We start from the raw sequence: 114,569 nt of genomic DNA on the forward strand, positions 1-114,569 counted from the left end.
GAATGTTCTGGTGCCAGCGCCCGGATGACAGCGGACACCAGCCCTGATGCTGTTGGCTCCTCTGCGACGGCGGCCACCGGCAGCCCGAGCGATTCAGCCTCTGCGGCCGTGGAGCGGCCGATCGCCACGAAGCGGCAGTCCCCCAGCGGCGAAAGGCCGGCATGGATCCGGCGGGCGGCGCTGGGGGAAGCGGCCACGACGGCGTGCAGCCGCCCCGCGGCAAGCTCGGCTTTCGCTTCGACAGGGTTGAGTACGTCCGTTCCCGGCTGCGCAGCGGCCGACGGCGGGCCCGCCGGCAGGTCCGACGCATCGTTCGGTGCGACGTTACGTGCCAGTGCGAAGCTGCGGGACGGATCCGCCGGATAGTCCACTGTGTGGTAGGCGGTGACCGCCTGGACACTGGCACCGAGTGCTTCCAGCCCGGCGGCCAGCCTGCTGTCCGCGATGTCGGCCTGCGGAAGGAAAACGCTGCCCTGGCCCCGCGGCCAGATGTCGAGGAGGCCGACGCCGGACTGGAGCCGGGACGGAGCCAGGTCAACGGCGATTCCCCGGGATTCCAGTTCAAGCCGGGTGGCGGGCCCGATGGTGGCAACCTGGAGGGAGCCTGGCAGCCATTGTCCCAGCGTCGTGCCCCGTTCCCGGGCCAGTTCCTCGAGGGCCTGGACGGTGGTGGTGCTGCTGATCACCAGCCAGTTGTAGGCGCCCGCGCCCAGTGCGTCGAAGGCGACCTCCAGCGAATGAAGGTCACGGGCGCGCTCGAAATCGATCAGGGGAAGCAGCAGCGGTTCGGCACCGGTTTCCCGCAGGGCTGCGAGGAGCGGCGCGGCCCGGTCGGGGCTGCGCGTGACCAGGACGCGGGCACCCTCGAGCACCCGCAGCCCGGGTTGGTCGTCACCCCGGCGGACACTGCGCCGTCCCATCATCTGCCCGGCCCTGCCGGTTCAGGAAGCGGCAAGGTCCGCGATGTCCGCTGCGCCGGCCGCCAGCAGCACCTCTGCCAGTTCGATGCCAAGGAGCGTGGCGCCCACCTCGTTGAGTCCGTCCGTGGCGCGCTTGTCACGGACCGAGGCTTTGCCATCGACGGCGCAGACCACGGCTTCCAGGTACAGCATGCTGCCCTTGCGGAACGCATAGGCGCCGACCGGGGCTGCGCATCCGGCCTCCAGCCGGGCCAGGAGTGCCCGCTCGGCCGTGACGGCCAACCTGGTGTCCTTGTCGTCCAGTGCTGCCAGCGCCTGCGCGAGCGGAGCCTGTGACCCTTCGGTGGATCCGGGTTTCCGCGGTGCATCGGCAGTGCGGCATTCGATGGCGAGCGATCCCTGGCCGGCGGCGGGAAGCATCACGTCGGTTTCGAGGTATTCGCTGACGGTGTCCAGTCGGCCGATGCGTTCCAGGCCCGCGGCGGCGAGGACGACGGCGTCGAGGTCGCAGGATTTGCCGGCCACTACGGCGTCCGTGGCGTTGCCCGGCAGACCGGGGACGCGGCCGAGCCGGGTGTCCACGTTGCCGCGGATGTCAACGACGTCCAGGTCCGGGCGGGCGGCCCGGAGCTGCGCCGCACGGCGCGGCGAGCCGGTGCCCACCCTGGCGCCCTGCGGGAGGTCGGCCAGCTTGAAACCGTCGCGGGCGCAGAGCACGTCACGCACGTCGACGCGCTTTGGCGTCGCGGCCAGGGCCAGGCCGGGCGCTGCGCCGGTGGGCAGGTCCTTGAGTGAGTGAACTGCAACGTCGCACTTGTCCTGCAGGAGGGCATCCCGCAGGGCCGCCACGAACACTCCCGTGCCGCCCATCTGCGAAAGGGACCCGGTGAGGACGTCGCCCTCGGTCCGGATGTGGACCAGTTCCACGGGGAATCCGCCAACTGCCGCCAACTGGTCAGCCGTCTGCTGGGTCTGGGTGAGCGCGAGCTTGCTGGCACGCGTCCCGATGCGGACTGTCACCGTGTTTCCTGTCCCGCCGCCGGAGCGGCCTGGTTCGCGGCCGGTTCGGAGGGGTAGGCGTCGTGGCCGGCGCCCACGGTGGTGTCCGCCCCTGCAATGGTGGGCTTCTCGCCCCGGAAGTTGGCGCAGCAGCCCGGGCGGCAGACGTCGTACCAGGGGCCAAGGTCTGTCAGGTGCGGGCGGTCGGCGATGTTGTTTGCAGCAGTGCGCTCACAGATCAGGTCCACAATGCCGCCCACGAATTTGCGGTGGGTTCCCGGGGTGGGAACACGCGTTGCGGCAAGCCCAAGGTTCCGGCAGGTTTCGAGGGCCTCGGTGTCCAGGTCCCAGACAACCTCCATGTGGTCGCTGACGAAGCCCAGGGGGACGATCACGATTCCCTTGACGCCCTGGCCGGCGAGTTCCTCGATAGCATCGTTGATGTCCGGTTCGAGCCACGGAACATGCGGAGCACCTGAACGGGACTGGTACACGAGCGACCACGGCGCGGTGTCGCCCGATTCGGCCTCGACCCGGCGGATGACCTCCGCACCGGAAGCCAGGTGCTGGGCCACGTACGCCGAGTCTTCGGCGAACGTGCGCGGCTCACCCTCCGAGCGCCCGGCGGCTTCGGCGTCCCGCGTGGGGATGGAGTGCGTGGCGAACAGGATGTGCACCGGGGCTTCCGGGGTGCCCGCGGCAGCCAGCTGGGCGCGGACATCGGCAAGGCCTGCGGCGGTGCCCTCGACAAACGGCTCCACGAAGCCCGGGTGGTCGAAGTACTGGCGAACCTTGTCCACTTCGAGCTTGCCGTCCAGGCCGGTCTCCGTCAGGGCCATGCCGATGTCTTCGCGGTACTGGCGGCAGCTGGAATAGCAGGAGTACGCACTCGTGGTGACCATGAGCACCTTGCGGTGGCCGGCGTCGTACACGTCCTGCAGGGTCTGCGGGATGTACGGATCCCAGTTGCGGTTGCCCCAGAACACGGGGAGGTCGATGCCGCGGGCGGAGAGCTCGGACTCGATTCCGGCCTTGAGGTCGCGGTTCTGCTGGTTGATCGGGCTGATGCCGCCGTTGGCGCGGTAGTGGTGCGAAACCTCTTCAAGCCGCTCATCCGGGATGCCGCGTCCGCGGGTGACATTGCGGAGGAACGGGATGACGTCGTCCTGTCCTTCCGGGCCACCGAACGAGGCGAGGAGGACGGCGTCGTACTCCTTCGGCGCCATCCGGCCGGCTTCGGTGACCGGGTTGACGGCGGTCACTGAAGCGGAGGCTTCCTGCGACTCAAGCGGGCTCATGCGAGGACCTCGGCGATCTCGCCGGCCGTAACGCGGCGGCCGGTGTAGAAGGGTATTTCTTCACGGACGTGGTGCCGGGCCTCGGTGGCGCGCAGGTGGCGCATCAGGTCCACGAGGTCCACGAGATCCGGTGCCTCCAGGCCGAGGATCCATTCCCAGTCGCCCAACGCGAACGAGGATACGGTGTTGGAGATGACCTGCGGGAAGTCGCGGCCCAGCAGGCCGTGGTCGCGCAGCATGGCGCCGCGTTCCGCATCGGGAAGCAGGTACCACTCGTAGGAGCGGACAAACGGGTATACGCAGAGCCATTCGGCCGGCTCCACGCCGCGGGAGAATGCAGGAGTGTGGTTCTTGGCAAATTCCGCCTCGCGGTGCACGCCCATGGCGGACCAGGCAATCTCCGTGCCGGCGAAGAGCTTGCTGCGGCGGATGTCGCGGACTGCCTGCTGCAGGGCCTCGGGCTTGGGGCCGTGGAGCCACACCATGATGTCCGCGTCTGCACGCATTCCCGAGACGTCGTAGCTTCCCCGGTGGACCACGCCGGCATCAGCCAGGCGGGCCAGCAGCGCTTCGAAGTCCGCAGCAGCATCGGCGCTGCGCAGGACGTCGGCGGAGCGCTTGAACACCGTCCAGAGAGTGAAGAACTGCTCTGTTTCCTCGGCTGCCGGATTTCCGGCGACTGATTCGGTTTTAGTGACAGATTCGGCAGAAGTGTGGCTCATAGCTACCAGTCTGCCCCTTCCATGCCGCCTAAGTCGAAACACAGCACTTCTACAACGCGTAGAAGTGGCTAATTTCACAACCCGGCCTGGTCTCCGCAGAAGCTGACCGGCCCGTCCGCGGAACGCAGCAGACGGGGGCCTGCCCGAAAACGTCCCTAGACCCGGCGCATTCGGACATAGGCAACCCCTGCGGCACAGGCCAGTGCAACGAGCCCGGCACCCCACCAGACCTGCGGCGACACGTCGCCCATGGGCAAGACGCTCACGGCGGACCTCATGACCGGCGCTCCCGCGACGCCATAGCCGGAGCCGGACAGCGGTTCGACGCCCGTTGACGTCAGGATGGCCATGTTGGCGGGACCGAACCTGTTCGTCGTGGTCCATGCTGACGCCGGGGCAGCCGTGGCCGGCCCCGTCGCCTTGCTGCCGGACGCCCGCGAGGCTCCGCCCGACTCAGGCGCTTCCGCGGACGTGCCGGGGAGGATCACTCCGTTTCGGGGCGCGGCCGGAGCGGCAGTTCCAGGGAGGACTGCTGGCGGCGCCGCGGGAGTACCAGCCGAAGCCCCTCCCGTGGCGGGTGCAGGAGCCCCGGGCGCCTGCGCGGCGCCGGTGGAGGGAGCTGCAGCTCCGCCGGCGGGCGACGGTGCCGGGGTGCCCGACGGCGGCACACTACCTCCGGAAGGGGAAGGGGAAGGGGAAGGGGAAGGTGCAGGCGACGACGGCGAAGGTGAAGGTGACGACGGTACGGGCGACGGCGAAGACCACACCGGGTCGGTCGTCGGAGACGGTGACGGCGTGGGCTGGCTCCGTTGGCCGGGCGGTGCCTGCTTGCCGGTGCCCGGTGCGGGCGGACCGGAGGGATGCGGCTTGGGTCCCAGCACCACGGAGGCCCAGACCTCCAGCGACCCAATTCCCGCTTCTACGGACGTTGTCGTGTCGGCGTCAGCGCCGTCGGTGGTGTCCGGAGCCGGAACGAGGGACACAGCGTTGGATGCAGGAACACCTGCGGAAAGGACTAGTACCGCTCCGAGCGCCGCTGCTGCCGTGCCGCGCCGAAGACCCCCATGGAAACCAGCCAGCGTTCGAGTTTCTTCGGACTTCTGAATGACCATGGTCATCGACCCTAGCCAGAAATACGTGCCATTAGAAACTTGCAAAGGCGCCCTGAACGCGATACTCGAAGGCTAGTGGAGCACCTCTGCGAGTTGCCTTCGGGTGTCGGCCACGACGGCGGCGAGGCCGTTTCCCGCCAGCCACCCTCCCACCATCACCAGGCTGCCTTCGGCGGCGCAGACGCGTCGTACCTCCGCCACGCGCTGGCGGTGGCCCACGGCGGCGAACGGCAGCACGCCGCCCCAGCTGACGACGTCCCAGTCGATGACGTCATCGGCTGTGACAGGCACTGTCAGGAGGGTCGACGCATCCCGTAAGGCCGATTCAAAGAGCACGTTGTCTTCCGCCCCGGAACCGTCTCCCCCGGGCAGGCCTGCGCCGGACCAGCGCGCGTCCTGTCCCGTGCCTTCTCCCCTGCCGTATGAGAGCCGGACAACATGGGTGCCGGGGCCCGCCGCAGCGGCGATCCAGTCCCATTTGGCGGTGGCATGGGTCAACGCCTTTGCCTGGATGCCGGGCGTCTGCGGGGCCACCAGAATGCCCGTTCCGCGCGGCCGGCGGTCCAGTTCGGGCAGGTCAACAACCAGTGTCACTAGCTTTACATCGGGACCGGCGCCGGGCCGGTGGCGGGCCAGATCCGGCACCGCGTCCTGCAGCAGCCCGACGGCGGAAGGGCCGTCAAGGGCCACCACCAGCAGGCCGGCGTCGTACGTCTGTTCGCCGGCCGAAACCCGCCAGCCGTCCGCTGTCCTGGCCACGGCCGCCGCCGGCGTGCCGGCCAGGAGGGTTACTCCTCGCTGCCGCAGTTCTGCCACGAGGGCAGTGATCAGCTTGTGCAGGCCGCCTTCGAAGCCCGCGACGGCGGAGCCCGCTTTGGCGCCCTCCGCGCCTGTCCCCCGGCGCTGGGCGGCGACGGCGGCGGCCAGGGAGCCGTGGGCTTGGATTCCGGCGCGGAGCCCGGGGGCCACCATATCGACGTCGAGTAGTGCGGGATCGGCGGAATGCACGCCGCCCACCACGGGCTCAACCAGGCGTTCCAGTACACGCCGGCCCATCCGCTGCCGGACGAGGGCCGAGACGCTGGTGATGGCAGCGCGGGTCCCGGCGGAAGCAGGCAGAACCTTGTCCAGGGATGCGCGGAGCGAGCCGGCGAACCCGAGGGTCCGTCGCACTTCGGGATCCCAGGGGTTGGCCGGAATGCCCAGGACACCGGTCTTGGGGAGTTCCCGGGCGCCGTCCGGGAGCTGGACCCAGGCGCCGCCCGGGTGGGGCGCAACGATGCTGCCTGCGATGCCAAGCTCTGCCGCGAGGTCCGCAACGGCACTTGAACGCGTGGCGAATGACTCCGCCCCGCTGTCCAGTGTCAGGCCGGCTACTACATGGCTGCCCACACAGCCGCCCCAGCCCTGGCTCGCTTCCAGAACTGTGACCTGCCGGCCGGCTTTCGCAAGCTCCAGTGCTGCGAGCAGGCCGGAGATGCCGCCGCCCACCACCACCGCCGAAGTAGCGGATGCTTCCGGCGTGGCTGCGCTCACCGTATTACTCCGGGGAAATCGAGTGGATGAGTTCGACGACGCGCGTCAGTACGTCGGGGTCGGTCTCCGGCGGCACGCCGTGGCCCAGGTTCAGGACGTGCCCGGGCGCGGCGGAACCCGCCCTGATGACCTCCCGGACGTGCGCTTCCAGCACGTTCCACGGGGCGGAGAGCAGCGCGGGGTCGATGTTGCCCTGCAGCGGCACGGTGCCGCCCAGCCGGCGGTTGGCTTCGTCCAGGGGAAGCCGGTAGTCCACGCCCACCACGTCCACTCCGACGTCGCGCATTGCCACCAGCAGCTCCGAAGTTCCGGTGCCAAAGTGGATCAGCGGGGCGCCCAGGTGCCGGACGTGGTCCAGTGCGCGGGCTGACGCCGGCGCCACGAAGCGTTCGTAGTCGGCCAGCCCCAGCGAGCCCGCCCAGGAATCGAACAGCTGGCCCGCGGAAGCGCCGGCTTCCAGCTGGGCGCGCAGGAACATGCCCGAGGCGTCCGCCGCCCAGTTGGCCAGCGCATTCCAAGTCTCGGGATCGGCATGCATCATGGTGCGCGGGCCGAGGTGGTCGCGGGAGGGCTTGCCTTCGACCATGTACGCGGCCAGGGTGAACGGCGCGCCGGCGAACCCGATCAACGGCGTCTTGCCAAGCTCGGCGACAGTCAGGCGGACAGCCTCGCGGATGGGCTCCAGCGCTTCCCAGGTCAGCTGCGGGAGAGCCGCGACGTCCTCGGCGGTGCGTACCGGCTTGTCCAGGACCGGGCCGACGCCGGGAACGATATCAACGCCCACGCCCGCGAGCTTCAACGGGATCACGATGTCCGAGAAGAAGATGGCGGCGTCGACGTCATGGCGGCGCACCGGCTGCAGCGTGATCTCGGAGGCCAGCTCGGGACGCAGGCAGGAATCCAGCATGGCCACGCCTTCGCGCACCTTCAGGTACTCAGGCAGGGAGCGGCCGGCCTGGCGCATGAACCAGACGGGCCTGCGGGACGGCTTGCCGCCGCGGTAGGCCGTGATGAGCGGCGAATCGGCTGTGCGGCCGTCCATCAGCGGGTGTCCTGCATCCAGGGTGGCCTCGGAGTACGGGACGTTGGATACCGTGCCGTTGGACGTTGCAGCGCTTGAAGTCATGACTCCGATTCTCCCTAAATTCGCCGCCAAAAGATAACGACAGGCTGTCATCCACGGCCTGCGGCGGCCGTCCGTGGCGGGAATCACAGGGCACCGTGCGCTTTGCCACTGGGCATTGTTGTTCTACGCCGCGACGTAAAAGCTATGATTGTCATGCTGTGGTTCTTTTTTCATTGGTGGCTACACACGCCGACATCGACCTCGAAACCGTTGCTCAACTGAGCACCGGCGCTTCCGAGTTAGCTACATCCGCACTCTCCGGGTCGCCGGCAGTGACGGGTGCGGTGGTGCTTGCCACCTGCAACCGCTTCGAAATCTACGGTGAAGCGCCGCATCCGGATGACGTCGAAGCGGCACGGGCCGCCCTCGTTGCCCAGATCAGTGAACGCACCGGGCTCAACGAGCAGCTAGTCTCCCGGTCCTTCAATACCCGCACAGGCGGTGAAGTCAGCCAGCACCTTTTTGCCGTGAGCTCCGGCCTTGATTCGGCCGTGGTGGGCGAACGCGAAATAGCCGGCCAGGTGCGACGCGCCCTCATCAACGCCCAGCACGAAGGCACCGCAAGCTCAGGCCTCGTCCGGCTCTTCCAGGCGGCGTCCAAGACCGCCAAGGATGTGGGCGCCCAGACGGCCCTCGGATCACGCGGGCTGTCCATCGTCTCGGTTGCCCTGGATCTCGCCACCGACCTTTCCGAAAATGCCGACTGGTCCACCAAGAAGGCCGTGGTTTTCGGCACCGGCGCGTACGCCGGCGCCACCATGTCCTTGCTCCGCGAACGCGGGTGCACAGACATTTCCGTTTTCTCCTCCTCCGGACGCGCCGAAGGCTTCGTGGCGACACGCGGCGGCACGGCCCTCGACGCTGACTCACTCCCCGCAGCTGTGGCCGCAGCGGATGTCATGATCGGGTGCAGCGGCTCCGATGCCCGGGTGGAAGCGGAGGAACTCGCCCGGGTACGTGCAGGATCACCCCAAGCGCTGATCGCCATCGACCTGGCGCTCACCCATGATTTCGATCCCGCCGTCGGCGAGCTCGACGGCGTGGAGCTGCTGACGCTTGAGTCCGTGCGGCTCGCTGCTCCCCAGGAGCAGGCCGAATCCCTGGCCCAGGCCAGCGGCATCGTCACGGGCGCGGCCGCAGCTTTTGAGCAGGAGCGCGAGGCCAGGTCCATGGACACGGCAATCGTCGCGCTGCGCCGCCACACCATGAACGTCCTCGACGCTGAAATGGAGAAGGTCCGGGCACGCCACGGCTGCACGGCCGCCGCCGAGGAAGTGGAGTTCGCCCTGCGCCGTATGGTCAAGCAGCTGCTGCATGTCCCCACGGTCCGGGCACGTGAGCTTGCCTCCAACGGCCAGCAGGAGCAGTACATTGCAGCCCTCGATGCGCTGTACGGCATCACTGTTGAGCAGCCCGCCGCCGCCCCGGCCGCCGAATGCCCCGTGGACCACGGCCAGGCCGGCCCGGCGTCCGCCGACGGCCGGCGCGAAACAGCCTGACCTCAGTACACCGGCTTGGCCGGTTCCACTTCCCGCACCCAGGCGAGGATGCCGCCGTCGAGGTGGCTGACCCGCTGGTAGCCTGCCTTGCGCGCCGCGGCCAGGACGGCTGCCGAGCGGGTGCCCGCCTTGCAGTGGAACACGATGTCCTTGTCCTGGGGCAGCTCGGCCCACGCCTCCCCCGCCAGGATCCTGCCCTGCGGGATGAGGACGGACCCGTCAATGCTGACGATGTCGTGCTCGCCCGGTTCGCGGACGTCCACAAGGTCGAAGTCCTTCAGCCCGGCTTTGCGTGAAGCCAGCATGGTGGCCAGCTGCGTGGCCGTCACGGTGTTCTCCTTGGCGGCGGCAGCCTCCGGAACTATGCCGCAGAACGCCTGGTAGTCGGTGAGTTCCGTGATGCGCTCGGCCTCCGGATCGCGTGCCACCTTGATCTCGCGCCAGCTTCCGCCGAGGGCGTCGAACAGCGCCACGCGCCCCAGCAGGGAACGCCCGACGCCGGTGATCAGCTTGACTGCCTCAGTCACCATGAGCGAGCCCACTGCGGCGCACAGCATGCCGAACACGCCGCCTTCGCCGCAGGAAGGCACCGAACCGGCCGGCGGCGCCTCCGGGTAGAGGTCGCGGTAGGTCGGGCCGTGCTTTTCCCAGAACACGCTGACCTGGCCGTCGAAGCGGAAGATGGAGCCCCAGACGTAGGGCTTACCGAGGATGGCTGCGGCGTCGTTGACCAGGTAGCGCGTGGCGAAATTGTCCGCCCCGTCCAGGATGAGGTCGTAACCGGCGAACAGTTCCAGTGCGTTCGAGGCGTCCAGCCTGACGTTGTGGAGCCGGACGTCCACCAGGGGGTTCAGCGCGGCAATGGAGTCGCGGGCTGACTCGATCTTGGACCGCCCCACGTCCGCCACCCCGTGGATCACCTGGCGCTGCAGGTTGCTCAGGTCAACGGCGTCGTCGTCAATGATTCCCAAGGTTCCCACCCCTGCGGCGGCAAGGTAGAGGAGCGCCGGCGAGCCCAGTCCACCGGCTCCGATCACAAGCACCTTGGCGTTCTTGAGCCGGCGTTGGCCCAGCGTGCCGATTTCGGGAATGATGAGGTGGCGGGAGTACCGCTCCACCTCTTCGGCGGTCAGAGCATCCGCCGGTTCCACGAGCGGATCCAGGGTTGCAGGGACAGCAGTTGCGGTGAACGTGGAAGCCATACTTCAATGTATGCCCGAAGATGCCGCCAGGTCATATTACCCGCGCGTAAAGTGTAGGTAACTGCAATGGAAAGAAGGCCAACAGTGGTTCATCATGCACCGGTTGATCGGACACCGGCCGGGAAGGCAGCTGCCGGACAGGCGCGGGCCGGCGGTGCGCGTTCGGCGCGGCTCCCGCGTGACGAACGACGCGCCCAGCTGCTGGCCGCCGCCCAGGAGGTCTTTGTGGCCAACGGCTACCACGGCGCCGCCATGGACGAAATCGCAGAAACTGCGCACGTCAGCAAACCGGTGCTTTACCAGCACTTCCCGTCCAAGCGCGAGCTCTACCTCGCCCTGCTGGACAGCCATCTCAGCACGCTGACCGAGCTCATGATGGGGGCGCTGAACTCCACCGACGACAACGACGAGCGCGTCCAGGCCGTCATGCGTGCCTACTACCGCTTCATCGCCAGCGACGACCAGGCCCACCGCCTGGTGTTTGAATCGGACCTGATCAACGACAGTGACGTCAGTTCCAGGCTCGAAACCTTCAACAAGGCTTTTGCCGATGCCATAGCGCGGGTCATCGCCGAGGACACCAAGCTTCCCATGATTGAGGCCCAGCTGCTGGGGCGCGGACTTGCCGGCATGGCGCAGGTCAGCGCACGGTACTGGCTCGAAACGGACGGAAACCTGGACCTCGATGTGGCCAGTGACCTGATCTATCGTTTAGCTTGGCGCGGAATCTCACGCTTCCCCAAGGAAACCTAGACTACAAATAGAGAACACCTTTAGAACTTTGATTGGCTGGGAGGCCTCGCTGTGGAAGTAAAGATCGGCATTCAGAACATCGGCCGCGAAATTGTGCTGGAATCGGCTCAGGATGCTGACGCTGTGGCAAAGCTCGTCGAGGAAGCCATCGCCAAGGGCGCTGAGCTTCGCCTGGCTGACGATAAGGGCCGCGTGGTCATCGTTCCCGCAAATGTCCTGGGCTACGTTGAAATCGGGGCCGAGGAAGCCCGCCGCGTCGGTTTCGGCCAGCTTTAGGCACCGGCTTCATCCAGGTTCAACCGCCCCGGCCCATCCCGCCCTGCAGCAAGGAGTTCGCTGAATGCTTTCCCTGGTAATCGTGGCCCTGGTCACTGTGGCTGCAGGCTTTGTTGTCTGGGCCAACGACCGGCGGCACGCGAAGTACGGTATCGCCATGCCGGCCGGCGTTTCCCTTACTGTGGGGATGCTGAGCTGGATCATCTTCATTGCCGCAGGGCTTGGCTACCAGCCCGGCCTGACGTGGATTCCGTGGGTGCTTCCCATGGTCCTGGGCACCGGGGCGGCACTCGCCGCCGCGGTGTACCTGGGCCGAAAGCGCGCCCTGCACGACACGAAGCAGCTGACGGCCGCGCTGCGGCTCTGACGTAGAGGCTCTGACGCACCGGTTCCGGACCGCTTCGGCAGCTAGTCCGGGTTGGCGGGTTCGCTTGCGATCTCCGCTGACCGGTAGCGGCCAGGTTCCGCAGTCGCCGACACAGCAGCGGCCGCCCGGCTGGCAGCCGCTGCTGCGGCGACGTCACGCTGGGTCACCTCGGTGCCGGCGTCGTGCGATGTGTAGCGGATGAAGACCCGGTTGTAGCGCCAGTCCAGGTCCGGGTGGTGGTGCTGTTCCTCAGCCAGCTGCCCGACGGCGGCGATCAGCTTGAGCGCTGCGGCCGCCGTCGGCGTCTTGAATACGGTGACCAGGCTGCCCTGCCGGTATCTCCAGTCGGGAAGGTCCGCCAGTGCGGCGTCAATTCCGGATCGGTTGAGAATGTCTTCCTTGCCGCTCACAGCTGGCTCCTTGGCTGGTTGTTGCAGGAACTCCTTGTTATAAGAACTCCGCCCGGCCTTCCATGGCCGACGACGCAAGGGCGTGCTCGCGGCGTGGAATCCGGCCGGCCGATTTCGCCAGCCTACCGGCGATGACGGCGTGTTTGAAGGCCTCGCCCATCATCGCAGGGTTCTGCGCCCTGGTCACTGCCGTCGCCAGCAACACCGCATCGCACCCCAGTTCCATCGCCAGGGCGGCGTCCGACGCCGTGCCGATGCCTGCATCCAGCACCACGGGAACGGAGGCCCGGGAAACGATGAGTTCGATGTTGTGCGGGTTCAGGATGCCCAGTCCCGTGCCGATGGGTGATCCGAGCGGCATCACAGCGGTGGCTCCGAGGTTCTCCAGCCGCAGCGCCAGCACGGGGTCGTCATTCGTGTAGGCAAACACTTTGAATCCGCGGTTCACCAGCTGCTCGGTGGCGTCCACCAGCTCCACGGCATCCGGGAGGAGCGTGTGTTCATCGGCAATCACTTCAAGCTTCACCCAGTCCGTTTCCAGCGCCTCACGGGCCAGTTCCGCCGTCATGACGGCGTCCCTCGCCGTAAAGCAGCCGGCGGTGTTGGGCAGGACGCGGATGTTGTGGTCCACCAGGAGCTGGAACAGCGAGCCGGTTTCTGCCGGCGAATAGCGGCGCATGGCCACGGTGGTCAGCTCCGTGCCCGAGGCGAGCAGCGCCGCGCCCAGCCCGTCCAGGCTGGGCGCGCCGCCGGTGCCCATGATCAGCCGCGACCCCAGAGGGACACCGTCCACGATGAACGGGTCCGTCGCCGCCTGCTGCGCGGTTCCTGCCACGCCGGCCTCCGTAGTTCCTGCCATGATGCTCAACCTCCCTGAACCGCGGTAACAAGTTCGACGTCGTCGCCCTCGGCGAGCGCCGTAACGAACCACTGGCTGCGCGGTACCACCTCGGAATTCCGTGCCACCGCCACGCCCAGTTTCCGGCCGTCGGCGGCCTGTCCGTTCGGGGCGAGGTTCCTGCCGGTGACCTGGCTGATGAGGGTGGTGACGGACGCGCCGTCGTCCACGGCGTGGACCGTGCCGTTCAGTGTGATGTTCATGCTGTTTCCTTGATCGGGTCAATGGTGACAAGTTTCGCCGGCGTTGCGGGCGCTGCGGGGCGGCCGGAAAACCGGTCGGGCCGGAACGGCGCCCACCGCGGATCGGCGGCACCGTCCAGCAGCTGCCGGCAGATGGACGCTGCCGCAGGAGTGAGCAGGACGCCATGCCGGAAGAATCCCGTGGCGATGATCAGCCCGGGTATGTCCCTGCCGGTTCCGACGTCCTCGACGCGCCCCAGGAGCGGCGCGTTGTCCGGCGTTCCCGGACGGGCCCTCGCTGTTGCTTCCAGGAGTTCCAGTTCGGCGACGGCGGGAACCAGCACCTGCGCGTCACGGAGCAGCTGGTAGACGCCGCCGGCTGAAACGGCTGAGCCGGGCAGCCCTTCCTGAGCGGCGGGCCCGGCAGTGTCCTTGCCGGCTCCCGAGAGTGCGTCTTCACGCTGGGTGGCCCCGATCACCACGGTGCCGTCCTGCCGGGGCACGATGTAGACGGGAACTCCGCGGACCAGGCCGCGGACGGTGGATGTCAGCAGGGGCTGCAGGTGGGCGGGGACACGCAGGCGCAGGATGTCGCCGTACACCGGTCGGAGCGGCAGCTGGAGGCCTGTCGGCAATCCGCCGAGGGTCGCTGCTCCCAGCCCGTTGGCAATGATGGTCTCCCCGGCGTGCACGGCGCCTCCCCCGGCCAGCCTGACACCGCTGAGCCGACCCTCGTCCCAGAGCAGACCGGCGGCCCGCTCACGCACGGCGCACCCCGGCAGGGACTCCGCGATCAGGGCCAGGAGCCTCCGGGGATCCACCTGGTGGTCAGCCGGGATGTCGAAGGCGCAGGAGATGCCGGGGCTCAACAACGGCTCGCGGGCGCGGGCTTCCCTGACAGTCAGTGGTTCCACTGTGAGGCCGCTGGACCGCTGGACGCCGCGCAGGTCGGCGAGCGCCCGCCGGTCGGCGGCATCTGCACCCACGGCGAGGGTCGACGTCGTGAGGTATCCGGTGTCCGGGCCGCCGGCTATCGCGTCACCGCCCTGCAGTCCGGCGGCGAAAGCGGGCCAGAGTCCTGAGGAGTGGAGCATGAGCTCAAGGAGGTCTTCCTCCTGGTAGTGGAGTTCGCTGACCGGGGCCAGCATGCCGGCGGCGGCCCAGCTCGCGCCCGTTCCGGGGGCGTCGTCGATGATCACCACGGACCTGCCCGACTGCCGGGCTTCCCAGGCGATGCCGTGGCCGACGATTCCGCCGCCGATCACGGCGACGTCGGCGCTGATGTCCCGGGGCGCGGCGTGGCGGCCTGCTGGAGTTTGCGGGATCATTGTCATCCTTCCCTACGCCGGTACTAACCGGATCAGGTCAAGCGGTCGGCTCTGACGCCCTCTCAGCCCTGCAGCTTTGTGACAGCTGCCCCGGGCTCCCGCGGTACTCCACCAGTTTAGGGGAACTAGGCTGGTGGCATGACCGAGCAAGCTCTCCTCACCGATGCCCGCCTGTACCTCTGCACCGACGCCCGCACCGACCGCGGCGATTTCGGAGACTTCGTTGACGCCGCCTATGCCGGAGGGGTTGACATCATCCAGCTCCGGGACAAGAACCTTGAAGCGGCCGAAGAGCTCGAGCTGCTCGAAGTGCTGGAAGCCGCGGCCCGCCGCCACGGCCGCCTCTGGTCGGTCAACGACCGCGCGGACATTGCCTCGCTCTCCGGGGCACCGGTGCTTCATGTCGGCCAGAAAGACCTCCCCCTGGCCTCGGCCCGGAAGTTCCTCGGCAATGAAGCCGTGATCGGTCTCTCGACGCACAGCCCGGAACAAATCGATGCCGCCATCGCCGCATCACGCGGCCCGGGAGGCCTGGACTACTTCTGTGTAGGGCCTGTGTGGGCCACTCCCACCAAGCCGGGCAGGGCCGCCGTCGGCCTCGACCTGGTCCGGTATGCGGCGACGGCTGCAGCCGCAGCAGTGGACGCGCCGCAGCTGCCGTGGTTCGCCATCGGCGGCATTGACCTCGGCAATGTTGAGCAGGTGGTGGCTGCGGGCGCGCAGCGGATTGTGGTGGTCCGCGCGATCACAGAGGCCGATGATCCTGCTGCTGCGGCACGGTCGCTTCTCGAGGCGCTGGACGCCGGCGCCTCCTGACTATCCGGTCAGGCCGAGCTGCGTCATCCGTCGGGGTTCTCTGCCATCCCGGTGATCACTCTGCAACGAAGTGGTTGCAGCGAGCGGTGTCCGCCGGGGATGAGCTCATCGTCCAAGACTAATGGCGTAAACCGAGCTAATCTGACTTTCGTGTCACATCATCGCCTGACTCCCAGTGTCCACGAACAGACCAACCGGCTGGCGGACGCGCTGAACGCGCTCCGCACTGAGCTGGAGCTGCCCGGGCCGTTTCCTGACGACGCCATCCAGGATGCCCTGGCGGCCATTGCGGAGCACAAGATGCCGGACCTGGATCTCACGGATGTGGAGTTCGTGACCATAGATCCCGTGTCCTCCACGGATCTGGACCAGGCCCTGTTCATCGAGCGGTCAGGGGACGGGTACAAGGTTTTCTACGCCATCGCCGATGTTCCGTCCTTCGTTGCACCGGGAGGGGCGCTCGACGCCGAGACCCGCCGTCGGGGACAGACGATCTACGCCCCGGACGGGCGGATTCCGCTCCACCCGGAGGTTATTAGCGAACAGGCCGGCAGCCTGCTGGCCGGCCAATTGTGCTCCGCGTTCGTGTGGGAGTTCGACCTGGACACGGCAGCCCGGGTGGATTCAGTGCTGGTGCGCCGGGCCAAAATCAGGAGCCGGGCAAAGCTCAGCTACAAGGGCGTCCAGGCCGAGCTCGATTCCGGAAGTGCCGGCCCTGTCCTGCAGCTCCTCAAGGAGGTGGGGCTCAAGCGCGTGGAGCTGGAGAGGCTGCGCGGCGGCGCAAGCCTGAACATGCCGGAACAGGAAATCGAACAGTTGCCCGACGGCGGTTACCGCATCGTGGCGGCCCCCTCCCTCCCGGTGGAGGACTGGAACGCCCAGATCTCCTTGATGACCGGCATGGCTGCGGCGGACCTGATGCTCGACGGCAAAGTGGGCATCCTGCGTACCATGCCCGCCCCCGACGAACGGTCCCTCCTGCACTTCAGGCGGCAGACCAACGCGCTCGGCAAGCCGTGGGACGGCGAGGCGAGCTACGGAGAGTACCTGCGTTCCCTTGATCCCACCGATCCCCGGCAACTGGCCATCCTGCACTCCGCCGGCATGCTGTTCCGCGGCGCCGGTTACACCCCCTTTGACGGCACAGTGCCGGATGACGCCATCCAGTCGGCCATCGGGGCTGCCTACGCGCACACCACGGCCCCGCTGCGGCGGCTGATTGACCGATTTGTCCTGGTAATTTGCGAGGCCCTGAGCAACCGCACCGCTGTCCCCGACTGGGCCCGCGAAGCACTCCCTTCCCTGCCGGAAATCATGGCGGCCTCGGACCAGCTGGCAGCTCGGATGGAGCGGCTGGCCCTGGACACGGTGGAGGCTGCCCTCCTCGTCAACCACATCGGGCAGGAGTTCGACGCCGTCGTCATCTCCGGGTCCAAACCGGGCAAGTCGAACGGGAACGGCGGCAACGGAAACGGCAACGGACCGTCCGGCATCATCCAGATCGCGGACCCGGCGGTGACGGCCAGATGCCCCGGCGAACTCGAATCCGGCACGACGGTCCGGGTCAGGCTGGTCTCTTCGGACATCGACACGCGCGTGATCCGGCTGGCGCTGGTGGAGTGATTGCCGGGTGACTGCGGGCTGCGTCCGGGGCGCCAGTCGGCGGTTGTTGCGGTCAACAGCTAGACTGAGGGGGTAGTAATGGATGCCCGGTCGTTGATTTCCATGATTTTTGAATTCAACAAGCCCGCCCCTACGCGATCTTGAGATACACCCGCTGGTCCCCAGTGCCAGCATTTAGATAGCCCGCGATCGGCTTCCACTGGATTTGCTTGTGCGCCCGAGCGTGCTCCGGAACGGCCTTGCGGCCGGCCCCGTTGAGCAAGCAGCGCCAATGCCCAAATGAATAAGGAAACTCCCCTGTGAGTGAATTGCATACGCACCAACTTCTGACCGACGACACCGGCACCGAATCGATCGAGCCGGAAGAGACCATCATCTCGGACGAAAAACCGCACGAGATCGAGGAGAAATCCTTCGCCGACTACAACGTCCGCGCCGACATCGTCGAGTCCCTGGCCGACGCCGGAATCACCCACCCCTTCCCCATCCAGGCGATGACGCTGCCAGTGGCCCTCGCCGGCCACGACATCATCGGCCAGGCAAAGACGGGCACCGGCAAGACCCTGGGCTTCGGCATCCCGGCGCTTCAGCGCGTGGTGGGCCGGGACGACCCCGGTTTCGACAAGCTGGCCGTCCCCGGTGCACCGCAGGCCCTGGTGATCGTACCCACCCGCGAACTGGCCGTCCAGGTGGCCAAGGACCTGGAAAACGCCGCCAAGAAGCGCAACGCCCGTATTGCCACCATTTACGGCGGCCGCGCCTATGAGCCCCAGGTGGATGCCCTGCAGAAGGGCGTCGAGGTTGTTGTCGGTACGCCCGGCCGCCTGATCGACCTGTACAAGCAGAAGCACCTGAGCCTGAAGAACGTCAAGATCGTGATCCTCGACGAAGCCGACGAGATGCTGGATCTGGGCTTCCTGCCGGACGTGGAGACGCTCATTGCCGGCACCCCGGCGGTCCGCCAGACCCTGCTGTTCTCGGCAACCATGCCCGGCCCGGTCATTGCGATGGCCCGCCGCTACATGACCCAGCCCACCCACATCCGTGCTGCTGATCCGGATGACGAGGGCCTCACCAAACGGGACATCCGCCAGCTGATCTACCGCGCCCACAGCATGGACAAAGTCGAGGTTGTGGCCCGCATCCTGCAGGCCCGCGGCCGGGGACGCACCATCATCTTCACCAAGACCAAGCGCACGGCCGCCAAGGTGGCCGAAGAACTCGTGGACCGCGGGTTCGCCGCTGCCGCCATCCACGGGGACCTCGGCCAGGGCGCCCGCGAGCAGGCTCTCCGGGCCTTCCGCAACAACAAGGTTGATGTGCTCGTGGCAACCGACGTCGCCGCCCGCGGCATCGACGTGGACGACGTCACTCACGTCATCAACTACCAGTGCGTCGAGGACGAAAAGATCTACCTGCACCGCGTGGGCCGCACCGGCCGCGCCGGTAACAAGGGCACCGCAGTGACGTTCGTCGACTGGGACGACATGCCGCGCTGGGGCCTCATCAACAAGGCGCTGGGGCTGAGCTACCCGGAGCCCGTGGAAACCTACTCCTCCTCGCCGCACCTTTTCGAAGAGTTGGACATCCCCGAAGGCACCAAGGGCCGTCTGCCCCGCGACAAGCGCGTGCTGGCCGGCGTCGACGCCGAGGTCCTCGAGGATCTGGGCGAGACCGGCAAGAAGACCACCCGTTCGGGCGGCCGGGACGGCGGCCGGGACAACGCAAAGGACAGTGTCCGCGGAACCGGACGGGACAGCGCCCGCGGCAACGCCAGGGACGGCGGACGCGACACCCGCCGCAGCGGCAGCGATGCCGGCGGACGTTCAGGTGACCGCCGCCGTCGTACATCCGACAGCGCAGCCGCGGCTGCTCCGGCAGCAGAGGCCCCTGTGGCGGCTCCGGCTGCTTCGGCACCGGCCGAGGTGGACCGCGCCACGCGCGCACGACGCCGCACGCGCACCCGCCGCCGCAACGGCGAAGTAGTGGGCGGCGGAAACGCAGCGCAGGACGGCGCACAACGCGGCAACGCTGAGGCCTAAAACCCTCGATGACTGACACCGTCTGGGCGCCGGACGGCAGCAACCTGGTGGTACACGCGGATAACGCCGAGTACCTCCCCACGCTGCCGGACGGCGCCTTCACACTCATCTACGTCGACCCGCCGTTCAACACGGGCCGCGCCCAGAGCCGCCAGCAGACCACCATGGTCCGCAACGCGGAAGGCGGCGGCGACCGCGTGGGCTTCAAGGGCCGCTCCTACGACACGATCAAAGGCGCCCTGCACAAATACGACGACGCCTTCAGCGACTACTGGTCGTTCCTGGAACCCAGGCTCGTGGAGGCGTGGCGGCTGCTTGCCGATGACGGCACCCTGTACCTTCATCTGGACTACCGGGAGGTCCACTACGCCAAGGTGATGCTGGACGCCATCTTCGGCCGCGAGTGCTTCCTGAACGAAATCATCTGGGCGTACGACTACGGTGCCCGGGCAAAATTCCGCTGGCCCACCAAGCACGACAACATCCTAGTGTACGTCAAGAACCCGGCCAAGTATCACTTCGACAGCGCTGAAGTGGACCGCGAACCCTATATGGCGCCCGGACTGGTGACACCCGAGAAGAGGGAGCTCGGCAAGCTGCCCACCGACGTCTGGTGGCACACCATCGTCTCCCCCACCGGCAAGGAGAAAACCGGCTACCCGACGCAGAAGCCGGAAGGCCTGATCCGCCGGGTTGTGGCCGCCTCAAGCCGCCCGGGCGACTGGTGCCTGGACTTCTTCGCCGGCTCCGGCACCCTGGGGGCCGTGGCCTCCAAGCTTGGCCGGAAATTCGTCTGCGTGGACCAGAACCAGCCGGCCATCGACGTCATGGCCACGAGGCTGGGTGCCCACGCGACGTTGACCTCGTTCCCGCCCAACTGACTCGCATTTAACGTCGTCATTCTGGGTTTTGGGAGCGTTAATTGCCAGTTAGTTGGGCCTGCACCTCAGGGACGCACGACGGCGGTGCCCGTCGCCTGCTCTTCAATCGCGGCCAGGACTTCCGGTGCGGTGAGGTTCTCGCCCAGCAGGTTCGGCTTGCCCGTGCCGTGGTAATCGGAGGAACCGGTGACCAGCAGGCCGTGCTCTTCGGCGAGGCCCCGGAGGAATTCCCGGCCGTCCTCCGGATTGTCCCGGTGATTGATCTCCAGCCCGGCCAGGCCGGCGTCGATCATCTCCAAGTAGGTGCGCCGGCCCACCACGCGGCCGCGGGCGGACGCCACTGGGTGGGCGAACACCGGGACGCCTCCCGCCGCACGGACCAGGGCCACGGCAACGGCCGGATCCGGGGCGTAGTGCTGCACGTAGTACCGGGAATGTGACGTCAGGATCGACGCAAACGCCTCCGTCCGGTCCGCGACCACCCCTGCCGCCACCAGGGCGTCTGCGATGTGCGGCCGGCCGAGCGTTGCGCCCGGCGCCACATGGTGGATGACGTCGTCCCAGCTCAGCGGATAGTCCTCGGCCAGGAGGGTGACCATGCGTTCGGCCCGGGTGAGGCGGGCATCCTTGGACCTGGTGATTTCCTCCAGCAGGCCGGGATGCGACGGATCATGGAGATAACTGAGCAGGTGGACGCTGATGCCTTCCTCCGTCCGGCATGAAATTTCCATGCCGGGCACGAGGGCGATCCCTTCGCGTAGGGCGGCCCGGGAGGCGTCGGCCCAGCCGTCAGTGGAATCGTGGTCGGTCAGGGCCACCACGTCCAGGCCGGCGGCTGCAGCGGACGCCATCACCGCGGCAGGCGCCTCCGTGCCGTCGGAAACATTCGAGTGGGCATGCAGATCAATCCTCACCTGCCCAGCCTAGTAGATGGCCGGTGCAGGAGACCGGTGCGGCGGGACGGTGCAGTGTTCGGTGGCCGCGGCCACGCCGCTGGTGAGACTATGGGACGGTGAACGATGCAGACAACACCTACAACGGTGAAACTACAGCAACCCAGCCCCTCGAAGAGCGCGTCAACAACCGCTCGCAGCGGCCCAGTTCCGACGCCTTCAAGGCCTTTATGGCCAGCAACTGGGCGCCCTCGGCACAAGAACTCCCCGATCGGGACGCCGTGGCCGACCACGCCGCCGCCCGGCGTCGCGCGATTTCCGGCCTGTTCAAGGGTGAACGGCTGGTTGTCCCCGCCGGGCCGCTGAAGGTCCGTTCCAATGACTGCGACTACCGCTTCCGCCCGCACTCCGGCTTTGCGCACCTGACCGGCCTGGGCCTGGACCACGAGCCGGACGCCGTGCTCATCCTGGAACCCGTTGAAGAAGGAACAGGCGACGACGGCGGGAACCACCGCGCCACGCTGTACTTCCGGCCCCTGGCGGGCCGGGACACCGAACAGTTCTACGCCGACTCCCGCTCCGGCGAATTCTGGATCGGCGCCCGCCCCACGCTCGCCGAATTCGAGCGGAGGCTGGGCCTGGCCACCGCACACATCGACCAGCTGGAACTCGCCATCACGAAGAACGTGGGCGCCCCGGAAATCGGCGGCATCTCCATCCGGCTGGTCCGCAAGGTGGATGACAACATCGATGCCCTGGTGGACACGGCCCGCTACAACACGGCCAAGGACCCCGACAACCTGGACCTGGGCGTGCTGGATGCCCTCGATGAGAAGCTCACGGAAGCCCTCTCCGAGCTCCGCCTGCTGAAGGACCCGTGGGAAGTCGAGCAGATGAAAATCGCGGTGGCTGCCACGGTGGAAGGGTTCACCGAGGTCGTCAAGGCGCTCCCCCGCGCCCTGACTCACCAGCGCGGAGAACGCGTGGTGGAAGGCGCCTTCTTCGCCCGTGCCCGGGAAGAAGGCAACGAACTGGGCTATGACACCATCGCGGCCTCGGGCAACAACGCCACCGTGCTGCACTGGACCCGGAACACAGGAAAGGTCAACGCCGGCGAACTGCTGCTGCTGGACGCAGGCGTGGAGGCTGATTCCCTGTACACCGCGGACGTCACCCGCACGCTTCCCGCCAACGGCACGTTCACCGAAGTCCAGCGGAAGGTCTACGAAGCCGTCCTGGACGCCGCGGACGCCGGCTTCGCCGCGGCGCAGCCCGGCACCAAGTTCCGCGATATCCACACGGCCGCTACCACAGTCCTGGCCGAGAGGCTGGCCGAATGGGGTTTGCTGCCCGTCTCCGTTGAGGAAGCCATCAGCCCCGAGGGCCAGCAGCACCGCCGCTGGATGCCGCACGGCACCAGCCACCACCTGGGCCTCGACGTGCACGACTGCGCCCAGGCCAAGCGCGAGCTGTACCTGGACGGCATCCTTACCCCGGGCATGGTGTTCACGATCGAGCCCGGCCTGTATTTCAAGAACGAGGACCTCGCGATTCCGGCAGAGTACCGCGGCATCGGCGTCCGGATCGAGGACGACATCCTCATGACTGCCGACGGCCCGGTCAACCTCAGTGCCGCCCTCCCCCGGAAGGCCGACGACGTCGAGTCCTGGATGGCGGGCATCTACCAGGAAATCGATACCACGCACCCCTAAGTCGAATACAGGGGATGCACAAAAGGCCTCTGTCCGGTTCGTCCGGACGGAGGCCTTTTGGTGCTAGCGGGCTACCGCTGGGTGTCGCCCTCGGCGGGCTCGTGCTTCGGACCGTCTTCCTGTTTGGGCTGGTCGGTCACGCGGACACCATACTGCGGCCTGCCATCGGGGAGGTCCGGGTAGCGCACGGCGGGCGTCGGTGCGGCCCGGTGCTGGGGGTGCTCCTCGGAAGGCGCCTGCTGTCCGGCAGCGTCCGGGCCGGCGGCTGCATGCGCGCCGGTGGCCGGCTGGGTCCCTGCTTCAGGCGTCCGTTGGCCGTAGGGGTCGTTCCAGCCGGCGGGCCGCTGGGGTCCGGTTCCCTGCTGGTGCCCGGGCTGCTGGTAGGGCTGGTTTTGATAGCCGCCCTGGCCGTACGTTGGGGTTCCGGCTGTCGCGTCAGAGGTGGTCATCGGCAGCTGCTGGAGCATGCGCCGTGCCTCATGCGATGCCTCGAAGGCCACCACGACGTCGTAGTTTGTGGCCACCACCTGGCTTGTTGACGTGAAGTCACGCTTCCCGCGCTGCATCGCATAGGTGACGATGCCGAAGAGCATGAAGAATGCCGCACCCATGAGCACCGAGGTCACAATCGAGAAGTAGCCGCCGGTGGGCGAGAAGAAGGACAGCATGACGCCGACAAACAGGCCAAACCACATTCCGCTCAGTGCGCCGGACAAGGCGACACGGGGGTAGCTCAGCCGGCCGGTGACCCGTTCCACCATCTTCAGGTCGTTGCCCACGATCGACACCAGCTGGACCGGGAACTGCTGGTCGGCCAGGTAGTCCACCGCTTTCTGGGCGTCCAGGTAGGAGCTGTAGGAACCGACGGTGTCCCCGGCCGGAACCGTGCGGAATTCATCCGGCCCGTTCGGGACACCGGCCTTGGGAGCACCAAAAATGTTTGACATACATCCATTCTTGCCCATCCGGCTGGGTGCACGCTGAAATTCAGCTAAAAGAGAGCAGACTCGGTAGCCTGTACAGGTGAGCACAAATCTTTCGCGGGTGTTTGTTGCGCGCCTTCTCGGACTGGATGTCTTCGACCCCCTGGGTGACCGGCTCGGCAGGCTGCGCGATGTTGTCGTGCTCTCCCGCGGCACCAGGGGCGCGCCCCACGTGGTGGGCATCGTGGTGGAAGTCCCCGGCAAGAAGCGGGTCTTTGTCCCGATGACGCGGATCACCTCGATCGACCAGACCCAGGTCATCTGCACCGGCCTGGTGAACCTGCGCCGCTTCGAACAGCGCGGCGCCGAAACCCTGGTGGTGGCCGAAATGTTCGACCGCCGGGTGACCCTGGCGGACGGCAGCGGCGACGCCACCATCGAGGACATCGCCATGGACCGGCACCGTTCCGGCGACTGGTTCGTCAGCAAGCTGTTCGTGCGCCGCGGCCACTCGCTCTCGCCGCTGAGCCGGCTGCGCCGCAACGAGACCATGATCATCGACTGGGCCGACGCCCAGCAGGGCGCCCGTACGGAGCCCCAGGCCGCCACCCAGTTCGTGGCAACGCACGAGGACCTGAAGCCGGCCGACTTCGCCGAAGCCCTCCAGGAAATGAGCGACAAACGCCGCTTCGAGGTGGCCAGCGAGCTGCAGGATGAGCGGCTCGCCGACGTCCTGCAGGAGATGCCGGAGGGCGACCAGGTGGAAATCCTCTCCGCCCTTGACGTCAACCGCGCCGCCGACGTCCTTGAGGAGATGGATCCGGACGACGCCGCCGACCTCCTCGCCGAACTCCCCTCGGCACAGGCCGAGGAACTCCTCCAGCTGATGGAACCTGAAGGCGCCGAGGACGTCCGCCGCCTCCTGGAATATGACGAAGACACTGCCGGCGGCCTGATGACCCCTGTTCCGGTCATCCTCCCGCCCGAGGCCACGGTGGCTGAGGCCCTGGCCCACGTCCGGCGCGAAGAGCTCTCACCCGCGCTGGCGTCGTCGATCTTCATCGCCCGGCCGCCGCTGGAAACACCCACGGGACGGTTCCTTGGCGTGGTCCACATCCAGCAGCTCCTTCGCTACCCACCGCCGGAGCCGCTCGGAAACCTTGTGGACAAGAACCTCGAACCCGTGTCTGACCAGGCGCACATCAGCGAGGTGGCCCGCACCCTGGCCACCTACAACCTGAACTCGCTCCCCGTCGTCAACAGCGACGGTCGGCTTGTGGGGGCGGTGACTGTTGACGATGTGCTGGACCATCTGCTGCCGGATGACTGGCGCGCCCACGATGATGACGCCCCGATAAGGAAACTTGGAGGCCGCATTGGCTGATCTCAGCTCACCGAGGAACTCCGGCAACCGTCCGGGAGCCAAGATCACGGCCGGCCTGGACACGCCACTGAGCGGCCGCCAGCGGATCCTGCCTAAGTTCTCCCCCAACCCGGACGCCTTCGGCCACGCCACGGAAGGCTTCGCCCGCTTCATGGGCACGCCGCAGTTCCTGGTCTACATGACGGTGTTCGTTGTGGTCTGGCTGGCCTGGAACACCTGGGCGCCGCTGGACTGGCAGTTCGATTCACGGGCGCTTGGATTCACCCTGCTCACGCTGATGCTGTCCCTGCAGGCCTCCTACGCTGCGCCGCTGCTGCTGCTCGCCCAGAACCGTCAGGACGACCGCGACCGTGTGTCGCTGCAGCAGGACCGCCAGCGCGCGGAACGCAATCTCTCCGACACCGAATACCTCACCCGGGAACTGGCGTCGCTGCGCATCGCACTGCGCGAAGTGGCCACCCGTGACTACGTCCGCGCCGAACTTCGGAGCCTCCTGGAGGACATGCTGGAGGCGCAGGAGGAACTCCGCACGCATGATCCGTCCGGCGAGGGCACCCACGAGTCCCCCAAGGACAAGGTCAAAGAGCGGCTGAAGGAACGGCGCGACAAGCAGCGCAACCCCCGGACCCAGCAGATCCCCAAGGTCAAGCCCGAACACCGCGGCTACCCCGCGCACCTCAACACCCCCGAAAGCTGAGCACCGACCGCATGAGCACCCCCCTGGCCCAGGCAGTGGACGCTGCGCTGGCCACTGTCATTGACCCCGAACTGCGCCGGCCCATCACCGACCTCGGCATGGTGGAATCCGTGGACATCGCCGACGACGGCCGGGTCCGGCTCGTGGTGCTTCTGACCATCGCAGGGTGCCCGCTGCGCGGCACCATCACCGCTGACTCCGAGGCCGCGCTGTCCGCGGTCCCCGGCGTGACCGCCGTCGACGTCGAACTCAAGGTCATGACCCAGGAGCAGCGGGACGCCCTCAAGGAGAAGCTCCGCGGACCCGGCGGCCAGCGCGGCATCCCGTTCAACCAGCCCGGTTCGCTCACGAAGGTTTTTGCCGTGGCCAGCGGCAAGGGCGGAGTGGGCAAGTCCTCCGTGACCGTCAACCTCGCCTGCGCCATGGCTGCCCAGGGCTTGCGCGTCGGCATCATCGACGCCGACGTGTACGGGTTCTCCGTCCCGGCCCTCATGGGCATCGGCCAGGCCCCCACGCGCGTGGACGACATGATCCTGCCGCCGGTCGCGTACGGCGTGAAGGTCATTTCCATCGGCATGTTCGTCAAGGGCAACCAGCCGGTGGCATGGCGCGGACCCATGCTCCACCGGGCCCTTGAACAGTTCCTCACCGACGTCTATTTCGGCGACCTGGACGCCCTGTTCCTTGACCTGCCTCCGGGCACCGGGGACATCGCCATCTCCGTGGCGCAACTGCTTCCCAAGGCCGAGATCCTGGTGGTGACCACCCCGCAGGCAGCTGCCGCCGACGTCGCGGAACGGGCCGGCGCCATTGCCACGCAGACGGGGCAGTCGGTGGCCGGGGTTGTGGAGAACATGTCGTTCCTTGAAATGCCCGACGGCGGCAGGATGGAACTGTTCGGCAGCGGCGGCGGCGCTGTGCTCGCCGAACGGCTGACCGCTACAGTGGGGACGGACGTGCCGCTTCTGGGCCAGATACCCCTGGACATCCTGCTTCGCGAGGGCGGCGATGCCGGCGAACCGATCGTGCTCGGCCGCCCCGATACTCCGGCCGCCAGGGCGCTCACGGGGATTGCGGGCAAGCTCGCCGCCAGGCCGCGGGGCCTGACGGGCTTGAAGCTGGGCCTCCAGCCCCGGTGATTTGAGCCGGTGTTTCGGCTCGCCGACTGAGCCGGTCGAAAGCCCGGCTTAGGTGGCCTCGGAGTCGAAGGGGGCCCGCTCGCCCTCGGCCAGCCGTTCGATGACGCGTGCCGGACGTTCCTCCGCGTAGGATGCGGCCGAGGCGGACGCAACCGCCGCGACCGCAGCAGGGGCCCCGGCGCTCACGGGCTTGATGTCGTCGTCGAGCAGGGCTTCCTTGATGATCCGGCGCGGATCGTACTGGCGCGGATCGTATTTCTTCCAGTCGACCTCGTCGATGTCGATGCCGACTTCGTCCTTGATCTGCTCCCGGGCGCCGGAGGCCATCCGGCGGACTTCCTTGACCAGGTTCGCCAGTTTCTGGGTGTATTCGGGCAACCGGCTGGGGCCGATCACCAGGACGCCGATGATCAGCAGAAGAAGAAACTCCGGGCCGTTGATTCCAAACACCCTAGGAAGATTACCCTCTCCGGCGCACTGGTGACGATTCCGCCATCGTGCGCCACGAACCGGCCGTGCCGGACAGATGGGTCATGGCTTAAAAAGCTCCACGATGCGCCCCAGACCGCGCTCCAGCCTCGTCGGCAGGTCTTCCGGCCCGGCTCCCGGACTGCCACCCGCTCCGGGCGCTCCGGGCACCGCGACGCCGGACAGGGAAGTGCCGGTACCCGCGCGAACCAGCGCTGCCACGCCGTCGTCCGCAGAATCCGCGGGAAGGTCCGATACATACGTGAACGTCACGCCGGGGGCCGTGTAGATGGCCCGCCACGGCGCGGACGCGTTGATCCACAGCTCCCCGGACCCTCCTGCTGCGGAGGTGCCGGTACCGTCGGGCGCACGCAGGAAGCCGTCGTCCGCGGCGGGGCGACCCGTCAGGATATTCGTGGGCGATGACAGCGGCGCGCCCAGTGGCGCAGCGCCTGCAGCAACTGGCTGCGAATGCTGTTCCAGGACAGTGGCAAAGTGTTTCCCGTCCGTGAGCCGCAGTTCCAGGACCGGCTGGCCCGCAACGGCTTCACGCCGCGCCCAGAGGAGGTGGAACCCCATGTCACGAAGCTCCGGGCATGACCACCCCCGTTCGCGGAGGCCCTCCAGATCAGCCGCCGTCAGCATGGCACCAGTTCCCAGGGACGCGTCGCCGGCCGAGGCCTGCAGTCCGAAAGCGGATTCCTGCCGCAACGACAGCGTCGAGGCAGCATCTGCCATAGGCCTGGAATCACCGGCCACGAAGTAGGCGGCGGCGGAGACCATTCCGGCCGCTGCCACGGCTCCGCCTGCGGCGAGGCCCAGCGCCTTCAGTGCAGGGGACCCGGCGAAGGTGTTCCGGTGCGCGGTGTTCCCGGCCGGCGCCCCGCCGGCCTCCATGGCAAGCTGCTGTGTCCGGGCCAGCAACCGGGCCGTGAAGTCGTCACTCGCGGCAGGAATCGACGCACTGCGCATTCGCTCAAGGTACTGGCGCTCACGCCACTGGCGCGACGTGCACTCGGGGCAGGATTCGGTGTGCTTGGTGCTGCGGCCGCGCGTGCTGCGCGGCAGGAGCCCGCGCGTACAGTTGCCTCCCAGGCCACGCAGCAGGTTTCTCAGTCGACCCATGGAGCCGATCAGAGGATGCCGGCGATGCGCGGCAGCTTAAGCCGCGGCTTGAGGGACTGCCTGGTGCGGGGGTCGCGGTGCGCCAGCTTTTCCCGGAGCATGGTGCGTCCGCGGTGGATGCGGGATCGTACGGTTCCGAGCTTGACGCCGAGTGCCTCGGCCACTTCATCGTAGGACAGGCCTTCGAGGTCACAAAGGACGACGGCGGCCCGGAAGTCCGGCGGCAGTTCCTCCAGGGCGGCCTGCACGTCGAGGTCCAGGTTGTTGAATTCGAAGCTCTGTTCCGGGCCGGGTTCGCGGCCGGGCAGCCGTGATTCGGCGTCTTCGGCGAGGGCATCGAAGCGGATGCGGCTCTTGCGCCGCGCCTGGTCCAGGAAGAGGTTGGTGGTGATCCGGTGCAGCCAGCCATCGAGGGTGCCCGGCTTGAAGTTCTCCAGCGATCGGAAGACGCGGACGAATACCTCCTGGGTGAGGTCCTCGGCGTCGTACTTGTTACCGGTCAGACGATAGGCAAGGCGGTATACCTTGGCGGAGTGGTTCGTGACCACTTCCTCCCAGGTCGGCCGAACCCACTCGGCGTCCGGCTGGGCTACTGAATCTTCAATTGCCGGGACAGGTGCCACAACTGATGCTGACATCGTCCACTCCCCTCGTGGATGGTACTAACGCCTGGATGGTGCTGACACCAGTACTTCGGCGCCGATCACCTCGTGGATGAGCGGATAACCATCATTTCAAAGTTGGCTGGGAATTTCCTGACTATCCCGGCGCTTCAGCCTTGGGCGGAAAGCAGCGTCGCCCCGCGCGGTAGAGCCGTGGTTCGCGTCACATCCCCACGGCAGCCACAGCCTGCCGCGCCGTCACCTCCGGGCCGGGCCCCGCCGGACACAGTACGCTGTTAGGAACACTCCCCTGCCGCCCAGAAAGCGAACCCTCATGAGCGCCGATAAGTCCACGAGCTGGTCCTATGCAGAAGATCTGCCTGCCGAGGACGAAGTACTTCTGCATGCTCGGGAGCGTTCCTTTGAGCTGGGCGTGACTCCCGTGGGACCTGGTGTGGGAGCGGTGCTGACGGTACTGGCGGCGGCATCGAAAGCGCAGACAGCAGTGGAAATCGGAACCGGGGCGGGCGTGTCCGGCGTCTGCCTGCTGCGAGGGCTCGGTCCCCAGGCGGTGCTGACCACCATCGACGTGGACGTGGAACACCTCAGGGCTGCACGGGAAGCTTTCCAGGAAGCCGGAAGCCCTGCCAACCGCACCCGCACCATTTCCGGCCGCGCCGGCGACGTCCTGCCGCGACTGACCGACAGCGCCTACGACCTGGTGTTCGTTGACGCGGACAAGCCGGGCATCCCGGGGTATGTGGAGCAGGCCATCCGGCTGTTGAAGCGCGGCGGACTGCTGATCATCAACGACGCCCTGGACAAGGACCGGGTAGCCAACCCGGCGGCCCGGGATTCCACCACAGTGGTTCTTCGGCAGGTGGGCAAGGCAATCCGCGACGACGAACGCCTGGCCTCGGCCATGCTGCCTACGGGTGACGGGCTGTTGGTGGCGGTCAAGAAATAAGGAAGGGCCCGCAGCCATACGGCCGCGGACCCTGCCCGAGCAAATCTATTCGGTCACGCCGACGAGGCATTCCTTGAGGTTTGCCGCCTCTGCCGCGTTAAGTTCGACCACAAGCCGCCCCCCGCCTTCGAGCGGCACACGCATAATCAGGCTGCGGCCCTCTTTGGTTACTTCCATAGGGCCGTCGCCGGTGCGTGGTTTCATAGCCGCCATGAGGAAAATCCCCTCCAATAGTCCCAGGACCTACCAGCCCGGGCGGGCTGTGGCCGCGTCGTCAATCAAGCCGCTATGACGGCCTAGCAGCGACCGCCATGGCTGAACAGTGTGAAACGCAATGTGAGTGCGATTTGTTCATGCTTAACACCTATTATCCTGTAATTACCCGGCTGTAGCTAATTGATGGATTTTCTTCATTGCTTGGAAAATTGCGGCCCGCCCGTGTCCTGCGTCATACTTCCGCCGACCGCTTACGGCGGATAGTCTCCCCCGCCAGGCAGCTGGGCCCAGGCCCACAACCACACGATCCAGACAATCTGGAGCAGCAGGAACATCACGACGACGGTGCCGCGGTAGGCCTTCGATCGCGACACCAGCGCTGCGCCCAGGGCAAGTGGGAAGAGCGGCAACAGCATCCGGAAGGTGCTCGTCTGGGGGTGCAGGAAAACGAGCAGATACCCCATATAGCAGACGCACCAGAGCCGGAGCTCGGCCCCCAGCGCCACCACTGGAGTAGACGTCATCACCAGCCCGAAGACGGCAACGAACACAAAGGGAGCCAACACTCCCAGCACGGGTCCAAATAGCTGGATCCCGGTGTCGAACCATGGCTTGAAGGGCACCAGGTCATGGCCGCGCCAGACGGTTTCCGTCTTGGTGTAGGCCGCGGCATCCCCGGTCACTGCCCATGCAATGGCCGGCCACATCAGGGCACCCAGCCCGCTGACTCCGGCAAGGGCCGCCAAGGCCAGCAGTTCCCTTCCGCTGTGCGGCACGCCGGCCCGGCTGCCCCGGGCGGCGGGACGTGGCGCATCGGGACGGCCGTAGTCGGGACGGCTGCGCTGCCACAGCCGGTAGGCGAGCAGCCCCCCGGCCATGGCGGCGAACGGAACCCCCGTTGGCCTGGAAAGGCACATCATGACAACAACCGGCATCGCCCACAAATATCGCCGTTGCACCACCAACAGCAGTGCCGAAGCCAGCAGCAGGAGGTTCAGGGATTCGGCATAGGGAACCTGGAGCACGGCGGCCACGGGGAAGGTGGAAAAGAAGGCCACTGCCCACATCGCCGTGCGGTGCGTGGCTTTTTCCCGGAAAAGACGGTAGGCCACCAGGGCCGCCCCCAGCCCGGATGCCATGGCAATGAACGTGAGCGCCAGCGCCGGGTTCAGGCCCGTCATGGCCGATACTGCCCGCCCCAGCAGCGGAAAGAGCGCATAAAATGCCCAGGCGTTCTCCTGGACGTTCCCGCTTTCGTCCATGGGAAGCTGGCTCGGGTAGCCGTTCAGGAGCACTTCGCCGTACCAGCGGGCATCCCAGATGTTGATGAAGTTCCAGTAGTCAGGTTTGGCGGGAAACCACGGGTTGACTCCCTGGTGCAGGGCGGCGGCCATGAAGATGCAGGCGCTGGCAATCCGGGCTGCGGCGTAGACGGATGCCACCTGCGCCCACCAAGGCCATCTGCGGACACGGGCGGCGGCGGACGCCATTGCTTTCCGTACCCGGCCGTCCAGGCCCTGGGTTCCCTCCGGCACCACGTGGCCGGCGGAAGTGCCCGGCCGGCTCAAGGCACGGTCTCCCCCGGCTGCGCCGGAGCATTCAGTTCCGCCCGCAGCCGTTCGATTTCGCGGTCCTTGGCGGCAAGCTGGTCGCGGAGTTCGTCCAGTACCTGATCGACCTGGTCCATGCGGTAACCCCGCAGGCCCAGGGCGAACCGGATCCGGTCGACGTCGGCAGGCGAAGCTTCGGCCGGAAGGAGCACCGGGGGAAGCGACGCCACAGGCTCGTCGAAGCCGTCCAGCAGAACCGATTCCCCGGACCGCCGGCGCCGGAAAATGCCGGACGCGAAATCAGCTCCGAAGAAGAGCGCGGTGCCGATCAGGGCGATGGCGAGGAATATCAGGAAGAAACTCACAGGATCCATCGTGCCAGACGCCGAGGGGGCCGCTATTCCGGCCGCTGGTTACCGTTCGGTCCGCTGGCGCCATTGCCCGTGGCGCCGCCCTCCGGCGGCCGGATAGCACCGTGGATGACGAGGTCCACCGCATGCGCAGGTTCATCGACAACCTGGATAAGGCCAAGGTCCTTCTCGGAGATCATGCCGTCTTCCACCAGCGTGCCCCTGATCCAGTCGATCATGGGTCCCCAGAACGCGGTGCCAAGGAGAACGATGGGGAACGAGGTGACCTTCCGGGTCTGCACCAGGACCATCGCCTCGAAGAGTTCGTCCAGGGTGCCCAGTCCGCCGGGAAGCACGATGAAGCCCTGGGCGTACTTCACGAACATGGTTTTCCGTGCGAAGAAATAGCGGAAGTTGATCCCGAGGTCCACCCACTGGTTGAGGCCCTGCTCAAACGGAAGCTCAATGCCGAGCCCCACGGAGACACCGTTACCCTGGACTGCGCCTTTGTTGGCCGCCTCCATGGAGCCCGGACCGCCGCCGGTGATGACAGCCACCCCGGCCTCGGCCAGCTTGCGGCCCACCTCAACGCCCAGCTCGTAGTAGACCGAGCCGGGCTTGGTGCGGGCGGACCCGAACACGCTGACAGCCGGCCCGAGGTCCGCGAGTGCGCCGAAGCCTTCCACGAACTCACTTTGGATTCTGAGCACCCGCCAGGGATCCGTGTGGACGAACTGGCCGGGGCCCTTCGTGTCCAGCAGGTGCTGGTCCGACATCTCCACCGCTGCCTGTTTGCGCCGCAGCTCCAGCGGACCCTTGTGACGGGTGGCAATGGGAGGTACTGGAGTTGGAGAAGGCTGCGGATCGGTACTCATCCACCAAGGCTAGCGCGCTTCGACCAGCACCACCGCCCGGCGCGTCCCCTCCAGTTGCAGCGGACAGCCGGGGCCCTGACCTGCAGGTATCTCTTGAATCACGATCTGCAGGAAGTTGGAGTGATTGGCGTCATATCCCGCTAATGTTCGCTAGATTCTCTCTTATGACTACTCAAGTGCCCGGCGAAGCTCTCGTCTCCCTGAAAGCCGTGAATAAGCACTACGGCCAGTTGCACGTACTCAAGGACATCAACCTGAACGTCCGTAAGGGCGAAGTTGTTGTGGTCATCGGGCCGTCCGGTTCCGGTAAGTCCACACTCTGCCGGGCCATTAACCGCCTGGAGACCATCGACGACGGCAAGATCGCCATCGACGGCAAGGAACTGCCTGAGGAAGGCAAGGAACTCGCCAAGTTGCGCGCCGACGTCGGAATGGTCTTCCAGTCGTTCAATCTCTTTGCGCACAAGACGATCTTGGAAAACGTCACCCTGGGACCGATCAAGGTCAAGGGCGTTGCCAAGGCGCAAGCCGACAAGGACGCCATGGCGCTTTTGGAGCGCGTGGGCGTCGGCCACCAGGCACCCAAGCTCCCGGCACAGCTCTCCGGCGGCCAGCAACAGCGCGTGGCGATTGCCCGTGCCCTGGCGATGAAGCCGAAGGTCATGCTGTTTGACGAGCCCACGTCGGCCCTGGACCCGGAAATGATCAATGAGGTCCTTGACGTCATGATCCAGCTGGCCAAGGAAGGGATGACCATGATTGTGGTCACCCACGAGATGGGCTTCGCCCGCAAGGCCGCCGACCGCGTGGTATTTATGGCCGACGGCCAGATCGTCGAAGACGCGACACCGGAAGAGTTCTTCACGAACCCGAAGAGCAGCCGGGCCAAGGACTTCCTCTCCAAGCTCCTCACCCACTGATTCCACGAGACCGCACCTACTCAGTTCGCACCCAGGCCACCACAGTGGCCGCCAATGAAAGGTAATGTCATGAAGGCATTTTTGACCCGACGGAAGTCCTTTGTGGTTGCAGCATCAGCAGCCCTCGCCCTGACACTGAGCGCCTGCGGCGGCGGCGGCACCACTACCAGCGACCCCACCGTGGCCGAGAAGCCCACCTTCGCGGCCGGCAGCACCATGGAGAAGCTCTCCTCGGCCGGATCCATCAAGATCGGCACAAAGTTCGACCAGCCCCTGTTCGGCCAGGTGGGCCTGGACGGCAAGCCCATCGGCTTTGACGTCGAGATGGGCAAGCTGATCGCCGCCAAGCTGGGCATCGCGGCGGACAAGATCGAATGGTCGGAGACTGTCTCCGCGAACCGCGAACCGTTTATCGAACAGGGCAAGGTGGACCTGGTGATCGCCACGTACACCATCAACGACAAGCGCAAGCAGGTCGTTAGCTTCGCCGGGCCCTACTATGAGGCCGGCCAGGCGCTTATGGTCAATAAGGACAACGACACCATCAAGAAGCCCGAGGACGTCAAGGGCAAGAAGGTGTGCTCCGTGACCGGTTCCACCCCTGCCGGCACCATCGTGGAGAAGTACGGAGCGGAACTCGTTCCCGCGGCCACCTACTCGGCCTGCCTCGAACCGCTGCGCAACAAGCAGGTGGAAGCCATCACCACCGACAACGTGATCCTGGCCGGCTTCGTGGACAAGGAACCTGACGCCTTCAAGCTGGCCTCGGACGAGACCTTCACCAAGGAGCCCTACGGTATCGGCCTGAAGAAGGATGACACCGTCTTCCGCAACTGGATCAACGACCAGCTGGAAGAGTTCAGCAAGGACGGGTCTTACAAGAAGGCCTGGGAAGCAACCGCAGGCTCCGTCATCAAGACGGCTCCGGAACTCCCGGCCATCAACCGTTACTAAGTAACGCCGGGCGGTTGCCGGAGTCCGTTTGCCACGGCTCCGGCAACTGCCGCTCCCATCTTCGCCCCCGTCCGCGACACACAGCCAAAGGATGTTATGGACGTCATCATCGATAACCTGCCACTTTACTGGGAGGGCTTTCTCCGAACCCTGTTCCTGTCAGCCGTATCCGGAGTCATCGCCCTCCTGCTGGGAACAGTGCTGGCCGCCGCCCGGGTTTCCCCCGTTGCTGCCCTCCGCGGCTTCAGCATGACCTATGTGGAGATCCTGCGGAACACCCCCCTGACCATTGCCTTCTTCTTTGCCGCGATCGTCCTGCCCAGGCTCGGGGTGAAGTTTGAGCAGTTCGAAGTGGCGGCCATCATCGCCCTGAGTGCCTACACAGCAGCCTTCATCGCTGAAGCTGTGCGCTCCGGTGTCAACAGCGTTCCCGTCGGCCAGGCCGAGGCAGCGCGCAGCATCGGCATGAAATTCAGCCAGGTGCTGAACCTCATCATCCTCCCGCAGGCGTTGCGGACGGTGATCCCGCCGTTGATCAACATCCTGATCGCACTGGTCAAGAACTCCTCCGTTGCCGGCGCCTTCTTCGTTCTGGAGCTGTTCGGTTACGGCCGCCAGCTCGCCAACTCCAATGGCGACCAGGTATTGGCCGTTCTCCTCGGAGTGGCCTTCTTCTACCTGCTGATCACTGTTCCGCTGGGCATCCTGGCGAGCACCGTCGAACGAAAGGTGGCGATCGTCCGATGAGCTCAGTTCTGTATGACGTCCCGGGGCCGAAAGCCCGCAGGGTTTCACTGATCGGCTCCGTAGTCGGATCCCTGCTGATCCTTGGCTTGCTGGCCTGGATCATCAGCACCCTGGCCCAGCAAGGCATCTTCGAAGGCCGGCGCTGGGCGATCTTCACGCGGGCGGACGTCTGGTCCCTGCTGGGCAACGGCATCGGCGCAACCTTGAGCGCCGCCGCCGTGGCCGCCGTCATCGCGTTCCCCCTGGGGCTGCTGCTGTGCCTGCTGCGGATATCGGACCTCCCCGCCATCCGGATTCCCACCCGGATCGTGCTGGAATTCCTTCGCGGCATGCCCGTGGTCCTGATGATGTTCTTCGTATTGCTGGTTTTCGGCACCAACCAGTTCATCGCAGTGGTCGCCGGCCTTGTCCTGTACAACGCGGCCGTCTTCGCGGAGATCATCCGCGCCGGCATCCAGTCCCTTCCCAAGGGTCAGCGTGAAGCCGGCCTGACCATCGGCCTGACAAGTTTCCAGTCCCGCATGATGATTGAACTGCCGCAGGCCGTCCGCCGCATGATGCCCTCGCTCGTGGCCCAGCTCGTGGTGCTGCTAAAGGATACGTCCCTGGGCTACATCGTGGCCTACGGTGAACTGCTCCGCGCCGTGCAGGTCATGGCTGACTTCCTGGGTACGCAGTTCCTGTTCCCGATCTTCTTTGTGGCCGCTGCGATCTACATTGCGATCAACATCTGCGTTTCGCGCATCGCAGTCTGGATCGAACGCCGCGGTTCCAAGAAGGCCGCCGGCGGCGTGGCCAAGGCCGAGCCTGCTGCCGTCGAGACCGCAGCAAAGTAATTCCCGGCAAAGTCAGGAAGGGCCCGGATCCGCGAGGATCCGGGCCCTTCCTTGCACTGCCCCTGTGCTGCCGGATACCGGCCGGTCTCAGCCCAGCCACGTCCGCAGCGCCCGGAGGCACTCACGGATGGCGTCGGCGTCGACGTGTTCGTTATCTTTATGCGCCAGCAGCGGGTCACCGGGCCCGAAATTCACCGCCGGAATTCCCAGTTCGCTGAAACGCGCGACGTCGGTCCAGCCGTACTTGGGTTTCGGTTCCGCGCCGACTGCTGCCACGAAGGACGCGGCGGCAGGATGATGCAGTCCCGGCCGCGCGCCGGCGGCGCTGTCCGTTTTGACAACCTCGAAGCCGTCAAGAAGTTTCCGTACGTGGGCCTCCGCTTGTGCCGGCGTCTTGTCCGGAGCGAAGCGGTAGTTGATTTCCACTACGCAGCGGTCAGGAATGACGTTTCCGGCCGTGCCTCCCTTGATCTTCACCGCATTGAGGCTCTCCCGGTAGTCCAGGCCGTCCACGTTGATGGTGGCCGGTTCATAGGCTGCCAGCCTGGCGAGGACGCGAGCCGCGGCATGGATGGCGTTGCTTCCCATCCATGCCCGGGCAGAATGTGCGGCTTCGCCGACTGTGGTTGCTTCAAAGCGCATGGTGCCGTTGCACCCGCCTTCCACCGTGCCGTGTGTCGGCTCCAGCAGGATGGCAAAGTCACCCTCGAGCAGCCCGCCGTGGTTCCTGACCAGCCGGCCGAGGCCGCTCTTCACCGCTTCCACTTCCTCATGGTCATAGAACACGAAGGTGACGTCCTTGCTCGGTTCCGTCCCGCCGTCGAACATGGTGGCCGCCAGTGCGAGCTGCACCGCGACGCCGCCTTTCATGTCCGTCGCGCCTCGGCCGTACAGGAGCCCTTCCCCCGGCGCGCCCGAGGGCCAGAACGAGGGGACGGTGCCAAGGGCGCCGTCGGTGGTCGGGAGCGGCACCGTATCCAGGTGCCCGGCCAGGATGACCCGCTCGGCGCGGCCCAGGGCAGTGCGGGCAATGATCGAATCGCCGTCCCGGACGACGTCAAGCTGCGGAATCTTCCGCAGGGAATGTTCGACGGCGTCGGCCAGCTCCTTCTCATTGGCCGAGACACTGTTGATGTCGATGATCGCCGCGGTGAGGAGGGCGACGTCCTGGCGGAGGTCCAGGCGGGCAGAGGCGGTTTGAGCAGTCACACGGACAGTCTAGTTCGAGACCTGCTCCCGCCTCTCGATAGACTGGGACCATGACTGAAACCGCTGCTGCTTCCGCCGTGCCCGCCGACCATTCCGCATCCGCCGAGGCCCGCTCCGCCCATGGCTACGGCGTGGCCACGATTTCCACCCGCAACGGCGAGGCGACGGTGCTGGACGTCTGGTTCCCCGCACCGTCGCTGGGAACCGTAGCGGACAGCCTCCGGAACGTGGAGAGCGCGGATCCCGTGCTGGCCGAGATCGCCGCAGCCGGCAGCGACGCTGACCGCGGAACCGAGCAGAGGGTGGTGTTCGTCCAGGTGCACCTTGACGAAGCTCCCGCCGACACCGCGGACGCCTACCTCCGCCTGCACCTGCTCTCCCACCGGCTGGTGCAGCCCAACACCATCAACCTGGATGGCATCTTCGGCAAGCTCCCCAATGTCGTGTGGACGAACTTCGGCCCGGCTGCCGTTGAAGGCTTCGAACTGACCCGGGCCAAGCTGCGCAAGCGCGGCGCCGTAACCGTCTACGGCGTGGACAAGTTCCCGCGCATGGTGGACTACGTGGTGCCTGCGGGCGTCCGGATCGCCGACGCCGGCCGCGTCCGGCTTGGCGCGCACCTTGCCGAGGGAACCACGGTGATGCACGAGGGGTTCGTGAACTTCAACGCGGGCACCCTGGGCACCTCCATGGTGGAAGGCCGCATCTCGGCCGGCGTTGTCACCGGCGACGGTACCGACGTCGGCGGCGGCGCCTCAATCATGGGTACCCTTTCGGGCGGCGGCAAGGAAAAGATCTCCCTCGGCGAGCGTGTGCTGCTGGGCGCCAACTCCGGCGTCGGGATCAGCATCGGCGACGACTCCGTGGTGGAGGCCGGACTGTACGTCACGGCCGGCACCCGAGTCCGCGTGGTCGGACCGAAGGATGCCGACGGTGAGGACACCACCCAGGTGGTCAAGGCCGTTGAACTCTCAGGCGTGCCCAACCTGCTGTTCCGCCGCAATTCCACGAACGGCGCCGTGGAGGTACTCCCCCGCAAGGGCCAGACCGTGGAACTCAATGAGGCCCTCCACGCCAACTGATTCCGCCCGCCCGCAGACGTCAACCGGCCCGATCAGGGCCTCAGGGAGCAACCTCGTGTCACGGAGACGTGGCCTGCGCCGCCTGCTAGTGCTGGGGCTGGTCCTGGCCCTGCTTGCCGGCGGTGTCTACACGGCCGTGGCCTTCATCCAGCGTTCGGAAACGCTCATTGCCGAAAAGTGCACTGCCGCCGTCGGGGCCCGGGGATCCGATCTGGCCACCGACCAGGCGGCAAATGCGGCGCTCATTACCGCCGTTGCGGTGCGCCGCGGGTTGCCCCCGCGGGCCGCAAGCATCGCACTGGCCACTGCCATGCAGGAATCCAAGCTGCGCAACATCGAGCACGGCGACCAGGCCGGGCCGGATTCCCGCGGCCTGTTCCAGCAGCGTCCCTCACAGGGCTGGGGCTCTGAAGTACAGGTGATGGACCCCTATTATGCAACCGGGGCGTTCTACGATGCCCTGGTGAAAATTCCGGAATACGAGTCACTGGAAATCACTACCGCGGCGCAGCGGGTCCAGCGGTCTGCCTACCCGCAGGCCTATGCGCAGCATGAGGACATGGGCAGGGCATTTGCCTCCGCCCTGACCGGGCAATCGTCCGGAGCCCTGGACTGCACCCTCAAGTCACCGGAAGGCCCTGGCGATGTCCAGGCTGTCCTTGGCGAACTGACCGCAGCCTTCGGGAACATCCCGGCGAGCACAGACGGCACTACCATCGTGCTGGAGGCGAGCGGGACCCAGGCCTGGGCCGTGGCTCAATGGGCAGTGGCGAACGCAAAATCCCTGTCCGTGACAGAGGTCGGTGTGGAAGGACGCAGCTGGGACCGGGCGGCCAGGAACGGCTGGCAGCCCTCGGAGAGTCAGTCCGGCCTGGTCACGATCACGGTTGCTGCCGGAACTTCCTGACAGCGAAGGCTCAGACGAGCAGTTCCACGACCGGCTGGACGTAGCTTCGGAACACCTCGGGCTGGGACAACAGTTCCTTGCTCATAATGATCTTGTCCGGCTCGAGGTACCATGCCCGCGGTTCCGTCAGCGGAAGTTCGATGATGGTCAAGGTGAAGTCCCGCGAACCGCGGCCCACTTCCAGCAGCCGGTCTTCCACCAGGTCGCCCAGGAGTTGCGGGGCGCCGCTCGCCTCCCGTTCAGCCTCCAGCGCGGCGTATTCGGAGCGGCGCTCCCGCGCCCAGGTCAGGGCCGACCCGAAATGCGCCTGCAGCACGCGCTGAAGGGCTGGAGAGTTCCCGAAAGCTTCAAAATCGGGAGGCTTCACGTCCGGCGCCATCTGGGGATGCGACTTGAGCAGCTGCTCCCACCAGGCCTCCCATTCGGTCTTAAGGGCACTGATCCCGCCTACTTCGGACGTGAGGTTGGCGTGGTCCACCGGACGGATCTTGGGAGCCATGTGGCACAGTGCCGGACGCCCGGCGCTGTTAAGGCCCGCAGCGTCCCGGACGTAGAGTGCAATGAGCATGGGACCCGAGGTGTCCATGGTGATTCGCCAGCCAGGACCGCCTGTTTGGTGCATCCGAATGGCCTCCCTTGGCTTGTTTACTGTCCCAGTGTATTCCTGTTGACTACTGACGTTAATGGCTTGCCTTAATGGCCCAGTGCTGCCTGGCCCAGGCTCTGCAGGTGCGACGACAGGACGTCCCGGCACATGTCAGCGGTCATCCATTCCGGCTGAAGCAGGGCATGCATGGTCAGGCCGTCCAACGTGGCGAGCAGCCGCTCCGCTTCGGTGACCAGGCCCTGATGGCCGTCGTCGGCCCCTGTCTCCCCGGAGGGCCTGAGTTCCATCATCAGCCAGCCCACGACGGCGGCCACGGAACGGTGGCTGCGGTCAGCCTCGGCGGCCAGGAACGGCCTGATCCGGGCCGCGTTCTTGAACGCCATCCAGACGCACGCGTCCACGGCCCGCTCCTCGTCCAGCGGAAGGAACTGGCCCAACAGGGTTAACACGCCGTCCCTGTGCTCAGCTGTCCCTGGGGTCAGTTGCGTGAGGAGGTCCCGCGCCGTGTCCAGCCTGCCGGTGATCCTGTCCACCACCACGCCGAAGGAATGGGCCAGAAGCTCGTCGCTGCTGGAGAAATAGTGGCGGACTGACCCCACGGCAAGTCCGGCCTCGTCAGCCACTTCACGCAGGGAGGCCCGTTCCAGGCCGTCCGCCGCAATGATCCTGAAAACAGCTTCGACAACTTCCTGGCGCCGGACTGCGGCATCAACGATTTTGGGCACTCCTATTATTTAGCACGGATGTGCCGCCAAGGTGTGGGCAACACGGGTGGAAGCGAGGCCAACTGGGATAGCGTTGAAACCATGAGAATTCTGGTTACGGGCGGCACCGGCTACATCGGGTCCCACACTGTTCTGTCCCTGCAGGAAGCCGGCCATGAGGTGGTGGTCATAGACAACCTGGTCAATTCCAGTGAAGAGTCGCTGCGGCGCGTCGCCGAACTCAGCGGCCACGAAGCGGCGTTCCACCACGTTGACCTCGTGGACGAACAAGCTGTCGAGGCCGTCTTTGCGCAGGACCGGATCGACGCCGTGATCCACTTCGCCGGCCTCAAGGCCGTGGGCGAATCCGTCCGTGAGCCGCTGATGTACTACTACAACAACCTCGTAGGAACGCTGAACCTGATCCGCGTGATGGACCGGCATGACGTCCGCTCGCTGGTCTTCAGCTCGTCCGCAACCGTGTACGGGGAGCACAACCCCGTCCCCTACGTGGAGAAGATGGAGATCGGCGCAAACAATCCCTACGGCCGGACCAAGGAACAGATCGAGGACATCCTGTCGGACCTCGGCGCCGCGGACCACCGCTGGCATATCGCGCTCCTGCGCTACTTCAACCCGGTGGGAGCACACCCGTCCGGCCGGATCGGCGAGGACCCCCAGGGCATCCCCAACAACCTGGTGCCTTTCATCGCCCAGGTCGCTGTGGGGCGCCGGGACAAGCTGATGGTCTTCGGCGGCGACTACGACACTCCGGACGGCACGTGCCTGCGTGACTACATCCACGTGGTGGACCTGGCCGAAGGCCACGTGGCTGCCCTGAACCACGTGGCCGGCCGGGCGGGCGTGTTCCGGTGGAACCTCGGTTCCGGCAAGGGATCGTCGGTGCTGGAGGTGCTGCGCTCCTTCGAAAAGGCCGTGGGCCATGAGCTCCCCTACGAGATCACGGGCCGCCGCGCCGGCGATCTCCCCGCATTCTGGGCCGATGCCACGTCCGCACTGGCTGACCTCGGCTGGTCCACTACCAAAACCGTGGACCAGATGTGCGAGGACCACTGGCGCTGGCAGAAGAACAACCCGCTGGGCTACAACGCCTGAGCGTTCCGCCGGCCGGCCGTCACCGGCAGCCGAACTTAAACCACGACGCCGGCTGCGCACCTTGCGGTACGCAGCCGGCGTGGCTGTTTTGTTCGTGGGCCTTAGCTGGCCGGGTAGTTGCGCTCCGGCTCTCCTGTGTAGAGCTGGCGCGGACGGCCGATCTTGGTGCTGGGATCGTTGATCATTTCGCGCCACTGGGCAATCCAGCCCGGCAGGCGGCCGATCGCAAACAGCACAGTGAACATCTTCTCCGGGAAGCCCATGGCCTTGTAGATCAGGCCGGTGTAGAAGTCCACGTTCGGGTAGAGCTTGCGCTGGATGAAGTAGTCGTCACCCAGGGCCTTCTCTTCGAGGCGCATGGCGATGTCCAGCAGTTCGTCGTTGCCGCCGAGTTTGCCGAGCACTTCGTGTGCCGTGTCCTTGACGATCCTGGCCCGCGGATCGTAGTTCTTGTACACGCGGTGCCCGAAGCCCATGAGGCGGACGCCGTCTTCCTTGTTCTTGACCTTCTCCATGTAGTCCTCGGGCTTGATGCCCTCGGTCTGGATCTGGCGCAGCATCTTGAGCACCGCTTCGTTGGCGCCGCCGTGGGCCGGGCCGAAGAGCGCGTTGATACCTGCGGATACCGAGGCGAAGAGGTTGGCGTTGGACGAGCCGACCAGCCGCACGGTGGACGTGGAACAGTTCTGCTCGTGGTCCGCGTGCAGGATCAGGAGCAGGTCCAGGGCCTTGACCATGACCGGGTCCAGCTCATACTGCTCGGCCGGGAGGCCGAAGCTCAGGCGGAGGAAGTTCTCCACCAGGTTCATGGAGTTGTCCGGGTAGAGCATAGGCTGGCCGATGCTCTTCTTCAGGGCGTAGGCCGCGATGACGGGCATCTTGGCCAGGAGCCGGTACGTGGAAACTTCCACGTGCTCGGCGTTGAAGGGGTCCAGGGAGTCCTGGTAGAAGGTGGAGAGGGCGGAAACGGCCGAGGACAGCACGGGCATCGGGTGCGCGTCGCGCGGGAAGCCGCCGAAGAAGCCCTTGAGCTCTTCGTGCAGCAGGGTGTGGCGGCGGATCCGCTGGTCGAAGGCATCCAGCTCGGTGGGTGTCGGCAGGTTGCCGTAGATCAGCAGGTAGGAAACTTCCAGGAAGCTGGAGTGCTGTGCCAGCTGCTCGATCGGGTACCCGCGGTACCGCAGGATTCCGGCATCGCCGTCGATGTAGGTGATGGCCGAAGTGGTGGCCGCGGTGTTCATGAAACCGGGGTCAAAGGCGACGGCGCCTGTCTGCTTCAGCAGTTTGGAAACGTCATAGCCTTCGTTTCCTTCTACAACCTTGATGCGGGGGAGTTCGAGTTCGCCGCCCGCGTGGCGCAGGGTTGCGCTGGTGGTCTCAGTCATGGAGTCTCCTCATGAGGCGTCAGGGCCTCTCTGTAGAAAGCTTGATCCAACCTCCGGTGAAGCCGGCCGAGGAGCCTGCAGGGCAGGGATTCCAACCGCCGGGCTGCCTTCTTGTAGAAAGCCACCATTGATAGTCAGTTAAAAAGTACCGCTCCAAGGCAAGGTGACACTAATCCGGTAGTGCCCAAATGCCCCGAAAACCCCCCGGTTGTGTTGCGTGTCACACCATTGTTACGGGCCTGTTGCCGTCCCTTACCGGCTACGGGGCAGCGGTCAGCCGCTCCACTCCCGCGTCGATCCGCTCATCCGCGGCGGTCAGTGCCACCCGGACGAATCCGTTTCCGGCATCGCCGTAGAACACGCCTGGTCCCACCACGATGCCGAGCCCGGCCAGCCTGCCCACGGTGTCCCACGTGGCCTCACCGGCAGTGCACCACAGGTAGAGCCCGGCCTGGGACTCGTGGATTGTCAGCCCGAACGACTCGAGCGCCGGCACTATCCGTTCCCGCCGTCCGCGGTACAGGTCCTTCTGCGCCTGCACGTGCGCGTCGTCGCCGAGTGCGACGCGCATGGCTTCCTGGACCGGGTAGGGAACAATCATGCCGGCATGCTTGCGGCTGTTGACCAGGTTGGCCATGATGACCGGATCGCCGGCCACAAACGCCGCACGGTACCCCGCAAGGTTCGATTGCTTACTGAGGGAATACACCGCGAGCAGGCCCTCGTGGGATCCGCCGGCGACCCGCGGGTCCAGGATGCTGGGCACCGGACGGCCGCCGCGCTGGACGTCCCACTCCCCCCATCCGAGCTCCGCGTAGCATTCGTCGGAAGCCACGACGGCGCCAAGCCCGCGGGCCTGGTCCACAATCCGCTTCAGCGATTCGGCGTCACGGACGCTTCCGGTGGGGTTGGCCGGCGAATTGACCCAGACGAGCCGGACACGTTGCCGCGTCTCGACATCCAGTTCGTCAAGATCGTCGGCGGCGACGTGTTCCGCTCCCGCGAAAGTCGCCCCGATGTCGTAGGTCGGGTAGGCGACGGTAGGACGGACGACGACGTCGCCGGGCCTCAGGCCCAGGAGGAACGGCAGCCACGCCACCAGTTCCTTGGACCCGACCGTGGGCATCACGTCCCTGGGATCCAGTCCGGGGACACCGCGGCGGCGGGCGAACCAGTCGGCGATGGCTGCACGGAGGGCCGGCGTACCGTGCACCGTGGGGTACCCGGGCGCGTCAGCGGCCCGCTGGAGCGCCTCCTGGACCAAGACGGGCGTGTGGTCAACCGGCGTGCCGATGGAAAGGTTGACCGGCCCGCCAGAGTGCTTGGCGGCCGTGGCAAGGTACGGCGCCATCGCCTCCCACGGGTAATCGGGCAGGCTGAGGCCGAAGCTGCGTACCGCGGATGTCACGCCTGGAGCCTCAGTGATCCTGGTTCTGCGGCGGCAGGGCAGCAATCATCGGGTGGTCGGTATGGGTATTGCCCACCTTGGCGGCACCGCCTGGCGACCCCAGTTCGTCGAAGAATTCGACATTGGCCTTGTAGTAGTCGGCCCACTCGTCAGGGGTGTCATCCTCGTAGTAAATGGCCTCGACGGGGCAGACAGGTTCGCAGGCACCGCAGTCGACGCATTCATCGGGGTGGATGTAGAGGGACCGCTCGCCCTCGTAGATGCAATCGACGGGGCATTCCTCAATACATGCCTTGTCCTTGACATCTACACACGGCTGCGCGATTACGTACGTCACGTCCCTTGCCTCTCCACGTTGGTTCCGGCATTCGGCCGGTGATCTTCCCGGCCTGAGCGCCGGACTGCTGACTTCTGAGCCTATTATCTATCAGCCTGTTCCCGCGAACCTAGCGGCGCGTCATACAAGCCCGGCGTCATACAAGCCCGGCGACCCGGGACTTACGACGCCAACCGCTCACGTACGCTGCGACCGGTGGGGGCCGGCTCCATCCCACGTTCGGGGGGCTTGATCTCGGCCCAGACCGTATCGAGGGAGAGCCCGAGGACTTCGGCGATCGCGGCGATGGTAGGGAAGGCAGGGGTCGCTACGCGGCCCGTCTCGATCTTGCGGAGGGTTTCCGGCGAGACACGTGCATCGAGTGCAATGTCGAGCATCGAGCGCTCTCCCCTGGCGCGACGCAACAAGGCGCCGAGGCGCTGTCCGCGCTCGACCTCTGCGGGTGTGAGTGGCAACCTGACCATGGCTCCGATTATAGTACCGGGATAATATGGACGGGATAGTTATTGGATGCAAGGAAAGGTGCCGCATGATCGAGATCCTGAACGCCACCGAACTGACCCGGGCAAAAAAGACGGGCGCCCTGGTCGCTGACATCCTGCAGACCCTGAAGAATCGCAGCACGGTCGGCACGAGCCTCCTGGACGTCGACCGCTGGGCCAGGGCACTGATCGTCGAGGCTGGAGCGCTGTCCTGTTACGTCGACTACGAGCCTTCCTTCGGACGCGGACCCTTCGGACACTACATCTGCACGGCCGTCAACGACGCCGTTCTCCACGGAATGCCCCACGACTACACACTTGCCGACGGCGACCTGCTGACACTCGACCTCGCCATCTCCAAAGGCGGAGTCGCTGCAGACTCCGCCATCAGCTTCATCGTGGGTGACTCAAAGCCCCCGGAGAGCGTCGCAATGATCAGCGCGACCGAACGCGCATTGAGCGCAGGGATCGCCGCAGCCGGACCCGGCGCCCGTATCGGCGACATCTCCCATGCCATAGGAGCGGTCCTTAGCGAGGCGGGGTACCCGATCAACACCGAGTTCGGGGGCCACGGGATCGGCTCCACGATGCACCAGGACCCGCACGTTCCAAACACCGGACGGCCGGGCCGTGGATACGAACTGCGCCCCGGGTTGCTGCTCGCACTGGAGCCATGGGTCATGGCGGACACCGCTGAACTCATCACCGACGCCGACGGGTGGACGCTCAGAAGTGCGACCGGCTGCCGGACAGCACACAGTGAGCACACGATCGCCATCACCAGCGACGGAGCCGAAATCCTCACCTTGCCGAAGCAAGTGCAACCGTAAGTTCGAAGCGAGGCCTGCCCCCATGCTCCTGGCGCCCCGTCGCGAACTGCCCGCTCCGGTCAGCCCCCTTCGCGCACCTAGGATGAAGAGGTGACGTCACAGGCCCCCGCTCCCCGCCAGTTCCTCGAAGGCGCCCCGCTCGGCACCAGGGTGGTGGTGCGCTACCGCATCCCGGAGGGCCTGACGGATGCGCTGGGCGACCTGGTGGGGGTGACTGCGGCCGAATGTACCGTCCGAACCCGGCGGGCCGACGTCGTGATTCCCCTGGCCATGGTGGTGGCGGCGAAGCCGGTGCCGCCGCCTCCCGCGCGGCGCGCGCCGCGACGGCAGGCTGAGTCAAAAGGCTGAGACGGCTCAGGCCGGCGGCCGCACCACCCGGTAGCGCCGGCACCAGAGGAGCATCAGGACCGTTACCCCGGCGATGCCGTAGATCCAGAGGTACCCGGGGAAGTCCGCGGCGATGAGCCGCTTGCCGGCCTCCAGGGTTGACCACAGACCCGCCAGGACGTAGCACAGCGCGCCGCAGGCCGCCGACGGGATCACCGACCGGAAGGCCGCCCCGAGGAACAATTGCACCGAGCCGAGAAGGACCAGGGCCGCCACTGCACCCCACGGAAGAACGACGCCGGACACCATCCACTGCTGGCGGTGCAGGGCCGTGCCTGCCGCGGCAGCAAAAAGAGCTGCCGGCACGGCGGCGGCGATGCCGCCTGCCATACCGGCAGCTCTAATGTTCACGAAAGTAATAACCGGGAACGGGCCCGGATCAGACCTTGGCGCGGGCGCGGTTGGCCTTGGCGCGCTCGTTGGTGTCCAGGATCACCTTGCGGATGCGGATGGACTCCGGGGTAACCTCAACGCACTCGTCTTCGCGGGCGAATTCGAGGGACTCTTCGAGGGTCAGGTCGCGCGGCGGCGTCAGGTTCTCGAAGGTGTCGGAGGATGCTGCACGCATGTTGGTGAGCTTCTTTTCCTTGGTGATGTTGACGTCCATGTCGTCGGCGCGGGAGTTCTCGCCCACGATCATGCCCTCATAGACCTCGGAGGTAGGCTTCACGAAGAAGGAGCCGCGCTCCTGCAGGTTGATCATGGCGAACGGCGTCACAACACCGGCGCGGTCGGCGATCATCGAGCCGTTGGTGCGGTACTCGATCGGGCCGGCCCAGGGCTCGTAGCCCTCGGAGATGGAGGCTGCGATGCCGGCGCCGCGGGTGTCCGTGAGGAACTTGGTGCGGAAGCCGATCAGGCCACGGGCGGGAACGATGAATTCCATCCGGCACCAGCCGGTGCCGTGGTTGGCCATGTTGGTCATGCGGCCCTTGCGGGCTGCCATGAGCTGGGTGACGGCGCCGAGGTACTCTTCCGGCACGTCGATGGTCATGTGCTCCATCGGCTCGTGGATCTTGCCGTCGATGGTCCTGGTGACTACCTGCGGCTTGCCCACGGTCAGCTCGAAGCCTTCGCGACGCATCTGCTCAACGAGGATGGCCAGGGCCAGCTCGCCACGGCCCTGGACTTCCCAGGCGTCGGGACGCTCGGTGGGGAGAACCTTGATGGAGACGTTACCGATCAGTTCCTTGTCCAGGCGGTCCTTCACCTGGCGGGCAGTGACCTTGGCGCCCTTGACCTTGCCGGCCAGCGGCGAGGTGTTGATACCGATGGTCATGGAAATCGCGGGATCATCCACCGTGATCAGCGGCAGCGGCTGCGGGTTCTCGGCGTCGGTCAGGGTCTCACCAATGGTGATGTCCTCGATGCCGGCGACGGCCACGATCTCGCCCGGTCCAGCAGACTCGGCCGGGACGCGGTCCAGGGCCTTGGTGGCCAGCAGTTCGGTGATCTTGACGTTCTTCAGTTCGCCGTTGGCGCGCGCCCACGCAACGGTCTGGCCCTTGCGAAGGGTGCCGTTGTAGATGCGCAGCAGCGCCAGGCGGCCCAGGAACGGGGAAGCATCCAGGTTGGTGACGTGTGCCTGCAGGACGCCGTTCGGGTCGTACGTCGGTGCCGGGATGTGCTCGATGATGGTCTTGAAGAGCGGCTCAAGGTCCTCGTTCTCCGGAGCCGTGCCGTCGGCAGGCTGCTCGAGGGAGGCGCGGCCAACCTTGGCGGCTGCGTAGACAACCGGGACTTCGAGGATCTTGTCCAGGTCCAGGTCCGGAACTTCGTCCGCGAGGTCGGAGGCCAGGCCAAGGAGCAGGTCCATTGACTCGTGGACAACTTCTTCGATCCGCGCGTCGGGGCGGTCGGTCTTGTTGACCAGGAGGATCACCGGCAGGTGCGCGGCGAGGGCCTTGCGGAGCACGAATCGGGTCTGGGGCAGGGGCCCCTCAGAAGCGTCGACGAGCAGCACAACTCCGTCAACCATGGACAGCCCGCGCTCCACCTCGCCGCCGAAGTCAGCGTGGCCCGGGGTGTCGATCACGTTGATCGTGATGGTCTCGCCCTGAGAGGACGGTCCGTTGTAGGCCACGGTGGTGTTCTTGGCCAGGATGGTGATGCCCTTTTCGCGCTCAAGGTCACCGGAGTCCATCACGCGGTCTTCGAGGTGGTTGTGCTCGGCAAAGGAGTTGGTCTGCTTGAGCATGGCGTCGACCAGTGTGGTCTTGCCGTGGTCAACGTGGGCCACAATCGCGACGTTGCGCAGGTCACTGCGCGATGCAGTGGCTACCGCGGTGTTGGTGGTGGTTTCAGACATGCGTTATTGCTCGATTCAGTGGTGAAGTCAGCTGTGGTATCGCGACATTTCCAACCGGAACGCACGACGAGAAGACCCTTTGGCACAGGGCACCTGCTACAAGTCTAAGCGCTAGGTCATTTATTGGCCTAAAAACCCGAAACGCACCCCTTTGGGCGCCCGTTACTGGATCGTCACCGGTATGGGGTGAATAGGGCCTAAAGTTACTGGATTATCCTTGTGCAATGCCCCATCATTACGGGGTAACAGCAAAGCACAGCCCGGAGACCATGGATGCGAATCGCCTCAGCTCTGACCCGCTTCATCGCACCTGTGATCGCCACCGGCGTTCTGATGGCCGGCTGCGGGCAGGCACCCCTGACACCATATGTTGCAACGGAACCGACGGCTCCTGCAACAACAGCCGCGCCATCGCAGCCGCCCGGGCAGTCGGCTACCAAGGCCGCGCCCCGGGAATCGGCGGCCGCGCCGGTGGCCGCCGAACCCGGCGCGCCGGTGGCCGCCGGCGCGGCGCCGCAGGCACAGCTCGCCCCGAAGCCTGATGCGGCAACGATGGTTCCCGGGTCGATCTACCTTAATCCGGCCAACGGCCGCAACGAGGTCATCGTGGCGGACATCAGGCGGACCGCCGTCCTGATCGGGGATTCGCAGTCCGAGCCGGAGGCCGGCTGGCCACGCCAGGGGCTGGCCGCCATGGGCTACAACGTCTTCTTCTGCGGCCGCGGCGGCACCGGCTTCGTGGCGGCGAACGGCAAGACCGGAAACTACATCGACGCGCTGCAGCGCGGCGACTGGAAACTACCCTACGGTTCGCCCGGGCTGGTGGTGATCCAGGGCGGTGGAAACGATGCCGCGCGCGGCGCCACTGACGCACAGATCGTGGCCAACGCCGAGCGCCTGATCTCCTCGCTCAAGCAGCGCTACCCCGGGTCCAAGTTTGCCATGATCGGCACTCTGGCCCGCGGCATCAACTATGGCGGCGGGCGCCGGTCACAGGTTGACGCGCTTCTCGGCACGGTCGCAGCCAAGCACGCCATTCCTTTCGTCAGCGTTGGAGACTGGCTGACGAAATACAACATGGCCAAGGAACTTGCCGACGGCGTACATATGAACAACGTCGGCCACAAGGCGCTGGGCACGATCCTCGCCACAAGGCTGACGGAGCTGGGACTCGAGGCCCCGGCCCGGCCGGCCACCTCCGTGCTGCCGGTGGGTTGAGCTGCCGGGGGGTTGAGCTGCCGGTGGGGTCTGGATTGGGTCTCCCGGCGGCGAGTTGACGCTTAGGGACGGAAAGGAGCCGGCCTCCCCCTGACGGGCGGAGGCCGGCTCCTCTTTCTGCCTGACTACTCAGGCAACCTGCTCAGGCGACTTCGGGCGGGAGCATCAGCCGGGCACCCGGGATGGCGTTGAGCAGCGCCTTCGTGTAGTCCCGCTGCGGTGCGTCGAAGACGTCGTCAGTTGAACCGGTCTCAACCAGCTTGCCCTTTTCCATCACGCACACGTGGTCCGCGATCTGCCGGACCACGGCAAGGTCGTGGGTGATGAACAGGTAGGTCAGTCCCAGCCTGGACTGAAGCTCGGCGAGCAGGTTCAGCACCTGCGCCTGGACCAGCACATCGAGGGCGGAGACCGCTTCGTCGCAGATGATCACTTCAGGGTCGAGCGCCAGTGCCCGGGCAATGGCGACACGCTGGCGCTGGCCGCCGGACAGCTCGTTCGGGTACCGCTGCATGGTGGACTGCGGCAGCGCCACCTGGTCCAGGAGCTCACGGACCTTCTTCTCGCGGCTGGCCTTGTCACCGATCTTGTGCGTCCGCAGCGGTTCCTCGATGGTCCGGAAGATGTTGTACATCGGATCAAGCGAGCCGTAAGGGTCCTGGAAGATCGGCTGCACCCGGCGGCGGAAGGCGAAGATCTCCTTGTTGTTCAACGTGGAGGTGTCCACGCCGTCGAACACGATCTTGCCTGACGTCGGCTGCAGGAGGTTCAGCACCATCTGCGCCACGGTGGACTTGCCGGAACCCGACTCCCCCACGATCGCCGTCGTGGTTCCGCGTTTGACGCTGAATGAAACGTCGTCGACGGCGGTGAAGTCCGTTGACTTCCCGAAACCGGACCGAAGCTTGAACACCTTGCGGAGGTTCTGGATCTGCAGCACGTCTTCGGTCATGGTCGGCTTAACCACCACAGCCCCGCCGGGACTCGTGCCCGGAGCAAGCAGTTCATCCGACTCGACGCCAAGCTCCTTGGCCACCTGGATGCGCCGCGAAGCCAGCGACGGCGCCGAGGCCACAAGGCGCTGCGTATACGGGTGCTGCGGGTTCTGCAGCAGTTCCAGCGACGGACCAGCTTCCACCACGTTGCCCCGGTACATCACCACCACTTTGTCCGCACGTTCTGCGGCCAGGCCCAGGTCATGGGTGATGAGGAGTACAGAGGTGCCCAGTTCAGAGGTCATCTGTTCAAGGTGATCGAGGATCTGGCGCTGCACCGTCACATCGAGGGCGGAGGTTGGCTCGTCTGCAATAAGCAGCCGGGGCTGGCAGGAGAGGCCGATCGCGATCAGCGCCCGCTGGCGCATGCCGCCGGAGAACTCGTGCGGGTACTGCTTCGCGCGCCGCTCGGCGTCGGGAAGACCTGCCTGTGCAAGCACTCTCGCAACGTCTGCCGGCCCGCAGGGCCGTCCGTTGGCACGAAGCGTTTCCTTGACCTGGTAGCCGATCTTCCACACCGGGTTGAGGTTGGACATCGGGTCCTGCGGGACCATGCCGATGGTGTTGCCGCGCAGCTCGATCATGCGCTTTTCAGGGGCCTGCGAAATGTCCTCGCCGTCCAGCAGGATCTGCCCGCCGGAGACCCGGCCGTTGCCGGGAAGCAGCCCGATCGCGGCCAGCGCCGTCGTCGACTTTCCCGAGCCTGATTCCCCCACGATTGCGACGGTTTCACCCGGCATGATGGTCAGGTGGGCGTTCCGGACAGCCTGGACTTCACCCGAGCCGGTCTGGAAGGAGATGGCGAGGTCGCGGATTTCCAGGAGCGGCTTATCCGCCCGGTCCGCCTCGCTGATAATGACGTCGGAAGTTGTCATGGTTGCCTCGTTCATCGTTGGCGGCTCTTCGGGTCAAGGGCGTCGCGCAGGGCATCGCCGAGCATAATGAAGCTCAGGACGGTGACGGACAGCGCCATGGCCGGGTACAGCAGGATGGCCGGGTTGGTGCGGACGGACGACTTGGCGGCGGCGATGTCGTTACCCCAGGACATGATGCTCCCCGGCAGGCCAATGCCGATGAAGGACAGCGTTGCTTCCGCGACGATGAAGACGCCAAGCTCCATGGTGGCCAGGACGATGATCGGCGCGAGTGCGTTGGGCAGCACGTGCCGGATCAGTGAGCCGAGCCGCGAAACGCCCAGCGAACGCGCAGCGGTCACGAAGTCTGCATTGCGCACTTCGATCACTGCTCCGCGCGTAATGCGGGCCATCTGCGGCCAGCCCAGCACCACCAGGACCATGACCACGGTCCAGACGCCCCGGTTTTCACGCATGAACGGGAGCTGTGAGACAACGAGTGCACCGAGGATGAGGGGCAGGGCGAAGAAGATGTCACCGAGGCGGGCAATGACCGCGTCGATCCAGCCGCCGTAGAATCCCGCGAGTGCACCGAGGGTGACCCCGATGATGAGGACGAACAGCACGGAGAAAACGCCCACCATCAGCGATGCCTGGGTTCCGTGAATGATCCGGGAATAGACGTCGCAGCCCTGGAAGGTGAAGCCGAGCGGATGCCCCGCTGCCGGGGCGCCGTCCGAATTCGCCAGCTGGCAGTTGTCGTTCGGAGCCACCTGGGTGAACAGGCCGGGGAAGAGCGCCACAATGATGATCAGTGCGATCATCACGGCGGAAATAATGAACAGCGGACGACGGCGGAGCTTGCGCCAGGCATCTGCCCAGAGGCTCAGCGGTGCCTGGTCCGTTTTGAGCGAGTCCGTTGCGAGCAGAGGGGTCTCCTCCACGGGGGCAACAAAGTGCTCGATTTCGCGATTAGTTTTCATAACGGATCCTTGGATCAAGCCAGGCGTACAGCAAATCGACCAACAGGTTGGCAACGACGAAGACGAGCACCAGCACGCTGACAATCGCGACCACGGTGGGGCCTTCGCTGCGGATGACAGCCTGGAACAACTTCTGGCCAACGCCGGGGACGTTGAAGATACTTTCCGTGACAATGGCCCCGCCCATCAGGCCGCCGAGGCTGGCGCCCAGGTAGGTGATGACCGGAATCATGGAGTTACGCAGGATGTGGGTGACCACCACGCGGGGCCGTGACAGGCCTTTCGCGGTGGCGGTGCGCACATAGTCGGCGTTCATGTTTTCGATGACCGATGCACGCGTCAGCCGGAGGACGTAGGCGAAGGAGACCAGTCCCAGCACGGTGGCCGGAAGGATCAGGTTGCCCCAGTCCGCATTTGCGCCGACCGTGGGTTTGGCCCAGCCGAGCTGCACGCCGATCAGCAGCTGCAGGACGAAGCCGAGCACAAACGTGGGGATGGCGATGACCACCAGCGAGGCAACCAGCACCGTCGCATCAAAGACCTTTCCTTTGCGGAGTCCGGCAATGAGGCCGAAGGTCACGCCGAAGACGGCCTGGATGATCAGGGCTTCAACGGCGAGCATGACGGTCACGGGGAAGATCCGGCCCAGGGATGCCGCAATGGGCTGGCCGGTGAAATCGACACCGAGGTTGAAGGTGAACAGGTTCTTGAGGAAGAGCCCGTACTGCACCCAGAACGGCTGGTCGAGGTTGTACTGCTGGCGGAGCTGCGCAATGACGGCTTCGCTGGGGGGACGGTCGCCGAACAGCGCCCGGATCGGGTCGCCGGGAAGGGCAAAGACCATGAAGTAGACGAGCAGCGTGGTTCCGATGAACACCGGAATGATCTGCAGCAGGCGCCGGAGGATGTACTGGATCACAGCAACTCCTCCTGCGCGTTTGTGGGGCTAAGGGGGATCATGTAGGACAGCTTTCGTGCCGGTTCCAAGGCTATGGGGGCCCGGCTTTGTGGCCGAACCCCCATGAGCTTTTGACGTGGATTTGTTCCGAAATTACTTGGCGGTGATGGCCCAGTACTGCAGAACACCGTTCCAGCCAGCGTCAACGTTGCTGACGTTCTGGCTCCAGACGGCCTGGCGTGCGGAGTACCACAGCGGCAGGTTCGGGAGTTCCTCGAACAGGATCTCCTGGGCCTCGGTGAACTTCTTGTTGGCGTCGTCCGTGGACTTGGCGCCGAGGCCTTCAGTGAGGAGCTTGTCGAACTCGGGGTTTGTGTAGCCCTCGTAGTTCGCGCTGGCTCCGGTCTTCAGGAGCGGGCCGAGGAAGTTGTACAGCGACGGGTAGTCAGCCTGCCAACCGGCACGGGTCAGGCCGGGGAGGCCCTTGGCGGTACGCAGCTTCAGGATTTCAGCGAATTTGGCGAACGGCTGGCCTTCGGCCTTGATTCCCAGGTTGTTCTTGAAGTTGTTGGCGACGGCGTCGATCCATTCCTTGTTGCCGCCGTCGGTGTTGTAGGCAAGCTGGAGGGTCTTGTCTGCCGGCCACGGGCTGATGGCGTCGGCCTGGGTCCACAGTTCCTTCGCCTTGGCGGCGTCGAACTTCAGGACCTCGGAGCCCGCAACATTCTCGTTGTAGCCGTCAACAGCCGGGGAGGTGAAGTCCTTGGCCGGGATGCGGGTGCCGGAGAAGATGACCTTGGTGATCTCTTCGCGGTTGATGGCCATGGACAGCGCCTGGCGGCGGAGCTTGCCTGCTTCGCCCTGGAACTCGGGAAGGTAACCCGGGATGTTCAGGGTGGAGTTGCCCGCGTACGGCTTGTTGAGGTGGTTCTCAGGGAAGTCCGTGGTGTAGGTCTTCAGGGCGTCCGTCGGCAGGACGTCGGTGACATCGAGGTTGTTGCCCTGGATGTCCGTGTAGGCCGGAGCCGGGTCGGTGTAGAACTTGAAGGTCACGCCGCCGTTCTTGGCTTCGCGGGCACCCTTGTAGTCAGCGTTCTTGACCAGTTCGATCTGGCTGTCGTGCTGCCAGGCGCCTTCCTTGGCCATCTTGTACGGACCGTTGCCCACTGGGTTCTCGCCGAACTTCTTCGGGTCCTTGATGGCATCTGCCGGCAGCGGCATGAAGGCGGAGTAGCCGAGGCGCAGCGGCCAGTCAGCTTCCGGCTGGGTCAGCTTGACCGTGATGGTGGAATCGTCCTTCAGTGCCAGGCCGGAGAGGGTTTCCGCGGTGGGGGCAGGGACGTCGGTGTCCTTGCCGTCCGCGCCCTTCTCCGTCTTGGTGGCGCTGACTGCGTCGTAGCCTTCGATGGATTCGAAGAAGCTGCTGTTGCTCTGGGCATTGGTGCTCAGGGCGGCAAAGTTCCAGGCGTCAACGAAGCTCTTGGCGGTCACGTCCTCACCGTTGGTGAATTTGCTGCCGGACTTGACCTTGATGGTGTAATTCTGGCCGTCCGGGGACTCGATGGACTCGGCCAGGGCGTCGACGGACTTGCCGCTGGGGTCGTAGCTACGCAGGCCCTCGAACAGAAGCTCGACGACGCGGCCACCGTACACTTCGCCGGTATCGGCGGGCATCAGGGGCTTTTGCGGTTCATTGCTGTACGCGGTGATGACCTTGCTGGGGTCGCCGGCAGCCTGGCTGGCACCGTCCGTGGAGCCGCCTCCGGCGGCGCCGCATCCGGTCAGGGCAAGGGCCGCGATGGCCACCATGCCCAGTGCTTTGGAAGTGCGCGAAAAACGCATTCCGCCTCCTATGAGTTGTGGGAGTTGAGTAGGGAAGGCTTGTGCTTCCCCGCAAGCCGGGCACAGAGGTGTCCTGTGACGTGGCATACATAAGTGAGTAGCCTAACCGCAAAATGTCCAGATATTGGAACTCTGTTGCCAAACTGTAACCCGGTCACAATTTGACCAGTAACGACAACACTGGAGTATTTCAAGTCACAGGTTACTCAGTGGTAGCCTACACCTGATGTGACTTACGCTACTGCACTCCGCTTGCCAGCAGCTGCGCCCGCAGCTCCCGCCGCTCACGCTGTTTTTCGGGGTCCGGCAGCGGCACGGCCGCCAGCAGTCGCTGGGTGTAGGGTTCCTGCGGATTGCGCAGAATCTGGTCCCGTGTGCCTTGCTCAACGATCCTTCCCCGCTGCATCACGCAGATGTGGTCGGCCAGCACGTCCACCACGGCCAGGTCATGGGTCACAAAGAGGCAGGCGAAGCCGAGTTCCCTCTGGAGGTTCTGGAACAGTTCAAGCACTTTTGCCTGCACCGACACGTCAAGTGCGGATGTCGGTTCGTCCGCCACCATCAGCTTGGGTTTGAGCGACAGCGCCCGCGCGATGCCGACGCGCTGCTTCTGCCCGCCGGACAACTCGTGCGGATAACGGTTCCGGTAGCTCCGGGGCAGCTCAACCTGGTCCAGGAGGGCCTCGATCCGCTTTTGCAGCCCGCTCCCCTTTGCTTCCCCGGCGAGGAACATGGGTTCGCCGATGCTCTCGCCGATCGGAAGCCGCGGGTTCAACGACGACGACGGGTCCTGGAACACCATGCCGATGTGCCGGCGGACGTGGTGCAACTGCTTGCCGTTTCTCTTGGCGCCGGAAATGTCCTGGCCCACAACCCGCATGGTGCCGGCAGCGACAGGAAGCAGACCAACGGCCGCGCGGCCGATGGTGGTCTTGCCTGAGCCGGATTCGCCGACCAGACCCACCACCTGGCCCGGGTAGATCACGAGGTTTGCGCCCTCGACGGCCCTGAAGGCAGGCACACGGCCCTGTTTGGGATACTCGATGGCCACATCGGTAAGTTCAAGTACGGGTTCGCCCTGAATCTGTTCCCCGGCGGCCGCAGCGGCAAGCGCCGCAGCGTTCTCCCGCTCGCGGCGGATTAGTTCCTCGGGATCCACTGATTCCAGCTCAGCGTGTGTGGCAGCGGCCAGCGCGGCCGTGACGTCCACTTCCTGCCCTTCCTCCGCGCTGCCCTGGCCGAGGTGCGGCACCGCCGCCAGCAGCGCCTGGGTGTATTCGTGCCGGGGGTTGCGGAAGACCTGCTCCGCCGTTCCGGTTTCCACGATCAGCCCCCGCCGCATGACGGCGATCCGGTCTGCGAGGTCCGCCACCACGCCCATGTCATGGGTAATCAGCACAATGGCGCTGTCCAGCTTGTTCCGCAGGTTTCGCATGAGGTCCAGGATCTCGGCCTGGACGGTGACATCGAGGGCTGTGGTGGGCTCGTCGGCAATCAGCAGTTTGGGGTCGCAGGACAGCGACTGCGCAATCATGGCCCGTTGACGCTGGCCGCCGGACAGCTGGTGCGGGTAGGACTTGAAAGCCTTCTCGGGGTCCGGAAGTTCCACCAGTTCCAGCATCCGCAGGGCACGTTCCTTGGCCTGCTCCGGTGAGACTTCGTTATGGAGCCGCACCGTCTCCACGATCTGCGCCCCGACTGTGTACACGGGGTTCAGGGCGGTCATGGGTTCCTGGAAGATCACGGCCACGTCCTTGCCGCGTACCTCCCGGATGTTTGCCGCACTGGCTCCGAGGAGCTCTTTTCCCGAGAGGCGGACGCTGCCGGACACCCGGCTGTTGCTGGGCAGCAGGCCCAGCAAGGCCATGGAACTGGCACTCTTGCCGGAGCCGGACTCCCCCACAATGGCCAGGACCTCGCCTGCCCTGACTTCGTAATTCAGGCCGATGGCCGCGGGCACCCACTTTTTGTCCACGCCGAAGTCGACGCTGAGGTCGCGGACCTCAAGGACAACTGCTCCCTTGGCCGGGTCCTGCGCCGGGGCCGTGTCCTGGTTCGGGGTGATGTTGTCAGTCATGACGGTTCCCTTCCGCCCAGGCCGCGGCTGCACGGGAGATTAGTGCTGCGGCCTGGAATCCTGAATTATTAGGGGCATGAGCAGTGTGCCGCACGCCGGAAATGTTGAAGTCTTCAAAGCCAGCACCAACAAGTGGTTCGCGTGGCTTTCCTGGCTGGTCGCAGCCCTTGGCCTCGTTGTTACTGCGGCGGCCGGCGGGCCGGCCGCCCTCGTGGGTGCGGGCCCGCTGCTGCTGATCGGCTTTCTCGGCTGGCTGCTCTTCTGGATGCCGTCCGTGGTGGTCCACGACGACGGCATTACCTTGGAGAATCCGTTCCGGTCCGTTGACGTGCCGTGGGCCGCCCTGGTCAATGTTGACACCCGGTACGCCCTGACCCTGGTCACGCCGGCCAGGAACTATGTTTCCTGGGCTGCACCGGCGCCGGGAATCTGGGGCGGCCGGAACGCCCGCCCTGAGGACCTCAAGGGGCTTCCGTCCGCGACATACGGACCGGGGAAGTCCGTTCGCCCGGGCGACCTGAAAACCACGGACTCCGGCCAGGCAGCCCGGCTGGTTCGCGGGCGCTGGGAAGCCTTGGTTGAAGCGGGTGCCGTGGACGCCGGAAGCGCTGGAACAACGGCTGTCAGGGTGACATTCCGGTGGACGGCACTGGCCGTCACCGCCGTCCTCCTGGCCGCCAGCTACTGGGGTGTCGCAGTTCCTTAGGGCGGATGCCCGATAAAAGCGCATTCAGTCGCCTGCAGGCCCGTCGGCTGCGGGAGCCGGAACCTTGGCCGGTTCACCGGACGCCCGGGTCTCCTTGGCCTTCTTGGCGTTGAACTTCTTCTGCCTCGGATCAAAGGCATCCCGCAAACCGTCGCCGATGAAGTTGATGCTGAGGCAGATCAGGACAATGAAGAGGCCGGGGAACCAGAACAGCCAGGGCCGGGTGGCGAATGCTTCCTGGTTTTGCGAAATGAGCAGGCCCAGGGAAGTGTCCGGGGATTTCACGCCGACGCCGAGGTAGCTCAGTGCCGTCTCCAGGAGGATGGCGGCGGACATGGTCAGGGTCACGTTCACGATCAGCACGCCGACGGCATTGGGCAGGATGTGCTTGAAAATGATCCGTGAATTGCTGGCGCCCGAGATGCGGGCCGCATCAACGAACTCCCGCTCACGCAGGGTGAGGAACTCTCCACGCATCAGCCGGGCGAGGCCGACCCAACTGACGAGGCCCAGGAAGATTCCGAGGACCAGGATGCCGTTGCTGGCCGCGAAGCCCGACAGCCAGCCTCCCTGGTCCCTGCGGTTGACGCTCTGGGCCACGACCGCGGCGAGCAGCAGTACAGGGATGATGATGATGACGTCGGTGATCCGCATCAGGATGGCTTCCACCCAGCCGCGGAAGTATCCGGACAGTCCGCCCACCACGGTGCCCAGCAGGCCGGCGATGGTGCCGATCAGGAGCATGATGGTGATGGATTGCTGGGCTCCGCGCATGGTCATGGCGAAGAGGTCGCGCCCGATCCGGTCCTGCCCGAACGGGTGTTCGCCCCAGGCCGGCGGCCACAGCGAGGCCGTCGGAACGCCGTCGTTGACCAGCGGCGAGACATCCAGATGGTCGTATTTCCACCAGCCCGGGATCCCGGCCCAGCCCACGGAGGTGAAGGCCATCAGGAAGATGACGGAGAAGATGACCAGGCCGGCGATGGCTCCGCTGTGGCCGAGGAACCGCTTACGGACAATCTGCCCCTGGCTCAGCCCTTTCGCGTCGGGCTCGAGGGGTGCGCCCGGGGGCCTGGGGTGCGAGTGTTCGGCGAGGAATTCTTCCTGCTGGGTAGGCTGGCTCATGCCTTAATCCTTACGCGGGGATCGAGTGCGGAATACGCAAGGTCTGCTATCAGGTTGAACACCATCGCCGTGACTGCCACGCAGACGAAGACGCCCATGACGGGGTTCGGGTCGGTGTGCATGATGCCGTCCAGGAACAAGAACCCCATGCCGCGCACGGAGAACACGGTCTCCGTGATGACGGCCCCGCCGATGAGCGCCCCGATATCGAACGCCACGATCGTTGCGATGGGAATCAGCGCGTTGCGGAACGCATGGCCCATCACCACGGACCGTTCGGAAAGGCCCTTGGCACGGGCTGTCCTGATGTAATCCATGTTCATGATTTCCAGCATGGACGACCTGGTGAACCGTGTGTAGCTTGCCAGCGAGACAAGGATAAGGGCCATCGTCGGAAGAATCAGGTGGGTAAAGGTGTCCAGTGTCAGGATCCAGAAGTCGCCCTGGATGTTGGGGGTGCCTGCCCCGATGGTGGCGATGGGCCTGCCGCGCACCCTGCTGTTGCTGAAGTAGCTGGGCCAGGCCTGCATGAAGCGGTCCATCAGGATAAGTCCGCCCACCAGGAAGGCGGTGATGCCGGCAGCTCGCATCGACTGGCCCCGGTCGTAGCCGCCCATCAGGTAGCCCGTTCCAACGCCCACGCCGATTGTCCCGAGGGCCAGGAGAACGATCATGAGCGCCGTCGCCTGGTTAAGGAGCGGCTGGACGGCAAAGTACGCAACCAGTCCAAGTCCCACCACGATGAGCGATGCCTGTAGCGCCTTCCTGTTCTTCAGCCCGGCCACCAACAGAGTCACGGCGAACGCGAGGCCCACGCCGGCAATCGCAATGACCACCGGGCCAAGGCCGGGATTCCGGAACCACTGGACAACCGAGAAATAGATCAGGATGAGGCTTACTCCGAGGAACACGACGCCGCCCGAAACAAGCCGGCGGCGGGTCGCCCCACCTACGGCAACGGCAACGATCAAGCCGGCGACGGCGCCGATCCCCAGTGCCACCGGCAGCGGAATTTCGGGATTGCGGAGAAAATCGTTGAATCCGATGGCTCCGTATTCCTTCAACAGCACCGCGACCCAGAAGATTGGCAGTGAGAAGAACAGGAACGCCATGAAGGTCACGCCGTAGTCCAGGGCGCTGTACTGCCTCAGTGCCGTGATGATGCCGAGGGCAATACCGATAAGGATGGCCAGGATCGTGGCGCCGGTGACGAGTGTGAGAGTTTGAACGAGCGCGAAGCCCAGGGCTTCGGTAATCGGCTGCCCGGCGATGTTCTTGCCAAGGTCGCAGGAACCGCCGAACGGAACCAGGCACCTGGCTGCTCCGCCAAGCCACTTGAAGTACCGGAGCGGGGCCGGGGTGTCCAGGTCAAGGAGCTGGCTGCGTGAGTCCATGAGCTGTTGCTTGTTCGGGGCGCTGCTGGCGCGGAATTCCTCCAGTGGATCCCCTGACGACGCTGTCAGGAGGTACACGAGGAATGATGCCCCGAGAAGTATGAGTGCGGCCGTAATCAGCCGCCGGACGATGTACGTCACCATGGTGGAAAGCCTCTATATCCGGGCCGGGATCTCACCGGGCCCATCGCAGAATCAGTCCGGCTTCCCGAATGAGGTGGGCGGAAAGCCGGCGGAATGCCGGTGGTGCCGGAGAAGGCGCCGGGACGTTGGTGCATGTGTCCCGGCGCCTTCTCCTGCTGTTCACTCGCTGAGCGGGGGCTTTACTTCTCGGCCCACTCCCAGAAGTTCCACCAGACACCGGTCTGGTTCGGCATGAACTTCACGCCCGTGATGCGGTCGCTGTAGGCGTCCACTCCTACGGACTGGAAGAGCGGAAGGCCGTATGCGGACGCCCAGATCTTCTTGTCGATCTGCGTAATCAGCTCGTCCTGCTTGCTGCGGTCGGTGGTGACGATCAGCTCGTCCATCAGCTTGTCGGCTTCCGGGTCGCTGAAGAGGTTGAAGTTGGAGCCGTTGCCGCTACGGAAGATCTGCGGCACGCCGGATACACCGACGCCCGGGTTGATCCAGCCGAAGATGGTGGCATCGTAGCTGCCGTCGCCCAGGGCCTTGCCCCAGTCGGAGGCACCCAGTCCGCCGTCGACGATCTTGAAGCCGGCCTGGGTGGCGGATTCGCGGATCAGGGAGAAGGCGTCAACGCGGTTGGGGTTGTCCTTGTTGTACATGATCCGGACTTCGGGGGTCTTGCCGGCAAGGAGTGCCTTGGCGCCGTCAATGTCCACGTCCTGGTATGCCGAGGAACCGTTGTTCTTTGCGGATTCCTCGTAGGCTGCCTGAGCCGGAACGAAGAGCTGCGAGTCGAGCGGCTTGGCTTCCGGATCGAGCTTCTTCACGATCTTGTCGACGATGTCCTTGCGCGGGACCGTCTTCATGAATGCTTCGCGGACGCTCTTCTCGGCGAACGGACCCGAGTAGTTCAGGTCGATGTGGTCGTAGGAGAGCTGGTTGCCCTGTTCCACAGTGACGCCCTGGCTCTCAAGCGCCTTCAGTTGCTCGATGGTGTCTGCCGAGGCCTGGGGGGCGATGATGTCAGCTTCGCCGTTCTTGAGTGCCTGGACCTGCGCCGGAGCGGAACCGATGTAGCGGACGGTGATCTCGTCCAGGCTCGCTTCCGGGCCCCAGTTGTAGTCCTTGTTGCGGACCATGGTCAGGGACTGGTCCTGGGTGATGCTCTTGACGATGTAGGGACCGTTGGACAGGAAGAGGCTGGGGTCGGAAGGCAGCGTCTTCGTGTCGAAGCCGGTGTTCCAAAGGTCAGCCATGGCCTTCAGCTTCTCATCGGCGGGCTTGGGTGCCTTGGCGTCGCCCTTGGGCTTTTCCTTCAGGTAGTCCACCAATGCCTTGGCGTCGGTGAGGCCGGCTCCCTTGGCCAGGACGTGCGCTGCAATGTCGATGCCCGGACCGCCAAGAACGGTTTCCCAGTCGGCGAAAGGCTTGGAGTACTTGATGGTCATGGAGCGGTTGTCGTCGCCGAGCTCGGGGAAATCAGTGAGCTTGAGTCCGGTGGGGTCGCCGGCGTAGGAGAAGTACTGCGTACCCGTCTTCGCCTCCGAGTCAACGTCATCGTAGTACCCCGAGAATGCTGCCCACTGCAGCAGGAGGTCGGCCGCCGTCACCGGAGTGCCGTCGGACCATTTCACGCCCTCATTGATGGTGTACTTCACCGTCAGCGGGTCATCGGAAGTCTTTTCCATCTTGCCGAACTTCTCGTTGCGCACAACGTTCAGCTGGTTGTCGATGTAGTAGAAACCCGAGTGGGTGGCATAGCTGATCTTCGAGTTGATGTCCGTGTTGCCATCGGCAGTGTTGGGGTTGAACGTGTTGAACGCGTTCACCTCGACCACCGTGGCTGAACCACCCTGTTTGCCGGCAGTAGCGCTTGACGGGGTTGTCCCGCCGCTGTTGCCGGCGCAGGCGCTGAGAGCTAGCGCGGCAGCAGCCGCGACGCCTACCGCTTTGGAAATACGACCTAAGCGCATTCCGCCTCCTATGTTTCTGTGGTGTTGAAAAGACCGCCGCTGTAGGCGCCGGCCAGACCGCCCATTCCCCCAGTGAGAATGTGGCTGGTCTCACATGAGCAGTAGCCTAGACCCGAAAAGAATGCCCATGGGACCAAAGTTGCCCATGGGTAAAGGTTGTTACCGAGCTGCAACAAAGCACCTGCGGAACCGTTTTCATCCGGCCGGGATTGGGCCCTGACAACAGAAAGCCCCGATTCCGAGGAATCGGGGCTTTCACCGTTAATGCTTCGTCGCGGCCTGTGGCTGGTCCTGCTAGACGTTGAAGCGGAACTCCACGACGTCGCCGTCGGCCATGACATATTCCTTGCCTTCGATCCTGACCTTGCCGCGGGCCTTTGCCTCAGCCATGGAACCGGCCTCGATAAGGTCATCGAAAGAGACAACTTCGGCCTTGATGAAACCACGCTGGAAATCCGAGTGGATGACGCCCGCGGCCTGCGGGGCGGTGTCCCCCTGGTGGATGGTCCAGGCGCGGGTTTCCTTGGGACCGGCCGTCAGGTAGGTCTGCAGTCCCAGCGTGTGGAAGCCGACGCGCGCCAGCTGGTCGAGGCCTGACTCGTCCTGGCCGTTCATCTCCAGCATCTCGCGGGCTTCTTCCTCGTCCAGTTCCACGAGGTCGGATTCAAGCTTGGCGTCGAGGAAGACGGCGTCCGCCGGAGCAACCATGGCGCGCAGTTCTTCCTGTTTCTCGGGGCTGCCCAGAATACCTTCATCCGAGTTGAAGACGTAGATAAAGGGCTTGGCCGTGAGCAGGCCGAGCTCCTTAAGGTGCTCCATCTCGAGCTTGTCGCTCTTGATCGAGGAGAAGATGGTGTCGCCGCGTTCAAGTACGGCCTGTGCCGCCTTGATGGCGGCCAGCTCGGCCGCGTCGCGCTTTTTGATCTTGACTTCTTTTTCGATCCGGGGAATCGCATTTTCGATGGTCTGAAGGTCAGCCAGGATCAGTTCGGTGTTGATGGTCTCCATGTCGGAGCGGGGATCCACTTTGCCGTCAACGTGGATGACGTCGGGGTCATCAAACACGCGGACGACCTGCGCGATGGCCTCGGCCTCGCGGATGTTGGCGAGGAACTTGTTGCCCAGGCCTTCGCCCTCCGACGCGCCCTTGACGATCCCGGCGATGTCGACGAACGACACCGGAGCAGGCAGCAGGCGCTGCGATCCGAAGACGGCGGCCAGCTTGGCCAGCCGCGGGTCCGGCAGGTTGACCACGCCGACGTTCGGCTCGATCGTGGCGAACGGGTAGTTCGCCGCGAGCACCTGGTTGCGGGTCAGTGCGTTGAAAAGGGTTGATTTGCCGACGTTGGGCAGTCCGACGATGCCAATAGTAAGAGCCACGAGCACTAATTCTACCGGTAATCGGGCCCGGCCCTTATCTGCCGCCTGGCGCGCGGGCGTCTGCGCCAAAAATGTCAGGGGCCCGTGCCAAAGTGAACCTATGGACGCTTTTGCACTGATACTTGCCCTGTTAATGCTGGTTCTCGGCGCGGTGATCGGCGCCGCCTGCAGTTACGTGATGCTCCGGCGCCGGACCGTAGCCCTGGAGCAGGATTTCGACGGCGTCTCGGCCCGCCTTTCGGAGGTCAACGCGGAGTTCGCGGCGGCCGACGCCGAGCGGCGCCTTCTGTCGGTACAGAACCGGGAGCTGGGCGAGTCACGCAACCAGGACGGCAGCCTCCTCCGGGCCCTCGCCCCCGTGGCGGAGAAGCTCACGGCGGTGCAGCAGCAGGTGTCCCTGCTCGAACGCGACCGCTTGGAACAATACGGACAGCTGGCACAGCAGTTACAGGAGGCACGCCTCTCGGACGAGCAGCTTCTCCGCTCAACCCATGCCCTGGAGTCTGCCTTGCGGTCCAACAGCGCCCGCGGCCAGTGGGGTGAAGTCCAGCTGCGGCGGGTCGTGGAAGCCGCCGGCATGCTCCGCCACGTGGATTTCCACGAGCAGCAACACAGCGCCGGTACGGGCGCAGCTGTACGGCCCGACCTCGTGGTCCAGCTCCCTGGTGAGAAGCAGCTGGTGGTCGACGCCAAGGTACCCTTGGCGTCCTACCTTGAGGCCCAGGATCTGGGGACGGCGGCGGGACGCCAGCAGCAGGGGCCCGCGCTCAACGGCCAGAACGCGTTGCTGGCAGCACACGCCAAAGCCCTCAAAGCCCATGTGGACGCCCTGAGCAACAAGAAGTATTGGGACATTCCGGGCAATTCGCCGGAACTCGTGATCTGCTTCCTGCCGGCAGAATCCATTCTGGCCGCCGCGCTGGCGGCGGATCCCGGCCTCCTGGACTACGCGCTGGCCAAGAACGTGGTGCTGGCGTCCCCCGGCACCCTGTTGGCCGTCCTGAAGTCCGTGGCTTTCACCTGGCGCCAGGACGTGCTGACAGACAGCGCACGGGAGCTGTTTGAGCTGGCGCGGCAACTCTACGAGCGGATGGGAACGCTCGGCGACAACGTAACCAAGCTGGGGTCGTCGCTGAAAACTTCCGTGGATCGCTACAACTCGATGGTCGGGACACTCGAAGCACGTGTCCTTCCCACGGCACGAAAGCTCAACGCCCTTGAAGCCGAAGGGCTGGTGACGCCGCCGGCGATCGAGGTGACGCCCCGGTCGGTGGCTGCCCCGGAACTCCAGTCGGAGGAGTCAGCCGCGTAGCCCGCGGCGGCGCTTCCCGTCCGGCCGCGAAGCCCGCAGCCGGGCGGGAATCAGCCTGACGGGAATCAGCCGGCGGTCAGACCCGCGCTCCGCGCCCTCCCAGGGCGCGGGTCACGTCGCCGGATTTCTTCAGCGTTGCGCGAAGCTCCTTGGGAAGCGAAAAGAGCAGGTCCTCCTCCGCCGTGACCACTTCTTCCACGGCGCCGTAGCCGTAGTCGGCGAGGAGCCGCAGCACATCCTTGACCAGCACCTCCGGAACGGACGCACCGGAGGTGACGCCAACCGTGGCGACGCCCTCGAACCAGGCTTCGTCCACTTCATTGGCGAAGTCGACGCGGTAGGAGGCCTTGGCCCCGTATTCCAGGGCAACCTCCACGAGGCGGACAGAGTTGGAGGAGTTGGCGGAGCCCACCACAATGACCAGATCGGCCTGCGGCGAGATCTTCTTGATGGCCACCTGGCGGTTGGTGGTGGCGTAGCAGATGTCGTCGCTGGGCGGATCCTGCAACGTCGGAAAGCGTTCCTTCAGCAGCCGGACGGTTTCCATCGTTTCATCCACGCTCAGTGTGGTCTGCGAAAGCCAGATGACTTTTTCCGGGTCCCGGACCGTCACTTTGTCCACTTCGTGCGGACCGTTGATGATCTGGATGTGCTCTGGGGCTTCGCCTGCGGTTCCTTCAACTTCCTCGTGGCCGTCGTGGCCAATGAGGAGGATGTCGAAGTCGTCCTTCGCGAAACGGACAGCTTCCCGGTGCACCTTGGTCACCAGCGGGCAGGTGGCGTCGATGGTGCGCAGCCCGCGGTCCTCTGCGGACTGCACTACGGCCGGCGACACCCCGTGGGCCGAGAAGATCACCAGGGCGCCTTCGGGGACCTCATCGGTCTCATCTACGAAGATGGCGCCTTTTTCCTCGAGCGAGCTCACGACGTGGACGTTGTGGACGATCTGTTTACGCACGTAGACAGGCGGACCGTAGTGTTCCAGTGCCTTCTCCACCGCGATGACGGCCCGGTCCACTCCGGCGCAGTAGCCGCGGGGAGCCGCGAGCAGCACCTTTTTGGGACCTGACACCGGGGCCGCAGCCAGCACGTCCTCAGGCGAACGGCGCCTGCGTGGAATTGAAGGCATGGGGATGGAGACAGCTGAGGAAGTCATTGTTCAATGCTACCGGGAACGCTGGTCGCCGCTTGTGCGGCCCGCAACGGCGCCGGCAACAACGCGGAGAATGACGCCAGCCACGATGAGGACTGCACCGGCAATAAGGGTTGCCACGATCCACTGTCCGAAACGCTCGGACGATGCCGCCACGAATTCACTCTTGAAGATGTCCGCCACTTCGTTGCCGCTGGCCGTCCCGCCCACCGCGAGGCCAGCCGCGTCGGAGCCGAGTTTCCAGACCGAAGCCAGCACCAGCGCTCCGAGTCCCGCCCCTACGAGCACAGTCCAGCGCCGACGGGCGGCTATGAGGGCCAGCAGAAGGGCGATCGCCGAGCCGGCCGCCAGTGCATATCCCATGGGGGCATAGGCCGACACCTGGTCCACGAGCTGGCGCTGGCTCGGTTGCCCGATGTCGATGAGCGTCTGATCCGGCGCATCCAGCGGAACGTTGGTGGCGTCCGAAATCTGCTTGGTCAGCAGGCCGACCAGGGGCGCCACGTCCAGGGTGAGGGACGTGGACGGTTCAGCCTCTGAGGTGGCAGCCCCGGAAGCCGGGAAATTAAGCCGGTGGCTCTTCCTCAGCGTTTCCTCCCACGCCGCCGGATAGCCGGGGAGCGTGGTCAGGGATGTGGCGGCAGCGTCAAGGATCGGCTGGACCAGTTCCGCAAACGGTTCAGGAATCCCCCCTGCCGGATCAATACTGCCGACCGCGGCCGAAGCCAGCCGTTGCTGGAAGACGGTGTCCTTGCCCAGGGGGGCGGCGAGGGAAACAAAGCCGTCCTCCTGCACAATGTTCCGGTCCACCCAGATAGCGGGAACGGAGGCGGCGGCCAGCAGCAGTCCAAGGATGACGGCGGCAGCTGAGACAAAAGTGCGCAAGGGATTCCTCGGTTGTGGTTGGCGGTACTGCCATCCTAGGGGTGCCGGCCGGGAAGCAAAAAATGTCGGCGGACAGTGGTAGAGCTATGGATAGAGTTGATTTGGTTTGATGCCATTCCGTTTTGATGCACTGCCGTTTTAATGCACTGCCACCCGCAAAGGATTCCCATGCCCCAGGCTCCCTCCCCGTCACGGTCCTGCCGTGGCTGACAACATGCCCGCGGCCACCACGGTTCCTGCTACGGCTGCCGAAACGAGTCCGGACAATCCCTGGCCCCTGCAGCTGCTGTCCCAGAAGCTCAAAGCCCACATCGACCGGACGCCATCGGCCTGGGTGGAGGGCCAGGTCATTGAGTTGAACCGCCGTGGCGGCAGCGCCTTCATGACGCTCCGGGATGTGGACGCCGAGATTTCCCTGCCCGCCTCCATCTGGTCGAATGTGCTGGATCGCCAGGAGGTTCCCCTGGAACGGGGTTCCCGGGTCGTGGCGCTCCTGAAGGCCGAGTTCTGGCTCAAGACCGGACGACTGAACATGTCGGTCAAGGACATCCGTCCGGTGGGACTCGGTGACCTGCTGGCGCGGATTGAGCGGCTTCGCCATGCGCTTTCCCTGGAAGGACTGTTTGCGGATTCCCGGAAGAAACGCCTCCCGCTCCTCCCCCACCGCATCGGGCTAATCACCGGACGCGATTCCGACGCAAAGAAGGACGTGCTGCGCAATGCCGCTCTCCGGTGGCCCGCCGTCGAATTCGAGGTCCGGGAAGTCGCGGTGCAGGGAAATACTGCCGTCTCCCAGATCATGGGCGCCCTGCGGGAACTCGATGCTGACCCGCACGTTGACGTCATTGTGATTGCCCGCGGCGGTGGTGCGCTTGAGGACCTTCTCCCCTTCAGCAATGAGGAGCTGATCAGGGCGGTGTCCAACGCGTCCACCCCGGTGGTCAGCGCGATCGGCCACGAAGCGGACCGCCCCATCCTCGACGACGTCGCGGACCTTCGGGCCTCCACGCCCACGGACGCCGCCAAGCGGATCGTTCCTGACGTGACGGAGGAGCTCGCGAGGGTACGGCAGGCCCGGGACCAGCTGCGGCGCGGAGTGAACCGGCTGGTGGATCGGGAATCCGACCGGCTGGCCTCCCTGCATTCGCGGCCCGTGCTCGCGGCGCCTGAGGTCATGGTCAGCGCCCGCGCCGAAGATGTGGCACGGCTCAGCAGCCGCTCCCGTGCAGCCATCAGCACGGCCGTCCTGAGGGGCGCAGACCAGATCCTCCACCTGCGCAACCAGGTGCGCTCCCTCTCGCCGCAGCAGACGCTGGACCGTGGCTACGCCGTGGTGCAGGTCGCCGGGGCGGACCAGGAAGCAGACGCCCTTCAGGAAGTCGTCCGGCACCCCGCGCAGGCTCCGGAGGGCTCGGACCTTTTCGTGCGGGTTGCGGGCGGAAGCTTTTCCGCCCGGTCCACGGGCGGCCACCGGATTACGAGCAGCTGAACCGGTCCCGCTCCGAAAGCGAACCGCATCGTCCACCCATTCATCACCAGCAGGGAGCAACACATTGGCAGCAGTTCAGAATCCGAATGCGGACATCGAAGCACTGAGCTACGAGGAGGCCCGGGAGCAACTCGTGGCCGTCGTGGGCAAGCTGGAAGCCGGCGGCGCCAGCCTGGAGGACTCGCTCGCGCTGTGGGAACGGGGCGAGGCCCTGGCCAGGCGCTGCGAGGACTGGCTGGAGGGCGCCCGCAAACGGCTGGCCGCCGCCCGGAACCAGGCCGGGCCGGAGGCGTAAACCCGCCGCCCGGAACCAGGCCGGGCCGGAGTCTTAGGCCGCCGGGCTTCGCTAGCGGACCCCGCGAAGGTACACGGACCCGTCAGGTCCGTTCCACCAGGCTGCGTTCCAGGGCGACGTCGAACTCTGCGGCGGGCCATTCAAGGTTGAGGTCTTCCATGGCCTGGAGCAGCAACTGCTGCACGGCGATGCGCGCGTACCATTTCTTGTTCGCGGGCACCACATGCCAGGGCGCCACCTCGGTGTGGGTGTTGTCGAATGCAGCCTGGTAGGCGGCCATGTAGTCGTCCCAGAAAGCGCGCTCCTTCAGGTCGCCGCTGCTGTACTTCCAGTGCTTCGAGGGATCGTCCAGCCGGGCAAGCAGGCGGGCTTTCTGTTCGTCCCGGCTGATGTTCAGCATCACCTTGACGATCTTCGTGCCGGTGTCCGTCAGCCTGGCTTCAAATTCGTTGATCGCAACGTAGCGCCGCTCAATCTCCTGCGGGGAGGCCCAGCCGCGGACCCGGTGGATGAGGACGTCCTCGTAGTGCGAGCGGTCAAAGACGCCCACCATTCCGGCGGCCGGCACTTCCTTCTCGATCCGCCACAGGAAGTCGTAGGATTTCTCCTCGTCGGTGGGCGCCTTGAACGCCTTGAGCTGCACGCCCTGCGGGTCCATGGCACCCACCACGTGCGCCACGATGCCGCCCTTTCCGGCGGTGTCCATGGCTTGGAGGATCAGGAGGATGCGCTTGCTGCCCCCAAATTTGGCCTCAGCGAACAACTTTTCCTGCAAGGTGGCAAGTTTGCCGTCGAGTTCGGCCAGGAGGGCCTGCCCGTCGGATTTTCCGCCGGGGTATCCCGGGGTGGAATCGGGGTCCACATCGGCCAGCTTGAATCCATCACCTGCCGCCAAGGTCCCGGAGGGGTGTTCGTCGAATGTTTCAATGCGTGCCATGAGAAGCCTTCCGCCGATGTGCCGCCAGTCCGGAGGGCCGCGTCCTCGCGCCCGCATCCGGCTGCCGCCGCCCGGGATCCACCGGGCGGCGCTGCTGAGATCAGGCTAGTTCCCCTGGTACCGGCTCAGGAAGTCCCCCATGCGGCCAATTGCCTCTTCGATGTCCTTCACGTTGGGCAGGGTGACCATCCGGAAGTGGTCCGGCCGAACCCAGTTGAAGGCGCGCCCGTGGGAGACGAGGATCTTCTGTTCGCGGAGCAGGTCCAGGACGAATTTCTCGTCGTCTCGGATGTGGAAGACCTCAGGATCCAGTTTCGGGAACAAGTACAGCGCTCCCCTGGCCTGCTGGGTGCTGACGCCGGGGATGGCGTTGAGCAGGTCATACGCTTTGTTCCGCTGTTCCAGCAAGCGCCCGCCGGGCAGGATCAGGTCGTTAATGCTCTGGTATCCGCCTAGCGCCGTCTGGATGGCATGCTGGGCGGGCACGTTGGCGCACAACCGCATGTTGGCCAGCAGGCTGATGCCTTCGAGGTAGTCGGCGGCGTCCTTCTTCGGCCCGGAAATCGCCATCCAGCCGGCCCGGTACCCGCACACGCGGTAGGCCTTGGACAGCCCGCTGAAGGTCAGGCACAGGACATCGTCACCCGTGAGGCCCGCGAGGTTCACGTGGACGGCGTCCTCGTACAGGATCTTCTCGTAAATTTCATCGGCGAAAAGGACCAGCCCGTGCCTTTCCGCCAAGGCCACGATTTTCTTGAGGGTCTCCTCGGGATACACCGCACCGGTGGGGTTGTTCGGGTTGATCACCACGATTCCCTTGGTCCGCGGGGTGATCTTTGATTCAAGGTCCTCCAGGTCCGGCTGCCAGCCGGATTCCTCATCGCAGAGGTAATGCACGGGGCGCCCGCTGGCCAGCGCTACCGAGGCAGTCCACAGCGGGTAGTCCGGCGTGGGGATGAGAACTTCGTCGCCGTCGTCGAGGAGGGCCATGAGCGACATGGTGATGAGCTCGCTGACGCCGTTGCCGAGGTAAATGTCGTCGACGTGGATGTTCTGGATGCCGCGGGTCTGGTAGTACTGCGAGACCGCGGTCCGGGCGGAGAATATGCCGCGGGAATCACTGTATCCCTGGGCATGCGGCAGGTGGCGGATCATGTCAACCAGGATGGCGTCCGGCGCTTCAAACCCAAAGGGGGCCGGGTTTCCGATGTTCAGTTTGAGGATGCGGTGACCCTCTGCCTCCATCTGCTGGGCGGCCTGAAGAATCGGTCCACGGATGTCGTAGAGGACATTATGAAGCTTGGTGGACTGCTTGAATTCTGCCATCTATCAAATATGCCATATGGAGGATGTACTTCAGCTGAGACGTGACTCACAGCTGAAACGACGGACGGCGCCTGGCGGACCTCCAAAGGTCCGGCAGGCGCCGTCGTGGTGGTGTTGGTTAGCCGGTGCTATTTCACCAGGCCCTTGTCCTTGAGCCAGGCCGCTGCTGCGTCCTTCGGATTCTGCTTCTGGCTGCCGCTGACGGCGCGGTTGAGGTTAATCAGGTCTTCCGTGGTGAGGATCTTGGAAACTGAGTTGAGCGCTTCCTTCGCCTTGTCCGTCATCTTGGCCTTGTTGTAAAGCGGCAGGACCTGCTGGGCGATGAAGTTGTTCTTGGGGTCTTCCAGGACCACCAGGTCATTGTCGGCAATTGCCGGCGTCGTGGTGTAAATGTCCGCGACCTGGACCTGGTCCTCCAGCAGCGCCTTCACGGTGATGGGGCCGCCGCCGTCGCTGAACGGTTCCAGCTTCTTGGGCTCGCAGCTGTAGTTCTTCTTCAGCCCCGGCAGGCCGTAGGCGCGCTCGGCAAAGGTGGCCGGGGCTCCCACCACCAGCTCGCTGCAGACTTTGGCGAGGTCTTCGATCGACTTGAGCTGGTACTTCTCCGCGGTCGCCTTGGTCACCACCATGGCGTCCTTGTCCTCAGCCTTGGAAGCCTCCAGCACCGCGAGTCCTTCCGGCAACTTGGCCGGGAGCGCCTTGAAGATGTCCTCCGCCGAAACCTCGGCGGCTTCCTTGTCCACGTGCAGCAGGAGGTTTCCGCTGTAATCGGGAATGACATCCACGGAGCCGTCCTGGACCGCCTTGAAGTACACCTCGCGGGACCCGATGTTCGGCTTGGTGCTGGCGGTCACGCCGGCAGCGTTGAGCGCACCGGCATAGACCTCAGCGATGATCTGGCTCTCAGGGAAATCTGCGGATCCGATCACGAGCGCAGAACCCGATCCCGAACCACTGGTCGCGGGCGCGCTTCCCAGCGGATCCGAGCCGCCACCGCAGGCCGACAGCGCCAGTGCCAGTCCGACGCCGGCGGCGAGGCCGCCGAAGGCGCGGCGGCCCAGGATACTAGGGTGGGTTTCCTTCATGATGTACCTCCTTGAACAACAGGCTCCGCGGACACGGGGTCTGTGAGATTGGCCGGCGCCTGCTGGCCCCGGCGTGGCGTGGCAGGGGCTCCCCTGGTCAGGAACAGCCTCTGGAAAACAGCGAGCACCAGATCGACGGCGATTGCCAGCGCTGCGATCAGCAGCGAACCGCCCAGCATCTGCGGGAAATCGGACAGCACCAGGCCGTCGAAGAGGTACCGGCCCAGGCCGCCAAGGTTGATGTACGCCACCACGGAAACTGTGGCGATCACCTGGAGCACGCCGGTCCGGAATCCGCCGAACATCACCGTCAGGGCATTGGGAAACTCAGCCCGGAACAGCACCTGCAGTTCGGTCATGCCCATGGCGCGGGCCGCGTCCACGACGTTCCGGTCCACGTTGGCAATCCCGGCGTACGTGCCTGCGAGCAGCGGAGGAACGGTGAGGATCACGAGGGCCCAGATGGGCGGCATCAGTCCGATACCGGCAAGGAGGACGAAGAGCGTCAACAGGCCAAGGGTGGGCAGTGCCCGGAGCGCCCCGGCCAGCGCAACTACCGCCACCCGGCCGCGGCCGGTGTGTCCGACGTAAAGTCCGACGGGGACGGCTATGGCCGTAGCTATCAGCATCACCAGGCCCGTGTACTGGAGGTGCTCTGCCAGCCGGGCGGGTATGCCCGCGCTTCCGGCCCAGTGCAGCGGGTCGCCCAGCCACGCGAACGTATCCGTGAAGACGTTGCTCATGCGGAGGCACCCCCGGTCCTGACATCGGACAACCGCTCGGCCGCCGAGGTGAGATCGGATTTGTCGGTCCGTGCCGCAGCCCTGGTCCAGGGCGTCAGAAGCCGTTCCAGGAGCACCAGGACCGCATCCATCAGCAGCGCCAGTACCAGGATGGCAATAATCCCGACCATCACTTCGGTAATGAAGCCCCGCTGCAGCCCGGACGTAAAGAGCATCCCAAGGTTTCCGATGCCGAGCAGGGCGGCCACGCTCACTAGCGAGATGTTGCTGACGGACACGACCCGCAGTCCGGCGAACAGCACGGGAAGGGACAGCGGGAGGTCGATCTGGAGGAAACGCGCGGCGGGCTTGAAACCCATGGCGACGGCGGCCTGGCGGAGATCTTCATCCACGGAGTCGAAGGCGTCGAGCGCGGCCCGCACCAGGAGGGCCACCGCGTAGATCGTGAGGGCCACAATCACGTTGACCGGGTCCAGGACCCTGGTTCCCAGGATTGACGGGAGGATGATGAAGAGGGCGAGGGACGGAATCGTGTACAGCAGGGACGTCGCCGTAACCACCACGGATCGCAGGGTCCTGTTCTGCCGCGCGAACTGGGCCAGCGGGATCGAGAGCAGCAGCCCGAAAACCATCGGCAGGATGGCCAGCACCAGATGCTGGCCGGCCAGTTCGAAGACCCGTCCGCTGTTGGCCAGGAACCATTCCATCAGAGGGCACCCTGCCGGACCAGCCGGGCCGATTCAATGACCGCCAGCACCTCATCCGCGCGGAGGACGCCGGCGAGCTTGCCGTCGGCGTCGACGGCGACGCCCAGGCCCGAGGGCGAGGACAGGGCCGCATCGAGGGCACGCCGGAGCGTCTCGCCTTTCCGGAACAGCGAGCCGCCGGGGATGAGCGCGGACCCCGCACCAGGGCTGGACCAGCCCAGTGGACGCGAATCCGCATCGACCACGAGCAGCCAGTCGCCGCTCCCCGAAGGGGCCGTTCCGGATGCGAGGTCGCCGTGGCTGAGCGTTGGCACGTCGTGCAGGGTGACGGCGTCGGACGGGCTAAACGCCAGGTGGCGGAACCCCCGGTCCTTGCCCACGAAGGAGGCCACGAAGTCGTTGGACGGTGCGCGGAGGATCTCCTCCGGTGTGGAGTACTGCGCCAGCTTGCCTCCCGTGGCGAACACAGCCACTTTGTCTCCAAGGACGGTGGCTTCGTCGATGTCATGGGTGACGAAAACGATGGTCTTGGCCAGGTCCCGCTGCAGCCGGAGGAGCTCCTGCTGCAGCTCGTCACGCACCACGGGGTCGACGGCGCTGAACGGCTCGTCCATCAGCAGCACGGGCGGATCGGCGGCGAGCGCCCGCGCCACTCCGACCCGCTGCTGCTGGCCGCCGGACAGCTGGGAGGGGTAGCGCTTACCGAGTACAGAAGCCAGCCCGACGACGTCCAGCAGCTCCTCGGCGCGCTTGCGCGCCTCCGATTTGGAGACGCCGTTCAGCCGCGGAACGGTGGCGATGTTATCCAGCACGGAGCGGTGCGGCATGAGTCCGGAGGACTGCATCACGTAGCCCATTGACCGCCTCAGCTGCGCAGCAGGCACCGAGGTGACGTCCTTCCCGTCCACGGTGATGGTGCCCGACGTGGGCTCCACCATGCGGTTGATCATCCGCAGGGAGGTGGTCTTCCCGCAGCCGGACGGACCCACAAAAACCGTAATGGAGCCTTTGTCGATGGACATGGTGAGGTTGTCCACGGCCGGCTGCCCGCTCTGGTACTGCTTGGTGACGCTCTGGAATTCGATCATGGCTTCAGCCATTTCCGGGCTTACCTAACTGTTGGCGGCAACATCGGACGGTCAAGCCGGAAGATCATAAGCTTCCTGATTTTCGGCTGTAAAGCAGGGTATACACAGCGTAACCAGCGGCATGGACAAAGTCAGCGGTGCCGCGGCTACCGTAAGCATTCGGTGACCTTCGCCTGTTGGATGGGTGGCGGCGCAGGACTGCGTTAGCTTCCGCAACCCGGCACCGCCGCCACTCACCCCGCGGCGCGTCACTTCCGCTTGCGCTTACCCCGTTTCCCGTCCCCTCCTGCCCGGTCGCTGGAGCTCTCCTGCCCGTAGCGTTCGGCCGCCCGCTGGCTCTTGCCGGCCACCACAACCTTCTGGTGCCATTCCCGCTGGTAGGCCCGACGGGCTGCTACATCGTGCCGCCGGTTGAGCGCCGCAAGCTCACGCTGGAGCTTGAGGTAGCTCTCCCACCGGCGCATCTCGAGGGTCCCGTCCGCGAGCGCCGCCTGGACGGCGCAGCCTGGTTCCCGGTCGTGGGCGCAGTCGGCGAAGCGGCACCGGCTGAACAGCCCCTCGAGGTCTCCGAACATCTCGCCCATCCCGTCGTCCGCGTCGAAGAGCCCGAATCCGCGCACGCCGGGGGTGTCCATCAGCACAGCTCCGCCGGGCAGCGGGACGAGCTCCCTGGCAGTGGTGGTGTGCCTGCCTTTGCCGTCGCCGGACCTGACGGGCCCGACGTCCTGGGCGTGATGCCCTGCAAGGGCATTGATCAGCGTGGATTTCCCGGCGCCGGAGGGTCCGAGCAGGACCAGGGTCCCGCCGGTCGGCACGTGTCCGAGCAGTTCGTCGAGGCCGTCGCCCTGCTCCGCCGATGTGGTGACCACAGCGACGCCGGCGGCCTGCAGGACAACCTTCCCGACGACGTCGTCCGCGATGTCGGCAAGGTCCGCCTTGGTGATGATCACCAGCGGGGTGGCCCCCGAATCCCAGGCCGCCACCAGCGTCCGCTCCAGCCGGTTGTGGGTAAGCGGCCGGTCCACGGGGACCACGACGCCCACCACGTCGACGTTGGCGCCCAGCACCTGGGCTTCGGAGGACGCTTCGAAGGCCCGCTTGCGGCTCAGCGCCGACTGGCGTGGAAGCACCGCAATGACGGCAGGCTCCCCTGCTGTGTTGACGCCGAGCCACACCCAATCGCCGGTGGCGGGGATTTCCCCGTGGACCGGGTAGGGCAGGTGCCGGAGCTCCGCGGCCCCTGCGATCAGGACCCTGTTGCGGTCGACGCGGACCACCCTTCCGGGTCTCTCTCCGCCGGGGAAGGGGTGGGTGTGGAACAGTTCCGCCGTCCGTGCTGTGTAGCCGTAGTGCACGGGTCCGGCCAGGGTCGGAGCTGAGTAGTCGGTTGTTGTATTTTCTACGGCCAGTACGTGGCCTGGAGTTGATTTCAATGGAGAACCTCTGGTGAGGCCCCGTTGGCACGGACTCCGCTACTGTATTCAGGCGCTGCGGGTCAGGACATGCTGTTAGCCGGGGCAGGATTAATGACGTTGCTGGCGCTCGTGGCGCGCGTGGATATTGCAGTCATCGTCTCCACCTCCCCGTTTCAGCGGTCTTGACGTTGGAGTCAGACCGTCCGCTTCACCGGCGCTTACGCCGGCGGCGTTTCAAGGGTAAGCCGTCGGGTCCCGGATTGGCTAGGGTTTCGGAATTCGGGATTTGGAGTCCGGAGCGGGGCCCTGCCCGTATTCGGTTCTTCGGCCTAGAGTTGGTCTGTGACGAACCTTGAAGTGAGCCCCAAGGAAGAGCTGTGCCCCCCGGGGCAGCCCGGAGGTTACACCGGACACGGGCCGTGCCTGCAGTTGTGGCCGGCACGGGAAGTCCCGCTCGGCGGAGTCCGGGCCATGAATGTCTTCCGGACCCTTCCGCAACGGGGCCTGCCCACCGTGGGCGCCTGGTGCTTCCTGGACAGTTTCGGCCCGGACCGGGTCGCCATGTCCGTGCTGCCGCACCCGCACACCGGCCTGCAGACAGTGACGTGGCCGCTCGCGGGCAACATCAGGCACCGCGACAGCGTCGGCAGCGACGTCATCGTGCGTCCGGGCGAGCTCAACATCATGACTGCGGGCCACGGTGTCTCCCACTCCGAGTTCGCAGTGCTGCCCCACCCGCCGACTTCAGGCGAGGCCGGTGGCACCGGACCGTCCGACGCCGGAACAGAGCTGCCGCTGCAGCGCGGCCTGCAGTTGTGGGTCGCCCTTCCGGACGGCGAGCGCCACCGGGCACCGGCGTTCGAGCAGCACCGCGACCTCCCGGAAGCGGGCGGAGACGGTTTCACCGCAACCGTGATGGTGGGGAGCTTCGCCGGAGTGGCCTCTCCCGCCACCATGTATTCGCCGATTGTCGGTGCGGACATCACCTGCGCCGGAGCCGTCGCGCTGCCGCTCAACCCCGAGTTCGAGCACGCCGTGCTTGTGCTCGACGGCGGCATCACCCTCGACGGACAAGAGGTTCCGCCTGGCCCGCTGGGCTACCTCGGCACCGGCCGAAGCTTGCTGGAGCTCGAGGCGCTGCCGGACACGCGCTTCATCCTGCTGGGCGGGGAACCGTTCCAGGAGGAGCTGCTGATGTGGTGGAATTTCGTGGGCAGGACCCACGATGAAGTAGCGCAGGCCCGCCAGGACTGGGAGGCCCAGTCGGACCTCACGGACCCGGACGCCGAGGCCTCACGGTTCGGGCTGGTCCGTGGACACGGGCCGGACGCCGGAACCGAAGCCGGGCGCATTCCTGCTCCTCCCCTGCCGGGGGTCCGGCTCCGCCCCCGCACCCGTTCCTGACGGGGACCCGTTCCTGACGGGGACGCCTGCCTGACTTTCTTGGCGCGCAGCCCGGAAGCTACTCCTGCTCGGCCACCAGTTGCAGGACGCCGAAGACGGGATCCTGCTCCAGGACACGCACATCCGTCACACCTTCAGCGGCCAGGCCGCGCTTGAAGGAGTCTTGCAGCCGCACAACGTTCATGCCGAGGCCGCTGCCCAGGATCACCGGCCCCTGGATTCCCAGCTTCCTCAAGGCCTGTGCGGCCAGTCCGGCGAGGTCGCTGCCTGCCTGTTCAACAAGTGCCTGGCTCGCGACGTGGCCCGCGTCGGCGGCCTCCACCACAAGGCGGGCCTGTTGGGCCCAGTAGCGGCGCCCCGTCTCCGGGGAGTGGAAAAGGGCTATCAGCTTGTTGGGATCATCGACGTTGCAGGACCGCAGAAGTGCCGTGGTGAGTTCGTCGGGTTCCAGGCCCTGGTTCATGCGGCGAAGACTGTGCCGGACAGCCTCGCGGCCAAGCCAGTAGCCGCTGCCCTCATCACCGAGCAGGTAACCCCAGCCGCCTGCCCGTGCTTCCTCACCCCGGGCGTTCTTGCCCCAGGCTGCGGAGCCGGTTCCTGCGATGACTGCTACTCCGGTACTTGCCCCTCCAGCCGCCAGCAGCAGCCTGGAGTCGTGGACCACCGTGATTTTCGCGCCGGGAACATGGGGGGCTATCAGCGCTGCGAGCGCAGCTGCGTCCTCGTCCGTGTCGATGCCGCCGGCACCGGCGTACACCTGGGCGATCTCCCCTCCGCCGATCTTCGCAAAGAGCTCGGCCAGATGCAGTGCCGCTTCCTCGCGGCTGACATTCTGTACATTGGAGCTGCCGACGCTTTCATCAGCCACCGCCTGCCCTTGTTCAAAGCGGACGCCGCGTGTCTTGGTGCCGCCGATATCCAGGCCGATTACTGCGCCGTTCGCCGCTGCCGGCGGTGCGGCTGGCTGGGCGGCGGGCCGGGCTGCGGGGACACGACCGGTGGAAGGAACAGAATCCGTTGCCGGCAGGTTGTCAGAATTAGTCACGAGAACAGACTACTGAGTCGCTACAGGGAGCAGGGAATGACGGGCGCCATCTTCGGGACACGGATCATTGCGGCGCCCATGGCCGGGGGCACGTCGACACCCCGGTTCGTGCAGGCCGTGCACCAGGCCGGAGGACTTGGTTTCCTCGCCGCCGGGTACAAACCTGTGGAGGCCATGGAAGCCGACATCCGCGAGGTCCGCTCCGCCGGTGCCCGATTCGGCATGAACCTCTTTGTCCCCGACCGCTCCCAGCTGCATCCGCCGGCCCCCGTCAGGCAGCAGCTGGAAGACTACCGGCGGAGCCTCGAGCCGGACGCCCGGCAGTACGAAGTCGCCCTTCCCGGGCTGCGGCTCGACGACGATGACGCATGGCGGGGCAAGATCGACGCCCTGCTGGCGGATCCGGTGGAGTTTGTCAGCTTCACATTCGGGCTCCCGGAGCAGGCCGAAGTGCGCGCGCTGAAGCGGGCCGGCTCCACCGTGGTTGCCACGGTCACCGGCACGGCGGAAGCCTTGCTCGCAGTGGAGCGCGGAGCAGACGTGCTGGTGGTCCAGCACGGCAGCGCGGGCGGCCACAGCGCGGCCTTCCTGCCTGCGGGAAGCACATCGGACTCCCCCGCCCCCGCGACGACAGCGGAGCTGCTCTCCGCCGTTCGCACCGCCGTCGACCTTCCCCTGGTTGCAGCCGGCGGAATCATGGATTCCGCCGGCGTGGCCGCTGTGCTGGCCGTCGGCGCAACCGCGGCCCAGCTGGGCACGGCATTTCTCCGCAGCGACGAAAGCGGCGCGCGGCAGCTCCACAAGGACGCCCTCGCGGCGCAACGGTTCACGGAGACAAGAATGACCCGGGCCTTCACCGGCAGGCAGGCTCGGGCACTAGTTAATTCCTTCGTCCGGGACCATGAGGATGCGCCGGAAGGCTACCCGGCCATACACCATCTCACCGCTCCGATCCGCGCGGCAGCGGCCGCGGCGGGCGATCCGGAGAAGCTGAATCTTTGGGCGGGGACGGGGTGGCGGCAGGCAGCCGCCGGCCCTGTCGCGGCCATCATGGACGGACTGCTCGCGGGCCCGGCTCCGTCCTGATCGACCTCGCTGCCGGGTCCCGGAGCCCGTCCCGGCGGGCCGGCGCCGGGTCAGCCTTCCGACCGCGCCCGGATGAGTCCCGCGAGCAGTGCAGGACCCTCCGTCAGGACCATTTCCCTGAACAGCCTGACCTGGTCCGGCTCGGCGTCATGGCCGCTGCGGCGTTCACGCCATGCCAGTCCGATTTCACGGAACGCGAGTCCCGAGTCCAGCGGCACTTCCACCCAGCCGAGGTTCCCTGTATCCGGCGTTACCGTCCGGCCGGGAGCCGGACCGCCGGGCGGCAGGATGCTGACGCCCAGGCTGGCGGACACGAGGCCCCGGACTGTGTGGGAGTCCTGGCTCTCGAAGGCGATGCGGGGCCGGAAACCCGCTTCGCGGAACAGTGCATCCGTCAGCGAGCGCATGCCGTATCCGTGCCCCATCGCCACGAACGGATCGTGCCTGATGTCCTCAAGCCGTGCGGTCTTCCGGCCGGCCAGTGCATGCTCATGGTGCACCACCAGCCGCAGCGGTTCCCGGTACAGCCCGGCTGAACCGATGCTGCGGCCCGCGGTGGCGACGGGCGCCGTCAGGGCAAGGTCGGCCGTCCCGGCCGCCAGTTCCGCCAGGCAGCCGTCCCGCGCACCCTGGCTGAGATCGAAGGCAGTCTGCGGGTGCCGGTGGTGGAACTCATTGATCAGCAGCGGAAGCGTCGCCTCGCCAAAGGTGTGCTGGAACGCCACGGCGATCCTGCCCCGCACCACCTCGGACTCGTGCCGCACCAGGTCCAGGCCGGTTCGGAACTCGTTGAGTGCCGCGTCGATATAAGGCAGCAGTGCTTTGGCCGCGGGTGTCAGCCGGACTCCCCTGCCGTCGCGGATGAGCAATTCAGTGCCCACGACGGCGCTGGCGCGGGCGAGCGCCCGGCTGACGGTGGACTGGGGCATGCCCAGCAGTTCCGCTGTTTCGGTCACGTGCTGCGTCCGCCCCAGTTCGGACAGGACGGGAAGCAAGGGCAGCAGCTGCGCAAGCTGCTTGTGCTCAATATCCATCAACGCCACCCTCCCACTGATCCACTGAAAGCATCTATTTTATGTAAATCATGCATTGGAAGCATGCGATCCGTCGATCTACGCTGGATTAATGCACATGCTGCCAACGCAGAACAGTCCACAACCCGAAGCGTGGGCGGGCCACCCGAAGGGTTCGCCGGCCTACGGACGGCTGCTGGCGGGGCTTGCGTTCGCCGGAGTAGCAACATTCGCGCAGCTCTACTCCACCCAGGCCGTGCTGCCGATCATGGCTTCGGACCTTCAGGTCTCGGCGGCCGAAGCGGCGCTCACCATCTCGCTGGCGACGGTGGGGCTTGCCGTCACTGTCATCCCGTGGTCCTTCCTCGCAGACCGGATCGGCCGGGTCCGGGCCATGGCCCTGGGCATCACGGCCGCGACCGTGCTGGGGCTGCTGGTTCCCCTTGCCCCCACTTTTCCCGCACTCCTGGGCCTCAGGCTGCTCGAGGGCATGGCGCTGGGCGGAATACCCGCGATCGCCATCGCCTACCTGAACGAGGAAGTCCACAAGGTGCACGCGGCCATGGCCGCCGGGAGTTACGTCGCAGGAACCACGCTGGGCGGGCTGGCCGGACGGCTGGTTGCCGGTCCCGTTGGCGAACTGTGGGGGTGGCGGGCGGCGGCGTTGGCCGTTTCTGCCCTGGCCGCCGCCGCCGCGGTCCTGTTCCTGATCCTGGTGCCCAAGGCGCGCGGCTTCACCCCCGCCGGCGCCGGCGGCTTCCGCGGGGCGGCAAAGACGTTGGCGGGCCATCTCCGCAATCCCCGTCTGCTGGCCCTCTATGTGCAGGCGTTCCTGCTCATGGGCGGCTTCGTTGCCGTGTATAACTACCTTGGATTCCGGTTGTCCGGGGACCCGTTCGGACTGCCGGCCACCGTGATCAGCCTCATCTTCGTGGCGTACTTGTCCGGGACGGTGACGTCGCGGCTGGCTGGTGTTCTCATGCTGAAGTTCGGAAGGCGGACCATCCTGCTGGCCGGAATCGTGCTGATGGCCGCGGGCCTGGCCCTGACATTGACGCAATTGCTGGTCCTGATCCTGGCGGGCCTCGTGGTTTTCACCGGCGGATTCTTTGCGGCGCACAGCATCGGGGCAGGCTGGACCGGCGGAATCGCCACCACGGGCCGGGCCCAGGCCGCTTCGCTGTACAACCTGGCGTACTACCTTGGCTCCAGCGCGATCGGGTGGGCCGGCGGTCTGGTGTTCCAGTCGTTCGGCTGGACGGCTCTCGCCGTGACGGTCATCGGGCTGGCATGCACGACGGCGGTGATCACCGCCGTCGTCCATCCTGCGTCAGGCGCCGGTCAGCCAAGCACCCGGCAGTCAGGCGCCGGTCAGCCAAGTATCCGGCAGTCAGGCGCCGGTGAGCGGCGGGCCGGGCAAAGCAAGCCGGCCCGCTAGCGCGTTCCCTCGATCGCCTGTTCAAGGTCCGCCACAATATCCGCGGCGTCCTCCAGCCCCACGGACAACCGGAGCAGCCTGGCACGGGGCTTTGCCTCAGCGGCAACGGGCCGGTGCGTCAGGCCGGCCGGGTGCTGGATGAGGGTGTCGACACCGCCCAGCGATACGGCGTGGGTGATCATCCGGACTGCTGATGGGATCCTCTCTGCGTGATCTGCACTGGCCAGCTCAAAGGCCAGCAGGGAGCCGGGGCCTGACATCTGTGTCCCCACCAGTCCCAGCGGATCGCACTCGGGAAGCCCCGGGTAATGGACGGCCTTCACCAGTCCGTGCCCGGCCAGGGCCGCAGCAACCTTGTGTGCGGTTGCCTGCTGCGCCCGGACGCGCACCGGAAGCGTGGCCAGGCCGCGGTGGAGCAGGTAGGCGGGCCAGGGGGTCAGGATGCCGCCGGTCACGGCACGGACCTGGCGAAGCCTGGTGGTCCATTGGGGCGAAGCCGCCACCACCCCGCCCATGGCATCCCCGTGGCCGCCGAGGAACTTGGTGGCGCTGTGCAGCACCAGCGTGGCACCGTGAACCAGGGGCTGCTGGAGCACGGGGCTCGCGAAGGTGTTGTCCACCAGGAGCGGGACGCCGTCAGCGTCGCGGGCGAGCCGCGCGATGTCCACGAGCTCCAGGCTGGGGTTGGCGGGTGTCTCCACGATCACCAGTCCCGTGTCCGGGCGAAGCGCCGCCCGCACCCCGTCCGCCGTCGTGAACGTCACTTCGGTGCCCAGGACGCCCGAGGCGAGGATGTGGTCACTCCCGCCGTACAGCGGCCGCACCGCCACCACGTGCCTCTTGCCCGCAGCCACCGTCGCAAGCAGGACGGCCGAGAGGGCAGCCATGCCCGTGGCGAAGGCCACCGCCTCCGGCGCGCCTTCCAAAAGGGCAACGCCCTCCTCGAAACGGGCAACGGTGGGGTTCCAGAGGCGCTGGTAGACGGTGCTCTGGCCATCCAGGCGCATCCCGCCGGTGGCCATTTGCTCGTACGCCAGGCCACCGTCCTGGACGGACGGAAGCGGCGCGGTGGTGGACAGGTCAATCGGCAGGGCGTGCACGCCTTGTTCGGTCAGGCCGTTGCGGCCTGCGTGGACAGCCAGTGAATCGGGAGAAAGCACGGGACTCCTTTGAATTATCCGCCATCGAATCCGGCAAGTATCTGGCAATAATTCGGAGTTTCACAGGGCTTATGAATGGAACTGTCGAAAAGTGGAGTTTATGATGAACTCATAACATCTTGAGGAGGCCCCGTGAGTAGCGGTGCGAAGAATATTCGGCTTGGAGCGGGAACGGAGCCGCTGGACGCTATCGACGAGCGGCTACTGGCCGCCCTCGTGGACGACGCCCGGATCTCGAACAAGCAGCTGGCCGAGCTGGTGGGCATTGCCCCGTCCACTGCGCTCATGAGGACCAGGGCTTTGTCCGAGCGCGGCATCATCCAGGGCTTCGAAGCAAAACTGAGCCTGTCCGCCATTGGACGGTCGGTCCAGGCGCTCATCGCCGTCCGGCTCCGCGCCCACGATCGTGAACAGATCGACCGGTTCACGTCCCGGGTACCCCGGCTTCCGGCCGTGCTGTCCACCTTCCACACCTCCGGGTCAGTGGACTACCTGCTGCACATTGCAGTCGCAACCACCGAGGACCTGCGGGACTGGGTCCTGGACAACCTGGCGACCGACCCCGTAGTGGGCCACACCGAGACCACGCTGGTCTTTGAACACATCCAGGGCAACCACGGGCCGCTGCCCGACTGAATCTGCGCGGGTTCCGGCTGATTTCCGCAAACGGTCCTGCCGGGTGTCCCCTAGCGCCAGATGTAGAGGCCGGAATGTGCGGCGCCCATGATGTCGCTCCGCAGCACGTCCAGCTGCTCCCGGCGGAGCGCCGCGGCGCGCTCATGTTGCGCCCAGTCAGAGAGGATGACCCGCCGGTGTTCGGCCCAACGGACCAGCGCGGCGCCCAGCCTGGCCGCAGCCGACTCGACGAAGGTGGGCCGGCGGTAAGGGCTGCAGGCAGCCGAACCGGTGGCGAAGACTGTGCTCATGGCGCTTTCCTTTCGGGACGTTCAGTGACGTTGCGGCCCCGGCCGCCCGCCGAAGCGGGCACGCCGAGGATGGGGAAGGCATTCAGGTGGATCTGGACCGGGCGGGCGCCTTCCTGCTCGCCTTCGTTCCTGATGTCCTCCAGCAGCCGGTGGCCGTAGGCCTCCAGCGCACTGGTGTACCGCGCCAGCTGGTCCGCGGTGAGCCGCGCATTCGCGGTGCTGATGAGCGCCGCATGGAGCCATTCGGCGTCGAGGCTTTCGCTGCCGTGCGCCATGAAGTCTGCCAGCACGGCCTGCCTGCCGTGTTCAAACTCGCGGGTGACGAGCCGGGAGGCTTCCTCCGTCGCCGGGGATGTTGCCAGCTCAGGGGACGTAATCTGGATGGCCCCGCGGGGGCGTTCCCACCATCGCTCCCGCGCCGTGCCTTTGCCTTCCACTTCCCTCACGAAGTCGTGCTTCGCCAGCTGGCGGAGGTGGTAGCTCGTGGATCCGCTGGACTCGTTGAGCAGCTCGCCCAGGCTGCAGGCCGTCTGCGCCCCGTAGCGGGAAAGCATCTCGAGGATCTGCACGCGCAGCGGGTGCGCGAGCGCCTTGAGCGACGCCGTGTCTACGCGGCGGACCGGAAACGGTGCATCCTGACCGGCCGCCGGAACAGACCCTGCGGCACCGCCTGAGGGGGCGGACCCTGCTGCTGATGACGTCGCCGCTGGAATGTCCATGCCTCAAAACTACGCTTGCAAAGAAACCTTTGCAAGCGTTTCTTTGCAACTGTTTCTTTGCAACGCTTCGTTAGCAATCGTTCCTTTGCATCGCCGCAGTGCCTCTGCTCGCAGATGCCTCTCAATGGATCTGTTGCCCGGCACGCATCAGACCGGCCGGCGGACAGCGGCGGCCAGCGTGACGCCCGCCAGCACGAATGCCATGACAGCGCAGAGCACAACGAATCCGGCGACCGCCGCGTGCAGGCCGAACGCCGCCGTCGCAATTCCCAGGCCGATCACCGGCAGGGCGCTGCCGAGGTAAGTGATCACGTAGACAGTGCTGATGATCTGCGCATGGCGCGACGCCTCCACTTTTCCGGCCACTTCGTTGAACACGGTCCGGAAGGACACACCCTGCCCCACACCCGCGGCCAGGCTCGCGGCAATGAGCAGCCACGGGCTGGACCAGGCGGCGGCAGCGGCAATCAAAAGCACCGACACGGCGAGCACGGCGAGGCCGGCCGGCACCACAAACCTCCCGCGGACGGCCAGCAACTGGCTGAGGGCGGAAGCGCCGAGCGTCAACCCGGCGAGGATTCCGATGAGTGGGCGGGAATCGGCGTCGACGATCTGGGCAAAGTAGCCGGGAGCCAGGGAAAGGCAGAAGCCGAAGACGGTGAAGCTCAGGAACCCCACGGCGGAGGCCAGCCAGAAGGCGCCCCGGGCTTCGCGCGAAACGGACGGCCTGCGAGGCCTCAGCACCGTCAGCGACTGCGGGCCCGCATCAGAGGTAATGGCCGGCCGCGCCTTGAGCAGGTAGAGCGGAACGAGCATGGCGACAAGGGCGAAGGAGTGAAGGTGGTACGGCGTGGAGGTTGGTCCCGGCAGCAGGGACAGGATTCCGCCGATGGCAGGACCGGCCGCGACTCCCCCGGCCGATGCCAGCAGGGTGAAACGCGAAGCCCAGTCGGGGCGGGCCGGCAGCAGCTCGCGCAGCGCAGCGGAACTGGCACCGGTGGCAAGTGCGACGGCGACGCCCTGCAGGGCCCGGCCTGCTGACAGCATCGCCAGGCTGTCCGCGTTGGCAAAGATCATGCCCCCGGCCAGTCCGATGACCACCGCGAGGAGCAGCGCCGCCCGGCGGCCGATGTGATCGGACCAGTGCCCGGCCAGCATGAGCGTGGACACCAGCGCCAGGACATAGGCGGAGAACGCCACCGTGATGCCGAACGGCCCGATGCCAAGATTCGCTTGGATCAGCGGATACAGCGGGGTTGCGAGGTTCGCGCCGACCAGCAGCGTGAAGATCACCACGCCGGCCATGACAAGCCGTGCCGTGGTGGAAGCGTCCCATGCCCAGCCGCCGGCGGTAGCCGGTCGCATGCGGAGTTCGCTGAAGACAGTCATCTGCGTGCCTTTGCCTGCTATGCCGGCCCCGCCTGTTCCTTGTGGAAACAGCCCGGGTCCGGCGAAGGAATTGATACCTAAATAGTGGGCCAAATCTGATCCATGGCCGTAAAATACGTGCCAAAATTGAGCAAAACAGTCAATGCTTTCTGGAAAACATGAACCGGAGTGACGATTTGAACAGCCTGGACACCACGGACCTGAAGATCCTCCTGGAACTGATCCGGGATCCGCGGGTCCAGATCGGCGAACTCAGCGACTCCCTGGGCATTGCCCGCAACACCGCGCAGTCCCGGATCCGCCGGATGCTCCGCTCGGGCCTGCTGCACGACGGCGGGCGGGAAATCGACCTTGAGGCGGTGGGGTACGACGTCGTCGCTTTCGTGACGATCGAAGTCACCCACCGGGAACTCGACGGCGTGGTAGGCGCCTTGCGCCTGATCCCGCAGGTCCTGGAGGTGCACGAGATCTCCGGCCGCGGCGACGTCTGGTGCCGGGTGGTGGCGACGGACACCCATAACCTGCAAACGGCGCTGCGGTCGATCCTCAGAATCAAGGGCGTGATCCGCACGGAAACTGTCCTGGCCCTCCACACACATATCCCGTACCGGACCGAGCCGCTCATCAGCCGCCTCGCCCAAGGCGGGCCGAGGCAGCAACCCGCAAGTCACTGGGATAATGGCACGTGACCATCATCGACAACGCCGTGTACGTGAACGGCCACCGAACCGCCGAGCCTTACGACCTTGCGCAGACGTTCGAGACCCTGGCAGACCACGGCGGCATGGCGTGGATCGGACTGTACCGGCCCACCGAGGCTGAAATGTCTGCAGTGGCTGAGGAGTTCGGCCTCCACCTGCTCGCCGTGGAGGATGCCATTTCGGCCCACCAGCGTCCCAAGCTGGAACGCTACGACGACGTCCTCTTCACCGTGCTCCGCCCTGCGCGGTACCTCGACGAAACCGAAACGGTTGAGTTCGGCGAACTGCACGTCTTCACGGGCAAGAACTTCGTGATCACGGTCCGGCACGCGGAAACAGCCGGAGTGGCCCAAGTGCGGCAACGGCTGGAGGGCCGCCCCGAACTCCTGTGCCACGGCCCGGAAGCCGTTCTCTACGCCCTGATGGACCAGGTGGTGGACGACTACGTTCCCGTCGCTGCCGGGCTGGAGAACGACATTGATGAAATTGAGGACCAACTGTTCAGCGGGGATTCCTCGGTCTCCCGCCGTATCTACGAACTGGCCCGCGAAGTGATCCAGTTCCAGCGGGCCATCCATCCGCTGCCGGGAATGATGCAACTGCTCCGGCGCGGGTTCGACAAATACGAAATAAACACGGACCTGCAGCACCACCTCCGCGACGTCGAGGACCACGTGGAGCGGCTGATTTCCCGCGCCGACACCTTCCGCGACATCCTCCAGAATGCGCTCACCCTGGACGGCACGCTGACCGCCAACCGTCAGAACGAGGCAAGCGCCAAGCAGAACGAGCAGGTCAAGAAAATCTCATCCTGGGCGGCAATCTTCTTCGCGCCGTCCTTCGTGGCCGGTGTCTACGGCATGAACTTCGACCACATGCCCGAACTGCACTGGACGCTCGGATATCCCCTGGCGATCGCCATGATGGGCGCGACGGCGGCGCTGATGTACATGATTTTCAAGCGGAAGGGCTGGCTCTAGGAGCCGCGGGGATGACCGCTTCATCCGCTGGCGGCCGGCAGCCATGGGCTGGCGCCCCGCAACCCGCTTCCCGGCCCGGCCGGATCCTGGTCCCTGGCACAGCCCGGCAGTTGGGCACGTTCGGTCTGTTCTTTCCGGCACCGGGCCAGCGGCGGACCGTGGAGGTGGCCGGCGAGCCACTCGACGTGAAAAGCGCCGAAGGTGATCTGTTGTGGACCGGCTTCCAGGAACTTACGGACTGCCCGGCTGCTGCCGGGGACTTCGCCTCCCTGGCCGCCCGGTACAGGGAGTGGGTGGTGGACGGCGTCCCTGCCCCGGCCACTGCCGGCGGTCCGGAAGGGCAGCATTCTGTGGAATGGACGCGGTTCCTGGCGGTGGTGGACCTGCTGTTTGAATCGGACGTGACCCTGTTCCTCGTCGGCGCTGCGCTTCCGGACTTCGGCGCCGAAAGCCCCCTCTCCCTGCTGCTCCGTGTGGAGTCGGACGAGGAACTCCCGGCCGGGCATTCGTCCGGAAGCTAATCCCGTCCGGACTGAACGAGGGTCACGGTGCCGGCGCCGCCGTCGACCTCCACCTGCTGTCCGCTCGAGATCCGGCGGGTTGCCACCCCGGTGCCTAGAACTGCCGGGATGCCGTATTCCCTGGCCACGATGGAGCCGTGGCTGAGCGGACCGCCAACATCCGTGACCACGGCCGAGGCCATGGCGAACAGCGGGGTCCAGGCAGGCGTGGTGATACGGGCCACCAGCACCTCCCCCGGCTGCATCCGGGAGAAGTCCTCCGGACCGGACAACACGCGGGCCGGAGCAGTGATCCGCCCCTGGCTCGCCGCCACGCCCTTGATGACGTTCCCCTGCTGGTCCTGCGACCCTCCCGGCATCATCCCGGCGAGTGAGCGCTGCAGCCACCGGATCTCCGGCAGCATTTGCGGCGCAGTGGCGTTGCGCTGGCCCCGCCAGCGCAGCTTCCGCCCGTCAACCACCTCCGCCAGCACCGGCTTGCCGGCCCCCGTGATCGCCGCCGGACTGCTCACTGCGGCGAGGCCGAATTCGACGGCGCTGCTGACTTCGCGATGACGGAGCCAGAACACGTCACCGGGGTCTGCGACGAGCCCGGCAGCAGCCAGCCGCCGTCCCAGTTCGTGGAGCATGCGCCGCATCAGAGGCCAGCCAAGTCCGACGTCGGCGAGCGCGTCCTCGCGGATCGGCGCCGGGCCCTGCGCCCACCTGAGCAAACGCGCGAACGCTGCCCTGCGGGCCGGGTGCAGCCGCGCCAGTATTCCGGCGGTGCTGTCCTCGCGGCGGGCGGCTGCCAGTTCCTGCCTCCGGTGCGGGTCGTTGCCCTGTCCGCGCAGGTAGAACTTCAGCGTGTCAATCAGCGGGGCCGGGTCGTCGGCGGGTACGGGGTTGATGAAGTCCAGGTTGTAGACCGTGTGCCCGAAGCGGTCCAAATGGAGCTGGAACCTGTGCTCCCACTGCCGCCACAGGTCCGGATCCATCCCGGCCGGAGCCGCCCCTGATAGCTGGGCGCGGGCAAGGGATCGGGTGGGCGTCCCCAGGATGGCCGTAGCGAGCCCCGGGATCCCTCGCGACCACCCGGCAAGGTCAAAGAGGGCCTTTTCTGCCCGGATGGGCTCGCTTTCGTAACCGAGCAGGAACGTCGGCGCCGGCGGATCGCCGGCCTGCCGGACAAACTTGTCGTAGAACTTCTGGAAGGCAAGTTCGCTGGACGTCGCGACCGGGATGATGGACTGGACTGCCGTGTAGTACACCGTTCCCGCATCAAGAAGGGCCGAGATTCCTTCCAGCAGCTCCTCCCCCGTGAGGTCTCCGACCGGCGTCGCCGACCAGGACTCCACCGCGTGGACGTAGCGCGGATGCGAATAATCCCGCCAGCCCTGGATTCCCATGTGGGCATCGCCCCGGATAAGGGCGCGGACAGCTGCCGGAGTCTTCCCCACGAGCCGCCACAACGCGGCCGTCCGATAGTAGTAGTACGCGTACCCGTTGACGGCAGGCAGGCCCAGGTCGCCGTCCCGGAGGCTGCTCTTGCCGAACGCCTCATCCAGCAGGGCATTCAGTGAGCGTGACACCGAACCGTCGATGAGGTCGGCAAACAAGGGCGAGAGCGGATCGGGAAGCTGTTCCACGATGCTCGCCCTAAAATAGAGCCCCTTCGGGTACGGCACGCTCCAGTCGCGCGGCGTTTCTCCCGCCGGCTCGGGCAGGGCGGTGATGGGCCGTGACTGAAGGATGAAGAATCCGCGATCGGTGCGCGCCCACTCGATGTCCTGCGGGGAGCCGAAATGCCGGGAGATACGTGTTCCGTAACCCGCCAGGGCTGCTGCCGCCGCGTCATCCAGGACTGGCAGATGCCGGCGGGCGGCAGGCACGGGTTCCTCGCGCGTGCCCCGGTCGGCGTAGGCCGTCATGATCTCCTTGTCGGCCGTCCGCCGGGATACCACTGTCCCAGTCGCTGCGTCGACGACGATGTCGTCCGTGGAAACGGCTCCGCTGACCACGGATTCACCCAGCCCCCACGCAGCGGCGATCACGATCTGGTCGCGGCGTCCGGTGGCTGGATTGGCAGTAAACATCACGCCCGCGGCCTCCGCGGCCACCATTCGCTGGACCACCACAGCCAGGCGGACCTGGTCCGGCCGGATGCCTTCCCGTGCCCGGTAGGCCATGGCGCGGGACGTCCAGAGGGAGGCCCAGCAGTTGACCACCGCCTCCATCAGGGCATCGGCACCGTGCACGTTGAGGTACGTGTCCTGCTGGCCTGCGAAGCTGGCCGAAGCGAGGTCTTCGGCAGTGGCGGAGGAACGTACGGCCACGGTGGCTTCTTCGGCTCCTTCACTGCCTGTGCCCGTGGCCAAGCCGCGGTAGGCGTCACGGAGTTCGGCGGCCACGGCTTCCGGCATGATGCCGCCGGTGAAGAGTCCGCGGATCCGTGCCGAGGCTTCCTCGTAGTCCTTGGTGCCGGCGGATGACGGCAAGGCGGCATGGTCCTGGATGGACCTGGCCAGCAGGTTGTCCCGGACGAACAGCTCGTAGGCTGCCGTGTTGACCAGGAACCCGGGAGGTACCGGCAGGCCCGCACGAACGAGTTCGCCGAGCCCGGCTCCCTTGCCGCCTGCCGTCGGGATGTCGTCCCGGCCGACCTCGCTGAAATCATTGATGTAGACCATGACCGCGGTACCTCCTGTCGGGGCCGGGCGTCCCCGCAGCCCCTGATTCACAACATACTGGCACGCGGAGTCGCATCAGGCCATGGGCGGGTATCTCCGTCACGGTCCCGCCGAAAGGCCCTTCCGCTTCCTTGTACCGCTCCTTAGTGTGGGTGCCATGGCTGCTGCATTTTCCTCCCTTGTGGAGGCATTCAGGAACATGGGTGTGGCGAGGGCGTACGGTGCTCCGGTGCAGATCGGCGGTGAGGAACTGGTTCCTGTCGCGCTGGTGTCCTTCGGGTTCGGCGGCGGCGGTGACTCCGGCGCTGGAGGCGGTGACGCCGGCACCGCGGGCGCTAGCGGGGCCGCGGAGGGCGGCGGGGGCGGCGGCTTCGTCCTCCCGCTCGGCGCCTACACGAAGAACGGGGAGGGCAAGGTGGTGTTTCGGGCCAATACGCTCACCGTTCTGCTGGGCCTTGTCCCGGTAGTGTGTGCCGTGGGAATGTCACTTCGAGGAGTGGTGAAGGCCGTCAGCGCAAGCCGGCGGTAGCCCTGATCCAGTCCAGCTCGTAGGGAACCGAGGCCGATAAATTCAGGTAAGCAGGGGCGGGCGGCAGCTCAATGGCATTCGTTACCCCCACCAGCTTCTGTTCGCCGTCGTCCGACCAGATGACAGGGCCGCCGCTGTCGCCGCGGTTGACTGACGTGTTCGGCGAATGCGTGCAGAACTGCCAGGGTCCAGCGATGTCCGGACAAGCCTCCGCGGGGACAGCCAGGAGCCGGGTTTCAAAGAGCCGACGCGGGGCATCGCACGGTGCCGCTGCGTTGAAGGGGTTCCCGGTGCAGCCGTAACCAGCCACGGTGACCTCTGCCCCGAGCGGTGCCGGCGTGGACGCAAGTTCGATGGTGGGCTCGGAAACCGCCGACTGTAGGAAGAGCAGGGCAATATCGTCCTTGATCAGGGCTGGGTCGTAGTTCGGCATGGGCACGGCAGAGGCCACTCCGATGGTGTATTCCGAGCGCCTCTGGCCGTAGTGGAATGTCACGTCGATGGCGGACGGGCTGCGTCCGTTGTAGCTGATGCAGTGCGCCGCCGTGATGACGGTGTCTTCCGTGATCAGGGACCCTGTGCAGGATCCGACTCCTTCCGGGTAGGCCAACTGCACCCTGACGGCCCACGCGTAGTCATCTCGGTCCGCCCTGCTCCCGTTGAACACCGCAAGTGCAGGCATGGCAGTTGCTGCGGTGAGCACCGCTGCCACGAGCGCCGACAGTATTGGCACCGGGCTTCGCCTGCGCCGGGTTCGAGGGGACGTTTGTCCAAGCTTGCGGGGACGGGCCTGCGTGGGGATTCTTTCGCGCATGAGGTTGCTCCTCATAGTTGCCTAGCGGATGTGGTGTAGGAACCGTGACGAATCCAGGTTCCCGGAGATCACACATCTGCGCCCAGTCGCAGCATCACAACTGTGCTCCTCCCCGCCAGCGGCCGTCAAGGCACTACGGAGGGGGACGGGCAGTATCCCGGTCAGAAGTTAGGCGGCGCGCACCTTGACCTCGCCGGGCACGGCCTCATCGGCGCCGAAGACCAGGTAACGGGTGGCGATCTTTTCACTGAAGAACCTGTCGTGGCTGACCACCACCACGGCCCCCGGAAAGTGCATGAGGGCCCGTTCCATGACTTGGGTACTGGACAGGTCCAGGTGGTTGGTGGGTTCGTCCAGCAGCAGCACCGACGCACCGGACAGCAGGCACTGCGCCATCGCCACGCGCGCCTTCTGGCCGCCTGAGAGGTTCCCGATTTTCTGTTTGAGGTCCGCTTCCGAGAATTGGAACATCGCCAGGAACCTGTTGACTGATTTTTTGGTGGCGCTGAGGGCAAGGCTGTCCGGCAGGGCGTTGACTGCATGCGAAACCGTGTCGGCGTCGTCGAGCTCCTCGAGCATCCGGTTATAAGAGACAAAGCCGGGTCCCTTGGCCCAGGCGACCACGCCGGCGTCTGCTTCTTCCTCACCGGTCAGCACCTTCAGGAGGGTCGATTTCCCGCTGCCGTTGGAGCCAAGGACGACGATCCGGTTGCCGCGCCTGATTTCGAAGCCAAGGTCCTTGAAGAGTGCCTTGTCCCCATAGGACTTCCCCAGCCCTTCGACCCGGCAGAGGACGTCCTTGACGTGCAGTCCGCCATAGATCTCGGTGACGATCTGGTCCACCGGCCGGGGTGTGCGGGACTTCTTGATCTTTGCAAGCTGGTTTCCGAGGCCGCGGCTGGCAGCCTTGGCAGCCTCGCGGCGGTCAGCGATGCCTTCAGCTTCGAATGCCAGCAGCTCGGATTCGTGCACAAATTGCTGGTCGAGGGATTTGAGCCGGAACTGCTTTTGCACAATGTATTCACCGAAGTTGCCCGGGTACTCGTGCAGGTGGAAATTTTCCACTTCGATGATCCTGGTGACGACGGCGTCAAGGAATTTACGGTCGTGCGAAACGATGATCGCCGCGCCCTTGAAGTCCCGGAACCAGCTTTCCAGCCACTCGACACCGGCCACGTCCAGGAAGTTGGTGGGCTCATCGAGGAGCAGCACGTCCGGGTCCTCCAGGAGGATCTTTGCCAGTGCCGCCCGGTTGCGCCAGCCCCCGGACAACGCGTCGATAGCGCACACCCGGTGGGCGTCGCTGAAGCCCAGCGTCGTCAGGACCTTGTCAATCCGGCGGGGATAGTCCCAGCCGTCGAGGCGGTCCATGTCCTCGAACAGTGCGGCCTGGCGTTCTATGAGCCTGTCAAGTTCTGCGCCCGCAGGGTCCCCGGCGATGGCCGTGTCGATGGACGCCAGTTCGGCCTCGACGGCCTTGATTTCCGAGAACAGACCGTCGAGGACCTCGGTTATCGTTGATTCCCCGTTAAGTTCGGAGAACTGCGAGAAGTAGCCGATCCTGGTTCCGGGATCCACCGTGACGGTTCCGGACTCCGGGGTAATCCGGTCAAGGATCAGCTGGAGCATCGTGGTCTTGCCGGAACCGTTCTTGCCGATGAGTCCCACCCTGTCGCCCGCTTCCAGGCGGAAGTATGCCTCGCGCAGTATCCGGGTGGTATCGAATCGCACGCTGACGTCTTGCAGCCGGACAAGGCTCATTGCTGCTGTCCTCTCGGGGGTGGTTCGTGGGCGTGTGCCGGACCGGCAACGAGAAAGCTCCCTGATCCGGCGCTGGCGCCTGATCAGGGAGCTTGTTCAGTGGAGCTAAGGGGATTCGAACCCCTGACCTCTTCGATGCGAACGAAGCGCTCTACCAACTGAGCTATAGCCCCGGGCCGCCGCTGTTCCCTCTGTGTAACTCCGGGAACAGGCAAACCGGTGTCCCTAGGCTACAAACTATCGGCCCGCTTCGCCAGCCAGCGTTCGAATGTCTCACTTTCGGGGTGCATTTCCTGCATCAGGCGCGGCGGCGCTGCAGGACGTCGTCCAGGTTGCTCAAGGCGCTCTGAGCCTTGGTCAGGGACTTGGGGACCGCTGCGCCGGCAGCCGGGGCGGCAACCTGGCCCTGTTTGAGGGACGGCTTGCCTACGGCTTTCGGGGCTTCAGGCAGGTCCAGCGGCTCCGGGGCTGCACGTTCCGCCTTGGCAGCTTCCACGTATGTCGGTTTGGGAACGTCGACCGGTTCCCAGCTGGATTCCACGCTGACTGCCGAGCCCGGTGCGGTGGCGGTCCGGAGCGCGGTGTCTCCGGAGGCCTTGGCCTCGGCGAGGGCCGCTTCACGAAGTTCCTGGGCAGTCAACGGTTTGATCTTCGGTTTGTTGCCCGCCTCCGCGTCGAAAAGCGGGCTCTCCGGGGCATCCACGGCCGGTTCCCTGCTGGGACGGGGGACGGCAACTCGCATCTGCCGCTGCGGGGCAGTCATGGCCGCCCGGAATGCCGCATTCATCCTGGCGCGCCGGTCGCGTACCGCCAGCCGCCGCAGCAAAGCGACTGCTGCCATAGCCGTCAGGAAGGCACCCACAGGCAGCCAGGACGAGCCCGCACCGAACATACGGAAGACACCGGCCACCATCCCCGTCAGCAGGGAAACCAGCCCCACGAGGGCGATCGCGCATCGTCCGTATCGGATCCTCAGTGCGCCCGGACCCGCCTTGGCCGGCTTCGGGCCGACGGCGGGTGTCAGGGATGCCTGCGCGGATCCGGTGGCCTGCTTGGTTTCCATTGATTTCTCCTGCTGGGCGGCCATTTTCATGACGTTTCCGGCTTGGGGGGTTGCGGGTTCGGCAAGGTTGAGATCGGACATCAGCTCGGCTGCGGGTTGGAGCTGATGCCGGCGGTTCCTGAGTACATATGGGGCTACCCACACAATCCAGAGCGCGACAGCGACAACAAGGATCACTGAGCTGCTAAGGGGGAAGTCCACATTCAAAACCGTATGAGCAATTAGCCGGCAGCTCTTGCATTAGCTCCGGTGTGTCGCAGGGCGGGTGGCAAATCAATGGATTTATGACAAGAAACACAACGCGGTAAACCCGGACGGCGCCGGACTACCACGCTCCAGCTCAGGCGGGGCGGCTTCTCAGCCATCTGGCCAGCAGCCCCTCCGGAACTTCTTCGGACGTCAGGGCGAAGGAGCGGTGGTCCGCCCATTCCCCGTTGATGTGCAGGAACCGCGGCCGGTAGCCCTCGTCCCGGAAGCCCAGCTTCTCCACAACCCGGAGACTGGGCCCGTTTTCAGGCCGGATGTTGATTTCCATCCGGTGCAGCCCGAGGCTGCCGAAGCAGTAGTCTGTGGCCATGGCCACAGCCGTGGGCGCAATCCCCCGGCCGGCACAGGACTTGTCCACCCAGTACCCCAGCGTCGCCATCATCGCCGAACCCCAGACGATGGAGGACACCGTCAGCTGCCCCACAATGGCAGGATCGCGCAGGACCGGCCGGCGTTCTGCGATCACAAAAGGCAATGCTGTGGCCTGCGCGGCCTGCGCGTTGAGGGACCTGACCATCTGACGGTAGTCCGGCAGTGCCCCTCCGGGTGCCGGATTGGAGGCCTCCCAAGGAGCCAGCCACTCGGAGTTGCGGGAGCGGACCGCCATCCATTCCTTGCGGTCGCGGTAGCGGATGGGGCGCAGGACAATGTCTCCGCATTCCAGCGTCACCGGCCAGATACTGCCCCGCATGGGACGTTAGTTGGTCAGGGAGGAGGACTTGGCCAGGGAGGACGTGAATTCAGGCAGCCACTCCCGCAGCCCGGGGCCGAGGTCGTCGCTGTCGCACGCCAGCTGGACGCACGCCTTGAGGTAGCTGAGCTTATCGCCCGTGTCGTAGCGACGGCCGCGGAACACAACGCCGTAAACGCCGTACCCTTCGCCCTCCCCTGCAGCAAGTTCCTGAAGGGCATCGGTGAGCTGGATTTCCCCGCCCCTGCCCGGTTCGGTTCGTTCGAGGACATCGAAAACCGCGGGGTGGAGGACGTAGCGGCCGATCACGGCCAGGTTGGACGGCGCTTCCGCGGCCTCGGGCTTTTCCACAAGCTTCCGGATCCGCACAAAGCCGTTCATGTCGGTGTCATCGATGTCGGCGCAGCCGTAGGCGCTGATCTGGGAGGGCTCAACTTCAATCAGCGCCACCACGGAGCCGCCGGTCTTAGCCTGTACTTCGATCATCTTGCTGAGCAGTTCGTCCCGTGCGTCGATGAGGTCATCGCCAAGCAGCACTGCGAAGGGCTCATGGCCGACGTGCTGCCTCGCCCGCAATACGGCGTGGCCCAGGCCCATCGGGTCGCCTTGGCGGACGTAGTGGATGTCGCCGAGGTTGCTCGCAGCCTGGATCGCTTCGAGCTTGGCGGTGTCGCCCTTGGCTTCAAGGGTGGCCTCCAGCGAAGGGACCCTGTCGAAGTGGTCCTCGAGGGCGCGCTTGTTCCGGCCGGTGATCATCAGGATGTCCGTGAGGCCAACGCTGACCGCCTCCTCGACGACATACTGAATCGCCGGTTTGTCCACCACCGGCAGCATTTCCTTGGGCATGGCCTTGGTGGCCGGGAGGAACCTGGTGCCGAGGCCCGCAGCAGGGATGACAGCCTTGCGGACGGAAGTATTGGTGGTAGTCACTGGACTAATCTAACGTCAGGGACCAAACATTGGGTAATTGCACTTTCGGCCCAGGCCGGCCTGCATCGGGGCTCCGTGCAGGACCTCCCGCTATGGAAGGACGGGCACTCATGCCGTCGAAGGAAGAGATCCGCTCAACCCACCGGCTCCGGCGTGCCGCTTTATCAGCTGCCGGGCTGGAGGCCGCCGGTGCGGGCATCGCCCGCCACGGACTTCAGTGGGCCACCATGGTTGCCGGCGGCGAACGGAGCATTTTTGCCGTGTACCTGGGCGTGGGTTTCGAGCCCCCCACCCTGCCGCTCATTGCCGCGCTGCACGCCATGGGGCACCGAGTGCTGTTGCCGGTCTGCGGACCTGACCGCACTCTCTCGTGGGTCTACTGGACTCCGGCAACCCGGTTCGTCCGCAGCAGCTATGCACCCATCGAGGAGCCCGTCGGGGAACAACACGGCACCGAGGCCATGCGGGAAGCGGCCGGGATCTTCGCTCCGGCCACCGCCGTCGACCTGTCCGGCAACCGGATCGGCCAAGGCGGCGGCTACTACGACAAATTCCTCGCCGGACTGGAAGCTGAGGGACTGCCGGTGCCAGCCGCCGCCGTGGTGTTTGACGACGAAGTCCTGCCGGCCGGGAGCATCCCGGCAGAGCCCTTTGACCGTAAGATCCCGGTTGCAGTCACGCCGTCACGCCTGACGAAGCTTATGTGAAGCCAGCCGCCTGCGGATGATAGAATTGGCACTCAGGCCCTGCGACTGCTAAAGGACGGAACCTGCCGAGACGAAATCGGCAGGGATTGCCCAGGCAGCACGGGACCTGCTCGTTTGTCCCAGAGGAGGATTTCCAGTGCCCACGTATGCATACGCCTGCAAGGACTGCAGCCACGCCTTCGAGATCGTGCAGTCATTCACCGACAGCTCCCTCACCTCCTGCCCTGAGTGCGAGGGTAGCCTGCGCAAGAAGTTCAACAGCGTCGGCGTCGTCTTCAAGGGTTCCGGCTTCTACCGGACCGACTCGCGGGATTCCAAGGGCAGCAGCGTCTCGCCTGCCCCGGCATCCGCACCGGCTGCCGCAGCAGCCAGCTGAGCGTACACACCACTTTCGCTGCCGCAGGGCGGCTCCTCGCCTAGGCTGGTTGTCCACATAGGACGACGGCGGGCTGTCCGCACCCCGTGCGGCCTCCGTAGCCTGACGCTATGCCCTCCAACCTCCGCACCAACGGACTTTCGTCGCCCCGGCAAAGCTTTCGATCCGGACGGCCCGGCCGTTCAGGACCTACGGTCGCCCGCCGCCTCGCTTCGTGGCTCAACCGCAACCGTCGCCTCGTCGTTGCTCTCCTGCTGTGCGCTGCCGCCGGCATCACCGTCCAGCAACTGACACCGGCGCCTGCCCACACCGTCACTGCCCTGGCCTCGGCCCGGGATCTCCCCGCGGGAACCGCGCTGTCCGGTGCTGACGTATTGCCGGTGAGCGTTCCGCCCGGGATGATACCCTCCGGAGCCTTCACAGATGCCGCCGCTCTTCAAGGTAAGCAGCTGGCGGCCCCGCTGCGGAAGGGCCAGCTGCTTTCGGATACGCAGCTTCTGGGCCCCGGCCTGCTTGCGGGTACCCCTCCCGGGTCGGCAGCTGTGCCGCTAAGGATGGCGGATCCGTCCTCGATCCAGCTTGTGGCACCCGGCCAGCTGGTCAACATCGTCATGACCAACGGCACCGACTACGGTAAGGCCGCGGAATCGGAAGTGCTGGCGGCTTCCGTACCCGTGCTCTGGACGTCAGGAAAAGGCGGGCAAACCGGGCAGTGGCTGGGAACCGGCGAAACCGAGGGGCTCATAGTGGTCGCCGCCGATGCTGACCAGGCGCGCCGCCTTGCAGGCTCCTCGACCCAGGGCAAACTCTTCTTCGTGCTGGTGGGAACACAGGGCTAGCTGCGACGGGCCGGTTGCACCGCGGCCGGACCGGCCGGCCGCTCGCCTGGCTGGCCGGCTGGTGCGATTGTCAGCCCCAGTGCGGCGGTTTCTGCTCCTGAAGCCAGGCATCGTGGTCGTAGTCCGAGCCGTGATCACCCCAGCGCTTCGGGTCGTCCTCCGAGGCCTTGTTCGGCAGAACGCCCGCCGGAACGCCCGCCCCCGCGGCTGGCCGGGACCTGTCGGCCGCCGCATCGTCCGTCCCGCCCTGAGGGGCACTTTCGCTGTCAGGTGCACCGATGTTTGTGTCCATGGTTTCTTCCTTGATATCTTCCGATTCTTCGGGGCCGGCCCCGACTCCATCACCCGTCCCGGTGGCGCGCTCGGCGCTGTTCAGCGTCAGGTTGTCGACATCATCCTCGAAGAACGCCTGGGAGGAGGATGAGAAACCGGCGGCAACCGGCTTCTCCAGGCCCAGGTAACCGCCGATCCGGTCAGCACACGCGGACGGGTCGGTGAACACCTCGATGGTCCACAACGGCATGTAGCGCCAGCCCAGCCGTTCCAGCAACTGCGGCCGGAGCCGGCTACGTTCCCGGACGCTCATTCGCCGGTATTGCTCAGTGCCGTCGGACTCGATGGCCACAGGCCGGGGGATATCGGCTTCATCCTGGCCGATGGAATTCACCGGATCCGCAGCCGCGGCAACGTCGATCACACCGTCGTACTGGTGCCAGACCCTGGCCCCGCGGGCCCGCAGCCTGTCCCCCAGGTCGGCTACCAGGGGGTCGGCCCCAAGTGCCTGCTCGCTCGCTGCTGCGCGGGACGCCGGCGTCCCCAGGTCCGTGTTACCGGCAATCTCGCGGTTGAGCAGTTCATAGAAGTCTGCTGCTCCGTGGCTGAGGCGGCTGACATCCAGGTCCTCCGGTTTGAAGCAGGTAAGCACGTGCAAGGATCGTCGGGCACGGGTCATGGCCAGCGCGAATTTTGCCCGGCCGCCCTCGGCGGACAAGGGACCGAAGTTGTGGAGCGCACGGCCGTGCGGCGTGCGGCCGTAACCCGGGGAGAAGATCACGTGATCGCGGACCAGTCCCTGGGCGCGTTCCAGGTCCACCACCCGGAAGGATTCGGGTCCGGCGCTGAAGAAACTTGCCAGCAGCGGGTAGTTGGGCAGCTGCAGCCGGATGGCCTCGCCAATCCTGGCGGCGTGGCGAAGGCTGGCGGTGACCACCGCGAGGGAAGTCCGCGGCCGCAGACGAGCATGTTCAAAGACCAGCTCCACCACCCGGTTCACCTCGGCGACGGCGGATTCCACGCCTTCCTGGTCGGCGCTCGGAAGCCCGGTGCCGTCCGGCAGGTATTCCACGAGCAGGGCACGGTCAAGCCCAGTGGCAGTCTGCCCCTCAGGGAGCCTGTGGAGGCGCCCGTCGTAGAAACTCTTGCTCAACTGCAGCACGAGGTCCTCGTCAACCGCCCGGTACGCCGACGTCAGCCGCCGGATGGGCAGCACGGCAGACAGCGCCGTATAAGCGCTCTCGACCCCCTGGTGGGCCGTTTCGCCGGCAGCGAGCCGCTCGACGCCCACGGTGAAAGTGCGGGGGCTTGCAATCTTGTCGTCGCCGAAGGCAATCACCTGTTTGGCCCGGGCGATGGCCGGAAGGACCGCCTGCAGGGAGGTTGCTTCGGCATCCAGGATGACCACGGCGTCGAACTTCTGCTCCGCCGGCAGCAGTCCGGTCATCAGGTAGGGGCTCACGGACCACACGGGCACCAGCATGGGAACCAGGGCCGGCGCCTGTGCCGTGAGGGCAGCCAAGGTGACCCGGCCGTCCTTCAGAAGGCTCCGGAGCAGGTCCGCCTGCCGTGGGTTCTCGGCGATGCCGGCGCGCCAGCGCTCGGACAGGGTCCACCGCAGCCGGGCAGAACCACTGGCGATGTGGGCGTTGTCCGCCAGGCGGTATTCGGCTTCCAGCTGCCGAAGGGCGTCGCCGTCGGACATGGCCAGGTAGTCGTCGCCGCTGATCATCGCTTCGAGGGCCGACTGCCACCAGGCAAGTTCCAGCTCTGAGGCGACCGACTCTGCGGGCACCTCACGTTCCGCCAGGTCGGTGAGGAGTTCCCCGAGCCCGTGCTCACGCATGTTCTCAATGAGCAGCGTCCGCTCCGGAAGCGTCTTGAGCGTCCGGGTATCGGCCACCAGCCGTTCCAGGCGTTCCATCAGTTCTTCGTACGGCGTGTGCTGGAGGTCCCCGCCTGCCGCGGTATGCTTCACGGCCGCGCCCAGCTGGGCCAATTCGCGCTCCAGGCTGCGGTACATCACATTCACTTCACCCAGGCCCGACGGCACAGCGGGGTGGCGCTGCGTGGTCGCGTAGTCCGCCCAGAGCGCCCGCTGCTCCTGGACCAGCACCAATGAGCTGTGGAGGTCGGCAATGTGCACGCCGGGACGGACGTATTCCTTAGCAACGCGGCGCAACCGGGAACGCTGCATGGACGGCATCTCGATGTTCCGTTCGCGGCGCCACGGGGTTGTGGCGGTAGCGGAGATGAGGTCGTGGACGGGCCGGTCGAAGATGTCCGGGGTGAACTTGTCCAGGCTCTCCCTGACCGCCATCAGCAATTCGAGCTGGGCGCCCCATTCGGAGAAGCTCGCCCCGAGGCGGATCTGGGCGTGCTGGGCCACTTCGTTCATGCGGTTCCGGAGCACGGGGAGGTTCTTCTCAACCGAGCGCGCGACCTCCTGCGCCTCCTCGGTTTCCTTACGGGTCAGGAGCCGCGCACCGTGCCAGGGGCTGGCCGTGGAAGCCCGGCTGAAACTGCCCAGCTCGGCCGCACGGTGAAGTCGACCGGCCAGTTCCCCGCGGTCCCTGATGTTGTCCAGGACACTTCGCTTCAGCCGTACCGTGGTGGCGGGCGCCGGCTGGATGGACGTCAGCTCAGCCAGCGACTGCATGGCCTGATAGGGCGAGCAACCCCAGCGCTGGCGGACATTGTGCAGCGAAGCCACATGGTCCATGAGGGCATGCCGGTGTTCCGCGAGCGTGGTGTGCAGATTGTCGAGCTGGGGCTGGAGCGATTTTTCGTTGCGGACAATGGCCCGCACCAGCTGTCCCTTGAGCTGCAGGGGTGTCGCCGTACCGGACAGGGCAAACAGGATGGACTCCAGCCCCAAAGTCTCAAGCCTGGCCCCGATCTCGCTGAGGCTGGCGCGGCGGTCGCCCACCACCAGGACGGTTCTTCCTTCGTCCACCAGCGTGCCGATGGTGTTGATGGCTGTCTGGGTCTGTCCCGTCCCCGGCGGGCTGCTGACCAGAAGGGAGTCCCCGGCACGCACGGCGTCCACCACATACTGCTGGTCGGCGTCGGCGTCGAGGAGCAGCAGCTCGGAGGCCGGATCCCGCTGGTCAATGTCCTGGAAGCGGCCTTCCGCTAATTCGGCCACCTCCACGGCCTCGCCGGCTGCGGTGCGGGCAAGGGCTGCGACCAGGGTGTTGTTCTGGTTGATCCACGGGTCATCGAGGTTCCCGGAAAGGTCCGCGAAGGTTGAGACGAGCAGGTTGTGCTCCACCTCGGCCCCGTGGATGGGCTTGATGAGCGTCCCCAGGCGGTCCAGGACGGGCTGCGGATCGAACCGGGCCGTGCTGTAAGCCATCCGGGTCACGGCATTCACGTCGAAGACAATGCCGTGGATGCTTTTCAGGTGCCGGATAAGGGCCGGGTTGATCTGTGCCTGTTCCGTCAGCTGGAGTTCGTAGTCGTCCTCGCCCGGACGGACCGTCAGGGAGATGGCCGTGAGCATCACGGGCGCAGACACCCGCTGGGGCTTCCCGCCCACGGCCGACGTCCAGGACACGGTACCGGCCGAAAAGTAGCCCGCGTCGATGCCGCGGTCATTGCTGAGCTCGAAGATCTTGGAGCGCAGGTTCCGTGAAGCCCTGGCGGCCACCACGTACTGCGCGTGATCGCGGATCAGGGTGGACAGGCGGGTGCGCCTTCCCGCCATGAGCTGCGCCAATCCGGACGGATGCGCATGCGTGAGGTCGATAGAGCCTTCCGGGGTCTTGGTAAAACGAAGCATGGTGTCTGCTCCGGTGACCGGCTTAAGCCCCGACAGCCACTTCCTGAGCTCCTCGGAGCCCTCTGGGAGGCCTTGACCAACTGACACTACTGCCTTCTTTTCTGCGCTTGCACGTGACGCCCTGGACCATACCGGCATACTTTCGAGCGTAGCCCGAATCAGGGCCCGGTGAGAGACCGCAACACTGGAGGCGGCCAAAATAGAGCCGGATTTAGCGGAATAAAAACAAAGTGGCCGGCCTCATCGCTGAGACCGGCCACTCAAAGTGCTATTCCCACTCGATGGTTCCCGGCGGCTTGCTGGTCACGTCCAGCACCACGCGGTTGACGCCGTCCACCTCGTTGGTGATGCGGTTGGAGATTTTCGCCAGCAGGTCGTACGGAAGCCGTGACCAGTCGGCGGTCATGGCGTCCTCGGACGAAACGGGACGAAGCACGATCGGGTGGCCGTAGGTGCGGCCGTCACCTTGGACGCCGACGCTGCGGACGTCCGCCAGCAGCACGACGGGCATCTGCCACACCTCGTTATCCAGGCCGGCGGCGGTCAGTTCGGCACGGGCGATGGCGTCGGCCTTGCGCAGCAGGTCCAGGCGTTCCTTGGTGACTTCGCCGACGATGCGGATGCCGAGTCCCGGGCCCGGGAACGGCTGGCGGCCCACGATTTCCTGCGGCAGTCCCAGCTGGGCACCGACAGCGCGGACCTCGTCCTTGAACAGCGCACGCAGCGGCTCGACGAGTTCGAACTGCAGGTCTTCCGGCAGGCCGCCCACGTTGTGGTGGCTCTTGATGTTGGCTGCACCTTCACCGCCGCCGGATTCGACGACGTCCGGGTACAGCGTTCCCTGGACCAGGAACTTGATCTTTTCACCGTGGGCTGCGGCCTCGGCGATGATGGCAAGTTCGGCTTCCTCGAACGCCCGGATGAACTCGCGGCCAATGATCTTGCGCTTCGTCTCAGGATCGCTGACTCCGGCGAGTGCCGCCTGGAACCGCTCCTGCTCGTTGGCAACGTAGAGCTTGACGCCGGTGGCTGCCACGAAGTCGCGCTCAACCTGCTCGGCTTCGCCTTCACGCAGCAGGCCGTGGTCCACGAACACACAGGTCAGCTGGTCGCCCACGGCGCGCTGTACCAGGGCAGCCGCGACTGCCGAGTCAACGCCGCCGGACAGGCCGCAAATGACCCTGGCGTCGCCGATCTGCTTGCGGATGCGGTCCACCTGTTCCTCGAGGATGTTGCCCGTGGTCCAGTTCGGTTCAAGCTTGGCGCCCTTGAACAGGAAGTTCTCGAGCACCTGCTGGCCGTACGCCGAGTGCTTGACCTCAGGGTGCCACTGCACGCCGTAGAGGCACTTCTCCTCGTTGGCGAATGCCGCCACGGGAGCGCCGGCGGTGGTGGCCAGCACTTCGAAGCCTTCCGGGGCTTCCTGGACGGAATCGCCGTGGCTCATCCAGGTGTTCTGGTGGTGCGGCAGGCCGTCCAGGATGGACCGGGCCTCCCCCACCGTGGTGGCTTCCGTCGCACCGTATTCGCGCAGGCCTGTCTGGGCTACCGTGCCACCGAGGGCGTCGGCCATCGCCTGGAAGCCGTAGCAGATGCCGAAGACGGGGATCCCGGCTTCGAAGAGGTCCGCACCCACCTTCGGTGCGCCTTCGGCATACACGCTGGAAGGGCCACCCGAAAGGATGATGGCGGCGGGGTTCTTGGCCAGCAGCTGCTCGGTGCTGTACGTATGCGGAACCACTTCCGAATACACATTTGCTTCCCGGACGCGGCGGGCAATCAGCTGCGCGTACTGGGCACCGTAGTCAACAACCAGCACCGGCTTCTGGGAAGTCTGGGATGCAGTGGGAGTAGTCACCGTCCTAGACTACTTGGGCGCTTGCCGCGTCGCACCTTGAGGCGGCCGCCCGCGGCCTTAATCGGCCCCGGTCGTTAGGGATCTCACACTGCAGCCGGCGCCGACAGGGTCAGTAGCGCTTGGATGCCTGCGGATTCGCCGCGAGTTCGGCCTCCACCTCTGCGTGGAACCTCTTCTCGACAAAGAAGGACAGGAACGGAATCACGCCGCCCAAGGCCAGGACGATCAGTTTCGCGAACGGCCACCGCATCAGCGACCACAGGCGGAAGTTGGACATCAGGTACACGACGTACATCCAGCCGTGGACAATCAGCACCGCCACCGAAAGGTTCACTCCCCCCAGCACGCCCTGCGGCTCGGCGTCGGCGAACCCGAAGCCGAACGGCTCGCCTGTCACCGCGTTGGTTCCGCCTGCGAACAGGTACTGGCCGAAGGCATACCGCGCAACCAGTTCGGCGCACAGCAGCAGGAGCATCCCGCCCGTGAGGTATGCCAGGACCTTATAGAACTTCAGGGCGGACCGGATCTGGGCTTCGGTGCCGCCGAACCTGCGCTTCTTGCCCGATTTTCCGGTGCCGGATTTGTTGGGGCCCGATCCGCTGGTCTGGGACGGCTGTGGCTGGATGGCCGGCTTGGGATCGATCATGGCTGTACCTTTTGTTCGGAAGGGCTGGATTGCCCGGAGGGGCTGGAATTTTCCTGGTGCGGGTCGTGGTCGTGGTCCTCGTCGTCGTCCTCAAGGTCGCGCCGGTAGTCGTCCTTCACCATTCGCCACCAGATGAAAAGCGCGAAGCCGGCGAACACAATCCACTCCACGGAGTAGAAGAGGTTGAGCCAGTTCACCTGCTGGGCCGGGGGCTGCGGGCCGATCCGCAGGGGTTTCAGCTCACTGCCGGCGGCCGCGGCACCGACGTCGGCGCCTCCGGCCACCTCGGACGTTGCCGCCACAAACCCCGGATAGCTGCTGACCTCCCAGACGTTGATCAGTTCCGCCACGGACACTGCAGTGGCGAATCCCCGCTCGGGGGCGGTGTTCGGCAGCGGCGCCTCGGACGGCAGGAGCCGTCCGGTCAGTTCAATGGTTCCCGACGGCGGCGCGCCGGCTTCCGCGGCGTCGGCCACCCATCCGCGGGCCACCGGGATCCATGTCTGGGGTGATGCGCCGACGCCGCTGAGGACGGGGGCGTCCTGAACAGCAAACGCCGAGACTACCCAATAGCCCGTGGCGCCGTCGTAAAGACGGCCCGGAACCAGCACCTGCTTCTCGGGATCGTAGGATCCTTTGGCGGTGACCATCTGGTCCGCCACGGAACCGTGAAAGAAATCACCCGGCTGCAGCACTGCGATGAGCGGCTTGCTCTCCTCGGTGCCGGACGAAACAGGTGCTTCCGGCTGGGTTGACCGGCCGAATTGCCACTGGCTCAGCAGCACAAAAACCCCTGAAATGACGATCGCAAACACCAGGCCTGCGATCCAGCGGGGTTTGAGGGCAGTTTTCAACACACATTAACCGTACTTCGTCCGCGTGTAGAACAACGAACCGCGAAGAGCGCGAACGGACACTTGAGGCCCCTCGCAGCGGGGCCTCAAGTGTCCGTTCGCGCAGTTTTGAGCGGTCCGCCGCAAACGTTAGTGGTCGAAAAACACCAGGCTGGAGTTGATCAGCTCCGCGATCACTTCGGGGTCGTAGGCCCGGCGAAGGGATTCCCGGAACGACTCCTTCGACAAGGAGCGGGCCAGGGTGGCAAGCACCTCAAGGTGGTCCGAAAAGGAACTTGCCGGCGTCGCAATCAACAGGATGACCGTGGCCGGCCCGTCAGCAGCACCGAAGTCCAGGGCCTTTCCGTACTTGGTGATGCCCACCGCGATGGAGGTCCGGGACACGAACTCGCTGCGGGCGTGCGGCAACCCGACTCCCCCGGGCAGGCCGGTGGCCAGCTGGTGCTCCCGTGCGTTGACGTGCTTCAGGAAACCATCGAGGTCCGAGATACGCCCGGCCGCATGGAGCCGTTCCGCAAGCTGGGTCGCTGCGTCAACCTTGTCCTTGGCATCAAGCTCAAGAATCACCATTTCCGGTGTGGTGAGTTCGGCATCGTACCGGTCCAGTGGTTCCGCCAAGAGTTGTCCCTTCAGTGAGGCAGGAGGCGCGCATCAGGCATCTGCCTTGTCAGCGCAACGGGACGATGTCCTCGGCACCCAGGCGTGCGGCGTCGGCAGATTCATCGTCAGGCTGCTCCTGGCTCAGCCGTTCGGCTTCCACCCGGGCAAGGTAGTGCTTGATTTCGCTTTCGCGCTGCGCATCGCTCCAGCCAAGAATTTCCCCCATTAGCTTAGCGACTACCGGGACGGCGGACACACCCCGGTCCCACGACTCGATGGAAATACGGGTTCTGCGCGTCAATACGTCGTGTACATGACGCGCCCCTTCGTGGGTGGCTGCGTACACTGCCTCAGCCTGGAGGTAGTCGTCGGCCCCCGGCAGCGGTTCGGCCAGGGCCGGGTTTTCCTTGACGAGAGCCAGGACCTCCGTGGCCATCGATCCGTACCGGTTGAGCAGGTGTTCAATCCGGGCCACATGCACGCCGCTCTCCTCAGCGGTCCGGTTACGGCGGTTCCACGCCGCCTTGAACCCGCTGGCGCCCAGCAGCGGGATGGAATCCGTGCAGCTGGGCGCAACCCGTTCGTCCATGCTCCGCGTTGCTTCGTCGACGGCGTCCTTGGCCATCACACGGTAGGTGGTCCACTTGCCGCCAGCCACCACCACAAGGCCCGGCACCGGATGGGCCACCACGTGTTCGCGGGAAAGCTTTGCCGTTGAGTCGTTCTCGCCAGCCAGGAGCGGACGCAGTCCCGCGTAGACGCCTTCGACGTCTTCCCTGGTCAGGGGCCGCTTCAGAACCTTGTTGACGTGTTCGAGGATGTAGTCGATGTCCTTGCTGGACGCAGCCGGGTGCGCTTTGTCCAGATGCCAGTCTGTATCCGTGGTGCCGATGATCCAGTGCCGTCCCCACGGAATCACGAACAACACCGATTTTTCGGTCCGCAGGATCAGCCCGACCGTCGACTGGAACCGGTCGCGCGGGACCACGAGGTGGATGCCTTTGGAGGCGCGCACTTTCAGCTGCCCGCGGTCCGTCACCATGGCCTGGGTTTCGTCGGTCCAGACGCCGGTTGCGTTGATGACCTGCTTGGCCCGGATGCTGAAGGTGGAGCCGTCCTCGCGGTTGACCACCTTGGCGCCCACCACCCGCTCGCCTTCGCGCAGGAAGTCGACCACAGCCGTTTGGTTGACCGCATGGGCACCGTAGTAGGCGGCCGTGCGGACCAGGTTGGCCACGTACTTGGCGTCGTCAACCTGGCCGTCGTAGTAGCGGATGGAGCCAACGAAGGCATCATCCTTCAGGCTTGGCGCAGCCCGCAATGTACCGCGGCGGGACAGGTGTTTATGGAACGGCACGCCCCTCTGGTGGCCGCTCGAAATGGACATGACGTCGTACAGGGCAATGCCCGCCCCGACGTATGGCCGTTCAAGGAAGGGCTTGGTCAGCGGGTAGAGGAAGGGTACGGGCCGGGCCAGGTGGGGGGCGATCTCCGACAACAGCAGACCGCGTTCGTGGAGCGCTTCCTTCACCAGCCCGAAATCGAGCATTTCGAGGTAGCGCAGCCCGCCGTGAATGAGCTTGGAGGACCGTGACGACGTGCCTGCGGCCCAGTCGCTGGCCTCCACGATGCCCACGCTCAGGCCGCGGGTCACGGCGTCCAGCGCAGCGCCGGTGCCCACGATGCCGCCGCCGACGATGAGGATGTCGAGTTCCTTGCCCGGCTCCATCGTTGCCTTGAGCGCCGCCAGCGACGCTTCCCTGGCAGCGGGGCCAAGTGCCCCCTGGGAAAAGGACGAACCACCGGAAGAACTGTTCATTTCACGCCTCCATCCGCATCGAACCTCGTAGTTCACCAGACTACTTCCTAGGCATGCGGATGGGCAGGGCTCATTTGGGGCCGGTCCCGGCGGTTCCGGGACCGGCCCAGTCGTGGAGGTGGCGCCTCAGTTTCCGGAGTAGGGGGACACGACGACGTCGACCCGCTGGAATTCCTTCAGGTCCGAATAGCCGGTGGTGGCCATGGAGCGGCGGAGGGCGCCGATCAGGTTGGACGTGCCGTTGGTGTGGTGGCCCGGACCGAAGAGGACCTCCTCGAGCGGCCCCACAGTGCCGACGTTGACCCTGTCGCCGCGCGGGAGTTCCAGGTGGTGGGCCTCCTGGCCCCAGTGCCAGCCCTTGCCCGGCGCTTCTTCGGCGCGCGCCAGCGCACTGCCGAGCATCACGGCGTCAGCGCCCATGGCGATGGCCTTGACGATGTCGCCGGAGGATCCCATGCCGCCGTCGGCAATCACGTGAACGTAACGGCCGCCGGACTCGTCCATGTAGTCGCGGCGGGCCGCGGCGACATCGGAAATGGCGGAAGCCATGGGCGAGTGGATGCCCAGGGCGCGGCGGGTGGTGGTGGTGGCGCCACCTCCGAAGCCCACCAGCACGCCGGCAGCGCCGGTGCGCATGAGGTGAAGCGCGGGGGTGTAACCGGCCGCGCCGCCCACAATCACCGGGACATCGAGCTCGTAGATGAACTGCTTGAGGTTCAGCGGCTCATGGTCCTTGGACACGTGCTCGGCCGAAACCGTGGTCCCCCGGATCACAAAGATGTCCACGCCGGCCGCGACGACGGTCTTGTAGTGCTCCTGCGTGCGCTGCGGGGTGAGCGAGCCGGCCACGGTCACGCCGGCGGCACGGATCTCGGCCAGGCGGGACGTAATCAGCTCGGGCTGGATCGGCGCCTGGTAGAGCTCCTGCATCCGCCGGGTGACGGCAGGGCTGTTGGTCTCGTCCTCCAACGCCCCGATCTGGTCAAGCACCGACTGGGGGTCCTCGTACCGGGTCCACAGCCCTTCCAGGTCCAGCACGCCCAAGCCGCCGAGGCGTCCCAGTGCGATGGCAGTCCCGGGCGACATCGCCGAATCCATGGGCGCCGCAATGACCGGCATGTCGAACTTGTAGGCATCTATCTGCCACGAGACCGAAACGTCCTTGGGATCACGCGTACGACGGTTGGGGACGATCGCGATGTCATCCAGGGAGTAGGCACGACGCCCACGCTTGCCACGGCCAATCTCAATCTCATAAGTCACGTGACCACTTTACTTGACCACGCGGGATACGACGGGGGCGACTCCCCCGGGTCACACGGGAAACTGATAGTCCACCCTTTATTGACTAGTTTTGTCAACCATTTACAAGTTATGAAAATAGCTCTACGTTTACTCTCGGTTACCACCTGATCCACCACGTGACCATCCATCACTCCACCCTCCGGGCCACCCGTGTGCCCGATCCGAGAAAGAAGTTCCCTTGGTAAGAGCAGGAAGTGCATCAGTCAGGCGCCACCGCATCGTGGCCCTGTCGCTCGCCGCAGCAGTCGGCACCCTGGCCTTCGCCAGTACACCGGTCTTCGCCACCACTGAAGCCGGGGACGGGTCCGCACCCGGACCAGCCGCGGCCCAAACCGCCACGGTCCAGGTCGCCGCCTCCGGCGAGGCCTATACGAAATTCATCGTGGTTTACAAGGAGACGGCGGCAAACGCCACACCGAACGGACGCGCCAATGCGTGGGGCAAGGCGGCCGGCTCCCAAGGCGTGACCGTGAAGGAGGTCCGCACCCTGGCCACCGGCGGAACGCTGATCGAGTCGGATAAAGCCCTGTCCGGGCAGGCTGCCCGGGATTTCATGGCAGACATTGCAGCGTCCGGGGCAGTGGACTCGGTTGAACCTGATGCCCGGATGACCGTGGCGCTCACGCCCAACGATCCGCGCTACAGCGAGCAGTGGGATTTCACCGCCACGAACGGTATGCGGATCCCCGGCGCATGGGACGTCGCCACCGGTAGCGGTGTGACCGTGGCAGTGATCGACACCGGCATCACGTCCCACCCCGACCTCGACGCCAATGTGCTCCCAGGGTACGACTTTGTCTCCGACGCCACCGCCGCACGCGACGGCAACGGCCGCGACGCCAGCGCGCAGGACCAGGGCGACTGGTACGCCGCCGGAGAATGCGGCCAGACCACGGCCGGCAACAGTTCCTGGCATGGCACCCACGTCGCCGGCACCGTGGCAGCAGTGACCGGCAACGCCACGGGTGTTGCCGGCGTCGCGCCCAACGCCAAAGTGGTGCCCGTCCGGGTCCTGGCCAAGTGCGGCGGATCACTGTCCGACATAGCCGATGCGATCATCTGGTCGGCAGGCGGAACGGTCTCCGGCATCCCGGCCAACGCCAACCCCGCGAAGGTCATCAACATGAGCCTGGGCGGATCCGGCGCCTGCGGCAGCACTTACCAGGCCGCCATCGATTCCGCGGTGTCGCGTGGAGCCACCGTGGTGGTCGCAGCCGGCAACAGCAACCAGGACGCTTCCGGTTTCCGGCCCGCGAACTGCAACAGCGTTGTGAGCGTGGCCGCCAGTAACCCGAGCGGCAGCCTCTCCTACTACTCCAACTACGGCGCCACGGTTGACCTGACCGCGCCGGGCGGCGACGTCAGGGTGACCGGGGGCGGCATCCTCTCCACCATCAACACGGGCACCACCACGCCGTCCGCTGCAGGCTACGCCAACTACCAGGGCACGTCCATGGCCGCTCCCCACGTGGCCGGACTCGCCGCGCTGATGAAGTCCAAGACGTCCTCCCTCACCCCGGCACAGGTCGAGTCCACCCTCAAGCAGGGAACCCGGGCCATGCCGGGCGGCTGCACCACCGGCTGCGGCACCGGACTCTCGGACGCCACCAAGACCATGGACCTGCTCGGCGGAACCACTCCCCCGCCGGCGGGCAACCCGTTGCTGAACCCGGGCTTCGAAGAGGGCGCGGTCTCGTGGACCTCCGACCACGCCGATACGTTTGAGACCGGCGCCAATGCCAGGACGGGTACGCGTTTCGCCGGCCTCAACGGCTGGGGCCAGGCAACGTCGTACAAGCTCGATCAGGCGTTTGCTGTCCCCTCCACCGTGTCTGCGGCGCAACTGTCCTTCTATTTGAAGGTGCAGTCGGACGAAACCACCGCCAGCACCGCTTACGACACCCTGAAAGTCCAGGTCATCAGCGGCGGAACCACCGCCACACTGGCCACCTACTCCAACCTCAACGAGTCAACCGGCTACGTCCAGAAGCAGCTGGACCTTTCCGCCTACAAGGGGAAGAGAGAGCGTGACCCTGCGCTTCCTGGGCGTTGAGGATTCGTCACTGTCGACGTACTTCTTCCTTGATGACACGTCCGTGACCACGTCCTAACTTCCGGACCGGAGATGTCCGGGGACCGCCGGCCGCGCACACCTGCGCGGCCGGCGGTTCGTACGTCTGGGGTGGATCCGTGCTTGCCCGCGATCAACCGGTGCCGGCGTCGAGACCCGGGGGTACAAGTCCCCATCGCACGACTTCGGTTCATGGAATAGTTTGGACGGACAAACCGCAGGCAGGCATCGCCGGCACAAACATTTTGGGGGACATTATGGCGCCAGGTTTTTACGGTGCTGACATCAACCAGCTTCGAATGCTGTCAAAATCCCTGGGGCAATCGGGAACGCGGCTGAAGAACGTGGAATCCACCGTCAATTCCCTGGTTCAATCGGCCGCTTGGAAGGGCTCAGACGGCGACAAGTTCCGCAGTGAATGGGCTTCCACCCTGCGGCCCATGCTGAACCGCTCTTCGGAGTCGCTTAACAGCCAGTCGAAGCTCTTGCTGGCCCATGCCAACGACCAGGAACAGGCCAGCAATTCCGGGAGCGGCCACGCCTCATCCCCGGCGCCGGGTGCCCCGGCACCGGCATCCCAATCGAGGCCGGCTCAAGAACGGAACTGGGGCGATGCATTTACTGACCCCAACTACGAACACGCGCCTTCGGGACTTGAATGGCTGCTTGAGAAGGGGATAACAGAGGACGGCAACGCAACCTCAGACATTGCCAGCGCCCTGCAGTTCGTCGCCGACAAGTTCAGCTGGAACCTCGAACTCGCGCAGGTCGAAAAGGGGGTCAGCAAGTTCTTTGACGCCATGAGGGGCGTCGGCAAGGGCCTCGTTGGGCTGGGCATCGTCCTGGGCGCCTTCGATATCGCGTCAGGCATTGAAAACCGCGATCCCTTCCGGGTCGCTGATGGTGCAGTTGGCGGTGGCCTGGCTTTAGCCGCGGGAATCGCCGCTGCCACCGGCGTCGGACTGCCTGTTGCGGCAGCTATCGGCGGCGCCGGCCTCCTGTGGGGCCTGGCATCGATGGCCTCCGGCGACGTGCCTGTCACCAAGAGGATCTGGGACTTCGGCTCGGGGGTAGTGGGCGGTGTCAAGGACCTTGCCAACGGCGCGGTTGGCGGTGCGAAGGACCTCGCCGACGGCGCAAAGGATGCCCTGGGATGGGCCGGCGGTAAGCTCGGATTCGGCTAGCAGACCGCGGCGGGGCGGCCCCGGTGCA

General features: G+C 65.8%; 107 protein-coding genes, 1 tRNA gene and 1 riboswitch. Of the genes, 40 read left to right on the forward strand and 68 right to left on the reverse strand.

What is annotated here, in order from left to right; translation table 11 throughout:
* From WMN78_RS09310 to hemE, 7 genes are all read right to left on the reverse strand, one after another.
* A partial coding sequence (locus tag WMN78_RS09310; protein ID WP_340533470.1) for a uroporphyrinogen-III synthase occupies positions 1-923 on the reverse strand: 923 nt, incomplete at its 3' end.
* Positions 924-941: 18 nt separating this feature from the next.
* Complete coding sequence (gene hemC, locus WMN78_RS09315; protein ID WP_340533471.1) at positions 942-1,940, reverse strand: hydroxymethylbilane synthase; 999 nt, start codon at positions 1,938-1,940, stop codon at positions 942-944.
* Positions 1,937-3,217 (reverse strand): ferrochelatase, encoded by a 1,281-nt coding sequence (locus tag WMN78_RS09320; RefSeq protein WP_340533472.1) that lies wholly within the window; start codon positions 3,215-3,217, stop codon positions 1,937-1,939. Before WMN78_RS09320 ends, hemC begins: the two co-directional genes overlap by 4 nt.
* Entirely contained in the window at positions 3,214-3,939 is a 726-nt protein-coding gene (gene hemQ / locus WMN78_RS09325) for a hydrogen peroxide-dependent heme synthase (RefSeq protein WP_340533473.1), read from the reverse strand. Before hemQ ends, WMN78_RS09320 begins: the two co-directional genes overlap by 4 nt.
* 155 nt (positions 3,940-4,094) lie before the next feature.
* Entirely contained in the window at positions 4,095-5,051 is a 957-nt protein-coding gene (locus WMN78_RS09330; RefSeq protein WP_340533474.1) for a hypothetical protein, read from the reverse strand.
* Positions 5,052-5,123: 72 nt separating this feature from the next.
* On the reverse strand, positions 5,124-6,587 hold the full coding sequence (locus tag WMN78_RS09335; RefSeq protein ID WP_340533475.1) for a protoporphyrinogen/coproporphyrinogen oxidase: 1,464 nt from the start codon (positions 6,585-6,587) through the stop codon (positions 5,124-5,126).
* 4 nt (positions 6,588-6,591) lie between these two features.
* Complete coding sequence (hemE, locus tag WMN78_RS09340) at positions 6,592-7,713, reverse strand: uroporphyrinogen decarboxylase (RefSeq protein ID WP_340533477.1); 1,122 nt, start codon at positions 7,711-7,713, stop codon at positions 6,592-6,594.
* Positions 7,714-7,871: 158 nt separating this feature from the next.
* On the opposite strand from hemE, the gene WMN78_RS09345 reads away from it, so the two are divergent.
* A complete protein-coding gene (locus tag WMN78_RS09345; RefSeq protein WP_340533478.1) occupies positions 7,872-9,212 on the forward strand; it encodes a glutamyl-tRNA reductase in 1,341 nt (446 codons plus the stop codon).
* Positions 9,213-9,214: 2 nt separating this feature from the next.
* Here WMN78_RS09345 and moeB read toward each other — a convergent pair whose 3' ends face one another.
* The gene (gene moeB / locus WMN78_RS09350) at positions 9,215-10,414 is read right to left on the reverse strand and encodes a molybdopterin-synthase adenylyltransferase MoeB (protein ID WP_340533479.1); all 1,200 of its coding nucleotides are present in this window, start codon (positions 10,412-10,414) and stop codon (positions 9,215-9,217) included.
* 66 nt (positions 10,415-10,480) lie between these two features.
* On the opposite strand from moeB, the gene WMN78_RS09355 reads away from it, so the two are divergent.
* From WMN78_RS09355 to WMN78_RS09365, 3 genes are all read left to right on the forward strand, one after another.
* On the forward strand, positions 10,481-11,167 hold the full coding sequence (locus WMN78_RS09355; protein WP_425341139.1) for a TetR/AcrR family transcriptional regulator: 687 nt from the start codon (positions 10,481-10,483) through the stop codon (positions 11,165-11,167).
* A gap of 51 nt (positions 11,168-11,218) precedes the next feature.
* Positions 11,219-11,443, forward strand: coding sequence for a DUF3107 domain-containing protein (locus tag WMN78_RS09360; protein ID WP_340533481.1), 225 nt, complete (start codon positions 11,219-11,221; stop codon positions 11,441-11,443).
* A gap of 64 nt (positions 11,444-11,507) precedes the next feature.
* Complete coding sequence (locus WMN78_RS09365; RefSeq protein ID WP_340533482.1) at positions 11,508-11,810, forward strand: hypothetical protein; 303 nt, start codon at positions 11,508-11,510, stop codon at positions 11,808-11,810.
* A gap of 41 nt (positions 11,811-11,851) precedes the next feature.
* Here WMN78_RS09365 and WMN78_RS09370 read toward each other — a convergent pair whose 3' ends face one another.
* From WMN78_RS09370 to thiO, 4 genes are all read right to left on the reverse strand, one after another.
* Positions 11,852-12,220, reverse strand: coding sequence for a 4a-hydroxytetrahydrobiopterin dehydratase (locus WMN78_RS09370; protein WP_340533483.1), 369 nt, complete (start codon positions 12,218-12,220; stop codon positions 11,852-11,854).
* A gap of 37 nt (positions 12,221-12,257) precedes the next feature.
* On the reverse strand, positions 12,258-13,079 hold the full coding sequence (locus WMN78_RS09375) for a thiazole synthase (RefSeq protein WP_340533484.1): 822 nt from the start codon (positions 13,077-13,079) through the stop codon (positions 12,258-12,260).
* Positions 13,080-13,084: 5 nt separating this feature from the next.
* Positions 13,085-13,321 carry a sulfur carrier protein ThiS gene (thiS, locus tag WMN78_RS09380; protein WP_055796656.1) on the reverse strand — a complete coding sequence of 79 codons (237 nt, stop codon included), beginning with the start codon at positions 13,319-13,321 and terminating at the stop codon, positions 13,085-13,087.
* On the reverse strand, positions 13,318-14,634 hold the full coding sequence (thiO, locus tag WMN78_RS09385; protein WP_340533485.1) for a glycine oxidase ThiO: 1,317 nt from the start codon (positions 14,632-14,634) through the stop codon (positions 13,318-13,320). The genes thiS and thiO overlap by 4 nt, the downstream gene beginning before the upstream one ends.
* Positions 14,621-14,740, reverse strand: a riboswitch (TPP riboswitch). (Overlaps the previous gene by 14 nt.)
* 26 nt (positions 14,741-14,766) lie before the next feature.
* Here thiO and thiE point away from each other — a divergent pair.
* From thiE to WMN78_RS09405, 4 genes are all read left to right on the forward strand, one after another.
* The gene (thiE, locus tag WMN78_RS09390) at positions 14,767-15,444 is read left to right on the forward strand and encodes a thiamine phosphate synthase (protein ID WP_340533486.1); all 678 of its coding nucleotides are present in this window, start codon (positions 14,767-14,769) and stop codon (positions 15,442-15,444) included.
* Positions 15,445-15,594: 150 nt separating this feature from the next.
* The gene (locus tag WMN78_RS09395; RefSeq protein WP_340533487.1) at positions 15,595-17,067 is read left to right on the forward strand and encodes an RNB domain-containing ribonuclease; all 1,473 of its coding nucleotides are present in this window, start codon (positions 15,595-15,597) and stop codon (positions 17,065-17,067) included.
* Positions 17,068-17,366: 299 nt separating this feature from the next.
* On the forward strand, positions 17,367-19,109 hold the full coding sequence (locus WMN78_RS09400; protein ID WP_340533488.1) for a DEAD/DEAH box helicase: 1,743 nt from the start codon (positions 17,367-17,369) through the stop codon (positions 19,107-19,109).
* An 8-nt stretch (positions 19,110-19,117) separates the two neighbouring features.
* The gene (locus WMN78_RS09405) at positions 19,118-19,990 is read left to right on the forward strand and encodes a site-specific DNA-methyltransferase (protein ID WP_340533489.1); all 873 of its coding nucleotides are present in this window, start codon (positions 19,118-19,120) and stop codon (positions 19,988-19,990) included.
* A 65-nt stretch (positions 19,991-20,055) separates the two neighbouring features.
* Here WMN78_RS09405 and WMN78_RS09410 read toward each other — a convergent pair whose 3' ends face one another.
* Positions 20,056-20,904: a PHP domain-containing protein gene (locus WMN78_RS09410; protein ID WP_340533490.1), complete on the reverse strand. Its 849-nt coding sequence runs from the start codon at positions 20,902-20,904 to the stop codon at positions 20,056-20,058.
* Positions 20,905-21,002: 98 nt separating this feature from the next.
* On the opposite strand from WMN78_RS09410, the gene WMN78_RS09415 reads away from it, so the two are divergent.
* On the forward strand, positions 21,003-22,595 hold the full coding sequence (locus WMN78_RS09415; protein ID WP_340533491.1) for an aminopeptidase P family protein: 1,593 nt from the start codon (positions 21,003-21,005) through the stop codon (positions 22,593-22,595).
* A 71-nt stretch (positions 22,596-22,666) separates the two neighbouring features.
* Here WMN78_RS09415 and WMN78_RS09420 read toward each other — a convergent pair whose 3' ends face one another.
* Entirely contained in the window at positions 22,667-23,542 is an 876-nt protein-coding gene (locus tag WMN78_RS09420) for a general stress protein (protein ID WP_340533492.1), read from the reverse strand.
* A gap of 76 nt (positions 23,543-23,618) precedes the next feature.
* On the opposite strand from WMN78_RS09420, the gene WMN78_RS09425 reads away from it, so the two are divergent.
* From WMN78_RS09425 to WMN78_RS09435, 3 genes are read left to right on the forward strand one after another with little or no spacing between them, the layout of a single operon-like run.
* A complete protein-coding gene (locus tag WMN78_RS09425; RefSeq protein ID WP_340533493.1) occupies positions 23,619-24,902 on the forward strand; it encodes a magnesium transporter MgtE N-terminal domain-containing protein in 1,284 nt (427 codons plus the stop codon).
* Positions 24,883-25,599, forward strand: a complete 717-nt coding sequence (locus WMN78_RS09430; RefSeq protein WP_340533494.1) for a DUF1003 domain-containing protein — start codon at positions 24,883-24,885, stop codon at positions 25,597-25,599. The genes WMN78_RS09425 and WMN78_RS09430 overlap by 20 nt, the downstream gene beginning before the upstream one ends.
* Positions 25,600-25,610: 11 nt before the next feature.
* Positions 25,611-26,738 carry an Mrp/NBP35 family ATP-binding protein gene (locus WMN78_RS09435; RefSeq protein ID WP_340533495.1) on the forward strand — a complete coding sequence of 376 codons (1,128 nt, stop codon included), beginning with the start codon at positions 25,611-25,613 and terminating at the stop codon, positions 26,736-26,738.
* A 48-nt stretch (positions 26,739-26,786) separates the two neighbouring features.
* Here WMN78_RS09435 and WMN78_RS09440 read toward each other — a convergent pair whose 3' ends face one another.
* The 3 genes from WMN78_RS09440 to sigE all read right to left on the reverse strand — a co-directional run bounded on the left by WMN78_RS09440 (position 26,787) and on the right by sigE (position 28,969).
* Positions 26,787-27,188, reverse strand: a complete 402-nt coding sequence (locus tag WMN78_RS09440) for a Sec-independent protein translocase TatB (protein ID WP_340533496.1) — start codon at positions 27,186-27,188, stop codon at positions 26,787-26,789.
* Between the two features lie 81 nt (positions 27,189-27,269).
* On the reverse strand, positions 27,270-28,331 hold the full coding sequence (locus WMN78_RS09445; RefSeq protein ID WP_340533497.1) for an anti-sigma factor: 1,062 nt from the start codon (positions 28,329-28,331) through the stop codon (positions 27,270-27,272).
* Positions 28,332-28,339: 8 nt separating this feature from the next.
* Positions 28,340-28,969: an RNA polymerase sigma factor SigE gene (gene sigE / locus WMN78_RS09450; protein ID WP_340533498.1), complete on the reverse strand. Its 630-nt coding sequence runs from the start codon at positions 28,967-28,969 to the stop codon at positions 28,340-28,342.
* A gap of 298 nt (positions 28,970-29,267) precedes the next feature.
* Between sigE and WMN78_RS09455 the strand changes: the two genes are divergently transcribed.
* Positions 29,268-29,900 (forward strand): O-methyltransferase, encoded by a 633-nt coding sequence (locus WMN78_RS09455; RefSeq protein ID WP_305941659.1) that lies wholly within the window; start codon positions 29,268-29,270, stop codon positions 29,898-29,900.
* 45 nt (positions 29,901-29,945) lie between these two features.
* Here WMN78_RS09455 and WMN78_RS09460 read toward each other — a convergent pair whose 3' ends face one another.
* The 4 genes from WMN78_RS09460 to WMN78_RS09475 all read right to left on the reverse strand — a co-directional run bounded on the left by WMN78_RS09460 (position 29,946) and on the right by WMN78_RS09475 (position 32,891).
* Entirely contained in the window at positions 29,946-30,113 is a 168-nt protein-coding gene (locus WMN78_RS09460) for a DUF3117 domain-containing protein (RefSeq protein ID WP_009357720.1), read from the reverse strand.
* 254 nt (positions 30,114-30,367) lie between these two features.
* Positions 30,368-31,606: a hypothetical protein gene (locus WMN78_RS09465; RefSeq protein WP_340533591.1), complete on the reverse strand. Its 1,239-nt coding sequence runs from the start codon at positions 31,604-31,606 to the stop codon at positions 30,368-30,370.
* 74 nt (positions 31,607-31,680) lie between these two features.
* On the reverse strand, positions 31,681-32,040 hold the full coding sequence (locus WMN78_RS09470; protein WP_340533499.1) for a DivIVA domain-containing protein: 360 nt from the start codon (positions 32,038-32,040) through the stop codon (positions 31,681-31,683).
* A gap of 23 nt (positions 32,041-32,063) precedes the next feature.
* A complete protein-coding gene (locus WMN78_RS09475; RefSeq protein ID WP_340533500.1) occupies positions 32,064-32,891 on the reverse strand; it encodes a TIGR00730 family Rossman fold protein in 828 nt (275 codons plus the stop codon).
* A 164-nt stretch (positions 32,892-33,055) separates the two neighbouring features.
* Between WMN78_RS09475 and WMN78_RS09480 the strand changes: the two genes are divergently transcribed.
* From WMN78_RS09480 to WMN78_RS09495, 4 genes are all read left to right on the forward strand, one after another.
* Positions 33,056-33,811, forward strand: a complete 756-nt coding sequence (locus WMN78_RS09480; RefSeq protein ID WP_340533501.1) for an amino acid ABC transporter ATP-binding protein — start codon at positions 33,056-33,058, stop codon at positions 33,809-33,811.
* Between the two features lie 69 nt (positions 33,812-33,880).
* Positions 33,881-34,765, forward strand: coding sequence for a glutamate ABC transporter substrate-binding protein (locus WMN78_RS09485; protein ID WP_340533502.1), 885 nt, complete (start codon positions 33,881-33,883; stop codon positions 34,763-34,765).
* 96 nt (positions 34,766-34,861) lie between these two features.
* Positions 34,862-35,512, forward strand: a complete 651-nt coding sequence (locus WMN78_RS09490; protein WP_340533503.1) for an amino acid ABC transporter permease — start codon at positions 34,862-34,864, stop codon at positions 35,510-35,512.
* On the forward strand, positions 35,509-36,348 hold the full coding sequence (locus WMN78_RS09495; protein WP_340533504.1) for an ABC transporter permease subunit: 840 nt from the start codon (positions 35,509-35,511) through the stop codon (positions 36,346-36,348). The genes WMN78_RS09490 and WMN78_RS09495 overlap by 4 nt, the downstream gene beginning before the upstream one ends.
* An 87-nt stretch (positions 36,349-36,435) precedes the next feature.
* Here the strand turns inward: WMN78_RS09495 and dapE are convergent, their stop codons facing one another.
* Entirely contained in the window at positions 36,436-37,557 is a 1,122-nt protein-coding gene (gene dapE, locus WMN78_RS09500; protein WP_340533505.1) for a succinyl-diaminopimelate desuccinylase, read from the reverse strand.
* Positions 37,558-37,607: 50 nt separating this feature from the next.
* Here dapE and dapD point away from each other — a divergent pair, with 50 nt between their 5' ends.
* Both dapD and WMN78_RS09510 read left to right on the forward strand, forming a co-directional pair.
* Positions 37,608-38,639, forward strand: a complete 1,032-nt coding sequence (gene dapD, locus WMN78_RS09505; RefSeq protein ID WP_340533506.1) for a 2,3,4,5-tetrahydropyridine-2,6-dicarboxylate N-succinyltransferase — start codon at positions 37,608-37,610, stop codon at positions 38,637-38,639.
* A 55-nt stretch (positions 38,640-38,694) separates the two neighbouring features.
* A complete protein-coding gene (locus WMN78_RS09510) occupies positions 38,695-39,546 on the forward strand; it encodes a hypothetical protein (protein WP_340533507.1) in 852 nt (283 codons plus the stop codon).
* Positions 39,547-39,556: 10 nt separating this feature from the next.
* On the opposite strand, the gene WMN78_RS09515 is transcribed toward WMN78_RS09510, so the two are convergent.
* Together WMN78_RS09515 and WMN78_RS09520 are read right to left on the reverse strand one after the other, a co-directional pair.
* Entirely contained in the window at positions 39,557-40,168 is a 612-nt protein-coding gene (locus tag WMN78_RS09515; RefSeq protein ID WP_340533508.1) for a hypothetical protein, read from the reverse strand.
* 71 nt (positions 40,169-40,239) lie between these two features.
* The gene (locus WMN78_RS09520) at positions 40,240-40,878 is read right to left on the reverse strand and encodes a TetR/AcrR family transcriptional regulator (RefSeq protein WP_340533509.1); all 639 of its coding nucleotides are present in this window, start codon (positions 40,876-40,878) and stop codon (positions 40,240-40,242) included.
* Positions 40,879-40,959: 81 nt separating this feature from the next.
* Here WMN78_RS09520 and galE point away from each other — a divergent pair, with 81 nt between their 5' ends.
* Positions 40,960-41,973: a UDP-glucose 4-epimerase GalE gene (galE, locus tag WMN78_RS09525; RefSeq protein WP_340533510.1), complete on the forward strand. Its 1,014-nt coding sequence runs from the start codon at positions 40,960-40,962 to the stop codon at positions 41,971-41,973.
* Between the two features lie 101 nt (positions 41,974-42,074).
* Here galE and WMN78_RS09530 read toward each other — a convergent pair whose 3' ends face one another.
* From WMN78_RS09530 to WMN78_RS09545, 4 genes are all read right to left on the reverse strand, one after another.
* Positions 42,075-43,358 (reverse strand): citrate synthase, encoded by a 1,284-nt coding sequence (locus WMN78_RS09530; protein WP_043482784.1) that lies wholly within the window; start codon positions 43,356-43,358, stop codon positions 42,075-42,077.
* A gap of 259 nt (positions 43,359-43,617) precedes the next feature.
* Complete coding sequence (gene dapC / locus WMN78_RS09535) at positions 43,618-44,766, reverse strand: succinyldiaminopimelate transaminase (protein WP_340533511.1); 1,149 nt, start codon at positions 44,764-44,766, stop codon at positions 43,618-43,620.
* A gap of 10 nt (positions 44,767-44,776) precedes the next feature.
* The gene (gene fdxA, locus WMN78_RS09540; protein WP_011692652.1) at positions 44,777-45,103 is read right to left on the reverse strand and encodes a ferredoxin; all 327 of its coding nucleotides are present in this window, start codon (positions 45,101-45,103) and stop codon (positions 44,777-44,779) included.
* A 161-nt stretch (positions 45,104-45,264) separates the two neighbouring features.
* On the reverse strand, positions 45,265-45,567 hold the full coding sequence (locus WMN78_RS09545; RefSeq protein ID WP_340533512.1) for a helix-turn-helix transcriptional regulator: 303 nt from the start codon (positions 45,565-45,567) through the stop codon (positions 45,265-45,267).
* Between the two features lie 65 nt (positions 45,568-45,632).
* Here WMN78_RS09545 and map point away from each other — a divergent pair, with 65 nt between their 5' ends.
* Positions 45,633-46,415: a type I methionyl aminopeptidase gene (map, locus tag WMN78_RS09550; RefSeq protein WP_340533513.1), complete on the forward strand. Its 783-nt coding sequence runs from the start codon at positions 45,633-45,635 to the stop codon at positions 46,413-46,415.
* Positions 46,416-46,505: 90 nt separating this feature from the next.
* Positions 46,506-46,763: a hypothetical protein gene (locus WMN78_RS09555; RefSeq protein WP_340533514.1), complete on the forward strand. Its 258-nt coding sequence runs from the start codon at positions 46,506-46,508 to the stop codon at positions 46,761-46,763.
* Positions 46,764-46,769: 6 nt separating this feature from the next.
* Here WMN78_RS09555 and WMN78_RS09560 read toward each other — a convergent pair whose 3' ends face one another.
* Positions 46,770-47,132: a hypothetical protein gene (locus tag WMN78_RS09560; RefSeq protein WP_340533515.1), complete on the reverse strand. Its 363-nt coding sequence runs from the start codon at positions 47,130-47,132 to the stop codon at positions 46,770-46,772.
* A gap of 49 nt (positions 47,133-47,181) precedes the next feature.
* Complete coding sequence (gene typA / locus WMN78_RS09565; RefSeq protein ID WP_340533516.1) at positions 47,182-49,110, reverse strand: translational GTPase TypA; 1,929 nt, start codon at positions 49,108-49,110, stop codon at positions 47,182-47,184.
* Positions 49,111-49,383: 273 nt separating this feature from the next.
* Between typA and WMN78_RS09570 the strand changes: the two genes are divergently transcribed.
* Positions 49,384-50,328 (forward strand): SGNH/GDSL hydrolase family protein, encoded by a 945-nt coding sequence (locus WMN78_RS09570; RefSeq protein ID WP_340533517.1) that lies wholly within the window; start codon positions 49,384-49,386, stop codon positions 50,326-50,328.
* A 142-nt stretch (positions 50,329-50,470) separates the two neighbouring features.
* On the opposite strand, the gene WMN78_RS09575 is transcribed toward WMN78_RS09570, so the two are convergent.
* From WMN78_RS09575 to WMN78_RS09595, 5 genes are all read right to left on the reverse strand, one after another.
* Complete coding sequence (locus WMN78_RS09575; RefSeq protein ID WP_340533518.1) at positions 50,471-52,198, reverse strand: ABC transporter ATP-binding protein; 1,728 nt, start codon at positions 52,196-52,198, stop codon at positions 50,471-50,473.
* Positions 52,199-52,209: 11 nt separating this feature from the next.
* Positions 52,210-53,160 (reverse strand): ABC transporter permease, encoded by a 951-nt coding sequence (locus tag WMN78_RS09580; RefSeq protein ID WP_317780337.1) that lies wholly within the window; start codon positions 53,158-53,160, stop codon positions 52,210-52,212.
* Entirely contained in the window at positions 53,150-54,079 is a 930-nt protein-coding gene (locus WMN78_RS09585) for an ABC transporter permease (RefSeq protein WP_340533519.1), read from the reverse strand. The genes WMN78_RS09580 and WMN78_RS09585 overlap by 11 nt, the downstream gene beginning before the upstream one ends.
* Positions 54,080-54,211: 132 nt before the next feature.
* The gene (locus WMN78_RS09590) at positions 54,212-55,900 is read right to left on the reverse strand and encodes an ABC transporter substrate-binding protein (RefSeq protein ID WP_340533520.1); all 1,689 of its coding nucleotides are present in this window, start codon (positions 55,898-55,900) and stop codon (positions 54,212-54,214) included.
* A 238-nt stretch (positions 55,901-56,138) separates the two neighbouring features.
* Entirely contained in the window at positions 56,139-57,977 is a 1,839-nt protein-coding gene (locus WMN78_RS09595; RefSeq protein ID WP_340533521.1) for an ABC transporter ATP-binding protein, read from the reverse strand.
* A gap of 76 nt (positions 57,978-58,053) precedes the next feature.
* On the opposite strand from WMN78_RS09595, the gene WMN78_RS09600 reads away from it, so the two are divergent.
* Positions 58,054-58,683 carry a PH domain-containing protein gene (locus WMN78_RS09600; RefSeq protein ID WP_340533522.1) on the forward strand — a complete coding sequence of 210 codons (630 nt, stop codon included), beginning with the start codon at positions 58,054-58,056 and terminating at the stop codon, positions 58,681-58,683.
* 24 nt (positions 58,684-58,707) lie between these two features.
* Here the strand turns inward: WMN78_RS09600 and WMN78_RS09605 are convergent, their stop codons facing one another.
* The 4 genes from WMN78_RS09605 to ychF all read right to left on the reverse strand — a co-directional run bounded on the left by WMN78_RS09605 (position 58,708) and on the right by ychF (position 64,684).
* A complete protein-coding gene (locus WMN78_RS09605; RefSeq protein ID WP_340533523.1) occupies positions 58,708-59,808 on the reverse strand; it encodes an ABC transporter permease in 1,101 nt (366 codons plus the stop codon).
* Positions 59,805-61,346, reverse strand: coding sequence for an ABC transporter permease (locus WMN78_RS09610; RefSeq protein WP_340533524.1), 1,542 nt, complete (start codon positions 61,344-61,346; stop codon positions 59,805-59,807). Before WMN78_RS09610 ends, WMN78_RS09605 begins: the two co-directional genes overlap by 4 nt.
* A gap of 179 nt (positions 61,347-61,525) precedes the next feature.
* On the reverse strand, positions 61,526-63,304 hold the full coding sequence (locus WMN78_RS09615) for an ABC transporter family substrate-binding protein (RefSeq protein ID WP_340533525.1): 1,779 nt from the start codon (positions 63,302-63,304) through the stop codon (positions 61,526-61,528).
* 294 nt (positions 63,305-63,598) lie between these two features.
* Entirely contained in the window at positions 63,599-64,684 is a 1,086-nt protein-coding gene (ychF, locus tag WMN78_RS09620; protein WP_340533526.1) for a redox-regulated ATPase YchF, read from the reverse strand.
* Positions 64,685-64,784: 100 nt separating this feature from the next.
* Here ychF and WMN78_RS09625 point away from each other — a divergent pair, with 100 nt between their 5' ends.
* Complete coding sequence (locus tag WMN78_RS09625) at positions 64,785-65,996, forward strand: DNA recombination protein RmuC (protein WP_340533527.1); 1,212 nt, start codon at positions 64,785-64,787, stop codon at positions 65,994-65,996.
* Between the two features lie 76 nt (positions 65,997-66,072).
* Here WMN78_RS09625 and WMN78_RS09630 read toward each other — a convergent pair whose 3' ends face one another.
* Positions 66,073-67,152, reverse strand: a complete 1,080-nt coding sequence (locus WMN78_RS09630; RefSeq protein WP_305941688.1) for a 4-hydroxy-3-methylbut-2-enyl diphosphate reductase — start codon at positions 67,150-67,152, stop codon at positions 66,073-66,075.
* Between the two features lie 9 nt (positions 67,153-67,161).
* Complete coding sequence (locus WMN78_RS09635; RefSeq protein ID WP_340533528.1) at positions 67,162-68,034, reverse strand: hypothetical protein; 873 nt, start codon at positions 68,032-68,034, stop codon at positions 67,162-67,164.
* Between the two features lie 214 nt (positions 68,035-68,248).
* Here WMN78_RS09635 and xseA point away from each other — a divergent pair, with 214 nt between their 5' ends.
* Both xseA and WMN78_RS09645 read left to right on the forward strand, forming a co-directional pair.
* Positions 68,249-69,523, forward strand: coding sequence for an exodeoxyribonuclease VII large subunit (xseA, locus tag WMN78_RS09640; protein ID WP_425341141.1), 1,275 nt, complete (start codon positions 68,249-68,251; stop codon positions 69,521-69,523).
* A gap of 64 nt (positions 69,524-69,587) precedes the next feature.
* Positions 69,588-69,818, forward strand: a complete 231-nt coding sequence (locus tag WMN78_RS09645) for an exodeoxyribonuclease VII small subunit (protein ID WP_340533530.1) — start codon at positions 69,588-69,590, stop codon at positions 69,816-69,818.
* A gap of 82 nt (positions 69,819-69,900) precedes the next feature.
* Here the strand turns inward: WMN78_RS09645 and WMN78_RS09650 are convergent, their stop codons facing one another.
* The 7 genes from WMN78_RS09650 to rsgA all read right to left on the reverse strand — a co-directional run bounded on the left by WMN78_RS09650 (position 69,901) and on the right by rsgA (position 77,113).
* Positions 69,901-70,755, reverse strand: coding sequence for a polyphosphate kinase 2 family protein (locus WMN78_RS09650; protein ID WP_340533531.1), 855 nt, complete (start codon positions 70,753-70,755; stop codon positions 69,901-69,903).
* 105 nt (positions 70,756-70,860) lie between these two features.
* The gene (locus tag WMN78_RS09655) at positions 70,861-72,081 is read right to left on the reverse strand and encodes a pyridoxal phosphate-dependent aminotransferase (protein ID WP_340533532.1); all 1,221 of its coding nucleotides are present in this window, start codon (positions 72,079-72,081) and stop codon (positions 70,861-70,863) included.
* Between the two features lie 128 nt (positions 72,082-72,209).
* Complete coding sequence (locus tag WMN78_RS09660; RefSeq protein ID WP_340533533.1) at positions 72,210-73,166, reverse strand: ABC transporter substrate-binding protein; 957 nt, start codon at positions 73,164-73,166, stop codon at positions 72,210-72,212.
* The gene (locus WMN78_RS09665; RefSeq protein ID WP_340533534.1) at positions 73,163-73,909 is read right to left on the reverse strand and encodes an ABC transporter permease; all 747 of its coding nucleotides are present in this window, start codon (positions 73,907-73,909) and stop codon (positions 73,163-73,165) included. Before WMN78_RS09665 ends, WMN78_RS09660 begins: the two co-directional genes overlap by 4 nt.
* Complete coding sequence (locus WMN78_RS09670) at positions 73,906-74,616, reverse strand: ABC transporter permease (protein ID WP_340533535.1); 711 nt, start codon at positions 74,614-74,616, stop codon at positions 73,906-73,908. Before WMN78_RS09670 ends, WMN78_RS09665 begins: the two co-directional genes overlap by 4 nt.
* Complete coding sequence (locus WMN78_RS09675) at positions 74,616-75,716, reverse strand: ABC transporter ATP-binding protein (protein WP_340533536.1); 1,101 nt, start codon at positions 75,714-75,716, stop codon at positions 74,616-74,618. Before WMN78_RS09675 ends, WMN78_RS09670 begins: the two co-directional genes overlap by 1 nt.
* A 236-nt stretch (positions 75,717-75,952) precedes the next feature.
* Positions 75,953-77,113 (reverse strand): ribosome small subunit-dependent GTPase A, encoded by a 1,161-nt coding sequence (gene rsgA / locus WMN78_RS09680; protein WP_340533592.1) that lies wholly within the window; start codon positions 77,111-77,113, stop codon positions 75,953-75,955.
* A 348-nt stretch (positions 77,114-77,461) separates the two neighbouring features.
* Here rsgA and WMN78_RS09685 point away from each other — a divergent pair, with 348 nt between their 5' ends.
* The gene (locus WMN78_RS09685; RefSeq protein ID WP_340533537.1) at positions 77,462-78,523 is read left to right on the forward strand and encodes a pirin family protein; all 1,062 of its coding nucleotides are present in this window, start codon (positions 77,462-77,464) and stop codon (positions 78,521-78,523) included.
* 58 nt (positions 78,524-78,581) lie between these two features.
* On the opposite strand, the gene WMN78_RS09690 is transcribed toward WMN78_RS09685, so the two are convergent.
* Positions 78,582-79,568, reverse strand: coding sequence for an N-acetylglucosamine kinase (locus WMN78_RS09690; RefSeq protein ID WP_425341140.1), 987 nt, complete (start codon positions 79,566-79,568; stop codon positions 78,582-78,584).
* Between the two features lie 36 nt (positions 79,569-79,604).
* On the opposite strand from WMN78_RS09690, the gene WMN78_RS09695 reads away from it, so the two are divergent.
* Entirely contained in the window at positions 79,605-80,654 is a 1,050-nt protein-coding gene (locus WMN78_RS09695) for a nitronate monooxygenase (protein WP_340533538.1), read from the forward strand.
* A gap of 50 nt (positions 80,655-80,704) precedes the next feature.
* Here the strand turns inward: WMN78_RS09695 and WMN78_RS09700 are convergent, their stop codons facing one another.
* Entirely contained in the window at positions 80,705-81,688 is a 984-nt protein-coding gene (locus tag WMN78_RS09700; RefSeq protein WP_340533539.1) for a LysR family transcriptional regulator, read from the reverse strand.
* A 97-nt stretch (positions 81,689-81,785) separates the two neighbouring features.
* Here WMN78_RS09700 and WMN78_RS09705 point away from each other — a divergent pair, with 97 nt between their 5' ends.
* Positions 81,786-83,105 carry an MFS transporter gene (locus WMN78_RS09705; RefSeq protein ID WP_340533594.1) on the forward strand — a complete coding sequence of 440 codons (1,320 nt, stop codon included), beginning with the start codon at positions 81,786-81,788 and terminating at the stop codon, positions 83,103-83,105.
* Here the strand turns inward: WMN78_RS09705 and WMN78_RS09710 are convergent.
* The gene (locus WMN78_RS09710; RefSeq protein WP_340533540.1) at positions 83,102-84,265 is read right to left on the reverse strand and encodes a PLP-dependent aspartate aminotransferase family protein; all 1,164 of its coding nucleotides are present in this window, start codon (positions 84,263-84,265) and stop codon (positions 83,102-83,104) included. The genes WMN78_RS09705 and WMN78_RS09710 overlap by 4 nt on opposite strands.
* 132 nt (positions 84,266-84,397) lie before the next feature.
* Here WMN78_RS09710 and WMN78_RS09715 point away from each other — a divergent pair, with 132 nt between their 5' ends.
* Positions 84,398-84,901, forward strand: a complete 504-nt coding sequence (locus WMN78_RS09715) for an Lrp/AsnC family transcriptional regulator (protein ID WP_043483179.1) — start codon at positions 84,398-84,400, stop codon at positions 84,899-84,901.
* Between the two features lie 50 nt (positions 84,902-84,951).
* On the opposite strand, the gene WMN78_RS09720 is transcribed toward WMN78_RS09715, so the two are convergent.
* The 3 genes from WMN78_RS09720 to WMN78_RS09730 all read right to left on the reverse strand — a co-directional run bounded on the left by WMN78_RS09720 (position 84,952) and on the right by WMN78_RS09730 (position 87,299).
* Complete coding sequence (locus WMN78_RS09720; protein WP_340533541.1) at positions 84,952-85,191, reverse strand: 2-nitropropane dioxygenase; 240 nt, start codon at positions 85,189-85,191, stop codon at positions 84,952-84,954.
* Entirely contained in the window at positions 85,188-85,910 is a 723-nt protein-coding gene (locus tag WMN78_RS09725) for a helix-turn-helix domain-containing protein (RefSeq protein ID WP_340533542.1), read from the reverse strand. Before WMN78_RS09725 ends, WMN78_RS09720 begins: the two co-directional genes overlap by 4 nt.
* A gap of 147 nt (positions 85,911-86,057) precedes the next feature.
* On the reverse strand, positions 86,058-87,299 hold the full coding sequence (locus tag WMN78_RS09730) for an MFS transporter (protein ID WP_340533543.1): 1,242 nt from the start codon (positions 87,297-87,299) through the stop codon (positions 86,058-86,060).
* 158 nt (positions 87,300-87,457) lie between these two features.
* Between WMN78_RS09730 and WMN78_RS09735 the strand changes: the two genes are divergently transcribed.
* Genes WMN78_RS09735 through zapE form a run of 3 tightly spaced genes read left to right on the forward strand, consistent with a single transcriptional unit; the run spans position 87,458 to position 89,501 of the window.
* On the forward strand, positions 87,458-87,988 hold the full coding sequence (locus WMN78_RS09735; protein ID WP_340533544.1) for an Lrp/AsnC family transcriptional regulator: 531 nt from the start codon (positions 87,458-87,460) through the stop codon (positions 87,986-87,988).
* Positions 87,985-88,980 carry a magnesium/cobalt transporter CorA gene (gene corA / locus WMN78_RS09740; protein ID WP_340533545.1) on the forward strand — a complete coding sequence of 332 codons (996 nt, stop codon included), beginning with the start codon at positions 87,985-87,987 and terminating at the stop codon, positions 88,978-88,980. Before WMN78_RS09735 ends, corA begins: the two co-directional genes overlap by 4 nt.
* A gap of 11 nt (positions 88,981-88,991) precedes the next feature.
* Positions 88,992-89,501, forward strand: a complete 510-nt coding sequence (zapE, locus tag WMN78_RS09745; protein WP_340533546.1) for an AFG1/ZapE family ATPase — start codon at positions 88,992-88,994, stop codon at positions 89,499-89,501.
* Here the strand turns inward: zapE and WMN78_RS09750 are convergent.
* Positions 89,498-92,170 (reverse strand): PEP/pyruvate-binding domain-containing protein, encoded by a 2,673-nt coding sequence (locus WMN78_RS09750; RefSeq protein WP_340533547.1) that lies wholly within the window; start codon positions 92,168-92,170, stop codon positions 89,498-89,500. The two genes, zapE and WMN78_RS09750, sit on opposite strands and share 4 nt — an antisense overlap.
* Before the next feature lie 157 nt (positions 92,171-92,327).
* On the opposite strand from WMN78_RS09750, the gene WMN78_RS09755 reads away from it, so the two are divergent.
* Entirely contained in the window at positions 92,328-92,699 is a 372-nt protein-coding gene (locus tag WMN78_RS09755; protein WP_340533548.1) for a hypothetical protein, read from the forward strand.
* Here WMN78_RS09755 and WMN78_RS09760 read toward each other — a convergent pair.
* The 6 genes from WMN78_RS09760 to galU all read right to left on the reverse strand — a co-directional run bounded on the left by WMN78_RS09760 (position 92,680) and on the right by galU (position 98,225).
* A complete protein-coding gene (locus tag WMN78_RS09760) occupies positions 92,680-93,432 on the reverse strand; it encodes a S1 family peptidase (RefSeq protein WP_340533549.1) in 753 nt (250 codons plus the stop codon). The genes WMN78_RS09755 and WMN78_RS09760 overlap by 20 nt on opposite strands.
* Positions 93,433-93,681: 249 nt before the next feature.
* Positions 93,682-95,274, reverse strand: a complete 1,593-nt coding sequence (locus tag WMN78_RS09765; protein ID WP_340533550.1) for an ABC-F family ATP-binding cassette domain-containing protein — start codon at positions 95,272-95,274, stop codon at positions 93,682-93,684.
* A gap of 100 nt (positions 95,275-95,374) precedes the next feature.
* Positions 95,375-95,447: transfer RNA gene (locus WMN78_RS09770), tRNA-Ala, on the reverse strand.
* Positions 95,448-95,572: 125 nt separating this feature from the next.
* Positions 95,573-96,538, reverse strand: a complete 966-nt coding sequence (locus WMN78_RS09775) for a hypothetical protein (protein WP_340533551.1) — start codon at positions 96,536-96,538, stop codon at positions 95,573-95,575.
* Between the two features lie 139 nt (positions 96,539-96,677).
* Positions 96,678-97,295: a GNAT family protein gene (locus WMN78_RS09780; protein WP_340533552.1), complete on the reverse strand. Its 618-nt coding sequence runs from the start codon at positions 97,293-97,295 to the stop codon at positions 96,678-96,680.
* Between the two features lie 6 nt (positions 97,296-97,301).
* The gene (gene galU, locus WMN78_RS09785) at positions 97,302-98,225 is read right to left on the reverse strand and encodes a UTP--glucose-1-phosphate uridylyltransferase GalU (protein ID WP_340533553.1); all 924 of its coding nucleotides are present in this window, start codon (positions 98,223-98,225) and stop codon (positions 97,302-97,304) included.
* A gap of 110 nt (positions 98,226-98,335) precedes the next feature.
* Here galU and WMN78_RS09790 point away from each other — a divergent pair, with 110 nt between their 5' ends.
* The 3 genes from WMN78_RS09790 to cpaB all read left to right on the forward strand — a co-directional run bounded on the left by WMN78_RS09790 (position 98,336) and on the right by cpaB (position 100,147).
* On the forward strand, positions 98,336-98,932 hold the full coding sequence (locus WMN78_RS09790) for a 5-formyltetrahydrofolate cyclo-ligase (protein WP_340533554.1): 597 nt from the start codon (positions 98,336-98,338) through the stop codon (positions 98,930-98,932).
* Positions 98,933-99,068: 136 nt separating this feature from the next.
* Positions 99,069-99,308: an FmdB family zinc ribbon protein gene (locus tag WMN78_RS09795; protein ID WP_340533555.1), complete on the forward strand. Its 240-nt coding sequence runs from the start codon at positions 99,069-99,071 to the stop codon at positions 99,306-99,308.
* Between the two features lie 110 nt (positions 99,309-99,418).
* A complete protein-coding gene (gene cpaB / locus WMN78_RS09800; protein ID WP_340533556.1) occupies positions 99,419-100,147 on the forward strand; it encodes a Flp pilus assembly protein CpaB in 729 nt (242 codons plus the stop codon).
* Between the two features lie 70 nt (positions 100,148-100,217).
* On the opposite strand, the gene WMN78_RS09805 is transcribed toward cpaB, so the two are convergent.
* The 7 genes from WMN78_RS09805 to WMN78_RS09835 form a co-directional block, all read right to left on the reverse strand.
* On the reverse strand, positions 100,218-104,342 hold the full coding sequence (locus WMN78_RS09805) for an AAA family ATPase (protein WP_340533557.1): 4,125 nt from the start codon (positions 104,340-104,342) through the stop codon (positions 100,218-100,220).
* 130 nt (positions 104,343-104,472) lie between these two features.
* Positions 104,473-106,062, reverse strand: a complete 1,590-nt coding sequence (guaA, locus tag WMN78_RS09810) for a glutamine-hydrolyzing GMP synthase (protein ID WP_340533558.1) — start codon at positions 106,060-106,062, stop codon at positions 104,473-104,475.
* A 109-nt stretch (positions 106,063-106,171) separates the two neighbouring features.
* Positions 106,172-106,708, reverse strand: coding sequence for a DUF3817 domain-containing protein (locus tag WMN78_RS09815; protein WP_340533559.1), 537 nt, complete (start codon positions 106,706-106,708; stop codon positions 106,172-106,174).
* Positions 106,705-107,565: an SURF1 family protein gene (locus WMN78_RS09820; RefSeq protein WP_340533560.1), complete on the reverse strand. Its 861-nt coding sequence runs from the start codon at positions 107,563-107,565 to the stop codon at positions 106,705-106,707. The genes WMN78_RS09815 and WMN78_RS09820 overlap by 4 nt, the downstream gene beginning before the upstream one ends.
* 126 nt (positions 107,566-107,691) lie before the next feature.
* The gene (locus tag WMN78_RS09825; protein WP_340533561.1) at positions 107,692-108,180 is read right to left on the reverse strand and encodes a PTS sugar transporter subunit IIA; all 489 of its coding nucleotides are present in this window, start codon (positions 108,178-108,180) and stop codon (positions 107,692-107,694) included.
* Between the two features lie 49 nt (positions 108,181-108,229).
* A complete protein-coding gene (locus tag WMN78_RS09830; RefSeq protein WP_340533562.1) occupies positions 108,230-109,981 on the reverse strand; it encodes a glycerol-3-phosphate dehydrogenase/oxidase in 1,752 nt (583 codons plus the stop codon).
* 126 nt (positions 109,982-110,107) lie between these two features.
* Positions 110,108-111,244: a GuaB3 family IMP dehydrogenase-related protein gene (locus WMN78_RS09835; protein ID WP_340533563.1), complete on the reverse strand. Its 1,137-nt coding sequence runs from the start codon at positions 111,242-111,244 to the stop codon at positions 110,108-110,110.
* A 220-nt stretch (positions 111,245-111,464) separates the two neighbouring features.
* On the opposite strand from WMN78_RS09835, the gene WMN78_RS09840 reads away from it, so the two are divergent.
* On the forward strand, positions 111,465-113,339 hold the full coding sequence (locus WMN78_RS09840) for a S8 family peptidase (protein WP_340533564.1): 1,875 nt from the start codon (positions 111,465-111,467) through the stop codon (positions 113,337-113,339).
* 317 nt (positions 113,340-113,656) lie between these two features.
* Entirely contained in the window at positions 113,657-114,541 is an 885-nt protein-coding gene (locus WMN78_RS09845) for a hypothetical protein (protein ID WP_340533565.1), read from the forward strand.
* Positions 114,542-114,569 lie beyond the last annotated feature (28 nt).

This window comes from Arthrobacter oryzae (assembly GCF_037911235.1).
In the GTDB taxonomy this organism is placed as follows: Bacteria; Actinomycetota; Actinomycetes; order Actinomycetales; family Micrococcaceae; genus Arthrobacter; species Arthrobacter oryzae_E.

Bases quoted from the DNA above. Each gene is read 5' to 3' on its own strand.
- WMN78_RS09320 (WP_340533472.1), bottom strand. From the start codon at position 3,217: ATGAGCCCGCTTGAGTCGCAGGAAGCCTCCGCTTCAGTGACCGCCGTC.
- hemQ (WP_340533473.1), bottom strand. From the start codon at position 3,939: ATGAGCCACACTTCTGCCGAATCTGTCACTAAAACCGAATCAGTCGCC.
- WMN78_RS09330 (WP_340533474.1), bottom strand. From the start codon at position 5,051: ATGGTCATTCAGAAGTCCGAAGAAACTCGAACGCTGGCTGGTTTCCAT.
- hemE (WP_340533477.1), bottom strand. From the start codon at position 7,713: ATGACTTCAAGCGCTGCAACGTCCAACGGCACGGTATCCAACGTCCCG.
- moeB (WP_340533479.1), bottom strand. From the start codon at position 10,414: ATGGCTTCCACGTTCACCGCAACTGCTGTCCCTGCAACCCTGGATCCG.
- WMN78_RS09355 (WP_425341139.1), top strand. From the start codon at position 10,481: ATGGAAAGAAGGCCAACAGTGGTTCATCATGCACCGGTTGATCGGACA.
- WMN78_RS09365 (WP_340533482.1), top strand. From the start codon at position 11,508: ATGCTTTCCCTGGTAATCGTGGCCCTGGTCACTGTGGCTGCAGGCTTT.
- WMN78_RS09375 (WP_340533484.1), bottom strand. From the start codon at position 13,079: ATGGCAGGAACTACGGAGGCCGGCGTGGCAGGAACCGCGCAGCAGGCG.
- thiS (WP_055796656.1), bottom strand. From the start codon at position 13,321: ATGAACATCACACTGAACGGCACGGTCCACGCCGTGGACGACGGCGCG.
- thiO (WP_340533485.1), bottom strand. From the start codon at position 14,634: ATGACAATGATCCCGCAAACTCCAGCAGGCCGCCACGCCGCGCCCCGG.
- thiE (WP_340533486.1), top strand. From the start codon at position 14,767: ATGACCGAGCAAGCTCTCCTCACCGATGCCCGCCTGTACCTCTGCACC.
- WMN78_RS09405 (WP_340533489.1), top strand. From the start codon at position 19,118: ATGACTGACACCGTCTGGGCGCCGGACGGCAGCAACCTGGTGGTACAC.
- WMN78_RS09420 (WP_340533492.1), bottom strand. From the start codon at position 23,542: ATGTCAAACATTTTTGGTGCTCCCAAGGCCGGTGTCCCGAACGGGCCG.
- WMN78_RS09435 (WP_340533495.1), top strand. From the start codon at position 25,611: ATGAGCACCCCCCTGGCCCAGGCAGTGGACGCTGCGCTGGCCACTGTC.
- WMN78_RS09445 (WP_340533497.1), bottom strand. From the start codon at position 28,331: ATGGGTCGACTGAGAAACCTGCTGCGTGGCCTGGGAGGCAACTGTACG.
- sigE (WP_340533498.1), bottom strand. From the start codon at position 28,969: ATGTCAGCATCAGTTGTGGCACCTGTCCCGGCAATTGAAGATTCAGTA.
- WMN78_RS09455 (WP_305941659.1), top strand. From the start codon at position 29,268: ATGAGCGCCGATAAGTCCACGAGCTGGTCCTATGCAGAAGATCTGCCT.
- WMN78_RS09460 (WP_009357720.1), bottom strand. From the start codon at position 30,113: ATGGCGGCTATGAAACCACGCACCGGCGACGGCCCTATGGAAGTAACC.
- WMN78_RS09465 (WP_340533591.1), bottom strand. From the start codon at position 31,606: ATGGCGTCCGCCGCCGCCCGTGTCCGCAGATGGCCTTGGTGGGCGCAG.
- WMN78_RS09470 (WP_340533499.1), bottom strand. From the start codon at position 32,040: ATGGATCCTGTGAGTTTCTTCCTGATATTCCTCGCCATCGCCCTGATC.
- WMN78_RS09475 (WP_340533500.1), bottom strand. From the start codon at position 32,891: ATGAGTACCGATCCGCAGCCTTCTCCAACTCCAGTACCTCCCATTGCC.
- WMN78_RS09480 (WP_340533501.1), top strand. From the start codon at position 33,056: ATGACTACTCAAGTGCCCGGCGAAGCTCTCGTCTCCCTGAAAGCCGTG.
- WMN78_RS09485 (WP_340533502.1), top strand. From the start codon at position 33,881: ATGAAGGCATTTTTGACCCGACGGAAGTCCTTTGTGGTTGCAGCATCA.
- WMN78_RS09490 (WP_340533503.1), top strand. From the start codon at position 34,862: ATGGACGTCATCATCGATAACCTGCCACTTTACTGGGAGGGCTTTCTC.
- WMN78_RS09495 (WP_340533504.1), top strand. From the start codon at position 35,509: ATGAGCTCAGTTCTGTATGACGTCCCGGGGCCGAAAGCCCGCAGGGTT.
- dapD (WP_340533506.1), top strand. From the start codon at position 37,608: ATGACTGAAACCGCTGCTGCTTCCGCCGTGCCCGCCGACCATTCCGCA.
- WMN78_RS09515 (WP_340533508.1), bottom strand. From the start codon at position 40,168: ATGCACCAAACAGGCGGTCCTGGCTGGCGAATCACCATGGACACCTCG.
- galE (WP_340533510.1), top strand. From the start codon at position 40,960: ATGAGAATTCTGGTTACGGGCGGCACCGGCTACATCGGGTCCCACACT.
- WMN78_RS09530 (WP_043482784.1), bottom strand. From the start codon at position 43,358: ATGACTGAGACCACCAGCGCAACCCTGCGCCACGCGGGCGGCGAACTC.
- WMN78_RS09545 (WP_340533512.1), bottom strand. From the start codon at position 45,567: ATGGTCAGGTTGCCACTCACACCCGCAGAGGTCGAGCGCGGACAGCGC.
- map (WP_340533513.1), top strand. From the start codon at position 45,633: ATGATCGAGATCCTGAACGCCACCGAACTGACCCGGGCAAAAAAGACG.
- WMN78_RS09560 (WP_340533515.1), bottom strand. From the start codon at position 47,132: ATGGCAGGCGGCATCGCCGCCGCCGTGCCGGCAGCTCTTTTTGCTGCC.
- typA (WP_340533516.1), bottom strand. From the start codon at position 49,110: ATGTCTGAAACCACCACCAACACCGCGGTAGCCACTGCATCGCGCAGT.
- WMN78_RS09570 (WP_340533517.1), top strand. From the start codon at position 49,384: ATGCGAATCGCCTCAGCTCTGACCCGCTTCATCGCACCTGTGATCGCC.
- WMN78_RS09575 (WP_340533518.1), bottom strand. From the start codon at position 52,198: ATGACAACTTCCGACGTCATTATCAGCGAGGCGGACCGGGCGGATAAG.
- WMN78_RS09580 (WP_317780337.1), bottom strand. From the start codon at position 53,160: ATGAAAACTAATCGCGAAATCGAGCACTTTGTTGCCCCCGTGGAGGAG.
- WMN78_RS09590 (WP_340533520.1), bottom strand. From the start codon at position 55,900: ATGCGTTTTTCGCGCACTTCCAAAGCACTGGGCATGGTGGCCATCGCG.
- WMN78_RS09595 (WP_340533521.1), bottom strand. From the start codon at position 57,977: ATGACTGACAACATCACCCCGAACCAGGACACGGCCCCGGCGCAGGAC.
- WMN78_RS09600 (WP_340533522.1), top strand. From the start codon at position 58,054: ATGAGCAGTGTGCCGCACGCCGGAAATGTTGAAGTCTTCAAAGCCAGC.
- WMN78_RS09605 (WP_340533523.1), bottom strand. From the start codon at position 59,808: ATGAGCCAGCCTACCCAGCAGGAAGAATTCCTCGCCGAACACTCGCAC.
- WMN78_RS09610 (WP_340533524.1), bottom strand. From the start codon at position 61,346: ATGGTGACGTACATCGTCCGGCGGCTGATTACGGCCGCACTCATACTT.
- WMN78_RS09615 (WP_340533525.1), bottom strand. From the start codon at position 63,304: ATGCGCTTAGGTCGTATTTCCAAAGCGGTAGGCGTCGCGGCTGCTGCC.
- WMN78_RS09625 (WP_340533527.1), top strand. From the start codon at position 64,785: ATGGACGCTTTTGCACTGATACTTGCCCTGTTAATGCTGGTTCTCGGC.
- WMN78_RS09630 (WP_305941688.1), bottom strand. From the start codon at position 67,152: ATGACTTCCTCAGCTGTCTCCATCCCCATGCCTTCAATTCCACGCAGG.
- xseA (WP_425341141.1), top strand. From the start codon at position 68,249: ATGCCCGCGGCCACCACGGTTCCTGCTACGGCTGCCGAAACGAGTCCG.
- WMN78_RS09650 (WP_340533531.1), bottom strand. From the start codon at position 70,755: ATGGCACGCATTGAAACATTCGACGAACACCCCTCCGGGACCTTGGCG.
- WMN78_RS09655 (WP_340533532.1), bottom strand. From the start codon at position 72,081: ATGGCAGAATTCAAGCAGTCCACCAAGCTTCATAATGTCCTCTACGAC.
- WMN78_RS09660 (WP_340533533.1), bottom strand. From the start codon at position 73,166: ATGAAGGAAACCCACCCTAGTATCCTGGGCCGCCGCGCCTTCGGCGGC.
- WMN78_RS09665 (WP_340533534.1), bottom strand. From the start codon at position 73,909: ATGAGCAACGTCTTCACGGATACGTTCGCGTGGCTGGGCGACCCGCTG.
- WMN78_RS09670 (WP_340533535.1), bottom strand. From the start codon at position 74,616: ATGGAATGGTTCCTGGCCAACAGCGGACGGGTCTTCGAACTGGCCGGC.
- WMN78_RS09675 (WP_340533536.1), bottom strand. From the start codon at position 75,716: ATGGCTGAAGCCATGATCGAATTCCAGAGCGTCACCAAGCAGTACCAG.
- WMN78_RS09695 (WP_340533538.1), top strand. From the start codon at position 79,605: ATGACGGGCGCCATCTTCGGGACACGGATCATTGCGGCGCCCATGGCC.
- WMN78_RS09700 (WP_340533539.1), bottom strand. From the start codon at position 81,688: ATGGATATTGAGCACAAGCAGCTTGCGCAGCTGCTGCCCTTGCTTCCC.
- WMN78_RS09705 (WP_340533594.1), top strand. From the start codon at position 81,786: ATGCTGCCAACGCAGAACAGTCCACAACCCGAAGCGTGGGCGGGCCAC.
- WMN78_RS09720 (WP_340533541.1), bottom strand. From the start codon at position 85,191: ATGAGCACAGTCTTCGCCACCGGTTCGGCTGCCTGCAGCCCTTACCGC.
- WMN78_RS09725 (WP_340533542.1), bottom strand. From the start codon at position 85,910: ATGGACATTCCAGCGGCGACGTCATCAGCAGCAGGGTCCGCCCCCTCA.
- WMN78_RS09730 (WP_340533543.1), bottom strand. From the start codon at position 87,299: ATGACTGTCTTCAGCGAACTCCGCATGCGACCGGCTACCGCCGGCGGC.
- WMN78_RS09735 (WP_340533544.1), top strand. From the start codon at position 87,458: ATGAACCGGAGTGACGATTTGAACAGCCTGGACACCACGGACCTGAAG.
- zapE (WP_340533546.1), top strand. From the start codon at position 88,992: ATGACCGCTTCATCCGCTGGCGGCCGGCAGCCATGGGCTGGCGCCCCG.
- WMN78_RS09750 (WP_340533547.1), bottom strand. From the start codon at position 92,170: ATGGTCTACATCAATGATTTCAGCGAGGTCGGCCGGGACGACATCCCG.
- WMN78_RS09755 (WP_340533548.1), top strand. From the start codon at position 92,328: ATGGCTGCTGCATTTTCCTCCCTTGTGGAGGCATTCAGGAACATGGGT.
- WMN78_RS09765 (WP_340533550.1), bottom strand. From the start codon at position 95,274: ATGAGCCTTGTCCGGCTGCAAGACGTCAGCGTGCGATTCGATACCACC.
- WMN78_RS09780 (WP_340533552.1), bottom strand. From the start codon at position 97,295: ATGCGGGGCAGTATCTGGCCGGTGACGCTGGAATGCGGAGACATTGTC.
- WMN78_RS09790 (WP_340533554.1), top strand. From the start codon at position 98,336: ATGCCGTCGAAGGAAGAGATCCGCTCAACCCACCGGCTCCGGCGTGCC.
- cpaB (WP_340533556.1), top strand. From the start codon at position 99,419: ATGCCCTCCAACCTCCGCACCAACGGACTTTCGTCGCCCCGGCAAAGC.
- WMN78_RS09805 (WP_340533557.1), bottom strand. From the start codon at position 104,342: ATGCCGGTATGGTCCAGGGCGTCACGTGCAAGCGCAGAAAAGAAGGCA.
- WMN78_RS09815 (WP_340533559.1), bottom strand. From the start codon at position 106,708: ATGATCGATCCCAAGCCGGCCATCCAGCCACAGCCGTCCCAGACCAGC.
- WMN78_RS09830 (WP_340533562.1), bottom strand. From the start codon at position 109,981: ATGAACAGTTCTTCCGGTGGTTCGTCCTTTTCCCAGGGGGCACTTGGC.
- WMN78_RS09845 (WP_340533565.1), top strand. From the start codon at position 113,657: ATGCTGTCAAAATCCCTGGGGCAATCGGGAACGCGGCTGAAGAACGTG.